Source organism: Enterovibrio gelatinilyticus (assembly GCF_028683095.1).
GTDB classification, from domain to species: Bacteria; Pseudomonadota; Gammaproteobacteria; order Enterobacterales; family Vibrionaceae; genus Enterovibrio; species Enterovibrio gelatinilyticus.
This window is the reverse complement of record NZ_JAJUBC010000005.1, coordinates 1-115,343: the sequence shown is the minus strand read 5'-3', so window position 1 is coordinate 115,343 and position 115,343 is coordinate 1. Positions and strand designations below refer to the sequence as shown.

Sequence of the window (115,343 nt, the reverse complement as noted above, 5' to 3'; positions counted from 1 at the left end):
CTGGCCTGACGGTAGCTGACGAAGCCATCGCACAACACCTTCGTTCACGTGAAAAAACGACTTTCCTTGTCGTTAACAAAGTTGATGGCATTGATGCCGATGCTGCCAGTGCTGAATTTTGGCAACTGGGTATGGAGCACATGTTCCAAATCGCCGCTGCACATGGCCGTGGTGTATTAGGTTTGATGGATCGTGCGTTGAAGCCATACGCAGAGGCCTTGGCAGAACAAGAAGCACAAGAAGGTTTAGTTGACCTGACGGGCGAGCATGATTTCGAAGATGAAGAAAAAGATCTAACAGAAGAAGATGCAGAAAGCGCACTTGAGCGTTTGCAAAACCTTCCGATCAAATTCGGTATTATTGGCCGTCCAAACGTGGGTAAATCAACACTGACTAACCGTATTCTCGGTGAAGATCGCGTGGTGGTTTACGATATGCCGGGAACAACCCGTGATTCTATCTACATTCCTATGGAACGTGATGGTCGCGAATACGTCATTATCGATACTGCAGGTGTTCGTCGCCGCAAGCGTGTTAACGAGAAAGTAGAAAAATTCTCTGTTATCCAAACACTGAAAGCGATCGAAGATTCGAACGTTGTTCTGCTAGTGATTGATGCACGTGAAAACATATCAGACCAAGATCTAAGCTTGTTAGGTTTTGCATTGAATGCGGGTCGTTCAATCGTGATTGCGGTAAACAAGTGGGATGGTTTGGATAAGGACGTGAAAGACCGCGTTAAGTCTGAACTGGACCGTCGCTTAGGTTTCGTAGACTTCGCGCGTATTCACTTTATCTCGGCATTGCATGGTACGGGTGTTGGTCACTTGTTTGAGTCTATTCAAGAAGCTTACGAGTCTGCGACTAAGCGTATCAGTACCGCTATGCTGACACGCATCATGAATATGGCACAAGACGATCATCAGCCACCAATGATTCGTGGTCGCCGCGTGAAGCTGAAATATGCGCATGCTGGGGGATATAATCCACCGATATTCGTTATTCACGGTAACCAAGTCAAAGATTTGCCTGATTCGTATAAGCGCTACTTGATGAACTATTACCGTAAATCGCTAAAAATCATGGGTACACCTATTCGCATTCAGTTCCAAAGCAGCGAAAACCCATTTGAAGGTAAGAAAGAAAACCTGACTATCTCTCAGTCTCGTCAACGTAAGCGATTGATGGATATGGTAAAACACCGCGGTAAGAAGTAATTCTACTGTGAGAGCTAAGAACCGACCCTAGTGGTCGGTTTTTTTATGTCCGTAATTTAGCCGGAAAGATGAAGATTGAATGACAGCCTATGTATTTTATGCATCCAGAACATTTTTCCGCAGCTAAGCCATTCATATGGCGGGATTCATTGGCTAAAAATAAGGGAATTGGTCGCTTTTTAATCGTATTCGTGACAGATCTGTTGCGATAATTACACTAAAAAATAGATCTTTGTCACATAATCACGTGGTGAAAAGCGGGAAATATCGTTCTACCCGTATTCGATGTATTTTTGCTCGGTTACTAAACCACCTTGCTTTTACTATATGCTGCTTAGTTATGGTTTAATATTAATTTGCAGTATTTTATTCTTCCATAAATCCAAATGCAGAACATGTAACTTATGCTTTCGGGAGTTGTATTGATAAATATTCTTTTGAGGGTAGATCGCTGATCGGATCCCATAAATGCCTAGATCTGACGATCTTGATAGGATCCAGCGCGAGGCTGTTCTGTTTGATCTTCGATTTTAGTTAGAATAGCGCTTATCTATGATAGACAACATGTTGGACAGTTAAAGTGCGACATGGACCATTGAGAGGAAATAAAATGGAAAACAACTGCCCTGATTGTAATGAGTTAATGGGATGGGATAAGGGGAGTTATCATTGTGAGTCTTGCGATAAAATCTTTATAAAACAGGGGTATTGTCAGGTGTGCGATGCGCAGTTAGAAAAACTCCAAGCATGTGGCGCAACCAATTATTTTTGTAACCAGTGTAATGAACTGAAGTCGCGTTCAAGTGCGAACATCGTATTTGAGGCAAAAAAAGCGGTGTCGTCATGACACCGCTTTAAAAGATGGTTGCGTGATCTTAGATCACGGTTGATTGGATCTCACCGCTCGATAACACCGTCGTGATCCGATCGCCTGACTTTACATCGTCCTGAGAACGGATAACGTTATTGTTGCTTGCGCGCGTGATCGAATAGCCGCGTGCGAGGGTTGCCAGTGGGCTCACCGCATCCAAGGTTTCCATTTGTAGCGCTAATTTGTGCTGCTGTTGGCGCAATTGCTGACGCATTGATTCAATCAAGCGTTGCTCGCTGTAACCAAGTTGTGCATTCAGCCCTGGCAATTGATTTGCAGGAGAAAAGCGATCTAAACGCTGGCTCGCTCTGTCTAGCCGCTGAGCATCCGTTTGAAGTTGCGTTCGCATGGATTGGTAAAGACGTCGCTCAAGCTCGTCAAACTGCTGTGCTTGCTGTTGTAGTCTCGCTTGAGGGTGATGCATTGCCAAACGGTGCTGTAAGCGCGTGAGACGCTCCTGAGTGCGAGAGAGATGACGACTCAACACATGAGACAGCCTATCTACACGCTGTGAAAACTGCTGAGATCGAACAGACGTATCTCTGCTAACCAGTTCAGCGGCTGCTGAAGGAGTGGGGGCACGAACATCCGCCACAAAATCGGCGATGGTGACATCCACTTCATGACCTACGGCGCTTACAATGGGAATCGAACTGGCGGCAATGGTGCGGGCGACAATTTCTTCGTTAAAACACCACAGATCTTCTAATGAGCCGCCACCACGCCCTACAATCAGCACATCACATTCATCACGGCTGTTAGCTCGACCAATCGCCTGTGCAATCTGAATAGCAGCGTCTTTTCCCTGAACTTGAGTAGGGTAGATAACCACGGGTAGGCTGGGATCTCTGCGCTTTAATACGTGCAAAATATCATGAAGGGCCGCCCCCGTTTTTGATGTGATAATACCAACCCGTCTTGGTTGTTCAGGGAGTGTCTTTTTGGCGTGAGTTGCAAAAAGGCCTTCTGCTGCTAATTGCATTTTCAGTTTTTCAAACTGTTGTTGCAGCATGCCATCACCCTCTGGCTGCATGCTTTCAACAATAATCTGATAGTCGCCACGCGGTTCATACAAGGACAATCGGGCCCGAACCAACACTTGATTGCCATTGGTAGGCTTAAAGGTGACACGGCGGTTGTTGCCTTTGAACATGGCGCATTTGACTTGAGCGCGACTGTCTTTCAGCGTGAAATACCAGTGGCCAGATACAGGAACAGTGAGGTTTGAAATCTCACCAACCAACCAAACGATACCCATTTCGTTCTCAAGCAGAAGGCGAACTTCCGCATTCAAACGAGAGACAGTGAAAATGTTTTCGTTGGGGCTTGTCATGACCACTTAGCCTTAAATATCAGCGAGTTTTCGCAATGTTACTGGGGCAAAAAATGAATGCCAAACGTTTTCGTCAAAATCTATAGCCAAACGTTTGCGTCATCAGTATAATGCGGCGGCAATATTTAGTCCCCCCGTATTTAATTTTGGCGTGAGATATTGCAATGTTACGAATAGCTAAAGAAGCCCTAACTTTCGATGATGTATTGCTGGTTCCAGCACATTCCACAGTTCTTCCAAACACTGCCGACTTACGCACTCAACTGACGAAAACCATTTCGTTGAACATCCCAATGATCTCTGCGTCTATGGACACAGTGACTGAAGCGCGTTTGGCTATCGCACTGGCGCAGGAAGGCGGCATTGGCTTCATCCATAAAAATATGTCAATTGAACAGCAAGCTGAGATGGTTCACCAAGTGAAGATCTTTGAAGCTGGCGTTGTCACCCATCCAGTCACTGTTCACCCAGACGCGACAATCGCAGATGTTGTTGAACTCACCAAAAAGCATGGTTTTGCAGGTTTCCCTGTCGTCACCGAGAGTAACGAGCTTGTTGGTATCATTACTGGTCGTGATGTTCGCTTTGTGATTGACCTATCCAAGAAAGTCTCTGCTGTTATGACGTCTAAAGAGCGTCTGGCGTGTGTAAAAGAAGGCGCATGTCGCGAAGAAGTGCAAGAAAAAATGCACCAAGCTCGCGTTGAGAAAGTACTGGTTGTGAATGATGATTTCCAACTGACAGGTATGATTACCGCAAAAGATTTCCACAAAGCTGAAACCAAACCACACGCTTGTAAAGATGAGCAAGGTCGTCTGCGTGTTGGCGCGGCGGTGGGTGCAGGCGCAGGTAACGAAGAGCGCGTAAAAGCACTGGTTGAAGCAGGCGTGGACGTTCTACTTATTGACTCTTCACATGGCCACTCTGAAGGTGTACTAAACCGTATTCGCGAAACACGCGAAGCATACCCTGATCTCGACATCATCGGCGGCAACGTCGCAACGGGTGCGGGTGCAAAAGCCCTTATTGAAGCAGGTGTGAGCGCTGTTAAAGTGGGTATTGGCCCTGGCTCTATCTGTACTACACGTATCGTTACTGGTGTCGGTGTTCCTCAAATCACTGCGATTGCTGATGCTGTTGAAGTCGCAAATGGTTACGGCATTCCTGTTATTGCTGATGGTGGTATCCGTTTCTCTGGTGATATCTGTAAAGCCATCGCGGCTGGCGCATCGTGTGTCATGGTTGGCTCAATGTTTGCGGGTACAGAAGAAGCACCAGGTGAAGTGATCCTATACAACGGTCGTTCATACAAGTCTTACCGTGGCATGGGCTCACTGGGCGCAATGTCTCAAGGTTCTTCTGATCGCTACTTCCAATCTGACAATGCGGCAGACAAGCTTGTTCCTGAAGGTATCGAAGGTCGTATTGCATACAAAGGTCACTTGAAAGAGATCGTTCACCAGCAAATGGGTGGCCTGCGTTCAAGCATGGGTCTGACGGGTTCTGCGACGATCGAAGCAATGCGTACCAAGGCTGAGTTTGTTGTTATTTCCGGCGCGGGCATGGCGGAATCTCATGTGCATGACGTACAGATCACCAAAGAAGCACCGAACTACCGTCGCGGCTAAATGTTCACAAAGAACCCCTGACGTAAACGTTTGCTTTTTTTCTTGAAGCACTGATAGGAGGCGAGTAAACTCGCCTCGTTTTCATAACCCACAACCACAGCGTAGGAAAGAAAACCCATATGGTATGGGTCTTTCCAAGCGATAAAGCTTAGCTGGCGGTAACGATAAGACTGCTCAAAATGACTAAAGACATCCATGACCAACGCATTCTAATTTTGGATTTCGGTTCTCAATACACTCAACTAGTAGCACGCCGTGTACGCGAAATCGGTGTGTACTGTGAACTGTGGAGCTGGGATGTAGATGAAGCGGATATTCGTGAGTTCAATCCAGATGGTATTATCCTGTCTGGTGGCCCTGAGAGCGTGACAGAAGCAAACTCTCCGCGCGCTCCTCAATATGTATTCGATTCTGGCGTGCCAGTGTTTGGTGTATGTTACGGCATGCAAACCATGGCAGAGCAACTTGGTGGTAAAGTCGCGGGCTCTGACGAACGCGAATTTGGTTATGCAGCAGTACAGGTGACGGGTGATTCAGCACTGTTCGCTGACCTAGAAACTACTCAAGATGTATGGATGAGCCACGGTGACAAAGTGGTCGAAATCCCATCTGACTTCGTGAAAATCGCGCAAACAGACACCTGTCCTTATGCTGCGATGGCAAACGAAGAGAAAAAATACTACGGCGTGCAGTTCCACCCAGAAGTAACGCACACCAAAAATGGCCTTAAGATGCTCGAAAACTTCGTACTGAACGTATGTGGTTGTGAGCGTCTATGGACAGCTGAATCAATTATCGAAGATGCGGTTGCTCGTATTAAAGAACAAGTCGGTGATGATGAAGTTATCCTTGGCCTGTCGGGTGGCGTGGACTCTTCTGTGGTTGCGATGCTTGCGCACCGTGCAATTGGTAACAAACTAACGTGTGTATTCGTTGATAACGGTCTGCTTCGCTTGAATGAAGGCCAGCAAGTGATGGACATGTTTGGTGATCACTTCGGCCTGAACATTGTTCACGTTAAAGCGGAAGATCGCTTCCTGTCTGCGCTGGAAGGCATTGCTGATCCAGAAGCGAAACGTAAGAAAATTGGTCATGTGTTCGTTGATGTGTTCGATGAAGAATCGAAGAAGCTGAAAAATGCTAAATGGCTGGCACAAGGCACTATCTACCCTGACGTGATCGAATCTGCAGCGTCTAAGACGGGTAAAGCGCACGTGATTAAATCTCACCATAACGTTGGCGGCCTGCCTGATGATATGGAGATGGGATTGGTTGAACCGCTGAAAGAGCTGTTCAAAGACGAAGTGCGTAAGATTGGCCTAGAGTTGGGCCTACCGTACAACATGCTTTACCGCCACCCGTTCCCAGGTCCAGGCCTAGGTGTTCGTGTGCTTGGCGAAGTGAAGAAAGAATACTGTGATTTGCTACGTCGTGCTGATGCTATCTTCATTGAAGAGCTGCATAAAGCTGACCTATACAACAAAGTATCTCAAGCGTTCACCGTATTCCTTCCTGTGCGCTCTGTAGGCGTGATGGGTGACGGTCGTAAATACGATTGGGTTGTGTCACTGCGTGCTGTTGAAACGATCGATTTCATGACTGCACATTGGGCACACCTGCCATATGATTTCTTGGGTAAGGTGTCTAACCGCATCATCAATGAAGTTGATGGCATTAGCCGCGTGGTTTACGACATTTCAGGTAAGCCACCTGCGACGATTGAGTGGGAATAATCTCCTAAATCGAATCAAGATTAGGCACGCTTAGCGTGCCTTTTTTATTATGCATTCCTGTCTTAGTTTCCAATCCCTCTCAATACCGTGACGTTCGCTTTTTTTTCCTTGCCTAATACTCATGCTTTCTTCCCGAAGTAACATTTTATTTGGAATTGTTATCGCGCGGGATTAACGCTGTTTCCATTGTGTTTATTTGTTGTGTGTATATTGAATCAATATGCTTTTTTTGTGATTTTAATTGATATTTATGGCTACCAAATAATAAATAAGTATGTATTTTATGCTGTTGAATAATTATGACGTCTTTCGGATCTAAGGATTCAGAAAAGGCGAAGCAAACACACACAATTAACCATGGAGCTTTACATGAGTAACCATGCTATGGACAAAATTCCAGACGCGCCAAAGAGCGCAATGGACAAGTTTCTCAATGGGATTGAGAAAGCAGGGAACAAAATCCCTGATCCTGCATTACTGTTCTTCTACGGATTGTTAATCGTATGGGGGCTGTCTGCCGTTCTTTCTCAGGTTGATTTTGGCCTGATACACCCAATCTCTGGCCAGGCCGTCGAAATTAACAACCTTCTAACGGGTACTGCATTGGCAAACTTCCTTGCCAACATGGTGACCACCTTTACCAGCTTTGCTCCTATGGGTATCGTGCTTGTAGCGATGCTAGGCGTGGGCGTGGCTGATGCGTCAGGGTTTATTACCACTGGCCTGAAGAAAATGCTAAACGTGACGCCTAAGAAATTGCTGACACCAGCACTTATCTTGGTGGCAATCGTTTCTCACACTGCGGCGGATGCAGGCTACGTGCTTGTTATCCCACTGGGTGGTATCATCTTCCACGCTGCGGGTCGTCACCCTCTTGTCGGTATTGCAGCTGCGTTTGCTGGTGTATCTGGCGGCTTCTCGGCGAACTTCGTGCCGGCGGGTATCGATCCATTGCTTGCTGGTTTCACACAGTCTGCGGCACAAGTGCTAGACAAAGACTACGTGGTTAACCCGCTGGCAAACATCTACTTCACTGGTTTGTCTTCGATTCTTATCGTGGCAATCGGTTGGTATGTGACTGAAAAAATCATTGAGCCACGCCTAAGCAAATTACCAATCGATGAAGATGCAGAAAAAGCACCTGATCTTGGTAGTTTCTCTGCAATTGAAAGCAAGGCATTTAACCGTGCAAGCCTTTCAATGCTTGCAGGTATCGCGTTGCTTATCTTTGCGTTGATTCCAGAAACGTCTGCTCTGCGTTCTCCTGAAGGTGAATTAACGGCGTTCTCTGCACCTTTGATGAAATCTATCGTGCCGCTGATCTTTATCCTGTTCGTGATTCCGGGCGTGGTATATGGACGCGTTGCGGGAACCTTCAAGAAGCAGGGTGACATCATTGTGGCAATGAGCCAGACCATGTCTACCATGGGTAGCTACTTGGTGATGTCGTTCTTCTGTGCACAGTTCCTTGCAGCATTCAGCCTATCAAACATTGGTACTTTGCTGGCATTGGAAGGCGCTGAACTTCTCAAAGCCTTGAACATGCCTGGTCAGTTGACCATCGTGGGTATGATTTTGCTGACGGCGTGTGTGAACCTATTGATTGGTTCGGCTTCAGCGAAGTGGGCGTTGATTGGTCCAATTCTTGTTCCTATGTTGATGGCGTTGGGTATTTCCCCTGAGTTGTCTCAGGCGGGCTATCGTGTTGGTGACTCTGTCTCTAACATTATTTCTCCGTTGATGGTCTTCTTCCCACTGGTTGTTGTTTACTGTCAGCGCTACGTGAAGACCACAGGTATTGGTACCTTGGCATCTATGATGATGCCTTACTCAATTGCTATGTTGGTGGGTTGGAGCCTATTCCTACTTGCTTACTGGGCGCTGGGCATCCCACTAGGTATCCAAGCACCATACACTTACTCAATGTAAGCACTATTCAATTGGACGCGTCATTCCTAGGCGTGTTGCCTTGAATCAATCAAAAGCCTCGCCAATGTGCGGGGCTTTTTACTATCAATCGGATGAACAAGTTGGTTTCGCCAAATGATCTATACCCAAGCAACCTGAAATTTTAGGTTGCGCGGTCTATTTAATAAAAAACCGGCAAGCGCCGGTTTTTTATATGTCTTTTTTGCTGAAATATTACTTCAGATGCTGCGCGTGAAAGCGAAGGTGATCATCAATGAAACTTGAGATGAAGTAATAGCTATGGTCATAGCCCTCTTGCATGCGCAACTCGAGTGGGTAACCGGCTTTTTCTGCGGCTAGCAGTAAATTTTCGGGTTTAAGTTGCTCGTGTAAAAACTGATCACCATCTCCTTGATCAATAAGCATCGGAAGATGTGTTTCCGCCTTTTTGATCAATGCGCACGCATCGTACTCCAGCCATGTTGAGGTATCCTCTCCCAAGTAATTGGAAAAGGCTTTTTGCCCCCAAGGTACGACAGTTGGGTTAACGATGGGGCTGAATGCCGAGACAGAGCGGTAAGCGTCACTGTTTTTAAGCGCAATAGTCAGTGCGCCATGCCCACCCATACTGTGGCCCGAAATAGCTTTCACGTCACTGACAGGGAAATGGCCTTCTATCACCGCAGGCAACTCTTTGACGACATAGTCGTACATATAGTAGTAACGGTTCCACGGCGCTTCGGTGGCATTCAAGTAAAAGCCTGCTCCAACGCCAAAGTCATAGGCACCGTCAGGGTCATCAGGAATGTTGTCACCGCGAGGGCTAGTATCTGGCGCAACAATCGCAATACCAAGCTCTGCAGCTAACTGCAGCGCCCCCGCTTTTTGCATGAAGTTTTCGTCCGTACAGGTTAAACCTGATAGCCAATAGAGAACAGGAACTTTGTTGGACTCGGAAGCTTGTGGCGGCAGATAGATAGCGAAGCGCATGTCGCAATGCAAGGTTCTTGAAGTGTGAGTGTATTGCTTGTGCCACCCTCCAAAACTGCGATTGCTGCTGGTATTTTCAAGACTCATGATTGGCTCCATTCAAACCGCGTTTTACACCAAGGGTAAAACGCGGTTGTTGACTGAATTACTTGTCGAAGTGAATGACAGAACGAATGCTCTTACCTTCGTGCATTAAGTCAAACGCTTCGTTAACGCCATCTAGGCCCATGGTATGAGTGATGAAATCATCGAGTTTGAACTCACCCGCCAGGTAGCGCTCAACAATCTCTGGTAGCTCTGAGCGGCCTTTTACACCACCGAACGCCGAACCACGCCAAACGCGACCTGTCACTAATTGGAATGGACGGGTTGAAATTTCTTGGCCTGCGCCTGCAACACCAATGATCACTGACTCGCCCCAACCTTTGTGGCAGCACTCAAGCGCTGAACGCATGACGTTAACGTTGCCAATACACTCAAACGAGTAATCCACGCCGCCGTCAGTCATTTCGACGATCACGTCTTGAATTGGCTTGTCGAACTTGCTTGGATTGATGCAATCAGTCGCGCCCAACTTGGTGGCTAGTTCGAATTTACTTTCGTTCAAGTCGATACCAATGATGCGGCTGGCACCTGCCATTGCAGCACCGATAATGGCTGACAAGCCAATACCACCAAGACCGAAGACGGCAACGGTATCGCCTTTTTGCACTTTTGCTGTGTTCAGTACTGCGCCCATACCCGTAGTAACACCACAGCCTAACAAGCACACTTCTTCAAGCGGTGCGTCTTTGTTGACTTTTGCCAGTGAAATTTCTGGCAATACGGTGTACTCAGAAAACGTTGAACAGCCCATGTAGTGGTAAATCGGCTGGCCATCTTTGTAGAAGCGCGTTGTGCCGTCCGGCATTAGGCCTTTACCTTGGGTTTCACGAATTTTCTGACACAGGTTAGTTTTGCCTGATTTACAGAATTTACACTCACCACACTCTGGCGTGTAAAGTGGAATGACGTGGTCGCCGACTTGGACGCTGGTAACACCTTCGCCGATTTGCTCAACGATACCGCCACCCTCATGACCAAGAATGGCCGGGAAAATGCCTTCTGGATCGTCACCCGACAGAGTAAATGCGTCAGTGTGACAAACACCTGTCGCAACAATGCGTACCAGTACCTCACCGGCTTTTGGTAACATGACATCCACTTCTTCGATACTCAGTGGTTTGCCAGCTTCCCAAGCAATTGCTGCGCGAGATTTAATAAATTGTTCCGCCATGACTCTTTCCTCTGTACATGTGAATTAGTCCCTATCGACTAACCTTAGATGATTTTTGACGCGAGTATGTGCCCACTTCTGTGACAACCCGATTTTCATGATCTAGTCTAATTGTTTCTCATGGGTTGATAATCCATAATCTTAGCAATTAACTTTTACTGGTGTGTAATAATGGCAGATTGGCAGGGGGTCTCTGAGTTTGTGGCTGTGGTGGAAACAGCCAGTTTCACGAAGGCGGCAAAGCGGCTTGGGATATCAACGGCGCATGTTAGCCGACAGGTTGCCATGCTTGAAGATCGTCTTAATACTCGGTTATTTTTTAGAACTACACGCCGTGTATCAACCACCGAGGAAGGGGATGTTTATTATCAGCACTGTCGCATGTTGGCTGACGCGCTGAAAGAGGCTGAAAGTGCGGTTACACAGCTTCAAAAAACACCCAATGGACATATTAAACTTACAGCACCCGTGACGTACGGCGAGAAAGTGGTGATGCCACTGATTCTCGACTTTATGGCGTTGCATCCTGAAATCCAAGTGGACGTCGATTTGACTAACACGCCATTGGATTTGATTGATTCAGGGTGCGATTTTGCGTTGCGATTAGGGCGATTGACGGATTCTTCGATGGTGTGTAAGCGCCTTGCGACACGTAAGCTGATTGTTTGTGGCGCCCCACAATACTTGTCTAAATTTGGTACGCCCCACACGTTGTCAGAACTTCCCCAGTTTAATTGTTTACGCGGTCAGCATGATTACTGGCGCTTTCGCGAAAACGGAAAAGAGCGCACAGTGCGCGTAAAAGGAAACTTGCGCTGTAACAGTGGGGTGGGGTTAGTGGATGCCGCCTCGCGTGGATTGGGTTTGGTGCAATTGCCTGATTATTATCTCCATGAAGCGTTGGATTCGGGTGAGTTAGTGCGCGTATTGACTGCCTATCAGGAATTGGAAGAAGGGATCTGGGCACTGTTTCCGCATCGTCGTTTGCAACCACTGCGGGTAAAGCTGCTGGTGGAGTTTCTGGCGGAACACTTGATAAAAATAGGGCCACCAAATGGCGACCCTGTTTAGCCTTAATTAATGAATTGAACCACAACTTTCGTGGTTGTACGCCTCATCAATGAAATCCAGTGCAAAGCTGCGAGATGACGGTGCAGTCCAGCTATCACTGTACTTGAGAGGCGTCCAACTGCTGCTGAACACCCATCGATTGCCATTGGACCAGTAAACATTTGGGAGTTGAACACATTGTCCGCCTGTATTGACAAAACCTGTGCCGTAAAAGCCGCTACGGTTTACCTGGCACAATGGTTGACCATTTTCATGCATCACAGCCTCGCCACTTAGAGCAGGGTTGTGAATAGAGAGCCAATCAAATGCGTTGAGCGCTGATTGAAGTGGTACTTTTGAGCCATCTGCGCGACGATACGATATGTCTTTGCCAGCGTCACAACGCGTATCGTCGCCATGTTGGGTAACAGAGCCGAAGTACTGTTGGCCATCTTCAAAAGTGAAGCGGCACAGGTATGGAGTGTCGTTCCCCATTGAATACTTCGCCACGTGGGCACGTTCCAAAAAGTCGAGCTTATCAAGGGCATTGATGTTCATGTCTGCACCGTTTTGTATCCAACCTTGAGGCATGTCTGATTGCATCATAAAGTAGTTTTCGACCGGGTACATGTGGCTTGCTGCGCGGTGCTTACGCTTGCCTGTGTCGACTGCTACATGGTGATAGGCCGCATTCTCGGATTGATAGAATCCGTTAGTGTTGTCATCCATGTAAGGCAAATCGCCCTTACGAATGTGATAATTTGCTAGTTGAGTCATCAGTAGCTGCCAACCATTACCTCCTTGTGCAAAGCTGGTGTTGTGACTGTATCCCGGTCCACGGCCATCAAAACCATGACCAAACTCGTGGGCAATAATTCCCCATGTGCCGTAGTAGTGGGTGTAGAACATCCAGGTATCGACGCCAGTGATTCCAGTGCCGCCCAAACCGCCACCGATCGAGGTGATACCCGCATTGACATTTGGTCGTACCATCAGCGTATCGAAGTAATATTGGTAATCTTCCGCTGTGAAGTAGCCGTTGGGTCCATCGACCTTTCCTGCCGGACCGTTCATGTTGTGGCCGAAAATGCTTTCGAAATTGAACCACAAATGCTCGAACTCATCTTGAGAGACCATGTATGCCAGATTGGTTAGGATGATCAGCCATTCACGTGCGTAAAGGGCATTCATCTCACGCCACTTAGCGTCATTGTTTGGAGCGAAACGTATATCCCAAGTCGGTTTCATCGCGGCAAGTTTTTGCGCGAAGGCATCGGATTGAGAATTGAAGCGATAGTCGAACAGGGTCTCGTAAGGCTGCGAACTGGTGAACACAGTTTCCAGATCTACAGAACCACCGTTATCAGCGGTGTTGAATTGACCTGTACCGAATGCCGAAAGAGGCAGGGTAATTTGCGCATAGGCAGGGATGCGATCAAGCGTTGCGAGAACAACCCAGTGGTCGGTGCCCTCTAGCTTCACTTCCAAGGTCAAATCGCTAAGCTCGAGTGCCGCGTAGTTGGTAATTTGAATCGTGTCTCTATCGACAAACGCTGTTTTGACAGGAGAATTCACTTTTACTGAGCGCAAGGTGCGATCGGTCAGAATATGGTGTGGCTCATCATTGGTCAGAATTTCAGTGATGGAGAACGGAGCGAGCTCCTCAAAGGTCAGTTGCGTGGTTTCAACCAGATCATTAGGTGCGAAGGTCACAGTATTGGTACGCAGCAGATCGAAACGCACTTCGTTAGGCGTTGCGGTGATGAGTTCATCATCACTGAAATGCAGATCTTTCAGATTACCAATGGCCGTTTCATGAAGCTTAGAGAGCACGCGCGTCGGTTGAGTGAATTCGAACCCGTTGGCGATGACATTTTCGATGTTATGCCATTCCACACGACCATTCTGGTTGACGATGAGCTGATCGCCATCTTTATCGATTTTCAGTACTTTTGATGCAATACGTTTTTCAGCGATGAGTCGAGTGCCTGAAGCTGCCGCTTCCTCTAACTTACGCAAGTCATAAACGAAGTAATTGCGGTTTTCTGTCGCCACCAAAAGGAAATCACCCAACTGGTGCATTTGCACTTTGCGGTTGGAGTACTTGCCTTCAAATTGCAAGTAAGCGTATTGCGGGGTGCGATAGTGATTGTTTGGCGTGACATCCTGTTGGCGATATACCTTAATGTTATCCGACGCATCTGACACAAACACGTAATCAGTATTTGTCATGACAGATTGAGGGTGCAGCAGAGAATTCGTGCCTGAGAATTTCCCGGTACCGAGGCTCATCACATGTTGGTGCGCATTGTCCAAGTCAAAAATATCGACACGGTTTGACGAAAGTGAGGCAACGTAAAGAAGATTGTTGTCAATATACAGTTCGTTAACGCGGTTATAGGTTGAGATGCCCGAACCATTCGGGATGCCATCAATTTGTCCTAAGGCAGCCCCGGTACGCGCATCAAGGATCAGAACAACACCAGGTGATGTATCGTGTGTCACGTATAGACGGTCTTGATAACGCTCAATTGCAGAAATCGTAAGGTTTGACAGACCAAGAGTGTCACTGTTGATGGTATGTCCGCGCTCAAAATACTGAAGGTCGGTAGAGATAATGTCGCCCGCAGGTGGAGTCATATCATCGCTGCTTTCTGATACCCATACCCAAGGCGAATCCCAGCTATTTTGCGTAATACCGGCTGGCGATTGACCTGCATTTGCCCACCACTGCGCTTCGTAGATATTGCCATTGAATGAAACTTGCTCACCAACAGTATAATTTTTGGCTGGGTTATATAGCTCAGCCGCTGATAGCGAACCCGACAGCAAAAGGGAAAGTGCTAACAATCTTAATTTCATGGTTACAACCTTTATTATTCTCATTGTTGAGATGTGAATTTTGAGGTTAAAACCGTTAAAAATAAATGACATAAAGGTTTGTTGATAGAGTAATTAGAGGTTGCTTCAGTATTTTTTGTCGCGAATTAACGAGGACTTCACGCTTAATAAACAATTGACTCGTTTGAGATCTATGTCAGAAATTTAGGTTGATTACAAAAGTGCCTAAACGATACGTTGTGAACGTTTTGTCTCTGTGTCGTTGCCCAACTCAGGGTATTTAGGTTTATACTCTTCGCCTTCTATGCTGCTTGTATTAAGTATGGGTATTATTCAGTGACACAGAGTGATTTAGACCAACAGTTTATGCGCTGCGCTCTCGAGCTTGCTGCTAAAGCGGAAGCAGAGGGCGAGGTTCCCGTTGGCGCAGTGGTTGTGCACAATGGCGTCGTTGTGGGTCAAGGTTGGAACCGACTCATCGGTCAGCATGACGCCACGGCTCATGCGGAAATGATGGCGTTGCGTCAGGCTGGAAAAGTACTGCAGAACTATCGATTGTTAGACGCAGTGCTTTACGTGACGCTGGAACCCTGTCCAATGTGCGCCAGTGCTATGGTTCATAGTCGGATCGGTAAAGTAGTATTTGGCGCGCCAGACTATAAAACCGGAGCGGCAGGAAGTGTTATGAACTTGCTGGATTATGAGGGAGCAAACCATCACGTTACGCATCAAGGTGGGGTGATGGAAGAGGAATGTCGAGCGCAACTTCAGGCTTTCTTTCGTCGACGTCGAGCCGAGAAAAAAACGGAACGAGATATGCGCAAAGGGTTATTAAATACTGATTCAAATAAGCCCGAATCATCAGCGAAAAATTAAAAACTCTCATCCATCATGGCAAATTCACGAATCGCAAAGGTACGTTGACGCCAAAGCACTTTTTTAAGGTTAACGTTACGCATGCGCTTGCGGCGGTTTGATGCTGAGCTGGAATTGCGTGAAAAGTTGGACTGGGTTTTACGCTTACTAGCAAACATATATTCAATTCCTTGTTAAGAAAAACGCAGCCATTGCTGCGTTTTTTGTCTCTCACACTGATGTTATAACCTGCCATTATGAACACTCTATGACAAATTCTTTGTCGACGTTGTATCAAGGTTTATACCAAATAACCTTTGCCAACATGCTTTTTATACCCAAACAATCTGAAGATGCAGGATTCAGCGAGGTTTACTGAAATCGAGCATCTTCAGGTTGATTGGGTATATATATCGTCAGGTGAATTGAATGTAATATTATGACTTAGCCGTTGATGCTTCATCAGCGGATATAGATTCGTCAGTTTGGTTTTCTGCGTCCTCAGCGTCTGATTGACCTTCGCCTTCTTCCTCTTCAACCATTTCAACATTAATGGTTTGCAGGCCTTCGAGATCATCAGCTTGCTCAGCGGCAATGGCTTGGGCTTGATCTTGCTCGTAGCCTACGATGCTTTGATAGTAGCGACGGATATTTTCTACATAGCTCAAGGCTTCATAGCCTCGTGCATATCCATAGCGTGTTTGAGTATGGTATTGGCGCTTGGCAAGCAGCGGTAAGCGCTGTTTCACATCAGCCCAAGAATCGGGGTTACCGCCTTGTGCTTTGGTTAATCGACGTGCGTCCATCATATGGCCAAAACCGATGTTGTATGATGCTAGCGCATACCAAATTTTCTCGTTCTCATTCACACTGTCTGGCACACGAAGCAGCATTTTGTGAAGATACTCTGCGCCCCCGCGAATGCTCTGCTCGGGATCAAGACGATTTTTAACGCCGACTGACTTTGCTGTCGGTAGGGTTAACATCATCATGCCGCGAACACCTGTCGGTGAAACCGCTTTCGGGTTCCAATGCGACTCTTGGTAAGAGAGTGCAGCCAACAAGCGCCAATCAAACTGGTCAGCGTATTTCTTAAACAGTGGCTCCCACTGCGGCAGTTTGTTGTCGATGGCACGCAAAAATGCGCGGGTATCGACATAATCGAAGCTGTCTATATGACCGAAATACTTTTCTTCTAATGCTGCCAATTCACCGCTTTGTGTCTTTTTGCCAAAGAATTCAATCATCAGTGCGTAAACGCTGTCATCTTGTGATTTCTTCATAAACCACGCGACAGGTTCGTCTTCAGTCAACTCTAGGGCCACGGTGATTTCAGGATGAATACGCTGGATCAGCGCAATATCGACAGAGTCTGCAATCGTGAAATCAAGTTGGCCATCCGCAACTTGCTTTAGCAGTTCGTCGTCATCTGTATCTTTCTCGCTTTCCCAGATCATGTCTGGATATTCACGTTGAATAGATTGAAGAGTCAGAGAATGGCTGGAATCTTCTACCACCGCGACGCGAGCGCCATCTTTGTTGAGCTCAGATAAATTTCGTGGACGCCAATGACCTTTTTTGTACACCAACTGTTGACTGACATAGTAATAAGAAGGACCTGGGCGAAAGCGTTCGAGGCGCGATTTGGTGATGGTAAGGCCTGCTGCAATGATATCAACATCACCGCGCTCCAAGGCTGGAAATAACCCAGACAGCGTATAGGCTGGTTGCATTTCAAGTTTTACACCGAGGCTTTGCGCAAATTGTGAAGCAAGCTCGAAATCTAGACCTGTCGGGCCATCAGGACCGATATAGTAAGAAAGTTGGTTGTTCAGAGTGCCGACTCGCAATACGCCGCTATCACGAATTTTCTCTAGTTCCGTCCTGTCGTCATATGTCCATTCACAACCGGACAGAAAGAGCACGAGCAGGGTGCTGATAAGGAGTTGATAGGATCGTTTTACAGCGTTTGCGTTCAAAAAGTTATGCTCATTCTTAGTTGATTACCAACTGTTATATCAAAGGAGTCATCCCGCATAAAGTTATGCTGGATGGGTTACCTAGATTTCGACGGGTAATAGTGCCAGACATCGCCGATGAAAAAAAGTTACGCAAACGGTTGCGTCAGGTGTTACGTCGCTCACCTTTTTACCCTATAATACCGCCCCGAAGACCTTGTTAGAGGCTCAAAAGTGGTATCGACGTAGCTTTTCCATGAATGTTAGCAGGACTAATCATGGGGTTAGGTCAATGTCACTTTAATCCACCGCTAACCGAGAGACGTACGCACATGGAAATTTTGCGTGGTTCCCCCGCTCTGTCCGATTTTCGAGTCAATAAACTTTTAGAAAGCTGTCAGGCGAATGATTTGCCTGTTACTGGCCTCTATGCAGAGTATACCCATTTCGCTGATATCAGCGCGCCATTGAGTGAAGATGAGCAACAAAAGTTGGCTCGCCTTCTAACTTATGGACCAACCATCGCTGAACATGCACCAACAGGAACATTGATTCTTGTTACGCCACGTCCCGGCACCATTTCTCCTTGGTCCTCTAAAGCGACCGATATTGCGCATAACTGCGGATTAAACCAAATCAAGCGTCTTGAGCGCGGCACGGCATACTACGTTGAGCTATCTGCTGCACTGACCGATGTGCAAACAAATACACTGGTTGGGTTACTTCACGACCGCATGATGGAAGTGGTTTTTGCTGATATGGCAGACGCCTCTGCTCTGTTCATTGAAGCGACGCCTGCACCCGTGAAAGCCGTTGATGTACTTGATGGTGGTCGCGAAGCTTTAGTTTCCGCAAACGTGGAACTGGGCCTTGCGCTTGCAGACGATGAAATTGATTACTTGGTGGAAAGCTTCATCAAACTGGGTCGTAACCCGAATGACATCGAATTGATGATGTTTGCTCAAGCGAACTCTGAGCACTGCCGTCATAAGATCTTCAACGCGGATTGGACGATCGATGGTGTTGATCAGGACAAGAGCCTGTTCAAGATGATCAAAAATACGTTTGAGCACAACAGTGAAAACGTGTTGTCGGCATACAAAGACAACGCCGCTGTTATGAAGGGCTCTGAGGTAGGTCGTTTCTTCCCGAACCCTGAATCTCGCCAATATAACTACCATCAGGAAGCGGCACACATCCTGATGAAAGTCGAAACACACAACCACCCAACGGCGATTTCTCCGTGGCCAGGCGCTTCTACAGGCTCTGGCGGTGAAATCCGCGATGAAGGCGCAACCGGTATTGGTGGCAAACCCAAAGCAGGTTTGGTTGGCTTTACGGTATCGAACCTTCGCATTCCGGGTTTTGAACAGCCTTGGGAAACAGATTTCGGCAAACCTGACCGTATCGTGAATGCGTTGGACATCATGCTGGAAGGCCCTCTGGGTGGCGCGGCATTTAATAACGAATTTGGTCGTCCGAACCTGTTGGGCTACTTCCGTACTTACGAAGAAAAAGTCACTTCGCATAACGGTGAAGAAGTACGTGGCTACCATAAGCCAATCATGATTGCTGGCGGCATGGGTAACATTCGCGAGCAACACGTACAGAAGAAAGAAATTCCGGTTGGCGCAAAGCTTATCGTGCTTGGCGGCCCTGCAATGAACATCGGTCTTGGCGGCGGCGCAGCCTCGTCAATGGCGTCGGGTCAGTCAGCAGAAGACCTCGATTTTGCCTCGGTACAACGTGAAAACCCTGAAATGGAACGCCGTTGTCAGGAAGTGATCGACCGTTGTTGGCAGTTGGGTGAAAACAACCCTATCGCCTTTATTCACGATGTGGGTGCGGGCGGTATTTCTAACGCATTGCCAGAATTGGTTGATGACGGCGAGCGTGGCGGTAAATTCCAGCTACGTGATGTACCGAATGACGAGCCAGGCATGAGCCCGCTAGAAATTTGGTGTAACGAATCCCAAGAACGCTATGTGATGGCGGTTGCGCCAGAAAACATGGCGGTGTTCGATGCGATTTGTAAGCGTGAGCGCGCACCGTATGCCGTTGTAGGTGAAGCGACAGAAGAGCGTCACTTAACCCTTGAAGATGAGCATTTTGAGAACACACCTATCGACATGCCGCTAGACGTGTTGTTGGGTAAACCACCGAAAATGCACCGCGACGTACAAACGCAGAAAGTGGAAGGCAAAGCGATCGACCGGACAGGTATCTCGGTTGAAGACGCGTCACTTCGCGTATTGCGTCTGCCTTCTGTGGCAGAGAAAACCTTCCTTATCACTATCGGTGACCGCACGGTAACGGGCTTAGTTGCGCGTGACCAAATGGTGGGCCCTTGGCAGGTTCCTGTCGCTAACTGTGCGGTTACGGCAGCGAGTTATGACACGTACCACGGCGAAGCGATGTCTATGGGTGAGCGTACGCCAGTTGCTCTGCTTGATTTCGCTGCATCGGCACGTTTGGCAGTGGCAGAGTCACTGACTAACATCGCATGTTCTGACATTGGTGACCTGAAACGGATTAACCTTTCAGCTAACTGGATGGCAGCGGCGGGTCACCCGGGCGAAGATGCAGGCCTCTACGAAGCCGTGAAAGCGATCGGTGAAGAGTTGTGTCCTGCGCTTGATTTGACGATTCCAGTGGGTAAAGACTCGATGTCGATGAAAACCCGTTGGGAGCAAGATGGCGAGCAGAAAGAAAATACATCACCACTTTCTTTGGTGATCACGGCATTCGGCCGTGTTGAAGATGTACGTAAAACGGTGACGCCTCAACTTCGAACCGACAAAGGCGAGAGCGCATTGGTGTTGGTCGACCTTGGTCAAGGCCAAAATCGTCTCGGCGCAACCGCACTGGCACAGGTTTACAAACAGTTGGGTGACAAGCCTGCAGATGTTGATAGCCCTGAATTACTGAAAGGCTTCTTCAATGCCATGCAAACTTTGGTACGTGACGAGAAGCTATTGGCTTACCACGACCGTGGCGACGGTGGCCTTTATGTCACTTTGGCAGAAATGGCGTTTGCTGGTCACGTTGGCCTTGAAGTGGACATCAATACCCTGTCTGCCACTGGCGAGTGTGATGACGAGATTGCAGCTCTGTTCAATGAAGAGTTGGGCGCGGTTGTTCAAGTTCGCACTGAAGATTTGGATGCAGTTCAATCGACCTTGGCAGCGCACGGCTTAGAAGCGTGTACCCATGTTATTGGTACGCTGAGCGATGAAGATACGGTTCGCATTTGGAATGGTGATGATTTGGTGCTGGAGCAAAACCGCACTGAACTTCGCACTATCTGGGCGGAAACGACCCACAAAATGCAAGCAATGCGTGACAACCCAAGCTGTGCAGACCAAGAGTTTGCGGCGAAGAAAGATGTCACTGACCCAGGTTTGAGCGCAGCGTTATCGTTTGACGTGCAAGAAGATGTTGCTGCACCGTTCATCGCAACGGGTGCACGTCCTCAAATGGCGATTTTGCGTGAGCAAGGCGTTAACTCACACGTTGAAATGGCAGCGGCATTTGACCGCGCTGGCTTTGATGCGAAAGACGTCCACATGAGCGACGTACTGAGCGGCAACGTGACGTTGGAAGGCTTCAACGGCCTTGTGGCATGTGGCGGCTTCTCTTACGGTGACGTATTGGGCGCGGGTGAAGGTTGGGCGAAATCCATCCTGTTTAACGACATGGCGCGTGACCAATTTGAGAGTTTCTTCCACCGTGGCGACTCCTTTGCGCTGGGTGTATGTAATGGTTGTCAGATGCTGTCGAACCTTCATGACCTGATCCCGGGTGCAGATTTGTGGCCACGCTTTGTGCGCAACGAATCTGAGCGTTTTGAAGCGCGTTTCAGCTTGGTAGAAGTGCAAGAAAACCCATCATTGTTCCTTGGTGGCATGGCAGGTTCTCGTATGCCTATCGCGGTTTCTCATGGTGAAGGCCGTGTGGAAGTGCGCAATGCTGAGCACCTTGCTGCGATTGAACAGTCAGGCGCAGTGGCACTGCGTTACTTAGATAACTTCGGCAAAGTGACGGAATCTTACCCATCTAACCCGAACGGTTCGCCAAACGGCATCACAGGTCTAACGACCACAGACGGTCGTGTGACTATCATGATGCCTCACCCTGAGCGTGTATTCCGTACCGTGGCAAACTCATGGCACCCAGAGAGCTGGGGCGAAGATAGCCCATGGATGCGCATGTTCCGCAATGCACGTGTCACGCTAGGTTAATGGTCACCATATCGCGCTAATTGCCAAACTTGTGACACAAGCCGCTACCTTCGGGTAGCGGTTTTTTTATCTCATTGCATGCGGTAATGACGAGAGGGTAAAGTAACGCGGTTGTGCTCGATCGAGTTAAGGCCGCCGGTTTGGGCATATAACGTATGGAGATATGCAAATGGACAGTGCAATTAGCTTAACGCTTATTCCAACAGGGCAGGTTCCAGAAACCCTTCAAGCCCGTTTTCCTTCTTTATCTGTTTTGGCAGATGCGTCAAGCGATCATGAATTACCCGTGCTGGTGGCCGAGAAAGACGGTAAACCTGTTGCCGTGGCTGTTTTGAAGCATGAAAAGCGCCACAACGGCATTATGGTCAATGATGCGACCATTACATTGCTCGAAGTCGACCAAGATTCTCGCCTTCAAGGTATAGGTAAGACACTGCTCAACGCGCTAGAAGCCTATGCCGCGACAGTCACCCATGAACTGAAAGTGGATTGTGGTGCGGTGATCGGACGTAAACCCATGCAAGCGCTATTAGCGCATTCTGGTTACCAATCGCCGTTTGCGTGTGAGAGTGCCAAAACGACGCAATGGAAAAAATCACTGATTTAACCTGCTCATTTTTAGCGAAAAGCGACGCGAAAATTACGCGAAGCAGGTAGGGTCGAGTTACAATGAAAACATTGACGCTAACGCTTTGGTAAAACTTAAAGCGGGAATTTAAAGGGAATGCTAAATGAAAAAAATTGAAGCGATTATTAAGCCGTTCAAACTTGATGATGTGCGTGAAGCGCTAGCGGAAGTTGGCATCACAGGCATGACGGTCTCAGAAGTGAAAGGTTTTGGTCGTCAGAAAGGCCACACCGAACTGTACCGTGGTGCTGAGTACATGGTCGACTTCTTGCCAAAAGTGAAGTTGGAAATTGTTGTTTCCGATGATGCCGCTGACCGATGTGTAGAAACCATTGTTGAAACAGCACAAACTGGCAAAATCGGTGATGGTAAAATCTTCGTGACGGAAATCGAACGCGTAGTGCGTATCCGTACAGGCGAAGAAGACGAAGAAGCGATTTAATCGACTTTCTTGGAATACAAAGCCTCCCTTTGGGAGGCTTTGTTGTTTTATCAATCAGATTTTTGCTATCAATTTTACGACGAATGCTCAGTAACACACCACATAGCGATCAGGTCTGTGATTCATGGTGAGCACTAGATTCAACACAAACGCTCCCAGCACCGAACATACCAGCAACCATGGTGATACGAAGAAGAAAGACGCGAGTAAAATCGTAATATCAATCGCCATTTGAACATTACCGGCTCTCACGCCAAATCTATCTTGACAGATTAGTGCCAGCACATTGAAGCCACCTAAGCTGGCATTGTGGCGGAAAATCATCAGCATGCCCACGCCCATTAGCAACCCACCAATGAGCCCGCAATACATAGGCGACAGCCACTCAATAGTGAATACGCGAGCGATATGGTCAACGATAAGTGACACCATGCCTCCTGCAAAGACGCTGCGAAGCGCGAACTCTTTTCCGAAGCGCTTCCAACCCATCAGGTAAAAAGGGATATTGAACAGAAAGTAGAGCGTACCAAATGACAGGTCGACAAATTGCGTGACGAGCAAAGCGAGACCCGTCGTCCCTCCAGTAAGTAGCCCTGCTTGTTGAAGGAAATACACCCCCTGAGCAACAAGAAATGTGCCGGACAGAATGGCAATCAAATCTTCAGTAGTGTTATGTTTTGGTGCATGGATCAAGGTGTCTACTCCCAAGAAAACGAAAAACTGCATGTCGTGAATCAAGGCAAAAGTGGCGCAGCGGCATGCAAGGCAGATCAAAATTCAGGGCATCTTAATGATTATGCAAAAAGTAGAAAAGAGTGAGGGGAAACTTAGCTTTACGAGGGTGTCAGCGCTTGGTTACGCAGTGTAAACATCAAGGGTTTACACTAGAGCATTTTGGTTAAAATGAATTCAATTCATGGCGAGAATGAAAAATGACCATGTTTACGCGGATAAAAAAAATGTGATTGCTACTACCTGTTGCGCAACAAATTTTGTAGAATCGCAGCGATAGGATGGTCATGACGAAAACGTTTGCGTCCGCATGGATACAGACATGATTGAATTGACAACATTAACCCATTCTGGGGTTACAACCAGGTTGTCCTAATGGTTTGAATTTGACGAGTCATTTGGTCAACTTGGTTACATTGGGAATTGTCTGAGTCAGGAGATACAGATGCTAAAGCGTGACATGAATATTGCTGATTACGATCCGGAACTATTTACCGCGATTCAAGAAGAAACAGCACGTCAGGAAGAGCACATTGAGCTCATCGCGTCAGAAAACTACACCAGTCCTCGTGTTATGGAAGCGCAAGGTTCCCAGCTAACCAACAAATACGCCGAAGGTTACCCGGGCAAGCGTTATTATGGCGGTTGTGAGTTTGTAGACAAAGCCGAAGCACTGGCGATTGACCGTGCATGTGAATTGTTTGGCGCAGAGTACGCGAACGTGCAACCACACTCAGGTTCACAGGCGAACAGTGCAGTGTACATGGCGTTGCTAAACCCAGGCGACACTGTTTTAGGTATGAGCTTGGCGCACGGTGGTCACTTGACTCACGGCTCACCCGTTAACTTTTCGGGTAAGCACTACAACGTTATTCCTTACGGTATCGACGAAGCGGGCCAAATCAACTATGACGAAATGGAAGCGCTAGCGCTAGAGCACAAACCTAAGATGATTATCGGTGGTTTTTCTGCTTACTCTCAAATCGTTGATTGGGCTCGTATGCGTGAAATCGCTGACAAAGCAGGCGCTTACCTGTTTGTTGATATGGCGCACGTGGCAGGCCTAATTGCTGCTGGTGTTTACCCAACACCAATCCCACATGCGCACATTGTTACCACAACGACGCACAAAACATTGGCAGGTCCACGTGGCGGTTTGATCCTTTCGAACGCTGGCGAAGACATGTACAAGAAGCTGAATTCAGCAGTATTCCCTGGTGGTCAAGGCGGTCCTTTGATGCACGTTATCGCTGCAAAAGCGGTCGCATTCAAAGAAGCGATGGAGCCGGAATTCAAAGCGTACCAGCAGCGTGTTGTTGATAACGCAAAAGCCATGGTTGCTCAGTTCCAAGAGCGCGGTTACAAAATCGTCTCTAACAGCACTGAAAACCACCTGTTCTTGGTTGATCTGATCGACAAAGACATCACAGGTAAAGAAGCAGATGCAGCACTGGGTGCGGCAAACATTACTGTGAACAAAAACAGTGTGCCAAACGACCCTCGTAGCCCGTTTGTGACGTCTGGCATTCGCGTTGGTTCTCCTGCAATCACTCGTCGTGGCTTTACTCAAGACGATGCAAAAGAACTCGCAAACTGGATGTGTGACGTGTTGGACAACATTGAAAACCAAGATGTTATCAATGCAACCAAAGCGAAAGTGCTTGATATCTGTAAGCGTCTTCCTGTTTACGCGTAACGCAGTATTCATCCATTTCTAGATGGATTGATGAAAAAAAGCACCTTTGGGTGCTTTTTTTGTATTCGAAATACTCGCAACACCTCTTACCCTTGCGCCTAAATCGGTTACACTGTCTTCCAATTGTTTAAGGAGGCGACATGCACTGTCCATTTTGTGGTGCGAATGACACCAAAGTCATTGATTCACGTTTGGTTGCAGACGGCCATCAAGTGCGTCGTCGTCGCCAGTGTTTGGCGTGTAGCGAGCGATATACCACGTTTGAAACTGCAGAGTTGGTGATGCCACGCATCATCAAAACAAATGGGAACAGAGAACCATTTGACGAAGATAAACTGCGCGGTGGTATACAACGTGCTCTGGAGAAGCGTCCTGTAAGCACGGACGATATCGAAAAATCCATTAATACCATCAAATCCACCATACGAGCCACCGGTGAGCGAGAAGTCTCGTCTACCATGGTGGGTAACTTGGTCATGGACGCGCTGAAAGAACTCGATAAAGTGGCGTACATTCGCTTTGCATCTGTGTATCACAGCTTTGAAGACATCAGAGATTTTGGCGAAGAAATTGCGCGTTTAGAAAAGTAAGCGGTGACATGTTTTCTCAATTCGATACAGACATGATGTCGCGTGCCATTGATTTGGCAAAGCGCGGTGTCTATACCACAGCACCTAACCCCAATGTTGGCTGTGTTATCACTCAAGGCGATGACATTGTGGGTGAGGGCTTTCATTTTCGCGCGGGTGAGCCTCACGCCGAAGTCTTTGCGTTACGTGCCGCAGGCGAAAAAGCCAATGGCGCGATAGCCTATGTAACACTTGAACCTTGCTCCCATTTTGGTCGAACACCACCGTGTGCTGACGCGTTGATTGCAGCTAATGTTAGCCGCGTGGTGTGTGCCATGGTCGACCCTAACCCTAATGTCGCGGGTCGCGGAATTCAGCGTTTACGTGATGCGGGTATTCAGGTGGATGTTGGCCTTTTGCAACCGCAAGCAGAGGCCTTAAACCCGGGTTTCATTAAGGTGATGAAAACGGGTATGCCTTACGTGCAACTCAAGCTTGCGGCCAGTCTTGATGGACGTACAGCATTAGCCAATGGAAAAAGCCAATGGATCACTGGCCCTGAAGCGCGTGCTGATGTGCAAGTTTTCCGTGCAAAAGCTGGGGCTGTTCTCTCGACCAGTCAGACAGTGCTCGATGATAACCCGTCGCTCAACGTGCGTTGGGAGCAATTCCCCCTTGATGTTCAAGCTGACTACGACATTAAAACACTTCGCCAACCTATACGTGTGATCTTAGATACAGATGCCAAAGTGAAAATAGACGCGCAGTTGTTTTCGCTCGACGGTGAAGTGCTCCTTGTTACAGCAACCCCCCAAGCCGTATCTTTGGGTGATGACGTTGAAGTGATTCAGGTGAACCGCCAAGGCAATGGACTAGACTTGTCTGCGACATTACGAGCACTGGCATCCAAAGGCATTAATCATATTTGGGTTGAGGCAGGCGCGACGCTAGCGGGCAGTTTGCTGAACGCTGATCTTGTTGATGAGCTTATTGTGTATCAAGCCCCTAAACTGATGGGACAAGACGCACGTGCACTCGCTAATTTTGGCGGTTTAACCGCGATGGAACAAGTGCCTTCTTTTGATTTGACGGACGTGTGCCAAATTGGCAATGACGTACGTCTTCGTATGAAAAAGCAGTAAAGAATTATATGTTTACAGGAATTATTGAAGCAGTTGGTCGCATTGGGAAGATCACGCCAAAAGGCAAAGATATCTCACTGACAATCGAAAGTGGGAATCTTGATTTATCCGATGTGAAGCTGGGTGACAGTATCGCCACGAATGGTGTGTGCCTAACCGTGGTGTCGTTGACTGGTCACGGTTATGTCGCTGACTTGTCGCTAGAGACGCTTCAGCGCACGGCATTTACGAACTATCAAGCTGGGCAGGCCGTCAATCTAGAAAAAGCCATGTTACCGACCACACGTTTCGGTGGACACATGGTATCTGGTCATGTCGATGGCTTGGCGACCGTCGTGTCACGTCATGAATCAGGGCGGGCGATTGAGTTTTGGCTGGAAGCACCAGTCAGTCTTGCGAAGTACTTGGCTGAAAAAGGCTCAGTGACCGTTGATGGCATTAGTTTGACCATTAATGACATTGACGGTAACCGCTTTAAGTTGACCATCGTGCCTCATACTGCACTGGAAACAACCATTGAAACCTTAAATGTCGGGCAACAAGTCAATCTGGAAGTGGACGTGATTGCTCGCTATTTAGAGCGTTTAATGATGGGCGATCGCGCCGCACAGCAATCCGGTGCAGGTGGTTTAACCATGGCGAAATTAGCAGAATCAGGTTTTCTTAGATAGCCATCACGACAAAGCCTCGTGACGCTATCAGTAAATAAAATATACCGTGCCGATGAGCACTGACAGTGACAGGGATAGAACAATGCCGATCAGTAGCGCTGCAGAAATCATTGACGATATTCGTCAGGGAAAAATGGTCATCTTGATGGATGATGAGGACCGAGAGAATGAAGGCGATCTGATCATCGCCGCTGAAAAAATTTCTCCCGAAGCGATCAATTTCATGGCGATGTATGGACGTGGTTTGATTTGCTTAACCATGACCAAAGATCATTGCCAACGCCTTGGCTTGCCATTGATGGTTAGCGATAACAATGCACAGTTCTCGACGGCATTTACGGTATCGATTGAAGCGGCAACGGGCGTAACAACCGGCATTTCTGCCGCAGATCGCGCTCGCACGGTAGAAGCGGCGGTAGCGCCAAATGCTGTCGCTGCCGACTTAGTGCAACCCGGACACATTTTCCCATTGATGGCGCAAGATGGTGGTGTATTGACACGTGCTGGGCACACCGAAGCTGGGTGTGATTTGGCACGTTTAGGTGGATGTTCTCCGTCTGCGGTGATTGTGGAAATACTGAATGAAGACGGCACCATGGCGCGTCGTCCTGATCTTGAAGTGTTTGGTGAAAAGCATGGCATCAAGTTGGGTACGATTGCTGATCTCATCGAGTACAGAAACAATCATGAAACCACCATTGAGCGTGTGGCGAAGTGTACGTTGCCGACTGAACACGGTGAATTTGATTTAATCACTTACCGTGACACGATTGATAACCAAGTTCACTACGCGCTACAAAAAGGCGAAGTGTCTAATCAGCCGACGCTAGTGCGTGTGCATCTTCAAGATACCTTTACGGATCTGCTCCATTCTGATCGCTCTGCAGAGCGCAGTTGGTCGCTGACAGATGCTATGAAGCGTATTAATGCTGATGGCGGCGTGTTGGTCATTCTGGGTAAAGAAGAATCATCAGACAGTATTGTTCATCGCGTCAAAACCTTTGAAGCACAAGATAACGGCGACCAGCCAGCCTCTGCTAAGTGGCAAGGTACGAGCCGCCGCGTAGGGGTTGGCTCGCAGATTTTGGCGGACTTAGGGGTGACAGAAATGCGTTTATTGTCATCGCCGAATAAGCGTTATCATGCGTTATCGGGCTTTGGCTTGAAGGTTGTGGAATACGTTTGCGACTAAATTGAAGGGCAATTTGTCAAAAAGGTGTTTGAGAGGCGCAGCAATGGCTGCGTTTTTTCGTTATACGAAAAGGGTTTCCTCCCGTTGCAGCACAAGAGGCAATAGGGATAAGCGCTGGATGCTTTGCAGAAAAGTATGATAGAATCCCGCGGTTTCTAAATCCGGATAAAAAGTCACAGGAAGGCCCATGAAGGTAATCGAAGGTGCATTCGCAGCACCAAATGCTCAAGTCGCTATCGTTATATCTCGTTTCAACAGCTTCATTAACGAAAGTCTGCTGGACGGTGCTATTGATGCGCTGAAGCGTCAGGGCCAAGTTAGCGAAGAAAATATCACTGTAGTACGTTGCCCTGGCGCTTATGAGCTGCCATTGGTTGCTCAACGTGTTGCAAAAAGCGGTCGTTACGACGCAATTATCGCTCTAGGATCAGTGATCCGCGGCGGTACGCCACATTTTGACTATGTGGCCGGAGAATGTAACAAAGGTTTGGCACAAGTGGCGCTAGAGTTTGATACTCCAGTTGCTTTCGGCGTGCTGACCGTAGATACCATTGAACAAGCCATCGAACGCGCGGGTACCAAGGCTGGTAATAAAGGGGCAGAGGCTGCACTAAGCGCGCTTGAAATGGTAAATGTCCTGTCCCAAATCGAATCCTAACGGGGGTTATCGTGAAACCAGCCGCACGACGCAATGCGCGTCATTTTGCACTACAAGCCATCTATTCATGGCAATTGACCAAAGGCAACGTTGCTGATATCGAAGCACAGTTTCTAGCGGCAGATAACTACGAAGAAGAAGAACACCAAGCTGAAGAGCCACGTCTTCGTCAACCAGATACGGATGTTGAATACTTCCGTGATCTGTTTTCAGGCGTGGTGTTGAATCATCAAGAAATGGACAGCAAAATGCGTCCATACTTGTCTCGTCCAATCCAAGATTTGGATGAGATGGAACACGCATTGCTACGTCTTGCTATGTATGAACTGTGCAAGCGTCAAGATGTTCCTTACAAAGTGGTTATCAACGAAGCTATCGAGTTGGCGAAGCGTTTTGGCGCTGAAGACAGCCACAAATTCGTGAACGGGGTGCTGGATAAAGCAGTACCAACCCTGCGAAAGAAATAAAAATACAGTAATTCCAAAGGCCAGCCTCGCTGGCCTTTTTCTTATTCTCATTTGCATGGAATGATAAGATGGCTGGTAACGAATTCGATTTAATTAACCGTTACTTTAAAGCACAACCAGTCGGTAGAAAGGATGTGGTGCTAGGCATTGGCGATGATGCCGCAGTGATAACCATACCGGAAAATAGCCAGTTGGTGGTGACAACAGACACCATGGTCGCGGGCAATCATTTTCTTCCTGATGCGGATCCAGTCAAAGTCGCGCATAAAGCATTGGCTTCAAATCTCAGCGATCTGGCTGCGATGGGGGCAATTCCAGCATGGTGTTCTTTGGCTTTGACGATACCGACTGTTGATGAGGTGTGGTTGAAAGGTTTTTGTGAAGGCTTCTACAAGCTTTCTGAGTACTACCATGTTCAGTTGATTGGTGGTGACACAACCAAAGGCCCTCTTAGCATCACCATCACGCTGCAAGGCTTTATTCCGGCAGGCAAGGCAATTTGTCGTCATGGTGCTAATGCAGGAGATTGGCTGTACGTCACAGGAAACCTCGGTGACAGCGCTGCGGGTCTGGATGTGATTCTCCGTGGTAACTCCCCATCGAATGACATCGAAAATACGTTACTAAACCGTCACTATTACTCGACACCTCGTGTATTAGCAGGGCAAGCTTTGCGCAGCGTCGCGTCTGCTGCGTTAGATATTTCCGATGGTTTGATTGCTGATCTCAGCCACATACTCAAAGCTAGCGGTGTCTCTGCGGTCTTGAATGCGAATGAGTTACCGCTGTCTGATGAACTGCTACAGTATGCGGGTAGTCGAGAAGCCGCGGCAAAACTGGCCTTGCGCAGTGGTGAAGAGTACGAGCTTTGCTTTACGGTACCTGAAAGCCACCGTGGTGCATTAGATGCAGCGTTAGCACACACAAATACGCCAGTCACTTGTATTGGGCAAATACGACATGGTGAAGGCATAAATGTCATGTGGGAAGGAAAAGAAGTCGATTGGTCACTTTCAGGTTGGGATCATTTTTCGTCGTAAGGTTGTTGAAGTAAATGAATAATCCTATCAGTAAAATTCGTCTATCGAATCCAGTACATCTTTTAGCCACAGGGTTTGGTTCTGGGCTTTCTCCGCTTATCCCTGGCACTATGGGTACGTTAGCGGCTATCCCGTTTTATCTTTTGATTGTTTCCTTATCAACAACGCTACTTCCAGTAGCGATCGTTGTTGGCAGTGCGGTAGGTATCTATCTCTGTGGTCGTACGTCAAAAGACATGGGGGTTCACGATCACGGCAGCATTGTATGGGATGAGTTTGTCGGTTTTTGGATCACCATGTTGTTGGTCCCCGTGACGGATTGGCAAACAGTGTTAGCAGGCTTTGTTATTTTCCGATTTTTTGACATGGTTAAGCCTTGGCCTATTAGCTGGTTAGACAAACAAGTACATGGTGGGCTGGGCATCATGCTCGACGATATTGTGGCTGGTTTGATGTCGATGTTGGTGGTCTGGTGTGGGCATGCTTATTTGGGGTGGTGGTAAGAATAAAGCGATGGCTTGACTTCAATACCTCACTCAAAAAACGGCACGATAGTGCCGTTTTTTATATCTTTCGTTCTTTCTTGTTACCGATGGCTGTTTTTGTCAAATATGATGGCTTGCGATCGATGTGTTCGCGATTATTGACGGAAGAGTCAATGAATGGGCGCAGTTCATCTTTGAGCTCAGGACTTTGATGCCACGTGGGGTCGAGCCTCCATTCCTTGGCCCAAGAGAGCACTTTATCTGCGCGCATAGGGCGAGAAATACCAAAGCCTTGTCCGAGTTCACAACCTAGCCATAGTAATAGTTGTATTTGCTCTTTTTTCTCTACACCTTCAGCCAGTACCTTTTTGCCAAAGGTATTAGCCAGTGTGATTATTCCCTCTAAAATTAGTAGATTGTCAGTGTCATCCAGCATGTCACCCACAAAGCTTTGATCAATTTTGAGTGTTTCTGCCGGCAATTGTTTGAGATAGGTGAGTGAAGCATAGCCTGTACCAAAATCATCAATCGCAAATGAAATCCCCATCGACTGGCACTGAGTGATGATCTGCGATACGGCGGCAATATCTTCCACTGCGCTGGTTTCTAGGATCTCTAATTGCAGTTGACTGGGACTGATGTGAGGAAAACGCGCCATCAATACGATTAACTTATCCATAAAATCAGTCTGTGACAGCTGGTGTGGTGCAATGTTGACACTAACTTGTGTGACAAACCCTTTTCTTTGCCACTCGGTTAATTGATGAAGTGTGGTTTCCAATACCCATTCACCCACGTCGATAATTAGGCTACGATTTTCGATGGATGGAATGAAATCTTTGGGCATGAGTATGCCTTGAGTGGGGTGCTGCCAGCGAATCAGCGCTTCTAACCCAATGATCTCACCCGTTCGAAAGTTGACTTTAGGTTGGTAGCATAAGAAAAATTCTTTTTTTGTCAGCCCATAGCCAATCGAACGCAAATACTCGTTTTGGCTTTTGAGGGTACGTTCCAGCTCAGCATCGAAGAAGTTGTATCGGTGCTTTCCATTTAACTTGGCCTGATACATGGCGTAGTCGGCTTGGCGTAAAAGTGTGTCCGCATCAACCTCATCTGATTGTGGAAAGAAGGTGATACCAAAGCTGGCGGATACTTGAACTAAATTCCCATTAGCATCGACAGGATCAGAGGTTGCGGCAATGAGCCTTGGAAGCAAAGGAGGGCAGCCCTCTGGCGAGTGAAGTCCCGTTAAAATCGCCACAAATTCATCGCCACCAATACGAGCAATTGTGTCGCTATCTCGCATTGAGTTTTGCATTCTCTTGGCGATTTCTTGCAGCAGCACGTCCCCAACTTCGTGACCGTAGGCATCATTCACTGATTTGAAACCATCAAGATCGAAAAAGATGATCGCTACATATTGCCCACTTCGTTTTGCATGTTTCATGGCACTTTTTAGGCGGTCGCCTAGCAAAAATCGATTGGGGAGTTCGGTAAGCACATCAAAGTGGGCAATGAGTTCAAGTTCTCGCTCGTGCTCTTTGTATGCAGTGATATCTGAAAATACTGCAACGAAATTAACAGGTTTATTATCTTCGCCAAGTACGCAACTGATGGTCAGCAATTCAGGGTAAATTTCACCATTTTTTCGGCGATTCCAAAGCTCTCCGCTCCAATGGCCTTCCTCTGTCAGTGATTGCCACATTTTTTTATAAAAATCAGAATTTTGCTTTCCGGAGTGAAGAATGCTCGGCTTCTGTCCTCTGACGTCATCAATTGAATAGCCTGTGATACGGGTGAAGGCGTCATTCACTTCAATGATGCGTGATTTACTATCTGCAATGATGATCCCTTCCCGAGAGTGGGAGAACACTGTTGCGGCTAACCGTAATTTCTCCTCGGCTTTTTTGTGTGCGGTAATGTCCTGATGGGTGCCAAGTACTTTTAGTGGGTGTCCATTTTTATCCCAATCAACAACGTTTGCGCGGCCTAACGCATTAATCCAGTCGCCCGAGCGATTTTGTAGCCTGACCTCACAGTCATAATATTCAATCTCTTTATCAAACAACCTGTCTATCAGCGTATCAGAGTTGATTCTGTCGTCAGGGTGGATAAAGATATTCCAATTTTTATTGGGAGGACCATTGAGCTCAGCGATATCCCATCCCAATATGTCGTGCCATGCGCCGCTGTATTCAATGTGTCCTGTTTGGACGTTCCATTCCCATGTACCTGTACGTGTTCCATCAAGGACGTTCAGTAAGCGAGAATGCTCTAGCTGCAATGAGTCGTGAGAACAACGAATAACATTCAGCATATTGTTCATCGTTTGGCTTAGCGCTGATAGTTCTTGGTGACTAAATTCAGGAATGTGAGAGAGTGGAATACCACTAGCATCTTGGGTTGCAATCGCATCGGTAATTTGTCTAATGGGCTTGATAAATAAACGTTTTGCGAAATAGAACAGTACGGTAAGAAGTAATATGGCGGCAGCAATACTGGTCAATATGGTATGAATCAATTGCTGATTCAATTCATCTTTAATGACGTCATCACTCACATAAAGCGTAACCTGTCCTAGTGTTTCACCCCCTTTGGAGATGATGGGCGAAGAAACACTGAAAAAGCTCGATTCAAGTCTGCTATCGTCGACGTCTTTTCCTTGGCGATAAGGTTGGAGTTGACCGTTTTTTGTCCTGACATAGCCGGTGATATAGGAAGGTTTGCCAATTATATCACCCATCTTGAGGTCAAAAATGATAATGGCATGAAACTGTTTTAGTTTGGCTTCGGCATAAATGAGTTTCTCGTATTCGTTAACGGAATACGAAGATATATAGGGCGCTACAGTGCTGGTTAGGCGTAACAGACTTTCTTGAGCACTCCCGTCAAGATCTGCAATGAGTTCTTGGCGTTGATTGTAATACGTGAGATAGGCTGAAAGGGAAAATACGCTGATTACAACAAGCGTTACTGCAAGCACAAAGTGCGTGAAGATTGTCGGTTTTCGCACTGTACTATGTGTCATATCTAATCGCTTAGACAAAGCACTTTTTGCTTGATGTCAGGGAGTAAAGTGTTTTCCTTAGTAGCCCCTCCATTTGTTCGAAGTCAAACGCACCTATGAAATTATCGGAAGAAACGTAGCTGATAAATGCTTTGTTATGGAAGCTGATAAAAGCGATCGAGTTTTGTGGGTTAGAATTTCTGCTTTGGTCATACAAAGCAGAAAAGACGACGTGGATAGGCAACACATCGAGAGCTATAAAGGTCAAATGTCGACCAATCCTTTTCGTCGTCTTCATAGCTTACTATTACACCTAGTCTTAAATGATTGATGAGGAACGTTTAATTCCTTTCACTAAGTGTAGTTTCAAATGTGAGAATTGACTGGGTGTTTACTTGTTTCTTTAACGCGGCCAAAAAATATAGCAGAAATGAAAATGGCGCTTGAGCGCCATTTTTGTGAAAAACGTTGTTAGGAGAAGGAGGCGTTGAAAATTCTAGCTAAGGTAGCGTCGAATTTGAGCTTCAATACCTTTGCCATCAATCTCGAGTTCTTCGTGCAACTCTTGCTGTGTACCTTGGTGAACAAATTCGTCTGGTAGACCAATTTGAAGCACAGGCTTAATTTGTCGAGATTTCATCATGTACTCGAGCACGCCTGAGCCTGCTCCACCCGCAATCGCATTCTCTTCGACCGTGACAATCACATCGTGTGTGGCAACGAGCTCATCAATCAATGCTTCATCTAACGGCTTCACAAAGCGCATATCGGCGACGGTCGCATTGAGATTCTCTGCTGCCTCAAGTGCATAAGACAGCATGGTACCGAAGCTTAGTACTGCCACTTTTTCGCCTTGACGACGCACGATACCTTTACCGATTGTCAATGCCGCCATTTCCTGCGCGACTTTCGCTCCAGTGCCCGTACCACGGGGGTAACGCACAGCAGAAGGACCTTGATGTTTATGGCCAGTGTAAAGCATCTGACGACATTCATTTTCGTCGCTTGGTGCCATGATCACCATGTTGGGGATACAGCGCATAAAGCTCAGATCAAACGCACCTTGGTGAGTTTGACCGTCAGCGCCAACCAATCCGCCTCGGTCTATAGCAAACATGACTGGCAAGTTCATAGTGGCTACATCGTGTATCAACTGATCGTAACCGCGCTGCAAAAATGTCGAGTAAATCGCGACAACGGGGTGATAACCACCGATGGCCATGCCTGTGCCTAGTGTCACTGCATGTTGTTCTGCGATTGCTACGTCGAAGTAACGATCGGGGTACTCTTTCGAGAAACGTACCATACCAGACCCTTCGCGCATCGCTGGGGTGATGGCGAGGAGCTTTTCATCTTCGGCTGCCATATCGCAGAGCCAATCGCCAAAGATTTTGGAAAATGTAGGGCCAGACGCAGCGGCTTTTGGCAGCTTGTTGTCAGCAGGGTTGAACTTCGGCACAGCGTGGTAGCCGATCGGATCCTTCTCTGCGGGCTCGTAGCCTTTTCCTTTCTTCGTCATCACGTGAAGGAACTGCGGGCCTTTTAGGTTACGCATGTTCTTCAATGTTTTGACGAGCTCTTCAACATCATGACCATCAACCGGGCCGATGTAGTTAAAGCCAAGCTCTTCGAACAGGGTACCCGGCACAACCATGCCTTTTAGGTGCTCTTCAGCGCGACGCACTAACTCTTTGATCGGTGGCGCACCAGACAGTACTTTTTTGCCACCTTCTCGAATTGACGTGTAAAAGTTACCTGACAGTAATTGTGCCAAGTGATTGTTCAGCGCCCCGACGTTTTCGGAAATCGACATTTCGTTGTCATTGAGTACAACCAACATGTCAGGGTGAACATCGCCTGCATGGTTCATGGCTTCAAAGGCCATGCCTGCAGTGATAGCTCCATCTCCAATAACGCTCACCACTTTACGCTCTTGGCCTTCTTTCGCCGCTGCGATGGCGAGGCCTAAGGCAGCGCTAATGGATGTTGAACTATGCCCAACAGAGAGAACGTCATATTCACTCTCTTCTCGCCAAGGGAACGGGTGCAGCCCGCCTTTTTGGCGAATGGTTGGCATTTTTTCTCGGCGACCAGTAAGGATTTTATGCGGATAGGCCTGATGACCCACATCCCAAATCAAGTGATCAAAGGGAGTGTTGTAGACAAAATGCAGTGCCACGGTGAGTTCTACTGTGCCTAAGCCAGACGCAAAGTGTCCGCTCGAATGGCTAACAGAATTCAAGAGATAAGTTCGTAGCTCGTCACATAACGTGGGCAGAATGTCGCGCGGTAGTGACCGCAGTTCATCCGGTGTATCTGCCAGCGCGAGCGTTGGGTATTTTGCTATATCGAGAGTCATAAATTCGTTTTGGCGCAACGTCGTTGCTTTTAGTTATTTCGCTCGACAATGTATCGGGCGAACAGCTCCAATTGCTCAGTATTGTAGGGGATAGCTTGCAAAGCGAGTAGTGCTTCTTGATACAGAAGTGACGCTTTTTCTTTTGCGCCTTCCAACCCTAGTAATGCAGGGTAAGTACTTTTATCTGCAGCTAAATCGGACCCTTGTGGTTTACCGAGTGTTTCAGTGTCGCTGATGATGTCTAGAATGTCATCTTGCACTTGAAAGGCAAGGCCAATGGCATTTGAAAATGTGTCGAGTTGTGTAAGATAGGCAATGCCTTTCTCGCCAGCGGCGTAAGCGCCTAATCTGACCGCACAGCGTATCAGAGCACCGGTTTTGTTGCGATGAATAGTTTCTAATGTGGCTAAATCTACGTGTTTGCCCTCAGCAGCTAAATCTAGCGCTTGACCAAGGCACATCCCCATCGCGCCAGATGCTGTCGCCAACTCTCTCACCATATGAATACGATAGGTATCGCCCTCTAGAGAGAGCTGACCATCGGCCAAAATGCTAAATGCCAAAGTTTGCAATGCATCTCCTGCAAGAATGGCGTTTGCTTCATCAAATGCGATGTGACAAGTGGGTTGCCCACGGCGCAGACTATCGTCATCCATGGCGGGGAGATCATCATGGATAAGAGAATATGCATGAATACATTCAACCGCCGCTGCAGGCGTGTCCAATGCATCATCGGGGACGCCAAATAATTGGCCAGTCACATAGGTCAAATAAGGACGAACACGCTTTCCACCCATCAAGGTGCCGTATTTCATTGCTTGGATAAGTGATTGGTCCGCGTTACCCAATCGATCAATCCACTGTCCTAACTGCTCATTATTACGTTGTTGGTAATGGGCGAGCGTGGTTTTCAAACTGCTGTTATTCATCACGTGTGTCTTCAAAAGTCTCTAAAGGCGCGTTATCGTCCTGAGCCAAAAGAATTTCTACACGTTGCTCCGCGTCGGACAGTGTTTTTTGCCCTTGGCGAGCGAGTGAAATGCCACGTTCAAATTGTTTGAGTGCGACATCCAATGGCAATTCACCATTTTCAAGGCCGTTCACGATGGTATCTAGTTCTTTGAGGGTTTCCTCAAAGGTCATGTTTTCGGGTTTCTTAGCAGCCATGATAATCCTAGATAGAAGGGAATGGCGGAGAAGTTAACTCAGTGCCAGAAAGGGGTCAAACGCTGGAGCGAAATTCTGTGTATTTGGGAAGGATTTCAAGGTCGTTTTTACCCCGCCAGCAATTATGGCGGTCAAAGCAGGGCAATTTTCATTCAATTCTCGCCAGTTTTTGCTCAATGTTGAACAATGAGCTTAAAGTTGCGAACGAAATCTGCACCTTGAGACCACTTGGGTATAAAATCACAAATACACGCTAAATCAATTTCTGTTGCTGCCGATAACTTGGTCAGTGAATAGCGTCACTCATACATCGACATATACATTTACTGATTACGACAATTAAGGGGAGCGTTCCGTGGATCTGGCGACACTCATAGGAATTTTGGGCGCCTTTGCATTCATCGTTATGGCGATGTTGCTCGGTGGTACCATCAGTATGTTCGTAGATGTTCCCTCTACGCTCATCGTATTTGGCGGTAGTCTTTTTGTTGTATTGATGAACTACACCATGGGGCAATTTTTTGGCGCGTTTAAGATCGCGGGCAAAGCTTTTATGTTTAAAGCCGATGACCCTGAAGATCTGATTGCTAAAATCGTAGAGATGGCAGACGCGGCACGTAAAGGTGGATTCTTGGCACTTGAAGAAATGGAAGTGACCAACACCTTTATGAAAAAAGGCGTAGATATGCTGGTGGATGGTCATGATGCAGAAGTGGTGAAAATGACGCTTCAAAAAGACATTGTGATGACCGATGAGCGCCATGACAATGGTGCGCAGTTTTATAGTGCACTCGCCGATGTTGCCCCAGCGATGGGCATGATCGGTACGCTGATCGGCTTGGTTGCCATGCTTTCAAACATGGATGATCCAAAGGCGATTGGTCCCGCGATGGCGGTAGCACTTTTGACGACGCTATACGGTGCGATGCTCGCAAACATGATTGCGATACCCATTGCCGCGAAACTTCGCCTTCGTAAAGACCAAGAAAAGATGAACCGACGTCTGATTATGGACGGTCTCTTGGCGATACAAGATGGGCAAAACCCACGTGTTATCGATGGCTACCTGAAAAACTACCTCAACGAGAAAAAACGCGCCGTTGATGTAGACGCATAAGGAGTCTGGTATGGAAGAAGAATGCAAATGTCCCCCCCCAGGCCTGCCGGTTTGGATGGGTACGTTCGCCGACTTGATGTCTCTTTTGATGTGCTTTTTCGTACTTCTACTTTCGTTTTCGGAAATGGACGTACTTAAGTTCAAGCAGATTGCGGGCTCAATGAAGTTTGCATTTGGTGTGCAGAACCTACTTGAAGTGAAAGATATTCCTAAAGGCACGAGTGTGATTGCTCAGGAGTTTCGCCCAGGTCGTCCAGAACCCACCCCGATTGAAGTTATCATGCAGCAAACCATTGATATGACCCAGCGTACGTTGGATTTTCAAGATGGTGAGTCTGACCGTGCTGGTGGTTCACAACGTGAGTCAGCACAACTTGAAGGCGGGTCGACGGCGTCTGAAGCTTCTATGCAGGAACAAGAGCAAGACGTTGAGCAAATGTCGAGTACCGCTCAAATGATGGTTCAAGCACTGGAACGTGAAGTTGAAGAAGGTGCGGTCGAAGTTGAAAACCTCGGACAGCAACTGATTATTCGTATCCGAGAAAATGGCGCGTTTCCAGCAGGTTCAGCGTTCTTACAACCTAAGTTTCGGCCACTTGTTCGTCAAATTGCAGAGTTGGTTAAAGACGTTCCAGGGATTATTCGCGTATCAGGCCATACTGATGACACACCACTAGATTCTGAGCTCTATCGTTCAAATTGGGACTTGTCTGCACAGCGAGCAGTATCTGTTGCTCAAGAGATGGAAAAAGTGAGTGGCTTTGATCCCATGCGAATGCGGGTTGAAGGCATGGCGGGCACGACACCACGTTTACCTAATGATACGCCTGAGAATCGCTCGAAAAACCGCCGTGTTGAAATTGCGGTCATGCAGGGTAAGCCTCGTGAGTCAGATGCCATTTCAGCAGACTCACCGGTTGAGCCAATACAGGAAAATTAGACCTCGGCGTTCTACTAACAAAAGAAGGGCAGTGTGAAAGCACTGCCTTTGTCGTTTTGAGTGGGTTATTTCGCATACGTTGTGCTTGATGTATAATCCGCGCCTTTACTGAAGCTGTAGCGAAACCTGTTATGAAATTTATCGTAAAAATTCACCCTGAGGTGATGGTCAAAAGTGAATCTGTACGGAAACGCTTCACGAAGATTCTGGAAGGTAATATCCGAAATGTTCTTAAGCGAAAGTCAGTCGCTATGGCGGTGTTTAATCGTCGTGACCATATCGAGGTTTCGCTAAAAGATGCTTCTCAACGTGAACTGACGCTGACAATGCTGACGAGCACTCCAGGTATCCACCATGTGCTTGAAGTGGAACAAACAGAGTTTACTGATCTACATAATATTTATGAGATCGTTGCTGCAACGGTAAGCCATCAGCTGGAAGGTAAGTCTTTCTGTGTACGTGCTAAACGCCGTGGCAATCATCCTTTCACGTCGATCGAAGTTGAGCGTTATGTTGGTGGCGGCTTGAATCAAGACGTGGAATCAGCCAGCGTTAAACTGAAGAATCCTGACATCACGGTTCACCTTGAAGTGGACAAAGAAAACGTTAACGTGGTGCGCGAGCGCTTTAAAGGCTTGGGTGGCTTCCCTCTAGGCACACAGGAAGATGTGTTGAGTTTGATTTCTGGTGGTTTTGACTCAGGCGTTTCAAGCTACTTGCACATCAAACGTGGTAGTAAGGTGCATTACTGTTTCTTTAATCTTGGTGGCGCATCTCACGAGATTGGTGTTCAGCAAACGGCTTATTACTTGTGGGAGAAGTTTGGTTCTTCTGCGAAAGTAAAATTTGTTTCTATCGACTTTGAACCGGTTGTGGCTGAGATCTTGGAAAAGGTTGAAGATGGCCAAATGGGCGTTATCTTGAAGCGCATGTTCATGCGTGCTGCTTCAATGATGGCTGAGCGAAATGGTATTCAGGCGTTGGTAACTGGCGAGGCGTTAGGCCAAGTCTCTAGCCAAACGTTAACCAACCTTCGTCATATTGATAACGCGACAGATACGTTGATCCTTCGTCCTCTTATTAACTGGGACAAAGAAGATATCATTGGCTTGGCGCGCCAAATTGGCACTGAAGATTTCGCAAAAACAATGCCCGAGTACTGTGGCGTAATTTCTCGCAAGCCAACTATTAAGGCTGAGAAAGAAAAGTTAGAGATTGAAGAAGCTAAGTTTAACTTTGAGATCCTTGAGCAAGTGGTCCGTGAAGCTCGCACCATTGATATTCGCGAGATCGAAAAGCAAAGCAAAGAAAAAGCACCAGATGTTGAGTTGGTGGATGAAATAGCCCAAGGCGCAGTTGTGCTGGATATTCGCAGCCCAGAAGAAGAAGACAACAGCCCGCTTGAAATCGACGGCGTGGAAGTCATTCATGTTCCATTCTTCAAATTAGCGACGAAATTTGGCGATCTAGACCAAAGCAAAACTTACTTGCTGTATTGCGACCGTGGCGTAATGAGCCGTTTGCAGGCGCTATACCTGCAAGAAAATGGCTACGCGAATGTGAAGGTATATCGTCCGTAAATTGAAACGTCGATAGCTCTCTGCGGCCTTATAAGGTTTCGTGACGTAAGCAACAGAACAAAAAAACCGACCCAAGGTCGGTTTTTTTACGCGCCTCACTCTTTGGTGAAACGTCGTTACGCAAACTTTTTGTCGTAGTGAAGGCTCGGGATCATCACCATAGGATCTGTTACTTCCTTCGCTTTTTCTTTTCCTGCCAGTACTAACACGATCTCAACGGCAAATTCTAGCGCGGTACCTGGACCTTGGCTGGTGATCAAGTGGTGGTCATGGTCGGTGAAAACGCGCTTAGCGTTGCGCTTTTCCTCGTTGATCTGATGGATAAATGCGGGATGACAGGCTTTGTGTGCGTCAGGGAATAGACCATTTTTCTCCAGTACCAGCGCAGGGGCGGCGCAAATGGCGGCGACCCATTTCTGGTCACATTGCTGCTGACGAAGCATCTCCAATACTAAAGCGCTCTCTCCTAAACTTGTTGCTCCATCAACACCACCGGGTATGACTATGCAATCGTATTCTTCGTCAGCCACTTTAACCAGAGGCGCGTCGGCAACCAGTTTGACACCGCGAGAGCAGGTCAGGGTCAACTCTCCATTTTCTGCTGCGCTGGCTGTGGTTACGTTAAAGCCAGCTCGCACCATGACGTCGATGACTGCCACCGCTTCAATTTCTTCTGTGCCGTGGGCAAGGCACACTAATACACTAGGGGTTGTCATAGGATGACTCCAAATTTCTTATTGCGTTGTATAGCGCCTGATTTTGCGGCGCTGCAATTCCATGACGCGTTGCACAATGAATCAAATATCCCGTAATCGCGTCTATCTCAGAAGGGCGTTTAAAGTATATGTCACGGTTCATTGAAGAATAATTTGATGCCGTCGCCTCGGCAACGGATAGGGCGCTTTTCAATAAGATATCGCTGTTTGTATCCATGCCCTCCGCTTGCATCACGTTGGCAACTTCGCGGGCAATCTTACTGAGTTTATCCCTAAACGCTGGCTGAGTGAGATCGCCATTAGGAATTTGATGGATTGCTGTCAATGGATTGATCATGCAGTTTATCGCGAGCTTTTGCCACAAAGCGCTTTCAATGTTGCTTTCCCACGAGCAAGGGGCAAGCGCATGGTTGAGAACCTCCGCCATGAAATCGCATTGTTTCCCATTTTGGTTAACACCACCTAACCGTGTTTCGCCAACGCCAGTGTGCTGAATTGTGTTTTCGGAGATTCGCAAGCTAGCCTGAGACGTTGTCGCCAACAATAAAGGTGTGTCGCCGAGTTTGGTAAGCGCTTGGCTGGCGGTTCCCATACCGTTGTGCATGAGAATAATGGGTGTGTCGGGATGAATATGGGGTAACACGCTGTTCAGAGCGGTATCGACTTGGAAGGCTTTCACGCAAACCAGAATGCAGTCGGAGTCATTTAATAAGAAAGTTTGATTGGCTGAAAATGTCACTGGGGAATGATCATCCAATCTGCATTGAATGGTATCTTTCTCTGAGCGAGTCCACAGATGGACATTATGCCCTGCTTGATGCAGTTTCAACGCCCACAAGGTGCCCACTGCTCCAGCGCCGACAAGGGTAAATCGCATTTTTAACTCATTCTATGAAGCAATAGGATCAAGAATATCATGCTTCGAAGTGAGTCCGAATTTCAAATAAAAAAAAAGCACCCGAAGGTGCTTCTTAAAATACTTTGGATTACAGGTGCATACCGATGCGGAAGATAGCCGCGTCGCCGTAACCATCTACACCCAATTTGTTTGAGTAGTAGCGGTAAGTTACACCAGTGTAAATTGTGTCAGTGATGTCATACCAAATGCTCACAGCACCGTTTAGGCCGCTAGACTTAGTACCAGCTGCTGCTTGATACTCATCAGTACGTGCAAATTCGAATTCGTTCCAGTTAGAAAGCATCAGTGGTTGACCAGCGATTTCGAAATTGTAACCTGCTGACCAGCCTAGCATGCCGCCGTTTAGGCCGCTTGCACCTGATTGACCTTCACGAGAAGCGTCATGAACACCGATCCATGGTTTGAACCAGTAGTTGTCGCCAGTTAGACCAACGTAACCAAGACCGACAACGCGGTTTTGCTCGCCACCAAACTTGTTGTCTACTAGGTCGTAAACTTGGCCGTATGCAGTCACATTGCCAGCGATTTTGTAGTGAATAGAGAATTTAGCGGCTTGGCCACGCTCGTCAGAACCTTTGTTCAGTTTCTCGTATTCGTAGAAACCGTAGATTTCACCCCAAGTGAAACCAGCTCCGCCTTCTGCACCAATAGTAATATGGTCGTCACGCGCATCGCTAACGTCTTTACCGTCAAATCCTTGTGAGCCGTTAGTCCAAGTTAGGTAGTCGGTGTAAACATTACCGAAACCGTAAAGGTATTCAGCTTGTGCTGGTACAGCTGCTGCTGACGCTAGAATGGCAAGTGCTACTACTGATTTACGCATCTTAAGTTCTCTTTACATCATCAAGATTGAGTGGCAAAGACACCGTTGTGGTTAGACCTCTGCCGTTGCGAGCGCCATTCTAGGGGAAAGTTCAAAAAAGAAAATGCAATGAAATAGCAAACGTTTGCTAGTTGTGATCTGGATCTCGTTGAAACGGATTACATTCGAGATAAGTGTTTCAAAAAATGACGACGTAAAGGTATTCAACAGATATAAAGAAAAAAACCGCGACATGCGTCGCGGGTTAAACAGGTTTAAGCAGTTTATTGTTTGTCAGTAAGCGCTTTGAAGTGATGGCGTAGCCCTACAATCATGGCGAGGCTTGGTATAACCATGAGGGTTGTGAGAATAAAGAACAATGACCACGGATTCAGCCAGTCGATATGATTCAACCATTCGAATTTTTCTATCTTTTCTATCATCACACCACTAAACGAGGACAATGTAGTCCTGCTTAAATTACCAAGAGAAGCTAACAAAGCATATTGAGTTGCTGAGAATGCACGACCCGTTAAATGTGTCAGGAAAGACACAAATGCTATGGTGGCAAAAGCACTGGTAAAGTTATCGACGATCACCGTGGCAAGGAAGAGATCCTCGCTTGGACCTACTTGAGCTATAAGAGCAAACATCAAGTTACTGCTTGCCATGGCGATGCCACCAATCAGCAGACCTTTGACGACGCCAAAGCGAACATTGACGGCACTTCCGATTAAGGTGAATATGACGGTTGCCCCCCAACCGATGAGCTTGGAGTAATAACCAATGTCTTCATTGCTAAAACCAATGTCTCTATAGAATACGACTGACATCCTGCCCAAGAAGGCTTCGCCGATTTTGAAGAGAAAAACGAAAAGCAGTAGCGTTAGCGCTACTTGAACACCATTTCGTCTAAAAAAGTCGGCAAAAGGTTCGATAATAGTGACTGAAAACCACACCAATAGATTGCTTTTACCGTGACTTAAGTGCTTTGCATATCGGGTTTCAGCTTCTGCTTGCAGCGTATCTCGGTTTGTTTTGGGCTCGTTAACAAAGAGTGTAAAGATGATTAGCAGGCCAACAAAGGCTGCCATGCCGTAATACACACCATTCCAACCTATTGTGTCGGCATTGATAAAGGCAAAATAACCAGGAAGGCTGTAACCCGTCCACCAGCCAATAACAGCCATTGCTGCGGCTTGTGGAAGTTTACGGCTTTCACTTTCTCCAAAGCTGTCTATTCGAAAGGCATCAATCGCAATATCTTGAGTTGCAGAAGATACGGCGATACCAAACGCCAATATTGTAGTAAGCCATAAATTAAATGAAGGGTCTGTATTCGCAATTAAGAGCGTAAAAACAAGCATGAAAATCTGCATAAGCAGGATCCAGCTTCTTCGTTGTCCAAATCGCTGATGAAGGTAAGGCAACTTGACTCTATCGACAAACGGAGCCCAGAAGAAATTTAGTGCATACACAATGCTGACTGCACCAACAAATCCAATTGTTGCTTTGGTTAGACCGGAATCGTTTAGCCAACCAGTTAAATTTGAACCGACAAGTACAAATGGAAAGCCACTGGCGCAGCCAAGCAGAAAAACCCAAAGTAGTCGGCGGTCAAGATAACTGTGAAGCGTTTCTCGCCATGAGTAGGAAGGTGCATGGGACATGTGTTGACGTCCTTGTAAGTAACATACGTAATGCCATGCTACCGTGCTTCAAGGGCGAATGCCACGTGCGTATTCAGGAATTTTTTCCTTATTCATCAAATAACAAGCGCACTCTTTGACCCGTAGATTAGCAAAGCGATTTCCTCGCAATTCATCTTCACGCCGTGATTCGATCAAATAGAGTAGATACCAGTAAACAGATTCATAGGGATCGCTGGGAGAGCCACTTGGCATCGACAACTTCCACCAATCAACAAATTGTTGTTGGCAACATTGTTTGAGTTCCTCGTAAGGTGCCTGCCTCAGAACAAAGCGGATCACCTCAGAAGCAAACGCTGGCGCATATGTCTTAATATGCTGACCAGCGATAGCTTCATTAACGTCGGGATCGGGATTGTCCGCAATGAGTTTTAGCATCCCTATACCTGCTAGTTATTGATGATGATATTCTCAATAACTATAGGTTGCTGTGGGACATCACGCATGCCGCTTTGTGGAATTGTGACTGTCTTCGTGTTGGCCATCTTTTCGATGACGTTAAAGCCTTCGATCACTTTACCAAAAACGGTATAGCCAAATTTGTAAGACGAACCATTTAAGTTGCTGTTGTTCTGCAAGTTAATGTAGAACTGACGTGTTGCTGAATCAGGCGACGACTTACGCGCCATGGCAATTGTACCGCGTTCGTTACCAAGTCCATTCTTGGATTCGTTGACGACTTCACCGTAAGTGCTTGGACGGGCGTTAAAAGTAGCGTCGTAACCACCACCTTGGACCACAAACCCTTTGATCACTCGGTGGAACTGGGTGTCCACGTAGCTACCATCTTCTACATAACGAAGAAAGTTCTCGACTGACTTCGGTGCTTTGTCAGGATATAGCTCAAGCTTGAAGTCACCGACACTGGTTTCCACTTCTACAACAGGGTTAGCGGCCATGGCTGGCGCTGACACGATGAATGTCGCTGCGATCACAGCGGTCTTAATCAGGGAACGCATTAGAAGTTCTCGCTCATGAAGGTCGTTAATTGCGCATCACGTGCGATGTCTTGCAGAACGGCTTCTAGTAAGCTGTTCAACGCGATTTCCATGTCTTCTACAGAAGCACTGGATGCGCCTTCAGACGTTGATTTTCCCGTGTAGCGTTTGACGAACTTGTTTTCGCTTGTTTCGGCAACCAACTGAATTTGGACGTTGGTTGTCATGTCATGTGAAAACACTGAATGTTCAACTTTGACTAGAGCATCAAGTACATCGATACGCAGTTTACCTTTGCTATCTGCTACGACACGAAAACCTTGAGAGTTTAGTTGGCGCGTGAGTGCATCTTCGAGGACGATACGCACATTCGAGGTTGATTGGATGGGTTGAACGTTTTTACGACCATTATCAACCACAGCAACAAATTGAGCGGTACGCAAATCACGGCTTTCAATAACCAGTGCTTTATTTTGAGCAACAGGCACCGAGGAAATTACCGGCTGAGGTGCAACGGTTAACTGGGGTTCTTGAGGCGTAGAACAAGCACTCAAGCCAAGCACGAGTCCGGAAACGAGCAGAAGTTTTTTCATGAGTTAGCGTATCCCTTTAAAGTCTGGCTATTTATAAGCTTCGACAATAACAAACTTACGGTTGGAAGCAATGACTTGAGCATTGCCAAAAAGACGTTTCAATTTAGTATGATAGCCGAGGTGTCGATTACCAATAACCACAATTCTCCCCTTCGGTTCAAGAACCCGTCGAGCGTCACAAAACATTTGCCATGCAATGTGATCTGTCACTGTCTGTAATTGATGGAACGGAGGGTTACACATCACAACATCGGCGCTATTTGGTGTAAAGCCATCTAGGCAATTATTCACCATACAATGTGTTCTTGATGGCGCTATATCGTGATTTTCCAAGTTCATAGTGGCTGATGCCACAGCCATATGACTTTCGTCAACGGCAGTGATTTTAGCTTGCGGGTTAAGTTTCGCCGCCTGAATTGCCAGCACACCATTACCACAACCTAAATCAATGATGTGTTTAATGTTTTCATTCTTGGGCATGTGTTGAAGCATCAAGTAGGCGGCGATATCAAGACTCTCTGATGAGAAGACGTTTGCGTGGTTAGCGAGCGTGAGTTGATAGTCGGGCACATCAAATGATGTTGTCGCAGCAGGTAAGCCATCTAACTGCTTTTCTTTTTGACAGAAAATGAGTCGTGATTTCTTTTTGGCTAACGAGGTCTGCGTTGTTCCTAAATGCTTTTCAAACAGTTTGAGTGTTGAGGTATGGACATCTTTAACTTTTGCACCTGCAACGAGGGAGATCTCTTTGCTGGTGAGCTGAGAAACTTGCTGAAGTTGCCATACTAGAAGGCGATTGTTCTTTGGCAGCTTCATCAAAACGATGTCGATATCTGATGGCAGGGTATCAAGCGAAGATAGCCTCTCAATATCGCCCAAGTTATTAGCTTTTAGATTTTGTTCAATACTTTGTTGCGACAACCAAGAATCATTGATCGAAGTGACACGAAATCCCTTCGATGAGGCCCAGCAACTCAGTGCACCAAATCCGTCATTCATAATCAGAATATGTGCACCCGGTTCCAGCTTTTTCTCTTCGGTGTACTCAATGAGATATTCATCCGCGGCGTCCCAAGCTTGCAATGTTTCGTTCTTTTGCAAGGGATAACGGAGCAATTCCAATGCTATGTCTGCAATTTGTAATGTGGTTTTCATGGGAGGTATCAGCGAAGCGCTAGTGATAATGATGTATATTGTCGCAGAAGACAGGAATACTGCAATTGTCTTGCGGCAATCGAAGATGACATTGCCGGAAAAAGGTCATAAATAAAGAGGAACACATGATTGTTCAACAAAAAATCGAACAGAAACTGAACACCACGTTTTCACCTATCTTTTTGGAAGTACTCAACGAGAGCCATATGCACAACGTGCCTCCTGGATCAGAAAGTCATTTTAAAGTGACGGTCGTGAGTAAAGACTTTGAAGAGCAGCGATTGATCACTAGGCATCGTGCGGTAAATAAGACACTGGCCGATGAATTGCAAAATGATATCCATGCTTTGGCAATTCATACATATACTGAGAGTGAGTGGAATGATTTGAATGGTCATTCACCGGCTTCGCCAGCCTGTCGTGGCGGGTCGTTGCTAGATACAAAATAATTGAGATGGGCTGTTGAAATTAATGGCCCTTTTATTGCGCGAATAGTTATTTAATAGATACACAACAACTCAAAAATGTTTTTTGCAGTGGGTCTGATAAAAAGTGATTTTTAGTGGATTGTTAAAGATTTTGGTGTATTGAGAAAATCAAAATCAAGGCGGGCTCTTGACGCTTATGTTGATTTTGTAACAATTTTTACACATGAGCTTTGCACGCTATTTTGTGCACCCGCTCATACTTATTGACCTGAATTGGCGATACTTTGCTCAGTTGCCGAAAATACAGGGTGCATCACGGTGATTGCCGTGGAATAGCATCTTTGGTTGATGATAGAATCCACCGCTTGAAAACTGACTCCGCACGTCAAATTGTTGCGAGTTGGTGATGAGGAAGTTGCGAAGGCTATGATTGAATATCGTTCAGCCAGACAGTGGAAAGTCGTGTATTAACTGCGCAATAACAGATTTTTTTTTCCCGTTAATGTAGTGCAAGTGCGTATGATTACAATAAAAAAGGGCTTGGATATCCCAGTTTCAGGGGTTCCTGCTCAGGTGATAAATGATGGCCCAGCCATCACAAAAGTCGCCTTGCTAGGCGAAGAGTACGTTGGTATGCGTCCAACGATGCATGTTCGTGTTGGGGATGTAGTGAAAAAAGGTCAGGTTCTTTTTGAAGACAAAAAGAATTCAGGCGTTAAATTTACTGCACCTGCAGCGGGTACTGTGGTTGAAATCAACCGCGGTGCGAAACGTGTTCTTCAGTCAGTTGTCATCGAAATTGAAGGCAACGAGCAAGTCACTTTCAACAAATATGAAGCCTCTGAAATCGCAGGCCTAGATCGTCAATTGGTTGTAGACCAGTTGGTGGATTCAGGGTTGTGGACTGCGCTTCGTACCCGCCCATTTAGCAAAAACCCACAGGTTGATGCAAAACCTAAGGCTGTTTTCGTTACCGCGATGGATACCAATCCTCTAGCGGCAAACCCTGAGCTGATCATTAATGAACAGCAAGAGGCGTTTGTAGCTGGTTTGGACGTTGTTTCGCGTTTAACTGATGGCAAAGTATACGTGTGTAAAGGTGAGTCAAGCCTACCACGTAGCTCGCAGTCCAATGTGGAAGAGCAGGTGTTTAATGGTCCTCACCCAGCTGGTCTGGTTGGTACCCATATTCACTTCCTTCGTCCTGTTGGTGCTGAAGCACAGGTTTGGCATTTGAATTACCAAGACGTTATTGCGTTCGGTAAGCTTTTCCTTGAAGGCGAACTTTTCACAGACCGCGTGATTGCTCTTGCTGGTCCTGTGGTAAACAACCCGCGCCTGATCCGAACTCAAATTGGTGCTTCCATCAACGAGCTGACTAACAGCGAATTGATGCCTGGAGAAATCCGTCTCATTTCTGGTTCCGTACTGAGTGGTACGCAAGCTGGCGGTGTTCACGGTTACCTTGGTCGTTTCCACTTACAAGTAAGTGCGTTACGCGAAGGTCGTGAAAAAGAACTGCTTGGCTGGATCACTCCAGGCAAGAACAAATTCTCAGTAACGCGTGCGTATCTGAGTCAGTTCTTTAAAGGCCAGCTGTTCAACATGACCACTACCACTAACGGTAGTGAGCGTTCAATGGTGCCAATCGGTAACTACGAGCGTGTTATGCCACTGGACATTGAGCCAACGCTTTTGCTTCGCGATATCTGTGCAGGTGATCTGGACAGTATGGCTCAGCTAGGTGCACTAGAGCTGGATCCTGAAGATCTTGCTTTGTGTACATTTGTTTGCCCTGGCAAATACGATTTTGGCCCAATGCTACGCGAGTGCCTTGATCAAATTGAGAAGGAAGGGTAATCATGGGCTTGAAAAAATTTCTTGAAGACATCGAACCGCATTTTGAACCGGGCGGCAAGCACGAGAAATGGTTTGCGCTTTACGAAGCGGTAGCCACTGTTCTTTACACGCCGGGTCTTGTCACCAAGCGTGGCGCTCACGTTCGTGACAGTATCGATCTTAAGCGCATCATGATCATGGTGTGGCTGGCGGTATTCCCAGCAATGTTCTTCGGTATGTACAACGCGGGTGACCAGGCCATTATGGCGCTGAACTCGATGTACGGTGCTGAACAGCTTGCGTCGATTGTGGGCGGTAACTGGCACTACTGGCTAACAGAAATGTTGGGCGGTTCGTTGGCACCAGAGGCGGGTTGGGCAAGCAAGATGCTGCTTGGCGCAACTTACTTCCTACCAATTTATGCAACAGTGTTTATTGTTGGTGGTTTCTGGGAAGTCCTTTTCTGTATGGTGCGTAAGCATGAAGTCAACGAAGGTTTCTTTGTTACTTCAATCCTGTTTGCGTTGATCGTTCCACCCACTCTTCCTCTTTGGCAGGCAGCACTAGGTATTACCTTCGGTGTTGTTGTGGCGAAAGAAATCTTTGGTGGTACTGGTCGTAACTTCCTCAACCCAGCTCTTGCTGGCCGTGCATTCCTTTTCTTCGCTTACCCAGCTCAAATCTCTGGTGATTTGGTTTGGACTGCGGCGGACGGTTTCTCTGGTGCGACAGCATTGAGCCAGTGGGCAGCAGGTGGTGAAGGCGCACTAGTAAACACCGTTTCTGGTAACGCGATCACTTGGATGGACGCCTTCATTGGTCACATTCCTGGTTCTATCGGTGAAGTGTCAACGCTGGCTATCTTTATCGGTGGCGCAATGATTGTCGCGATGCGTATTGCATCATGGCGTATCATTTTAGGTACCTTTATTGGTTTGGTTGCAACGGCAACGCTATTTAACATCATTGGTTCAGACACCAACCCAATGTTCAGCATGCCTTGGCACTGGCACTTGGTACTGGGTGGCTTTGCCTTCGGTATGATGTTCATGGCAACTGACCCAGTTTCAGCGTCATTCACCAATAAAGCAAAATGGTGGTATGGCATCCTGATTGGTGCGATGGCAGTGATGATTCGTGTGGTTAACCCAGCTTACCCTGAGGGTATGATGCTGGCTATCCTGTTTGCGAACCTGTTTGCACCGCTGTTCGACAACCTGGTAATCCAGGGCAACATCAAACGGAGACTGGCTCGTGTCAAGCAATAACGATAGCATTAAAAAAACGCTGACCGTAGTTATCGCACTGAGCCTTGTTTGTTCAGTCGTGGTTTCTTTTGCGGCGGTGTCTCTGCGTCCTCTACAGCAGAAAAACGCAGTTCTTGACGTTCAGCGCAACATCTTGTCTGTTGCAGGCATTGATGCAAATGGTGACGTTCAAGGCGCTTTTGATAAGTTCATTGAACCTCGTCTTGTTGACTTGTCGACAGGTGATTTTACAGGAACTGTTGAAGAAGCTGCTGCCTATGACCAACGCGCCGCTGCGTCTGATCCAGCTCAATCGGTAAAACTGTCAGCTGAGGAAGATTTCGGCAAGATCGGTCGCCGTGCGAACTTGGCTAAGGTTTACCTAGTTAAGAACGAGCAAGGTCAGACAGACGAAGTTATCCTGCCAATGCATGGTAACGGCCTGTGGTCCATGATGTACGCGTTTGTTGCTGTTGAAACTGACGGTAACACTGTAGGTGGTATTGCTTACTACCAACAAGGCGAAACTCCTGGGCTTGGCGGTGAAGTTGAAAACCCACGCTGGCGTTCACAATTCGAAGGCAAATTGCTGTTTGACGACAAAGGTCAGCCTGCAATTCGCATGGTGAAGGGTGGCGCACAACCGGGTGACATCCACGGTATTGATGGTTTGTCTGGTGCAACACTGACTTCAAACGGTGTTCAGCACACATTCGACTTCTGGCTGGGTGACAATGGCTTTGGCGCGTTCCTTAAGAAGGTTCAAGAGGGAGAGCTGAACAATGGCTGATACTAAAGAACTGAAAGAGAATCTATGGGCTCCGATCCTAAGTAATAACCCGATCGCCCTTCAGGTTCTAGGTGTTTGTTCTGCACTAGCAGTCACCACCAAGCTAGAAACAGCATTTGTAATGACGCTAGCAGTAACTTTCGTTACAGCGTTTTCAAACCTGTTTGTTTCGGCTATTCGTCATCACATTCCTAACTCTGTGCGTATTATCGTTCAGATGGCGATCATTGCATCGTTGGTAATCGTGGTTGACCAGATCTTGAAAGCGTACGTTTACGATATCTCTAAGCAGCTATCTGTATTCGTTGGCCTGATCATCACCAACTGTATCGTTATGGGACGTGCAGAAGCGTATGCAATGAAGTCTGCGCCACTGCCATCATTCATTGACGGCATTGGTAACGGTCTTGGCTACGGCTTTGTATTGATCACAGTTGGCTTCTTCCGTGAACTGTTGGGCTCTGGCAAACTGTTTGGTGTGTCTATCCTGCCTCTGACGTCAGAAGGCGGTTGGTATCAGCCAAACGGTATGATGTTGCTGGCTCCATCAGCGTTCTTCCTGATCGGCTTTATGATCTGGGTTATACGTGAGTTCAAACCTGAACAAGTAGAAGCGAAGGAGTAAGGACGTAATGGAACATTACATTAGCCTTATGGTTCGTTCGATTTTCATCGAGAACATGGCGCTGTCATTCTTCCTAGGCATGTGTACTTTCTTGGCTGTATCTAAGAAAGTAAAAACATCATTTGGCCTAGGTGTCGCAGTTATCGTCGTACTGACCATCGCTGTTCCTGTCAATAATCTGGTTTATAACCTGATTTTGAAAGACGGCGCGTTGGCACCAGGCATTGATCTGAGCTTCCTGAACTTTATCACCTTCATCGGTGTTATCGCAGCGTTGGTTCAGATTTTGGAAATGGTCCTAGACCGCTTTTTCCCGCCACTTTACAACGCACTGGGTATCTTCCTTCCGCTTATCACAGTTAACTGTGCGATCTTTGGTGGTGTATCTTTCATGGTTCAGCGTGACTACAATTTCGCAGAATCAGTGGTATACGGCGCAGGGTCGGGAATCGGCTGGATGCTAGCGATTGTTGCGCTGGCAGGTATTCGTGAAAAGATGAAGTATTCTGACGTTCCTCCAGCTTTACGTGGTTTGGGTATTACCTTCATCACTGTAGGTTTGATGGCGTTGGGCTTTATGTCTTTCTCTGGTGTTCAACTGTAAGTCGGGTAAACCGCGATATAAGGATTAGTCAATGGACATTATTCTTGGTGTAGTGATGTTTACTCTTATCGTACTGGCTTTGGTATTGGTGATTTTGTTCGCCAAATCCAAACTGGTACCTTCAGGTGACATCATCATCTCTGTAAATGGCGATCCCAATTTGGCGATCACCACTCAACCAGGTGGCAAGCTGCTAAGTGCACTTGCTGGCGCTGGTGTATTCGTTTCTTCTGCTTGTGGTGGCGGTGGCTCTTGTGGTCAGTGTCGCGTGAAGATCAAAGATGGTGGCGGTGATATTCTGCCAACCGAGCTTGATCACATTAGCAAGGGTGAAGCGCGTGAAGGCGAGCGTCTAGCGTGTCAGGTTGCAATGAAAACTGACATGGATATTGAGCTGCCGGAAGAAATCTTTGGTGTTAAAAAGTGGGAATGTGAAGTTATCTCTAACGATAACAAAGCCACTTTCATCAAAGAGCTTAAACTGCAAATTCCTGATGGCGAATCAGTGCCTTTCCGTGCGGGTGGTTACATCCAAATCGAAGCACCTGCTCACCATGTTAAATATGCGGATTATGACGTACCAGAAGAGTACCGCGAAGATTGGGACAAGTTTAACCTATTCCGTTACGAGTCTAAGGTTAACGAAGAGACCATTCGCGCATACTCAATGGCGAACTATCCAGAAGAATTTGGCATTATTATGTTGAACGTGCGTATTGCTACGCCGCCACCAAATAATCCAAATGTTGCGCCAGGTATTATGTCTTCATATATTTGGTCTTTGAAAGAAGGCGATAAGTGTACGATTTCTGGTCCGTTTGGTGAGTTCTTTGCAAAAGACACTGATGCTGAAATGGTATTCGTAGGTGGTGGTGCTGGTATGGCTCCAATGCGTTCGCATATCTTCGATCAGCTTAAGCGTTTGAAGTCTAGCCGCAAGATGTCTTTCTGGTATGGTGCACGTTCTAAGCGTGAGATGTTCTATGTGGAAGACTTCGACGGTCTTCAAGCAGAGAACCCGAACTTCCAGTGGCATTGCGCATTGTCAGATCCTCTACCAGAAGATAACTGGGAAGGTTACACTGGCTTTATCCATAACGTGTTGTTTGAGAACTATCTTAAAGACCACGATGCCCCAGAAGATTGTGAGTTCTACATGTGTGGTCCTCCGATGATGAATGCGGCAGTTATTGGCATGCTGAAAGACCTTGGTGTAGAAGACGAGAACATCCTTCTGGATGACTTCGGCGGCTAATTACCTTTGCGTCGAAAAGACAAATGGCTGGCCTTTGGGTCAGCCATTTTGCATCTACATCGTCATCAATTCATCGATACTAATCACAGTGGGTATTTCTCCGCTATTGCATTGTCATCACACAGCAAATGCATACTGCGATTCGTATTAAAACAGGTTCGCGTCTTTTGTTGATGCTGTTCCTGAATCTCTATTTTCAACCAACCGGATGAAGTAATGAAAAAATTCCTGTTGTCTCTCGGTCTTATTGTTAGCAGCATTTTTCTCTTGGCCGGATGTGACCAAGCGCCTAAGCAGGTTCACCTTACGGGGTCAACCATGGGTACTTACTATTCTGTGAAGTATTTATCTAAAGGCGATATGCCAAGTACCGTTGATGTTCAAGCTGAAATAGATAAGCGCCTAGAGCTCGTTAACGACCAAATGTCGACGTACCGCAAGGACTCTGAACTAAGCCGTTTCAATCAGCAAAAGAACAGTGATGCGTTCACTGTATCAGCTGACACAGCAAAAGTTGTAAACGAAGCCATTCGCTTAAATCTGCTGTCTGACGGCGCACTAGATGTGACGGTAGGGCCTTTAGTTAACTTATGGGGCTTTGGTCCTGAAGGGCGCCCTGATCGTGTTCCTAGTGATGAATTGATCGCTGAACGCAGACAAATGACAGGTATCGAGTTTTTGAGTGCAACGGCTCATTCACTCACCAAGACGAACCCTGATCTTTATGTCGATCTGTCGTCGATCGCTAAAGGATTTGGCGTTGATGTGGTCGCAAACTATCTAGCGCAACTCGGTGCGCAAAACTATTTGGTTGAAATCGGTGGTGAACTTCAGCTAAAGGGCGTGAATGGTGAAGGTCACCCTTGGCGAATCGCCATTGAAAAGCCAGGAGAAGAGCAGCAGTCCATTCAAGAAATTATCGCACCCGGCGATATGGCGGTAGCAACATCTGGCGATTATCGAAACTACTTCGAAGAAGACGGTGTGCGTTATTCACACACTATCGACCCGAAGACTGCAAAACCGATTAACCACCGTTTGGTCTCGGTAACCGTTTTGGATAAATCATCCATGACGGCTGATGGCCTTTCCACTGCATTTATGGTGATGGGGCCCGATCGTGGTTTAGCACTGGCTAACCGCGAAAATATCCCAGCATTTTTTATTGTAAAGACCGATAATGGTTTTACAGAAGTCGCATCGGATGCGTTTACAAAATATCTAACACGTTAAGGGTCATAATGATGTCTGAGTATCTGATAACGTTTTCGGTTTTCTTGCTAGTGATTGCTGGCATGGCGATCGGCTACATTGTTCAACGTAAAACCATAAGCGGTAGCTGTGGTGGACTTGGTTCGGTTGGCATTGAGAAAGAATGCGACTGTCCTGAACCTTGTGATGCGAGGCAAAAGCGAGAAGCTCGTGCTGCTCGTGCTGAAGAGTGGAAAAAGAACCAAATCATTTAAAAGAAACCGCCGAAAGGCGGTTTTTTAATAGATGATGTTATTTCTTCCATTGTTTTTGGCTGCATATAGCTTGTCGTCTGCGCTCTTGAGTAATTGAGGCAGTGACTGCTCTCCACTTGCCACTCCGATGCTGGTTGTAAGGCGCATAGGCTGGCCTTCGTAATGAATGGTGGTGTTTTCCAACTCGTTACGAAACGCCTCTAGTTCGGCATTGAATACATCAGAGTTGCCAGTACAAAGCACAACAAACTCCTCACCTCCAAACCTAGCAGGCAATGCAGAAGAGAAGGCGGTGTTAAGCATTTGCCCAATCGACTTTAACGCATGATCACCACCATTATGCCCAAACTGTTCGTTGATCATTTTGAAATGATCAATATCGATCATGGCAATGCTTTTAAAAGGCGCCGGGTTTTGGTCTGTAAAATTAAAGAAATATCTCCGATTCCACAATCCAGTGAGATCATCTCGGTTGGCTAAGAAATACAATTGTTCGCTGGCGTCTTGCATGTCGAGTACTGCGTGTATACGGCAATATAGCTCTTCTTGGTTGAAGGGTTTGTTAAGGTAATCATTGGCACCCGCTTTTAGAAATTGGGGAATCAGATCGGGATTGTTTGATGCAGAGAGTCCAATAATGGCGAGTTCGTCTCGGGTTTTATTCAATCTCAAATGTTGAGTGAGTTCCAAACCATTCATCAGAGGCATATCGTTGTCTGTAATAACGAGATTCACTTCCCATGTGTTTTCCAGTACTTCAAGTGCTTCAAGTCCGTTAGACGCTGTGACTACGTTCAAATACTGACGTTCCAACAGTTCAGTAAGATATTGCGTAATGACGGGGGAATCATCGACGACTAACGCAGTTTTATTGGTGTTTTGAACCAAACGATTCAGCAAAGGCACCAAAAATGCTAAAGACACTGCGCTGTCTTTAAGGATGTAATCGACGATACCTTTTTTCAGCAACTCTTCTCTAAGATTCTTATCTGCATTGCCGGTCAAAACAATGGCTCGATATCCAGATTGGAGCACACTGTCTATCACTTCTCCTTTAGGGGCATCGGGCAGACAGTAGTCAAGAACAGAGCAAATCAGAGAAGGCTCTGATTCTAAGTACGCCATAGTTTCTGCCAGTGTACCGAAAACAATGGGTTCGAAGCCCGCATCGATGAGTAGCGCTGAAACATAACTTTGGAACGTGGGACTATCATCGACAACAAGCACTTTGAGGTTATTTGTCATGAGGATATTCCCCTTCTCATGTCTCGTTAATGTGTCTATTGAGTAGTTTGTAGTTCAAGTGTTAATAATAGCCGAGATACAAGAATACGTAGAGTGATTGACTTGATATGGAAATACTGTTTTTATGAACAGTGGTGCGGGCACATTTAAGTATGAAATGAGAAAAATTATCCACGTAGACATGGATTGTTTTTATGCGGCAGTAGAGATGCGGGACAACCCGGAACTGCGAAATATTGCGCTAGCGATTGGCGGCTCAGAAAAACGCCGTGGCGTTATTTCCACCTGTAATTACATGGCTCGCCAATATGGCGTGCGCTCGGCGATGGCAACCGCCCATGCTCTTAAACTCTGCCCAAACTTGACGGTTGTTCGTGGTGATATGAACAAATATAAGGCCGTCTCAGTACAGATACGCGCTATTTTTTCCCGATACACTGACAAGATAGAACCGCTATCTCTTGATGAGGCCTATCTTGATGTTAGTGAATGCTTACTTTTTAAAGGTTCAGCCACCTTAATTGCTGAAGATATCCGCCAGTCGATCAAAAATGAATTGGGATTAACAGCTTCTGCGGGCGTTGCCCCGGTTAAGTTTGTCGCTAAGGTGGCGTCCGATCTGAATAAACCCGATGGCTTGTATGTTGTGACACCTAGTGAAGTAGATGCTTTTGTAAAAGTGCTTCCGTTAGAGAAGATCCCGGGCGTGGGTAAAGTGACCTTGTCGAAACTGCATGAGCTTGGTCTATTCAAGGGTGAGGACGTACAGCAGTGCGATCGCAATATGCTGCTTCAGCGGTTTGGTAAGTTCGGACATGCTTTGTGGAACCGCTGCCAAGGTATTGATGATCGTGACGTTGAAACAGACCGTGTGCGTAAATCGGTTGGGGTTGAGCGTACCTTACCAGAAGATATTCAGACTGAAGAAGAATGCTTAGCCGTCATGAAATCGCTTTATGAGGAAATGGAAACGCGTTTGAAACGTGTGTGTCCTGATTTATTGATCGCTCGTCAGGGCGTTAAGCTGAAGTTTTCTGACTTTCAACAAACCACGGTCGAACATAAGCAGTGGCGCTACGATGAAAGCGCATTTTCGGAGCTAATGATTGAAGCATTGTCACGAAAAAATGGACGAGGTGTTCGACTGATTGGCCTTACCGTCGGGCTGTTAACCGTTGATAGTAGCAAGGCAACGCAACTAAGTTTTGATTGGTAGCGAGACTTGTTTGGCAGGTAAATGGGCGCGATATTCGCGCCCATTTATTATCTTGTTGGTTTCGCTTTGGCCTTTATGCCTTAACAGGGATGGCTTTCAGCATCGCAATCATCTGCTCCCAGAATAGACCAACTGTCGCGATATTCACTTTCTCATCGGGGGAGTGAGGGAATTTGATGGTTGGACCGAAAGAGATCATGTCCATGTTAGGGTAGGGCTCTTTAAACAAACCACACTCTAACCCTGCATGAATCACCATAATATCGGGTATGCGACCGTAGATATCTTTATAGGTATCACGGAATACATGCATAATTTCTGAATCTGGGTTTGGCTTCCAGCCAGGGTAAGCACCTGAGAATGTCACCTCTGAACCAGCTAGTGTGCTCAATGAGCGCAGCATGCTCTCTACATAGCTTCGCCCACTGTCATCTAACGAACGGATTAGGCACAAGAGCGTCATGGTGTTTTCTTCGGTGGTGATGACACCGAGGTTCAATGACGTTTCTACCACCCCTTTTATATCATCACTCATGCGGATCACGCCATTGGGACAAGCGTTGATGGTAGCAATGATGCGATTTTGCACGTCAGAGGTTAGTGCTTGTTCTTCAATGTTGAGATCCAGCACTGCAAGAGCAATCGATGTTTCCACGGCGCCCAATTCTTGTTGGAGCAAGGCTTCAAAATGCGAAAACAATGCAGCCAGTTTATCCGTGTTCTCAGTAGGTACGGCCAAGTCAGCAAATGCTTCGCGTGGAATTGCGTTGCGAAGCGTACCACCGCGAATAGATAGGAGACGCAGACCTAATTCTTCGGCGTGCCCAGCAAGAAAGCGACCGAGAAGTTTGTTGGCATTGGCGCGACCGGTATGAATATCAACACCTGAGTGTCCGCCTTTTAAGCCTTTGATTTGAAGAGTCTTACCGACATAGCCTTCGCCTAGTGTTTCTCGCTCGAGCGTGAAGTCGATGGCAGTGTCCACACCGCCCGCACAACCCATGTAGATTTCGCCTTCTTGCTCAGAATCTGTGTTTAGCAAGATTTCTCCGTCTAACCAACCCTCTTTTAGCCCAAAAGCACCCGTCATACCTGCTTCTTCATCGATGGTTAACAGGACTTCAAGCGGACCATGCTCGATGTCTGTCGCGGCAAGGACAGCAAGACAGGTTGCCATTCCCATGCCATTGTCAGCGCCTAGCGTAGTACCATCCGCAGTAACCCATTCACCATCGATATAAGGGCGGATAGGATCGACAGTGAAATCGTGATCCGTGTTTTCGTTCTTTTGCGGCACCATATCTATATGTGCTTGTAGAACGACACCTTTACGGTTTTCCATGCCTGATGTGGCTGGCTTTTTGATGATGACATTGCCTATGTCGTCGCGTTTAACCGACAGCCCCTCAGCTGTTGCCCAATCAACAATGAACTGAGCGAGTTGATCTTCGTGCTTTGAAGGGTGAGGAATAGAGCAAATTTTGTCGAAAAACTGCCACACAGGTTGTGGCGACAATTGACTAATTTCTGACACAGGCTATCTCCAGAAAACATGGAATGAAAAAGGCAGCAGTGCTGCAAGCAATTAACCTAACAGAATTTGTAACGGAAAAGTATGCCTTGTTAAAAGCATATCGCTGCAGATAGGCCTAAGAGCCTACATCTTGAGCTGTCACTCCGCATATGGCGCTATTCATGACTGTTAATGCGATGCAAATATAGCGGAGTCAGTGAATGCGTCGCTCAAGAGGCAATGCATGCAATAGTGCTTACTTTGCCATGCGTATGCCTTTACCTCAGTGCAATAACTTGGCGTGAATGTGTAACTTTATTACATAATGGGGTTTATTTAAGTATTAGTGTGATTTAGATCTCTTTTTTGTTTGTAATAAAATAACGAATAGGTTATTATCTCGCCGTCTTCTGGATGGGCAGTGAGCCCAAAGACATAGCTGTGCGCTTCATTTGTTTATGGATAAACCCGAAATCATTCGTCTCCACGGAACCGAGCTTTATTAAAGCTGCATTTATTCCTATCGAATTATTTTGAGGTACGACCTATGAAAGGCAGTTCTGCTAGCCAATACTGGAACCGTGGTTCCGTATACACCGCGAATTTTCGTTATCCGGCGACGTTCGGATACAAAAGCAAGTAACCAATTTCCTTGCTTGATACATACATTACCCCGCTCTAACAGATATTTTCGTTCCGATTTGGAATTTGATTTTTGATCTGGCGCCACTTTTAGTGGCGTTTTTTTTATCTCAATTTTCGTCTCTTGCAGTGCCTCTCAGTCTATTGATGAAGCAGACAACGTTGATCACAGCTTTGGCTGCTGTTCGTTTATTAATCAATAAATCACTCTAGAATTTGTGTCTTAAACAGGCAATGTCGTCAGGATGGCGATAAGTCGTTTAATCTGCCACCGATTGACCAGTAAGTGATGTAATTCACACTGGAAATTTCGTGAAGTGGCGAGTAATATTCGCGTCAAATTCAGACGCAAACGTTTAGCCAAACGTTTGCGTAATATTTTCAGACACATACTTTCCAAGGAACGAAAGCCATGCTTGAGCGTCTTTTTAAATTAAAAGAGCAAGGTACTGATATACGCACCGAAGTTATTGCTGGGGTTACCACCTTCCTGACAATGGCTTACATCATCTTTGTTAACCCTGCGATTTTGTCTGAAACAGGCATGGATCGTGGTGCTGTGTTTGTTGCCACATGTTTGGCAGCGGCTATCGGTTGTTTTGTGATGGGATTAGTTGCCAATTACCCTGTTGCACAAGCACCTGGTATGGGCCTTAATGCCTTCTTTACCTACACTGTCGTATTCCAGATGGGTTACTCGTGGCAAGTTGCTTTGGGTGCGGTGTTCCTGTCGGGTTTGTGCTTTATCGCACTGAGTCTATTTAAAGTTCGAGAGTTGATCATTCACTCTATCCCACTTTCTCTTCGAACAGGCATCTCTGCAGGTATCGGTATGTTTTTGGCGCTGATTGCGCTGCAAAACTCCGGCATCGTGGTTGCGCATCCAGCGACATTGGTTTCAATGGGGGATTTATCTTCTTTTGCCCCTGCGATGGCTGCACTAGGCTTCTTCCTAACCATCGGTTTGGTTAATCGCGGTATTAAAGGCGCGGTGATGATTGCCATCCTTATTGTTACTGCGATTGCGGTCGGAACAGGTAACGTGCAATACGGCGGCATTATGTCGGCGCCGCCAAGTCTTGCTCCAACCTTTATGCAAATGGATTTATCTGGCGCATTTGATGTTGCAATGATTTCTGTTGTTTTCGCCTTCTTGTTTGTTGATTTGTTTGATACTGCGGGCACCTTGGTGGGTGTGGCGCAAAAAGCAGATCTGATGGACAAAGATGGAAAGCTGCCACGTTTGAACCGCGCACTATTGGCGGACAGTACAGCAACGACTGTGGGTGCCGTTCTGGGTACATCAAACACAACCTCTTACATTGAAAGTGTATCAGGTGTTGCTGCGGGCGGTCGTACCGGTCTGACCGCGGTTGTGGTTGGTGGTATGTTCTTGCTGGCATTGTTCTTCGCCCCACTGGCTGGCATGGTTCCGGCTTACGCTACCGCAGGCGCACTGTTCTACGTTGCGATTTTGATGATGTCAGGTCTGGTGAGCGTAAACTGGCGTGATCTGACTGAAGCTGCACCAGTTGTTGTCGTATGTTTGCTGATGCCATTGACCTACTCTATTGCACATGGCATTGGTTTGGGCTTTATCTCTTACTGCGCAATCAAAGCGTTTAGCGGTAAAGGACGTGACGTACCTATTAGTATTTGGGTTCTGGCTGCGCTGTTCTTGCTGAAATTTGTTATGTAAGACACAATACGCCGCAATTGAATCTGTGAGTTAAATGGCGACCGTCGCCACTGAGGTTTTTTAAAATGAGCAACAAGTTTGTTATCACGTGGGACAACATGCAAATGTATACCCGCCAACTGGCTGAAAAATTGTTACCTGTAGAACAATGGACTGGGATTATTGCAGTAAGCCGTGGAGGTCTTGTACCTGCTGCGATTCTTGCTCGTGAGCTAGGCATCCGTCACGTTGATACAGTGTGCATTTCTAGCTATGACCATGATCATCAGCGTGATATGCGTGTTATCAAAAAAGCTGAAGGTGACGGTGAAGGTTTCATCGTGGTTGACGATTTGGTTGATACTGGCGGCACTGCAGAAGTGATCCGTGAAATGTATCCGAAAGCGAAATTTGTCACCGTATGTGCGAAACCTGCGGGCAAACACCTTGTTGATGACTACGTTGTTGATATTGCGCAAGACTGTTGGATTGAACAGCCTTGGGATATGGCTGTGACGTTCGTTGAGCCTGTAGCAAAGCGCTAAGAAAAATTATCGATAGAAAGCCCCGAAAGGGGCTTTTTTTTTGCCTTATGTCAGTGAATGAGCTCACAGATGCTGCTTGGCTTTGAGAGAGCATGGTTTTCTCTAAGCCATCGTTTACACTAGAGGTCGTTGAAATGAATGCGCCGGAGAGATGCCGTGAGAGAGACAGAGTCAGAGAACTTATCAGTCAAACTCTTTAAACCCACCAAACATGCCAAAGAAACATCCACCATTGTAGGCACAGCCAACAAGCCACCTAAAGATGTTGAAAGTGTCTTAGACGGCCAAAGTGACAACAGTTGGTATCGTGTTTTGCGCCGCCCTCAGTGGATATGGCAAGGCGTTGATCCGATAGAAATGGAAGAAACGCTGGCACGCATTGCTGCTTCAGACAATGACAGAAGCAACGAAAAGTTACTTGATACTGTCGTCGGTTATCGTCAGGGCAATTGGTCTTACGAATGGGCCCAGTGTGGTATGAAACACCAAAAACGGGCGCAGGAAAAAGATGAGCAAGGCGATAAAGCAGGAGCAACTGCAGAGTGGGGACGTGCCTCGGCTTGCTTCAGTATTGCAGGTTACCCTCACTTGAAAGGGGATCCGCTTTCTCAACAAACTGAAATTCTGGCTAACAAAGCATTTCACGCAGCGATGGAAACATCGAGCCTCAAAATCAAAAACATAGTCACCAAGGTAGATGGTAAACCCCTAGAAGGTTTTCTGTATCTGCCACATACCAATGAGCCGCTACCTACTGTGATTGTTAGTGGTGGCATGGACGGTTTGCAAACGGATCTGTTGCATCTCTTTGAAACCTATTTTGCACCAGCCAACATTGCCATGTTGACTCTGGATATGCCTTCAGTTGGCAGAAGCAGTCACTGGAACCTCACAGAAGATAGCAGTCGTTTACACCAAGCTATGTTGCATGAACTCGAATCCGTACCTTGGGTTGATCATCATCGCGTTGGTTGTTTTGGTGTCCGTTTTGGTGCGAATGCTGCGGTAAGAATGGCGTTTGTTGAACAAAATCGTATTAAGTCTTGTGTGTCTGTTGGCGGCATTCTTCATGCCATGCTGACGGACGTAAATCGTCGTAACAATATCCCACCAATGCACTTAGACACCATCGCGTCTCGAATGGGTAAGAGCCAAGCATCGTCGACGCTTTTGACTCAGTTGCAAGCGCTGTCGCTTAGACATCAAGGGCTACTCAACGGTAGGAAGACGAAGGTTCCGATCCTAGCTATTGGCCTTGACGGTGATCCCGTATGTCCAGATTCTGATAATCAACTAGCTGCGCTATACAGCTATGGAGGCAAAGCGAAAACCTTGCCAAGTAAACCTATTCATGACGGATATCACAGAATAATGCTTGAAGCTATTGACTGGTTCAACAAAACACTGTGATCGAGATCTTTTTAACTGTCTTGGGATGAAGACATATTAAGGAAAGCGCTCCCTGTGAGGACGAATTTTAACCAGATGCGTGTTATATAAATGGGTGTTTGCTGTTAACGCATTTCCCATGCGTGAACGAGCCTTATGCAGAGCAAGGAATGGCTTAGTCGCTAATCTCTGTGTTCTCGCAAACACTCTACTGATAATAATGAGATCGACGTTCGTCTTAAGGGAGCTTGCTATGACTGAAGAAACGAAAAATATATCTCACGGGAGGTTGTTGACGAAGTTTGCTCAACTGGGTCCTTATCTGAGACAAAAAAAATCCTCAGAAGAAGGGTACTTCTTTGATTGCCTTTCTGCGTGTGTGAACGCAAAGAAACCACCTGAAAGTCGTGAGTTTTGGGGATGGTGGATGAAGCTAACACCAAAAGAAGGGGGCTTTGAGTACGCTTATACGTTCGGTAAATTCAACACTGAGGGTGAATGGCTAGAAGAGAATGTCCCGAATAAGTGTGTAAAGGAAGTGAAAGCCTCTCTTGATACCTTTTATCAAAAGATTGCCGGGTTTGTTGAAGGCGATTTGGCGTTAGAAATCACTGCGTTGCCGTCGCTAAAAAAACCGAAGTTAGGTACTGCTGCCTAGTCACTCGGTTTACCGTTTGCCGCACTACCATTGATTTGTACCCAACCAACCTGAATTCCAGTATTTTCAAGTTGCTTGGGTATATTTACTTGTTATCTTGGTCTGGGATTGATAAAAGAAGGGCATATTCGCTTTTATGTTGTCAATGTCATGTCAGGCCAAGAAAACGTTTCATCTTTCATTGCTGAATCTGGCGATAAACAAGATCGCCAGACTGTCGTAGTAAAATTGGGAACCAGTGTGCTCACTGGTGGCTCAAACAAAATCGATCGCGCTCACCTTGTTGAGCTGGTGCGTCAGTGCGCCATGCTTATTCGACAGGGTCACCAAGTCATCGTTGTAACTTCTGGTGCTATTGCCGCTGGAAGACAGCATCTCAATCATCCCAACCTGCCCAATACTATCGCTAACAAGCAAATGCTGGCTGCCGTTGGTCAAAGCCGTTTGATCCAAGAGTGGGAAAGCCTCTTTGGTATTTATGGCATCAACATCGGTCAGATGCTGTTAACCCGCGCTGACCTTGATGATCGTGAGCGTTACTTGAATGCGCGAGATATGCTGCAAGCTTTGCTCGACAACAACATAGTGCCCGTTGTGAACGAAAACGATGCCGTTGCGACCGCTGAAATTAAAGTGGGTGACAACGACAACCTTTCTGCGTTGGTGGCTATTTTAGCCGAAGCAGACAAACTGCTTCTTTTGACCGATCAGCCGGGATTGTTTACCGCTGATCCGCGCTCAAACCCAGATGCAGAGCTTATTCGTGAAGTGCACACCATTGATGAAACCCTGCACCAGCTTGCTGGTGGCAGTGTGAGTGGATTAGGCACAGGTGGCATGGCGACCAAGTTGCAAGCCGCTGACGTGGCGCGTCGTGCTGGCATTGAAGTCACCATTGCTGCGGGTAGCCGCCCTGAAGTGATTCAACATGTGGTGAGCGGACAACCTGCGGGTACCCGCTTCCTGCCGCTTGAGTCACCACTAGAAAGCCGTAAGCGCTGGATTCTGGCAGGTCCTCCGCCGGCAGGCGACATCATTATTGATGCAGGTGCAGCGTCTGCTGTTGTGAAACGTCATAGCAGCTTGCTATCAAAAGGCATCGTGTCAGTGAAAGGATCGTTCGATCGCGGCGCTGTTGCGCGCATATGCGATCAGCACGGTAAGCAGCTCGCTCGCGGTATTTGTCGTTATTCAAGCAAAGACTTGAGTGCGATCGCGGGTCGACACAGCCAAGACATTCAAGATATTCTGGGTTACGCACATGGACCTGTCGCGATTCATTGCGATGATTTGGTCGTAACCGATTAATCCGATTGCGGGTGTTCCGCAGTCGAAAAGGACGAAGCAATAGAGGCGAAAATGAGTCTGCAAACCACCAGTTTACAGAGCATGGGACGTGCGGCAAAAGATGCTGCATATGCATTGGCAACGGCACCAACAGCGCAAAAGAACCACGCGCTGGCAGTGATCGCTGATGAACTCGAGGCGAACGCGGCTGCGATTCTAGCGGCTAACGCAAAAGACATTGATGCGGGCAGAGAGGCAGGTTTGCCCGACGCCATGCTTGATCGTTTATTACTCAACGAATCACGTTTGGCCGGCATTGCCGCTGACGTGCGTAATGTCATTTCTCTGTCTGACCCCGTCGGCAGTGAAATGGATTGTAAAGTGCTGGAAAACGGCATGACGTTGAGTCGCCGTCGTGAACCCATCGGCGTTATTGGTGTGATTTATGAAGCACGACCTAACGTGACCATTGATATCGCGTCTCTGTGCCTGAAAACCGGAAACGCGAGCATTCTTCGTGGTGGTCGTGAAACCTTCCACTCAAATGTTGAGTTGGTGAAGGTCATTCAAACTGCGCTTGAAAAAGCCAACTTGCCTGCTTCGTCTGTTCAGTACATTGAAAAACCGGATCGTGAACTGGTAGGCGAACTGCTTCGTCTTGACGATTACGTGGACATGATTATTCCTCGTGGTGGTGCGGGTTTGCACAAGATGTGTAAAGAGAACAGCACCATCCCAGTGATCATCGGTGGCTTTGGCATTAGCCATATGTACGTTGATAAAACCGCGGATCTCGATCGCGCTTTGGATTTGATCATCAACGCGAAAGCACAGCGCCCATCAGCGTGTAACGCGCTGGATACCTTGCTAGTGAACAAAGACATTGCGGCTGCATTGTTTGAAAAACTGACGCCACTGCTTAACGACAACAAATTGAAGGTTGTTGCTGAGAAAGCAGCGCTGCCATTGCTCAACGGCGTGGCGGATCTTCAAGAAGCTGGCGATGGCGATTTCGACACGGAATGGCTGAGCTACACACTGGGTGTGGCATTGGTTGCTGATGTTCACGGCGCACTTGCCCACATGCGTGAGCACAATGCGAGTCACTCAGATGCGATCTTGACCAACGATTTGATCGCGACTGAAGCTTTCATCAATGGCGCAGGCTCTGCTGCTGTTTACGTGAATGCCTCTACACGCTTCACAGACGGCGCTCAGTTCGGTTTAGGCGCAGAAGTTGCTGTGTCTACTCAGAAGCTTCATGCTCGTGGCCCTATGGGCTTAGAAGAGCTGACAACCTACAAATGGGTGGGTAAAGCGGATTACCTGTCTCGCCCATAATCAGGAAGCAGTTTTCGATGAAAAGGCGCTGATTCAGCGCCTTTTTTGTGTCTGGCGCATGTATATCCCCACGTTACTTAGGCATATCTCTACCTCTAGGGAAGGTTTAGCGCTACGCTATGCCGTGATTGTTTAAATGATGATGACCTTCGATGGATTACGCGACCCTTTCCCGTATTAGCGTTAAACACTTAACCGTGATGCATGTGCTCTTGATGACGCACAGTGTAACGGCGACAGCCAATATTTTGTGTGTCACGCCATCAAGCGTTAGCAAGGCATTGGCGCAGCTTAAAACACAGCTGAACGATGAGCTTTTCTTCCGCACAGGTAATCAACTCGCCCCTACGCAATATGCCTTGAGCATTGGCCCAGCTATCCACAATGTGCTGTCGAACATTAACGGTATATTTCAACAAGGCGAGTTTGCGCCAGAGACGTTTACGGGGACGCTTTCCTTGTCGATGCGTGAAAGTACGTTTGAGCTTTTCGCCCCGCAGCTTGGGGATATTTCTCAGCAATTGAGTGATCATGCTCAGTTGGTAATTTCTACTAAAGAACAATTCAGTTTTGAGGCGTTACTGAGCGGGAAGATAGATTTTCTGCTGCTGCCCCACGACATCAGTCAGCCACCGACGCACAGCAAGAATTTAGTGTGGAAGGCGATTTTGAGTGATGAAATGGTCTGCTTGATGAATCGCCATCATCCGCTTGCAAACGACGAACTGACTATCGAGAAGTATTTAAGCTGTCGTCATATTCGCGTGATCGACAAAGACTTGGCAGAGCCCTATTTTGAACAGACACTCACGCAGCGTCATGGTGCGAGAAACATTGCGACCATGGTGGCGGATTTCGGTTCGGCGGCATTAATGTGTCAGCACTCGCCGTATTTGTTTACGTGCTCGAAGCGTTGGGCTGAAACGGCGCTACAAGGAAAAGGGCTGGTGGCAAAACCCTTGCCGTTTGATTACGGACAAGTGGCGTATAGCTTGGTGTGGAATACCGTGAGTTTGAACAATCCAGCGTGCCGCTGGCTGCATGATCAACTGGTTGTCGACAAGGCATAGATTTAGGTATAAATCGTCGGTAATTGCATAGGTCGGTTGGTCTTCGAAAACAGTAAATCATGAAAGCGGTTCATCTCGCTTTCACTGCATTTCTCCCACGTCAGCGCTTCACCAATCACACCGTGATGTTGAAAAGCGTTTAGGCGGATCTTTACCTCTTTAGGCAGGGTGTTGAGGTAATCTCCCACCGCATCAACTTCGGTATCCAAATCGCTTTTTCCCGGAATGTGCAGCAAACGCACTTCATGCAGTTTGTTCTGCGTAGCCAAGTAATCAATGGTGTCGATAACGCGATGCTTATCTCGACCGACGAGCCATAAATGCGTGTCTGATTGCCATGCTTTGAGATCGATCATGGCACCATCAAGGTAGGGGGAAACGCGCTCCCATCCCGTGCGTGATAGCGAACCGTTACTGTCGATATAGCACGTAAGGTGTGCAAGTTCAGAGTCGGATTTCACCGCTTTAAATAGCGCGATAATGAACGGCAGTTGCAGTGTTGCTTCACCACCTGAAATGGTGATGCCATTGAGGAAAAAGTGGTGCTGGCGGATCAACGCGAGCATGTCATCCACACTGTAGCGAACGATTTTTGGGTTGGATTTATCAGGGCAAACATCGATGCAAAGATCGCAGTGGGTACACTTATCAGCGTGCCAAACAACGCGTTGTGTGCCGTTTTGCTGTGAAGCAATGGACAGGGCGTCGCTTGGACAGCTTTTCACACAATCACCGCAATGGGTGCAGTGATTGATGGTGTGAGGGTTATGGCAAGTGATGCAATCAAAATTGCAGCCCTGCAAAAACACCACCAAACGGTTGCCCGGCCCATCAACACAAGAGAATGTCAGAATACGACTGACCAGTGCTTCGTTTTGCGTTGGCTTCACTGACATTCTCTTGGTCTCTTTCCGGATTAACCGTGGTTATTTGTAAACTGGCGTTGATTCAAAGCTCACGACGCGTGGCGCACGGTTCAAAATCCCCGTGTTTTTCGATGCTTCTGCACCCAGCCACGTGGTGTTTTTGCGTGAACCTTCGTCATCAAACTTCGCGATATCAGACAGCTTGATCATATAACCCGTGACACGAACCAAATCGTTTGATGCAACGTTCGCTGTGAACTCACGATAGCCAGAATTGATTGCGCCTTTACACAGGTTGAACATCGCTTCTGGGTTTGATTTTACCGTCTCATCAATCGTCAGAATGTCGCTGATGCCTGAGGTGTAGTGCTTGTGGTGACCCGCAGTTGCATGCACGTAAGTCACTGGGTCTGGTTCAGTACCGTAAGGAATACGCACGCCAGGTGTTGCGTCCAAATCTAGGCTGATACCACCTTGTGCGTGCAAAAGTGCTTTACCGTTGTAACCATGTTTGACTGGGTTTTCGTCAACCAAAGCCGCCAGTTTCGCGGAAATTGCGTGGCCCAATTCGTTAGCGCTGATGTCGTGACCGTACTTGCCTTGCTTGCCGTCTTTTTCGAACAAGGTATTTACAGCCTCAGCCATGCCGTAGATACCGAACATTGGCGCAAATCGGCTTTCTTCAATCAGTCCTTCAGTCGCAAGGAAGTTGGTGAAGAAGTTTGATGATTCATGCAGGTACGTGCTGCGTACATCCATCAGTTCAACCATCAGTTTGCTGTAGGTTGGCAGAACATGGTTGATGAAGTCGTCGCTGTTGGTTGCTTTGCTTGCCGCTTCTTTTAGGTTCATGCGCACTAAAGTGTTTGAACCGCCAGCCAATGGCAGTGAGTTGTAGCAGCTCACAATGCCGAATCGCTTGTCACCGTAAGCGCCAGCATGCATTGGGTAGTTTGCAATGTGTGGCTTGCTGCATTCACAGATGTTGCTGGTGGCGTGACGAAGAAGATCATCAGGCGTGACAGCAGGGTCATACATGAACGTCAGGTTTGGCGCGATTTGTTTTAGTTCAGCATCAACGCGCAGGATGGTACGACAGATGATGTTGTCAGCAGGGCCAATGTTCGCGTGCATGAAGGCGTCTGGCAGGGTGCGGTCCAGCATGATCCAGAAACGCTTAATTTTTTGATAGATCTCTTCGTCTGACAGCTCGCCCACGTAAGGCATCAGCACGTCATCCAACTGACCCACGTAAACCGGAATGTTGGTCACAGACGGTACATGGTGGTAGATGATGTTCAGCATGTTCAGTGCATCATCAAGGCTTTCCGCTGGCGCAAGTTCTAGGTGCTCAGAACCTTGCGACAAGAACTTTGCGTAATCTGGTAGCACGTAACGTGGTTTGAAGGGGGCATGGCCTTCGAACATGTCACAAATCACACCGTCCTTCATCGCTTGCTCGATGCTGTCTGTGATTGACAGGTAAGGCAGGCTAGCTTCTGCTTCTAGCGAAAGAAACTGGTTCTTTTGCTTTGGTGAAAGACTTGGGTTGTTGATGATGTCGTAAAAACGTTGCTGCAGTTCAGATAGGTTGTTGTTCATGGAAAAGACCCTACTTTAATTTGGGTTTATTTTACGGTGGATAAGGGTTTTTCCACTATTGATATGATGGGAAGGTGGTGTTTCCATATTGGAAATCCGTAATCCGTAATCCGTAATCCGTAATCCGTAATCCGTAATCCGTAATCCGTAATCCGTAATCCGTAATCCGTAATCCGTAATCCGTAATCCGTATAAAAAAATTGGTAGCGGCAGAGACGAAAACGCCGAGGCAGTCCTCGGCGTTTTTGGGTGTCTATTGGTGTGCGTCTTATTTGATTTCCACGCCCTGCGCTTGCAGGTCAGCATGGTAAGAAGAACGAACAAACGGACCACATGCAGCGTGTGTGAAGCCTAGCTCCAACGCGATGTCACGTAGCTCGTCAAACTCTTCAGGCGGCACGTAACGTTCAACCGGCAAGTGGTGACGGCTTGGGGCAAGGTATTGGCCCAATGTCAGCATGGTCACGCCGTGCTCGCGCAAATCCTTCAGGACTTGGACGATCTCTTCTTTGGTCTCGCCTAAGCCCATCATGACGCCAGATTTGGTTGGCACGTTCGGGTGCATTTCACCAAACTTCTTCAATAGCTCAAGCGACCACTTGTAGTTCGCACCTGGACGCGCTTTACGGTAAAGACGCGGTGCAGTTTCTAAGTTGTGGTTGAATACGTCAGGCGGGTTGTCTTTAAGCAACTCAAGCGCTGTATCCATACGACCTCGGAAATCAGGTACCAAGGTTTCGATACGGATTTCTGGGTTCAAAGCACGAATTTCACGGGTACAGTCAGCAAAGTGTTTTGCACCACCGTCACGTAAATCGTCACGGTCAACGGAGGTGACCACCACGTATTTCAGCTTCATGTCGCTGATGGTTTTTGCCAGTTTCGCTGGCTCATTTTCATCAGCTGCGTTTGGACGACCATGGGCAACGTCACAGAATGGGCAGCGGCGAGTACAAATCGCACCCAAAATCATGAACGTGGCTGTGCCGTGGTTGAAACACTCCGCCAAGTTTGGGCAAGACGCTTCTTCACAGACAGAATGCAGATTGTTTTTACGCAATGCAGACTTAATTTCCTGAATACGTTTGCTGTCAGAAGGAAGTTTTATCTTCATCCACTCGGGCTTGCGCAGCATCTCTTTTTTCTCGGTCGGCATGTTCTTGACCGGGATGAGCGCCATTTTGTCTGCATCGCGGTATTTCACGCCGCGTTCCATCTGGATCGGTTTGCTCATAATTGATTGCTTTCTGTTAGGGACTCGACCTGATCGTAACCGAGGTGCGAAGTCAGTTTATCTACTAACACTGGGTTTAACTCAGCCAACGAGGCTGGGCCACCAAGATCGACAGTTTGCGTCATCGCCATCCCCGCATAACCACATGGGTTGATACGCAGGAATGGAGAAAGATCCATGTTTACGTTGAGCGCGAGGCCGTGGAAAGAACACCCTCGACGGATACGAAGACCCAGCGAGCATATTTTTGTGTCTTTCACATAGACGCCTGGCGCATCAGGACGTGCGTTTGATTCGATGTCAAAGTGAGCCAGTGAATCGATCACAATGTTCTCGATATGGGTTACAAGCTCGCGCACGCCCATTTTGTTTCGTTTTAGGTCAATCAGTATGTATGCCACTTGCTGACCGGGACCATGGTATGTCACTTGCCCACCACGGTCGCTTTGTACAACAGGAATATCACCCGTTGCCAATAAGTGTTCTGCTTTGCCCGCTTGGCCTTGTGTAAACACAGGCTCATGCTCAACCAACCAAATTTCATCGCATGTGTCACTGTCGCGTTCGTCAGTAAACGTATGCATAGCATGCAAGATAGGTTCGTATGGCTGCAACCCAAGTTGTCTGATAATGAGGCGGTTTTGCTGCAAAGTACACCTGCTTGGCTAGAAATAGGCTGAGATAATGTCACAACCAACGTATCAGTTACGCCATTATAATGACAGACGGCTGAATTAACAGCCGTCTGAAAGTAAGGGTATTCTGTGTGAAGCTGCTTTGATTACAGAACCATACGAACGATATCGATATCACCCAGTTCTTTGTACAGGATTTCAACTTGTTCAATAGAAGTGGCAGTGATTGAGACAGATACCGCGTTGTATGTGCCTTTGCCACTTGGTTTTACGCTAGGGGTGTAATCACCCGGCGCGTGGCGCTGGATAACTTCCAAAACCAGATCTGTAAGTTCTGGTTTGGCGTAGCCCATGACTTTGTAAGTGAACTTACACGGGAACTCCAGCAGGTCTTTTAGTTTTGGTTGCTCTTGCATTATTTACTCCAGGCTTGACGCCAAATGCTCTGTCTGTGCGTCTATCTTTTGTGCTTATGATCACGATTTGTGAATGTGGAGCATAGTAATCGTCCTGTTAACAGAAAACAAGATGATGCAAAACCCCATGATTTCTTTTTATATGGGGACGAATAACCAAAATAAAAAGGCAGCCAATGGCTGCCTTCTAAAATTGTTAGCGTTCTTGCTGAATGCGCTTAGAACAAGCTCTTGAAGAACATGATAATGTAGTCAACCAAGCGACTGAACAAACCACCTTCTTGTACGTCGTTCAACGCAACCAGTGGATATTCCGCGATGTCTTCACCATCAACTTGATAGAACAGTTTGCCGACAACATCACCTTTGGCGATTGGCGCTTCCAATGTTTTCTCAAGTACAAAGCTAGCTTCTAGCGATTTCGCTTTACCGCGAGGCAAAGTTACATAAGTGTCTTCACTTACGCCTAGCGCCACTTGGTCTGTGTCACCCATCCAGACTTTTTCAGTCACGAAGGTTTCGTCAGCCTTGTGTGGAGCAACGGTTTCAAAGAAACGGAAGCCGTAGTTAAGCAGTTTTTTACTTTCAGCCTTACGTGCGTTGGCACTGTTTGTACCCATCACAACCGCGATTAGGCGCATTTTACCTTCGGTGGCAGAGCTGACTAGGTTATAGCCCGCTTTGTCGGTATGACCCGTTTTAATACCATCAACGTTCATGCTCTTGTCCCAAAGCAAACCATTACGGTTGTATTGGGTGATGCCATTGTAGGTGAACGATTTTTCTTCGTAGATACGGTACTCTTCTGGCACATCGCGGATCAGTGCTTGGCTCAGAAGCGCTAGGTCGTAAGGTGTTGAGTACAACTCATCATGGTCTAGACCGTGTGAGTTGGCGTAATGGGTATCTTTCATACCTAGAGATTTCGCCCAACCGTTCATTAGGTCTACGAACGAATCCTCGGAACCCGCCACGTGTTCAGCCATTGCCACACACGCATCGTTACCTGATTGAATAATAATACCGCGGTTCAAATCAGCGACAGAAACGGTTGTGCCTACTTCGATAAACATTTTCGAGCTGCCTGGGAAGTTCTTCGCCCAAGCGTTTTTGCTGATCACGACTTCATCTTCAAGACTGATGTTGCCGCGTTCGACTTCCTGACCAATGACGTAGCTGGTCATCATTTTGGTTAGGCTGGCTGGATTTAGGCGTTCGTAGGCATTGTTCTCGGCCAAAATTTTGCCCGAGTTATAGTCCATCAATACATACCCTTTAGCTGCGATTTGAGGCGCATCAGGAACGACAGATGGAGCTGCAACGGTTGCAGCAGAGGTGGATACGGCAGTCAACAAGACTAAAGAGCGCAACAAAGAAGGTGATTTTTTCATAGATATAAGTACTTACTTGAATATTTCTCTAGTCAAAAGCAGCCGACACTATATCAGATAGCCCTGATAAGTGTCAGATGGGGTTACAACAACTTACTAATTAATGACACTCTATTTCAAAGTCGGTTCAGTAGAAATTGGTTCAACAACGATAAACGCCTCATTAATTTGATGTTCTCTTGCAAGCATTGCAGCATTTTGTGTTTGGTCGTAGTCATAAAACGGCCCCAGTCGGACACGATACACCTCTCCAGCCTGAAGTATGTCAGCTGGAAGTTCGAACTGTTTACTGAAACTTGCCGCCGCTTGCTGCGCTTTCGCTTGATCAGAGGTAGCGACCAGCTGAACAAAATAGTGGTTTAGTCGCGCACCTTGCCATTCGTCGCCATCTTTGGGTTTATCGACCTTAAGCAGAGTGACTTTGACTGGGGCTGTTCCCGTCGCCAATACATCAAGCTTTGATGCGGCAGCGTAACTCAAATCAATGATTCGGCCTTCGTGAAAGGGACCACGGTCATTGACGCGAACAATCGCTTTTTTACCATTGGCGGTGTTTTCCACTTCTACGTAACTTGGCAGTGGCAGGGTTTTGTGTGCCGCAGACATAGAGTACATGTCATAGATTTCGCCATTTGACGTCTTGTGGCCATGAAACTTTTTGCCATACCAAGAGGCAATGCCTTCTTGAGTGCCAAAAGTCTCTGGATCTTGGATGACTTCGTAGCTCTGTCCCAAAACGGTGTAGTCTTTGTTCCCCGCACGGCTATAAGGCTCGTAGCGTGGCTGCGCGTCTTCGATATGCTCCAGCGTTGGTGTCGCATCTGGTGCCTTGTCTTGCGCGATGCTGTAGCGTTCATCATTTTTTGTGGCACAACCTGACAGCATGATCGCAAGAAGTACGAAAAGTTTTTTCATTACAAAGCCTTTGAAAGCATTTTTCTGTGAGTGTGAATAGACATCAGGATCCCGAAACCTGCCATGAGAGTCACCATGGATGTTCCGCCATAACTGACTAAAGGCAGAGGTACACCAACAACCGGCAATATGCCGCTCACCATGCCAATGTTAACGAACACATAGACAAAGAAACTTAGCACAATACTGCCTGCCATCATGCGTCCGAATGCTGTTTGTGCGCGGCTCGCCAACATCAGGCCTCGACCGATGATGAAGAGGTAGAGCGAGAGCAAACATGCCACGCCAATCAATCCCCATTCTTCGGCAATCACAGCAAAGATAAAGTCGGTGTGTCTTTCCGGTAAGAATTCGAGTTGAGATTGCGTGCCGAGCAACCAACCTTTTCCTGTCATCCCACCGGAACCAATGGCTATTTTGGATTGAATGATGTGATAGCCCGCGCCGAGCGGGTCAGATTCTGGGTCAAATAGCGTACGAACCCGAATACGCTGGTATTCACGCATCAAGAAGAACCAGAGGATAGGAATGAAAGCGGCCACGAGTCCGGCTGCGGCGAAAATAATACGCCAACGAATACCGGACAAGAAGAGCACGAAAATCCCGGATGCTGCGATCAGTATTGATGTCCCCAAATCAGGCTGTTTTGCAATGAGAATGGTCGGAACGAACACCATTACTAAACCAATGACCAGGTTAATGAAACGTGGTGGTAAGGGCTCTTTACCAATAAATCGCGCGACCATCAGTGGTACGGCGAGTTTGATCAATTCCGACGGTTGGAAGGTCACGAACCCTAAATCCAACCAACGTTGCGCCCCTTTGGCGGTTTCCCCCACCAATAACACCGCAATCAACATAATGATGCCAGTGATATACATGTAAGGAGCCCAGAACTCATAGTGGCGCGGCGAGAACTGCGCCAGTACAAACATCACACCGAGGGCCAGCAACATACGGAAAACTTGGCGCTCCATCATGGCAACGCTTTGACCGCTGGCACTCCAAATGACCAGAAGGCCAAATCCCATTAACGCGATGATGCCAAATAGCAAAGGTGCGTCGAGGTGAAATCGTTCAAAAATGGTCTTCTTTTGACCGGTAGATGCAAACATACTCATTGAACGCGTTCCTCGCCGTCTTTCTCTTTTTCGAGCAACATATGATCAAATATACGACGGGCAATTGGCGCACCATTGGTCGAGCCACCGCCAGCATTTTCTAACACCATGGATACCACGACTTTGGGATCATCAAACGGTGCAAACCCGGTATATAAGGCGTGATCGCGAAGGTGCTCAGCAAGCTCATCTGCGTTGTACTCTTCGTCTTCTGCTAGTCCAAATACCTGTGCGGTACCTGACTTTCCGCCTGTCATATAAGGTGCTTTAGCGAATGCACGTCGCGCGGTGCCTTTTTTACCATGGTTAACCAACCGCATGCCTTCAAGCGCTGCATCCCAGTACTTATCGTCGACATTATCGATGGGTGGATACGGTTCGATAGGAGCCAGTTCTTGTACACCTTCTGATTCTGTTCGCATCAGTAGGTGAGGAGGATGTACCTCCCCTCGGTTGACCAATACCGTCGTGGCCTTTGCAATCTGCATTGGTGTGGCAGTCCAGTAGCCTTGACCGATACCGACAGGAATTGTGTCACCCTTGTACCAAGGTTGGCGGTAGCGGGACATTTTCCACTCACGTGTTGGCATATTGGCTTTGCTTTCTTCGTGAATATCAATGCCGGTATAGTCGCCGAAACCAAACTTACTCATCCATGTGGATAGCTTGTCTATCCCTAAATCGTAAGCAACTTGGTAGAAGAAAGTATCAACAGACTCCTCGATTGATTGCACGATATTCACTCTACCGTGTCCCCATGCTAACCAATCACGAAAAGGGCGAGAGGTTGAGTTAGGTAAGTGCCAGTAACCCGGGTCGTTACGCGTGGTTTTCGTTGTTACGACTTTCTCTTCGAGTGCAGCGACAGCGATAAACGGTTTGATCGTGGATGCAGGAGGATAAATGCCGAGGGTTGCTCGGTTCACCAAGGGGCGGTTTTTATCATTCAGTAGCCCACGATAGGCTGGGCCTGAAATACCGTGTACGAATAAGTTCGGGTCGTAGCTCGGTGATGACACCATGGCTAACACGGAAGAATCTTTCGGATCTAGCACAACCACTGCACCGCGGCGTTCGCCCATTATCCCGCGAATATATAGCTGCAAGTCGACATCCAGATTCAGCACGAGATCTTTCCCCGGCTCTGGTGGCACGTATTTTAGCGTTCGAATGATACGACCACGGCTGTTTACTTCGACTTCTTGATAGCCAGCGGTGCCATGAAGTGTTTCTTCGTAGTAACGTTCAATACCCAGCTTGCCGATATCGCGTGTCGCTTTGTAATTGGAGCTACGCTCTTCACGTTCAAGACGCGCGAGATCTTTGTCATTGATTTTGGCGACATAGCCCATGACGTGAGTCAGTGCATCACCATAAGGATAGTAACGCTTGAGGTAGCCTTTAATTTCAACGCCGGGGAATTTGTGCTGATTAGCAGAGAATACCGCGACTTCTTCTTCGGTAAGCTGGTTTTTCAGCGCCACAGAGTTGAAACGTCGCGAGCGTTTTTTATCGCGCTCAAAGTTGACGATGTTCCTATCAGAAATTTCAATCAGCGATTGTAAGCGCGCAATGGTACCGGGAATGTCTTTAACTTGCTCTGGCGTGATTTCCAGTGCGTAAACCGGACGGTTTTCCGCTAGGATTTTTCCAGTTCTGTCGTAAATTAGGCCGCGATTGGGCGCAACTGGCACCACTTTGATGCGATTGTCGTTAGAGCGAGTAATGTAATCATCATGGTCTTTCACCTGAATGGTATACAGGTTAACCAGAAGAAGGCCGACTAAAACGACAATACCGCCGAAAGCCACGACGGCTCGGCTGAAGAATAAAGATGACTCGGCCTGATGATCGCGTATGGGGCTACGCTTGTATCTCATGAATTATTCTCGGTGGTAAGGGTGGTTCGCCGTAATGCTCCAGGCGCGATATAAACTTTCTGCCATTACAACCCTAACCAGCGGGTGAGGAAGCGTCAAAGGAGAGAGTGACCAACTTTGATCCGCCGCGGCTTTACATGCAGGTGAAAGACCTTCAGGACCACCAATTAAGATGGACACATCGCGTGCGTCTAGCTTCCAACTTTCTAGTTGTTCTGCCAGTTGCTCTGTATCCCAGCGTTTACCGGGAATGTCCAAAGTAACGATGCGGTTTCCTTTCGGAACGGCAGCCAGCATTGCTTCACCTTCTTTTTGAAGGATGCGTGCAATATCTGCATTTTTTCCGCGTTTACCTGCGGTGATTTCAACCAGTTCCAGTGGCATATCTTTTGGGAAGCGACGACTATATTCTTTGTAGCCTTCTTCGACCCATTTCGGCATCTTTGTGCCAACTGCGATCAGCTGTAGTTTCATCGAATCAGTTCCACAGCTTTTCTAGCTGGTATAACTCACGTTGCTCATCTTGCATGATATGCAGCATGACATCGCCAAGATCGAGAACGACCCATTCACCTTCAATTTGTCCTTCCATACCTAATGAACGCACGTTGGCAGCAAGTGCTTCGTCTGCGACATGTTCGGCAATGGATGAAACATGACGTTTGGAGTTACCGGTACACAGCACCATGAAATCGGTGATGCTGCTTTTGTCTCGAACATCGAGAGTCACGATGTCTGCAGCTTTCATATCATCGGCTTTATCTACAACGAAATGCTGGAGTTGTTCAGGAAGCAATGTTTTCCCCTTATTGGTGACAAGTTGTCAGTGACATAAAATTATAACACTGGCTGTTGGGATTAGAATACGGTGGCATGGTGAGATAGTCAGCTCAGGGGCTGAAGTTCAACTGGGTGACCACACATATCGAGACAAAAAGCAGATAAGGCAGGCCATGGCTGGCTGTCAAAATCGGTTTTGACCATGATTTCAATCTCAGCAAGGCTTTGTACAAGACCCATCAATTTAGGCAGCGTCAAACGGTGCAACGCAGAGGTTAGCGGTGCGCGACGGGCTTGCCATACACGGTAGTGATCAAAGATCTTGTTTAGCGTCATACCTGACGCGCCATATTCCTGCATCTTGCAAAGTTGTATCAGTTCTTTTTGAATCACGCGCAGTAATATCGTGATTTCTACGCCTTCTGCTTCGAGTTGGCGCACAATGCGCACAGCACGTTTTGCTTTGCCTTCAATCAAGGCATCGGTGAGTTGAAAAGGCGTGTAGTGATTGTTTCTAGAGAGCGCATCCTGCAACCGTGGCAAGGTGAGTTCGCCATCGGGATAGAGCAATTGCAACTTCATCAAGCTTTGTGACAGCGCGAGAAGGTTACCTTCATGCCATTGTGCAAGCAGCAACACGGACTCATGGTCGGGCTTTAGGCCGAGTGCGTGACAACGGTTTTCAACAAAACGAGGAAGCTGCCTCGCATCAGGTGTGTTGCTCGGCACATAAAGGCCATTGCCTTGAAATAGCGTGAACCATTTTGCGGATTCTTGTTTTTTGTTAAGGCGGGGGCCTTCGAGAATAAGAACAAGATCTTGATGCAGCATGGGCGCCAGCTCTTTGAGCGCATTCGCTTGTGCTGTCGTTAGAGCACTCTCAGGTAGCGTGAGTACGATGACCTGACGACTTGCGAATAGGCTCAGTGCTTGGCAGGTGTCGTAAATGTCTTGCCAGTTAAGCTGGTTATCAACGGTAAAGCGATGCTTTTCATCAAAGCCTTGTTTCGCAGCTTCAGTAATGATGCTCTGCTGCGCTTCTTGTTTAAGAAGTGGCTCGTTGCCAAACAGCAAGTAAGTCTGACACAAGCCTTGGGAAAGGCGCTGTGTCAGTTGTTCTGGGTAGACCCTCATTCGCCGTCTTCGCCATCAAGGTTATAACTGGAAAGCGGTTTGCCGCGTTGGTCTTCTTCTTTGCCGTCAAAGCGCGTTTCAATGGTCAATGTCGGTGTTGTGTCGTCGACACCTTGATAAAGCTCACGCAGTGCTTTTTCTTCGGCTTCTTTGCGTTCAAAGGCTTCAATGTGGGCATTCAATCGAGCAAGCTGTCGCATGATTTGCTTGGTTGCTTCCACTCGCATCTCTTGTGCCAGCATCTCTTCTTCCACAGATTTCGCCAATGCGGTAAGTGGGTTATCGAGATATGTGCGACTGAGCGACGTCGAAAAACCATAGTTGCCTTTACCCGGCACTGTGACCGAATAGCTGACGGTATAAGCGAATTGTTTCTCTGCCACACGGCTGTTTTGGTAGAGAGATAGTGTGCTTTCACCGTAGCTTTCGCCATTCAAACGCAGGTTTGAGATGTTTTCAGCAGGCTGGACGATGTCTATGTCGTAAAGACGGACTTGTGACTTCATTTCACGGGTCAGTTTGCCATATTGGTCAAAACTCGTGATAGAAAGCTGTTGGATCTCCTCGGGCAGATTGTAACTGCCGCGGAGCTGGAATCCGCAAGACGCGGTGGCCAGAGCGGCCACCACGACAAGCAGGGTTCGGAGAGAGCGAAAAATCGATGTCACCGAATTCTCCCTGTTTTATTTATCAAGGGGGTTAACAATGCGATCAGTTCGCAACGATGTTAACCAGTTTGCCCGGCACGTAGATCACTTTACGAACGGTTTTCCCTTCAGTGAACTTCACAACGTGCTCATCGTTTTGAGCCATTGCTTCTACGTCTTCTTTCGCGGCATCGGCAGACACAGTGATTTTGGCGCGAAGCTTGCCATTCACTTGAACGATGATCAGTTTCTCATCTTCCACCATGGCGTCTTTGTCAGCTTGCGGCCATGCTGCATGGTCTGCGTCAGTTTCACCCAGTGCAGTCCACAATTCGATACTGATGTGCGGCGTGATTGGGTAAAGCATCACGACAACTGCTTTCAACGCTTCATCAAGAATAGCGCGGTCAGTGTCGGTCTCTTGTGGTGCTTTTGACAGACGGTTCATCAGTTCCATCACAGCGGCAATCGCAGTGTTGAAGGTTTGACGACGGCCAATGTCATCGCTCACTTTTGCAATGGTCTTGTGTACTTCACGACGCAGCGTTTTCTGCTCGGCGTTCAGTGAAGAAGCGTCCAATGTAGCAACCGCGCCTTTTGACGTGTGGTCGAACACCAATTTCCAGATACGTTTCAGGAAGCGGTTAGCACCTTCAACGCCTGATTCTTGCCATTCAAGTGTCATGTCAGCAGGAGAAGCAAACATCATGAACAAGCGAACGGTGTCAGCACCGTACTTGTCTACCATCTCTTGTGGGTCGATACCGTTGTTTTTTGACTTAGACATTTTAGTCATGCCTGAGTGAACAAGGCTATTACCTTCGGTATCAACAGCGCTGGTGATGCGACCTTTTTCATCACGCTCAATGGTCACTTCAGTTGGAGAAACCCAAACTTTCGCGCCTTTCTCGTTGTTGTAGTAATACGCGTCTGCCAACACCATGCCTTGGCACAGCAGTTGTTTGAACGGCTCGTCACTTTCAACCATGCCTGCGTCACGCAGTAGTTTGTGGAAGAAACGAGAGTACAACAGGTGCATGACTGCGTGCTCGATACCACCAACGTATTGGTCAACAGGCAACCAGTAGTTCGCCGCATCTGAATCCAGCATTTGGTCAGCTTTTGGTGAACAGTAACGCGCGTAGTACCAAGAAGACTCCATAAAGGTGTCAAAGGTATCGGTTTCACGTAGCGCGGGTTGACCGTTGAACGTCGTTTCTGCCCACGTTTTGTCCGCTTTGATTGGGCTGGTCACGCCGTCCATGACAACGTCTTCAGGCAAGATTACTGGCAGTTGGTCTGCAGGTACTGGGTGTACTTGGCCATCTTCAGTGGTCACCATAGGGATTGGAGAACCCCAGTAACGTTGACGAGAAACACCCCAGTCACGCAGACGGAAGTTAACCGTCTTGTGGCCTTTGCTTTCTGACTCTAGTTTTGCCGCAATTGCGTCAAACGCTTCTTCGAACGTCAAGCCGTCGAATTCGCCAGAGTTGAACAGAACGCCTTTTTCAGTGTGTGCTGCTTCAGAAATATCGGGTGCGTTACCGTCTTCTGCCAAGATCACAGGCGTGATGTCTAGACCGTACTTGGTAGCAAATTCAAAATCGCGCTGGTCGTGACCAGGAACCGCCATCACGGCACCTGTGCCGTAATCCATCAGTACGAAGTTTGCGACGAAGATAGGCACTTCACGACCGTTCAGCGGATGGATAGCCTTCAGGCCGGTATCCATGCCTTTTTTCTCCATGGTCGCAAGCTCTGCTTCTGCCACCTTGGTGTTACGGCATTCATCGATAAACGCAGCAAGCGCTGGGTTAGTCTCTGCAGCTTGCGCCGCAAGAGGGTGGCCCGCAGCAATACCTACGTAGGTTACACCCATCAGGGTGTCAGGGCGCGTGGTGTACACTTCTAGGTCTGGGTTGCCCGCCACTTGGAATGACAACTCAACACCTTCTGAGCGACCGATCCAGTTGCGCTGCATGGTTTTTACCATGTCAGGCCAACCTTCTAGGGTGTCTAGATCGTCAAGCAGTTCTTGTGCGTAAGCCGTGATTTTAATGAACCACTGTGGGATTTCTTTTTGCTCTACAGGCGTGTCACAACGCCAGCAGCAGCCGTCTTCAACCTGTTCGTTCGCAAGAACAGTTTGGTCGTTTGGACACCAGTTAACAGAAGAGGTCTTCTTATATACCAGGCCTTTTTCGTAAAGCTTGGTGAAAAACTCTTGTTCCCAGCGGTAGTATTCAGGGGTACAGGTCGCGAATTCGCGATCCCAATCGTAACCGAAGCCCAGCAATTTTAGCTGGTTCTTCATATACTCAATATTCTCGTACGTCCAAGGTGCAGGCGCTGTTTTGTTTTTAACAGCCGCATTTTCTGCTGGCAGGCCAAATGCATCCCAGCCGATTGGCTGCATGACATTTTTGCCTTGAAGACGTTGGTAGCGAGAAATTACATCACCGATGGTGTAGTTACGCACGTGACCCATGTGCAGTCTGCCGCTTGGGTACGGGAACATGGATAGGCAGTAGAACTTTTCCTTGTTCGGGTCTTCTTGAACTACGAAGGTTTTGTTGTTGTCCCAATCAGCCTGAACTTTAGGCTCTATGTCCTGAGGACGGTATTGCTCTTGCATCGGGTTTTGTTCTTGCATCGATGACATCCGGGAATTTGTGAGATAGGTACGAAATGAACCAAAATAATCGACATAGAATAACCAAAGGTAGATGGCGCAACAACAGTTGAATGCAGAGGTGACCTATGACAGAGCAAAAAACGGAGTATAAATTACTCACTCAGCGGATTACTGACGCGTTAAAGCACAGTCCTGATGAGCTAAAACGTTGGCTGGATTTGTCTGAACGGTATTTCGATGCCGCATCTGACATGACCAAGGATGAACTGGCCTTAATTGAGGCGTACTTCAAACGCGATGTTCAGGAGTTCAGCGAGCAATATAATGAGTCGGAAGACCGTGCTGATGATGGCGAGTTGTTCAAAAGCCTCATTGCCAATACGCTTTGGGAGCAACTGGCTGAAATTACGGACAAAACACAGTTGGAGTGGCATGAGGTGCTGAAAGATATTCAACACCACGGTGTTTACTCTGCTGGTGAAGTCGTTGGGCTAGGTATTTTGGTTTGCGAGAAGTGTGGCAATCAGACCGAACATAGCCATGTCGGTGTGCTGATCCCGTGCATTAAGTGCGGCAACACGGAGTATAGCCGCAAGCCTTATCCTGCGTGATGTTTGGGTGTAGGGTCTCTAATTCCCTAGCGGCGTAATATTGAACTTTTGCCCAGCGAGCGCCGCTTCCACCATCAAGCCACCTTTGGCCTGGGTGAAAATGGCTGTGCCGTTAATGTAATACGCTTTTGATTGGCTATTCCCAGCGCTGGCAGACGTGCCTGTTGTCCCAACATGTGCCGCAGCCCCTTCTGTCAACGCCGTGGCTGATGCCTGAGCACCAAGCTCAAAGCTTCCTGACATAAAGCTATCGAAAGTGGCTTTATCTTCAAAAAACAGAATCTCACTAAATGCCTGTCCGCCAAACGTAAAACCTATCGAGATTTGAATCAGCTCTGCTTGAGCAAGCGTTTGGTTGCCTTGATAAACCAACCCATTTCCGTAAGCGCCTCCAATCCAAAATCCGCCTTTACCCACGGAGGGGAAGACCGCGTACCCATAGGCTTTGTCGAAAAACGGTTTTACTTCATCAAAACGGTGGAAGTTAGCCAGTGCTGCGCGAGTGTCGGCAAACAGTTCGGCATCGGGTTCCGCTGACGCTGGGGCGACAAATACTGCTGAGAGCAGCAATGGGATCAGTGAGAGTCGTCGAAAGAAGGCGTGCATGAATATCTCCCTAAGGTCATCGAAGCTTCGATACATCGATACATCGATACATTGATATATCGAAAAAGGTATCGAAAAAATAAGGCTAAGGAAAATCCTTAGCCTTATTTATGACATAGAGAGAGTGCGAATGTTCTGTATTACAAGTGCGACTCAGGTTTTTTAGGAGGCATATTAGTTTTACCACGTGTTAGCGCAAGCAGCGCCGCACCAGACAAAAGAATCCAGATATACAGCGGCCAATCCCCAAATTGCGTATACGGCGTTTGTCCTCGCGTTGTAGGCACGTCTGCACGCAGCACCACGGTTTCAAATTGCGGGACTTGGGCAATCAGGTCGCCTTGGTAGCCAATCGCCGCCGTTAGGCCTGTATTGGTTGAGCGAAGCACGGGCTTGCCATTTTCCAGTGCTCGCATTCTCGCAATTTCCAGATGTTGATGTGGTCCGATAGACGTACCAAACCACGTGTCGTTAGACAGGGTGAGGATAAAGTCTGAGTCTGGCGTTAAGCTCTGGCGTACTTGATCGCTAAAGGCGATTTCGTAACAAATAGCAGGGGCAAGCTGGTGGCCCTTTGCGCCAATGTTAGGCTGCGTGTAATCGCCGCGACTGAACGATGACATCGGTAAGTTAAACAATGGTGCTAATGGGCGCAGAATGTCCGCAAAAGGCACAAACTCACCAAACACCAGCAAGTGGTGCTTGCTGTAGCTTTCTTGTGCGGGGTAATGGTATCCCTGCATGCCATTGTCACCGAGGGTGATCACGTTGTTATAGAACTGGCCGTCATCGTTTTGATCCAGAACACCAGTAATGATGGCGGTGTTATTGTTAATGGCGGCGGCATCGAGACGAGCAAGGAAATCTGGCACATCACGTTCTAGGGCTGGAATAGCGGCTTCTGGCCATATCACAATGTCCGCATCCCAGTTTTGTCGCGTCAGGTCTTGATAAGTCAGTAACGTTGGCCAGCGTTGGCTAGGTAGCCATTTTAGCTCCTGAGGGACATTGCCTTGCACCATGGCGACATCCACACTTTCTCCTGTTTCTTGGACCCAAGGAATATAGCCCGACACCGTGGCGACAATGAAAACAACAATCGCAGGTATGAGCGCAGAGAGCTTACGAGCAATGGCTGCAAACGCGATGGAACCAGAAATAATCAGCAGTGCGAGCGTAATGCCTTGTACGCCAATTAATGGGGCAAAGCCTGAGAGAGGGCCTTCGATTTGACTGTAACCCGGCCAGAGCCAAGGAAACCCCGTGAGGAACCAACCGCGGAACCAATCGATGACCAGCCAAAGCGAGGGGGCAAACAGCAAGTAAGACAATGCAATGGGAAGTTGCACGCGTCTTAGAATGAATGCAAATAGCGCTGGGTAGAGCGCCAAGTACATCACAAGCAGACCAATCAGGCTCAGGCCAATGGCGGTGGGTAAGCCACCGAATTTCTCTATCACCACATATACCCAACCGACACCGGTACCAAATTGGCCCAGACCCCAGCTAAAGCCGATTAATGCGGCGCGCTTGGGGGATTGCTGATGGATGAGTAAAAGAAGGGTAGACAAAGAAACCAGCATAGCTGGCCAGAAAGAGTAAGGGGCAAAAGCCAATGTGGCGAGCGCACCAGAAAAAGCGGCCCCGAAGATCCGCATGAATACTTGGGGCCGCTTTAAAGTTTCAATATTTAGCATTTGACGATTATGCCGTTTCCTCTGCAGTAGTATCTGGAATAGTAACCTGCAATTGGATAACACGTCGACTGTCGGCTGCGGTGACTTTGAAATGGAAGTTTTCAATGTCTACTTCTTCGCCGCGGGTTGGCAGGTGACCAAAGCTGGTCATCACCAATCCACCGATGGTGTCGATATCATCATCGTTGAACTGAGAACCAAATTTCTCGTTAAAATCTTCCAGTGTTGTTAGCGCTTTCACCGCAAAGGTGTGCTTACTCAACTGGCGGATTTCTTGCTCTTCTTCATCGTCGTATTCATCTTCAATATCGCCGACGATTTCTTCAAGAATATCTTCGATTGTCACCACGCCTGATACGCCGCCGAATTCATCGACAACGATCGCCATGTGATAGCGTTCTTCCTGAAACTCTTTCAGCAATCGGTCAACACGCTTGCTTTCCGGCACTACTACAGCAGGGCGGATCACTTTATCGATGTCGAATGGTTCGCTGTCAGGCATCAGGTAACGTAGCAAGTCTTTTGCTAACAGAATACCTTCAACATGGTCTTTGTCATCGCTGATCACCGGATAGCGCGAGTGCTGGGCGTCATTGATAACCGTGATGATTTGTTCGAGAGGTTGTGAGCGTTCGATGGTTACCATCTGCGAACGCGGAATCATGATGTCTCTAATGCGCATTTCAGAAATCTGCATGACGCCTTCGAGCATATCCCGTGTATCGTGATCGATCAGATCGTTCTGTTCCGAATCACGGAATACATCTACCAGTTCCTGACGGTCTTTAGGTTCACCCTGAAAGATCTGTCCTAAACGTTCGAAGAAGGTCTTTCTACTCGGACCTTCAGAGCTTTGTGAGTTGTCTTCGTTCATTGTCTCAATATTTACAACGTTAATTTAGATGAAGTCTGCCGCATAAGGGTTGTCATACCCCAATGCATTCATGATTGAAATCTCGAGAGATTCCATTTCTTCTGCTTCTTCATCATCAATATGGTCATAACCTAGCAGATGGAGACTGCCATGTACAACCATGTGTGCCCAGTGGGCGAATAGTTCTTTATTCTGTTCTTCGGCTTCTTTTTCGACGACTTGTCGACAAATAATCAAATCACCTAGCAGATCTAACTCTACACCAGGAGGCGCCTCAAACGGAAACGACAATACGTTTGTCGGCTTATCCTTGCCGCGATAATCGCGGTTTAGGCTTTGGCTTTCAAACTCATCTACGACGCGAATGGTCACTTCCGCTTGCTCGCAAAACGATTTAACCGCTTGCTCAAACCAGTGACTAAATTGCTCTTCACTTGGCAGATTGTCGGTGTTTTGTGTCGCGACTTGAAGATCGACGAAATACTGCATTTTACTGATGGTTCTCTTCTGATGGCTGCACCGCAGCAAGGGCTGCTTCACGCTCGAGGCGACGACGCTCTTCAGCATGTTTCCGTGCTTTGGCGTCTTCCGCTTCCCACGCTTCATAAGCAAGGACAATACGTGCAACCACAGGGTGGCGAACAACATCGTCTGCTTGGAAGAAGTTGAAGCTAATTTCATTTACATCCGCTAACACTTCAATGGCATGACGAAGGCCAGATTTTGCATTTCGCGGTAAATCGATTTGCGTCACATCACCGGTTATCACCGCTCGGCTGTTAAATCCGATACGGGTCAGGAACATCTTCATTTGTTCGACTGTGGTGTTTTGGCTTTCATCCAAAATAATGAAAGCATCATTGAGTGTGCGACCGCGCATGTACGCAAGTGGCGCTACTTCAATCACGTTACGTTCGATGAGTTTCTCAACGCGCTCGAAGCCGAGCATTTCAAACAGGGCATCGTATAGGGGGCGCAAATACGGGTCGACTTTTTGACTCAAATCACCCGGCAAGAAACCCAGCTTTTCGCCCGCTTCAACTGCGGGGCGTGTTAGCAGAATTCGACGAATTTCCTGACGTTCTAACGCATCTACGGCAGCTGCAACCGCAAGGTAGGTCTTACCCGTACCCGCAGGGCCAATACCAAAGGTAATATCATGCGTCACCATGTTCGCAATATATTGCGCTTGGTTTGGTGTACGCGGTTTGATAACACCCTTTTTGGTTTTGATGTGAATCTCTTTGCCATAGGGGATTGACGACTCGACGGTTTGTTCGAGCACGCCACTTTCTTTAATGGCTAAGTGAATGTCTTCTGGATCAATATCTGGATACTGATTTTTGACTGGCGCAGTTTCAACGTAGAGTGTTTTGAGAATCTCTATTGCCGCAGTGGCAGTGTGTGGCTTACCCACGACGGAGAAGAGATGGCTGCGGTGGTTGATTTCCACTCCCAAACGGCGTTCGAGTTGTTTGATGTTGTCATCGAAAGGGCCGCATAGGCTGGCTAGGCGTGAGTTATCAGCTGGTTCCAGTGATACTTCTAAGGTAATAATCTTGTTCAATACTGTCCTCGCAAACCTGTCCTCGGAAATATTACCGGTGCGTATTTTATGCACCGGTAACTGATGAATGCTCCCGTTCGCTAACGGGCTTGGTAAGGCAATATGGCCTCCGTGTTATTACGGAGTATACACGCCTACGCCAAGATCATCTTCTTTGCGTGTTTTTGCGATCATTTCAGCAGGCGACACGGCGATGCGAAGGTTCATTTCTTTCTCTGTACGAACCAGTTCGCCACGCAGCGAGTTTGCATGAACGTCAGTGATTTTGACGTCAACAAACTGACCAATCAAATCCATTGAGCCTGCAAAGTTAACCACACGGTTGTTCTCTGTGCGACCGCGTAATTCCATCAAGCTCTTACGTGATGGCCCTTCAACAAGGATACGTTGCTCAGTCTCTAGCATTTGACGCGCAAAGATCATGGTTTGCGCGTTGATCTGCTGCTGAAGTTCTGCCAAACGATCTTTCTTCACTTGCTCAGGGGTGTCATCCGGCATGTCTGCCGCTGGCGTACCTGGACGTGGCGAATACACAAAGCTGAAGCTCATGTCGAAATTGATGTCACGGATCAGTTTCATTGTCGCTTGGAAATCCGCATCGGTTTCACCAGGGAAGCCAACAATAAAGTCAGAACTCATGGCGATGTCAGGACGTACCTGACGCAGTTTGCGGATTTTTGACTTGTATTCAATCGCCGTGTGCGGGCGTTTCATCATGGTCAGAATACGATCTGAGCCGCTTTGAACTGGCAAATGCAAGTGGCTAACAAGCTCTGGTGTATCGCTGTAGACTTCGATGATGTCGTCAGTGAACTCAATCGGGTGGCTGGTGGTGTAACGAATACGGTCGATACCGTCAATCGCAGCCACGTAACGCAATAACTCTGCAAACGTACAAATGTCACCATCATGCATTTCGCCGCGGTATGCATTCACGTTTTGGCCGAGTAGGTTCACTTCACGAACGCCTTGCTCTGCCAGTTGTGCGATTTCGTAAAGCACATCATCCAACGGGCGGCTAACTTCTTCGCCACGCGTGTATGGCACTACACAGAAGGTGCAGTATTTTGAGCAGCCTTCCATGATGGAGACAAATGCCGTTGGGCCTTCAGCGCGAGGCTCAGGCAAGTTGTCGAACTTCTCGATTTCTGGGAAAGAGATGTCCATCACTGGGCCGTGGTCTTCACGTGATTGATTAATCATCTGAGGCAGACGGTGCAACGTTTGTGGGCCGAAAATAACATCCACGTAAGGTGCGCGCTCACGGATGTGGTCGCCTTCTTGTGTTGCAACACAGCCGCCAACGCCAATCACAAGGTCTGGCTTCTGATCTTTCAAGTTTTTCCAGCGTCCCAGTTGGTGGAACACCTTCTCCTGAGCTTTTTCGCGGATAGAACAGGTGTTGAGAAGCAATACATCTGCTTCTTCAGGCTCTTCGGTTAGCTCGTAGCCACCAGCTGCATTGAGCAGATCCGCCATCTTAGACGAATCGTATTCATTCATCTGGCAGCCCCAGGTTTTGATCAAAAGTTTTTTAGCCATGTAACTTATTGCTCATAGTAATGTTTTACGTGTTTCGGCTGAAAGGTGATGCGTGGTAACGCTATGTTATAACTGCAACCTCAGCCGAAAAGCATTGTCCAGTTTGTCGCCAACCCGTGAGTGACTCAACGTGGTTTGGGCATTGGGGGCGTATTGTACTGCTTTAGCTAAACTGTGACCAGATCACGTTCTCCCCAATTTTTTTGTAGGATTTAATGACGCTATCGCCAAGAGGTTGTCGCAATTGGTGGCATGACAGGTAAAATGCCGCAAGGACTTAAAGAGAATCTGTTATGAAACAATTCGATATTATCGTCGTGGGTGGCGGTATGGTAGGCGCAGCAACCGCACTTGGCCTTGCGAAACAAGGAAAACGTGTCGCAATGGTTGAGCGTATTGCGCCGCAAGCTTATTCGCCTGATCAGCCCATGGACTTGCGTGTATCGGCGATTTCGCCAGCATCGGTTTCTTTGTTGAAAGCGCTCAAAGTGTGGGACTCAGTGCTTGGTATGCGTCTGACGCCATATCGTCGTCTTGAAACATGGGAACACCCTGAATGCCGTATTCGTTTCAATGCGCAAGATATGGACTTATCCGAACTTGGTTTTATTGTTGAAAACCGAGTGCTTCAGCTGGCGCTTTGGCAAGCGTGTGAAGCGCAAGCTAACCTCGATATACTTTGTCCCGCCAATATCGTCTCAATGCAAGCGGATGACAATGGACATACGGTTACGCTAGATAGTGGTGAGGTGCTTCATGGTCGCTGGTTGGTTGGCGCTGACGGTGCCAATTCTCGTGTGCGTGATTACGCCAAGATTGGTGTGACGGCGTGGGATTATCGCCAGCACTGCATGCTTATCAACGTGAAGACAGCATTACCGCAGCAAGATATTACGTGGCAGTGGTTTACGCCAGAAGGGCCGCGCTCCTTTTTGCCGTTACTTGGGCACCAAGGCTCGCTTGTGTGGTATGACAATCCAGCGCGAATCAAGCAGCTGTGTGCGATGTCGCCTGAGGCACTGAAACAAGAAGTGTTGACACACTTCCCGAAAGAGCTGGGTGATATTGACGTGATTCAGGCGGGTGCCTTTCCGTTGACTCGCCGCCATGCACAATCTTATTCAAGCCATGGTGTAGTCATTCTTGGTGATGCCGCACACACGATTAACCCATTGGCAGGGCAAGGTGTGAACCTTGGCTTTAAAGACGTTGATGCTTTGCTGGACGTTGTCGCGGATGCTGGTGTTGAATGGATCAGTGATGATGTTTTAGTGGCGTACGAGCGAAAGCGTAAACCTGACAACCTGATCATGCAGGCGGGTATGGACGTGTTTTATGGCGGGTTTAGCAATGAGATTGCGCCGCTGAAGTTCCTTCGCAATGTTGGTTTAAAGTTGGCTGAAAATAGTGGGCCGATTAAAACCCAAGTGTTGAAGTACGCCATGGGGCTGTAGCTGTCGTGATGAAACGACCAAAATCGAATGAAAAATGGGGTTTGAAAGCCCCATTTTTGTATTCAGTGTTTGACCCAATTTACTCTTAGGTCCCGCAGAATGTTCGCAATACTCTTTGTTCCGGCATGGGAGCCGCTTGTAAATCGCGGTTATCACCGCTGACGCTATAAGGGTTCTTCAAGGCTTGGCTCAAACGATGGAACAGTGCAAAGTCATCACGTTCCATTGCATCTTCAATGGCTTGTTCTACCTGATGGTTTCTTGCAATCAATGCGGGGTTTGCTGCTCGCATGGCCTTAACGCTCTCTGAAGATAAATCTCTCACTGAGTGCCAGCGCGCTATCCATTGTTCGCCTTTCTCTTGGTTTGAAAACAGCGAGAGCAGCTGTGTTTCTGATTCATCGCCTTGGGCAACTCGCGTTAGTGCATCAAAGAATTGCGTGAAGTCCATGCTTTCGCCAGCGACCGTTGGCAGCGCTTCGTTTATGAAATCATCCGCATCTTGCGTTGATGCTGTTACACCGAGTTTTTGTTTTAACCCATCTTGAAAGGCTTGTTGGAACACCGTCACATAGACTGAGAGCGGCGCCTGAGCCATTTCTATGGATTTGTCTGAGTCTTCATTAAACTTATCATCAAATAAGGGCAAGAAAGTCTCAGCGAGACGCTGTAAATTCCAATAGCCAATATTGGCTTGTTGATCCCACGCGTAACGGCTTTCTCGGTCAATTGAACTGAATACTTTATTGGCTTTGAATTCATCCATAAAGGCACAAGGGCCAAAATCGATACTCTCTCCAACGAGCGACATGTTGTCTGTGTTCATCACACCATGAATGAAGCCCACCAACATCCACTGGGCAATCAAGTTGGCCTGACGAACACAAATAGCCTCAAAGAGGGCGACGTATTTGTTTTTGTTATCACTCACTTCGTGTTCACTAACATCGGGGTAGTGGTGAGTGATAAGAAAGTCTGCTAACGCTTTAACGCCGCTCGCACCTAATTTGGCATAAGCATATTGAAAAGACCCGACACGAATGTGGCTGGTTGCGGTGCGCACTTGAATGGCGCCTGGCACCATTTGGTAGTCACGCATCACCTTATCGCCCGTGGCCATCATGGCGAGGGTACGCGTTGTGGGGATCTTCAATCCAGCCATCGCTTCGCTGATTAAATACTCTCTAATTACTGCGCCAAGTGTTGCTCGTCCGTCTCCGCCTCGCGAATAGGGTGTGCGACCAGAGCCCTTCAATTGCACGTCAATAAACTGGTCATTGTTAGTTTTTAGTTGGCCTAGCATATGAGCGCGCCCGTCACCTAACTGCGGAGAGTAATGTCCGAACTGATGACCAGCATAGCCCATAGCCATAGGATGCTGCTCGGCATAGTCATGATTACCAGCAAGGAAGTTAATGCCATCTGCGCTTTCAAACCAGTCAGTGGATAAGCCGTAACGTGTGAGCAAGTCATGATTGAGTACAAGCAGGCTAGGCTGTTCGACGCGCACAGGAGGCACTTCACTATACAAACCGTCAGGTAAGGCGAGATATGTTTGATGCTGGATTGGGTTATCGAGACTGTTATTGTCAGATGTGTTCATTTTCACTGCGTCCCTGTCGTACAAATGGCTGGACGTGATATCGAATAGAATTCGATCAACTTATTTCAGAGTAAGCCTACAGGGATTAAAAGCCAATTCAACCACACAGACGTAAAGGGAAAACATGAACATAAGAGGAAAGGAGAGCGTAGATACAAAAAAAGCCCACCCGAAGGTGAGCTTTTAAATGTTGTGGCTGGGATACCTGGATTCGAACCAGGGAATGGCGGCATCAAAAGCCGCTGCCTTACCGCTTGGCGATATCCCAACAGAAGTCACGCAATGAAGCATGATTCTTTAAATATGGTGCGGAAGGAGAGACTTGAACTCTCACACCTTGCGGCGCCAGAACCTAAATCTGGTGCGTCTACCAATTTCGCCACTTCCGCATTTTTATCAGATTTTTACTTGCCTGATTTCTCTATTCTGCCAGAAAGCAATAATAAAGAGCAAGAGGATTGGTGCGGAAGGAGAGACTTGAACTCTCACACCTCGCGGCGCCAGAACCTAAATCTGGTGCGTCTACCAATTTCGCCACTTCCGCAATCCTAGTTGTTTCAGTTTTTTAGTCTTGTCTGAAACCTTCTATTCAACGTTAAACGTTGAGAGAAACAAGATATATGGTGCGGAAGGAGAGACTTGAACTCTCACACCTTGCGGCGCCAGAACCTAAATCTGGTGCGTCTACCAATTTCGCCACTTCCGCAAATTTTTCAGACTAAAGCTAATGCTTTGGAACACGTGACAGTGTCAGTCTGTTTTGAAAGCCAAAGGCCTTCGAATAAATGGTGGCTACGACGGGATTCGAACCTGTGACCCCATCATTATGAGTGATGTGCTCTAACCAACTGAGCTACGTAGCCATGCCAAAATATGGCTGGGATACCTGGATTCGAACCAGGGAATGGCGGCATCAAAAGCCGCTGCCTTACCGCTTGGCGATATCCCAATGACTATCACGCAGTTAAGCATGATGTCTTCAATATGGTGCGGAAGGAGAGACTTGAACTCTCACACCTTGCGGCGCCAGAACCTAAATCTGGTGCGTCTACCAATTTCGCCACTTCCGCATATTGTTGCTTTCATAAAGAAAGCGTTGCACGTTGAAAAGAATGGTGGCTACGACGGGATTCGAACCTGTGACCCCATCATTATGAGTGATGTGCTCTAACCAACTGAGCTACGTAGCCATCTTTTCGTTCAGGGTCATACCCTGAGTGCGGGGCGCATTATGCGAAGAACCTTGGATGTCGTCAACCTTTTTTCCATGCTTTTTTTATCAGATTGGTGACTTCGCTGTGAATTTGAACAGGGAGAGGCGTTTTCTTATTCATTTGGTCTGTAAATGGCGAATTTAGGGAGCTTTAAAACAAAAAAAGCTGGCATAAGCCAGCTTTTAAAATCGAGTTAACGATTGTAATTAAACGTTAAAGCGGAAGTGGATAACGTCGCCGTCTTTAACGATGTATTCTTTGCCTTCCAAACGCCATTTACCAGCTACTTTCGCGCCAGCTTCACCATTGTTATTGATGAAGTCATCGTAACCAATGATTTCAGCGCGAATAAAGCCTTTTTCGAAGTCAGTGTGGATCTTACCTGCCGCTTGTGGCGCAGTTGAGCCAACTGCAACAGTCCATGCACGCACTTCTTTCACGCCAGCGGTGAAGTAAGTTTGAAGTGTTAGAAGATCGTAACCTGCACGAATAACGCGGTTCAGGCCTGGCTCTTCTAGACCCATTTCTTCAAGGAATACAGCGGCTTCATCTGCTTCTAGCTCAGAAAGCTCACCTTCGATTTCCGCACACACGGCAACGACGGTCGCGCCTTCTTTCTCAGCGATCGCGTTCACGATGTCAAGGTATGGGTTGTTTTCGAAACCGTCATCGTTCACGTTCGCGATGTACATGGTTGGCTTCATGGTCAGGAAGTTAAGGTAGTCAACCGCCGCCTTCTCTTCTTTGGTCAGTTCTACTGAACGCAACATGTTGCCTTCTTCTAGCACTGGAAGCAGCTTTTCAAGTACAGCGATTTCGATTTTTGCGTCGCGATCTCCGCCTTTTGCTTTCTTCGCCTGACGTTGAATAGCACGTTCACATGCTTCAAGGTCAGATAGCGCAAGCTCGGTGTTGATAACATCAATATCGTCAGCAGGGTCTACTTTGCCCGCAACGTGGATGATGTTGTCGTTCTCGAAACAACGAACAACGTGGCCGATTGCATCGGTTTCACGGATGTTTGCTAGGAATTTGTTACCTAGACCTTCACCTTTAGACGCACCAGCAACCAAGCCAGCGATATCTACGAATTCCATCGTGGTTGGCAAAATGCGTTGTGGGTTAACGATTTTCGCAAGCGCATCCAGACGCAAATCAGGCACAGGTACCACACCCGTGTTTGGCTCGATAGTACAGAACGGGAAGTTTGCCGCTTCGATACCGGCTTTTGTCAGAGCGTTGAACAGTGTTGATTTACCTACGTTTGGCAGGCCAACGATACCGCATTTAAAACCCATGAGATGGTAACCTTTCGTTAAAAATATTATTGCGCCTTGAATGTATGAAGGCGGTTCTGCGCCTTGGCCAAATCATCTTTCAGCAGAATGTCGATGCAGCGTACAGCTTCATCGGCGGCTTGCTCGATTTGACTTTGTTCGTTCGCAGGGGCTTTCGTTAATACAAAACCCGCTACTTTGTCTTTGTGACCAGGGTGTCCGATCCCGATGCGAAGACGATAAAACTCTTTGTTGTTGCCCATCTTGCTGATGATGTCACGCAGACCATTGTGTCCACCGTGACCACCACCTTTCTTGAACTTGGCAACACCTGGCGGCAAGTCGAGCTCATCGTGAGCTACCATGATTTCTTCCGGTTTAATTTGGAAGAAGTTCGCCAATGCTGCCACAGATTTGCCGGATAGATTCATGAATGTGGTTGGGATCAACAAACGAAGATCTTCACCACCCACACTGATTCTTGCCGTCAAACCAAAATATTTTTTGTCTTCCTTTAGCGACACGTTATGAATACGTGCCAACTCTTCAACGACCCAAGCACCCGCATTGTGACGGGTTTTTGCGTATTCTGGTCCAGGATTCGCCAGACCCACTAAAAGACGAATTTGGTCGCTCACGGTGAGATTCTCGTTGTTATTGTTGTCATTGGTTAGGCGCTGAATAACAGATTTGGTCACAGGACCAACGCCAAAGGCGGCATATCCTAACACTATACGTGAGCGACCTCAAAATGATGCCGCAAAGAGTTCGCTCGCCAGTGTGCTGCACAAAACAAAACGCCCCGCAAAAGCGAGGCGTTTTTCACTCACAAAGTGTCGATTAAGAATCGAACATTGCTGAGATTGATTCTTCGTTGCTGATGCGACGAATCGCTTCAGCCAGCATGCCAGACAGGGTCAGTTGAGACACTTTACCGGTTGCTTGCATTTCCGCGCTCAGCGGAATTGAGTCAGTAACGATGACTTCGTCAATCACTGATTCTTTGATGTTCTGTGGTGCGTTGCCAGAGAACACTGCGTGGGTTGCGTATGCGAATACACGCTTAGCGCCACGGTTTTTCAGTGCTTCTGCTGCTTTACACAGAGTACCACCGGTATCAATCATGTCATCAACGATGATGCAGTCACGACCTTCAACGTCACCGATCAGGTGCATTACCTGAGACACGTTTGCACGTGGGCGGCGCTTGTCGATGATGGCAATATCAGTGTCGTCCAGCAGTTTAGCGGTTGCACGAGCACGTACAACGCCACCGATGTCTGGAGAAACAACGACAGGATCTTCCAGTTTCTTCGCCAGCATATCTTCTAGCAACACAGGTGTACCGAAGATGTTATCTACAGGTACATCGAAGAAGCCTTGAATCTGCTCTGCGTGCAGGTCAACAGTCAGAACGCGGTCAACACCAACGTTAGACAAGAAGTCTGCAATAACTTTCGCGGTGATAGGTACACGCGCTGAACGCACACGGCGGTCTTGGCGGGCGTAACCAAAGTAAGGAATAACTGCAGTGATTCGGCCAGCAGATGCGCGACGCAGTGCATCGATCATTACAACCAATTCCATCAGGTTGTCATTGGTTGGTGCACACGTTGACTGGATAACGAATACGTCGCTACCCCGTACGTTTTCGTTGATCTGTACACACACTTCGCCGTCAGAAAAACGGCTAACGGTAGCGTCACCTAGTGACATATATAGGCGATTCGCAATGCGTTGGGCGAGTACAGGCGTTGCATTACCAGCAAACAGCTTCATATCAGGCACGGTGGAAAACCTCGGGGTTGTATCCATTGAGTGTTGTCTGTCTCATTGTTTCTGCGCTTTTAGCGTGGTTAAGAGCGGTGAAGTGTTCACACCACGAGCTACAAAACCAGTGAGCCAGTCGGGCAAATTGTTTAATGTTAAACGGGCGTCATCCTCATTCTCGAACTCCGCGAAAATACAGGCACCTGTTCCAGTCAGTCTTGACGGCGCGTATTCTAGCAGCCACGAAATAGCCTTATCAACCTTTGGAAACAACTCTCTGACTATCTTTTCGCAATCGTTTTCGTAATTTCCCGCTAATAGCGCATTTAATGTGCGTTTTGGCGTATTTCGCGTCAGGTTAGGATGACTAAATATTTTTGCTGTTGCGATACTAACATCGGGTTTTGCGACCAGATACCATTTTTCTTCAGCATAGGCTGGCGTTAGTACTTCGCCCACACCTTCAGCAAAGGCTGTGACACCACGAACAAACACGGGAACATCAGCACCTAATGCCAGCCCCATTTGAGCCAACTCATCTGTAGACAGTGCGGTGTGCCACAAATGGTTTAAGGCAACGAGTGTCGTGGCTGCATTCGACGATCCGCCACCAAGGCCACCACCCATGGGTAAAATCTTATCAACGTGAATGTGCGCACCGAATGTCGAACCTGATGCTGATTGAAGTGCAATGGCAGCGCGATAAATCAAATTTTCTTCAACAGTGACGCCATCGATGTCTGGCGATAGGGTTATTTTGCCTGAATCATTGGGCGTGATACTGAGTGTGTCGCCAAAATCGAGAAACTGAAATAATGTTTGTAAGTCATGGTAGCCGTTTTCACGCTGTCCAGTGATGTACAGAAAAAGATTAAGTTTGGCGGGAGAAGGCCAACAGCTAGTGGCTAGAGTCATTGTGGGAAGATCCATTCTGAAATCACTAAATTTACTTTCTGGGTGTTCTGATTCATCTTAATTCTTGATGGAAGTAAGCTGTCTGTATTGGCGTCATACGCATTGTATTCAACTTGCCACCCCGGCTGATTGGTGTCAGCGCTATTTTCACTAAGAAACGCCAAGCGATTATCGCCACCTAAGGTGATATCGTTTTTTTCTGTCGGTAAGCCTTTGATCCATTGAGTCATCTCATCGACAGGTAAGGCAACCCCCGTCAGGTTACGCAACAGCGTAGAAGCATTTCGGTCAACATAACGTTGGCCTTCACCATCGACCAATACTGCCATATTCGGTGTAGCATCTAATGTAAGTAAGGTCGTTCCGAGAAAATTGGTGAGTCTGAGTGACAACTCGTCGTCTCGTTGTTTCCACAGGAAATTAGCAGAAACACGTTGTTCAGGACTGATAAAGGCGACTTTACCCTTCGCGGTAAAGTTATTGATATCTTCCAGCGCGGCTTGATGGTTATCCCACTCTGTCGTTGGCGCAGGGACCGTGGTGCACCCTGACAGCGCCAGAAGGCCCAGTAGAAAGCTCAGTGTGAACCATAGGGAACGAGGCATAATGAAACTCCGTGTATTTGGCAGTCGCTACCGATTATACAGATAATTCTTGGCAATCATCAGTGGCTTATCCGCGACACGCTACCAAAATGCACTTATTCATCATTTTTAAAGTTATATGCATCAAAGACGTTGAGAATTAAATTTTGATTACTTGTTGAAAAAATGGACGAAAATATTGATTTGAGTGTGAAATAGTCACACTTCTGGTTGTTAGCAAGATGAGGAAACTAATGTTATCTTTTATTCGACGAGCCCATAACGTAAAATCCACGGCTCGGATTTCACTTGGTGCTGTCGGTAACCCTGCTTAATGAGCTTGCTAGTTCTCGGAATAAATCATAAGACCGCAACGGTCGACTTGCGTGAAAAGGTCTCTTTTTCACCGCAACAACTTCGTGATGCACTTCACCAGCTGAAAGAGAAGCAGGTTGTGCAGAGTGGAGTGATTGTGTCTACCTGTAACCGAACCGAGATCTATTGTGAATTAGAGCAGCCTAGCCCTGGCGTTGTCGTGGATTGGCTTCGTGATTTCCATCACCTTGATAGTGATGCTCTGCTTTCTTGCCTATATACCCATCACGATCAAGCTGCGGCGCAGCACCTAATGCGCGTCGCGAGTGGCTTAGACTCCTTGGTGCTGGGAGAGCCTCAGATCCTTGGCCAAGTTAAACAAGCCTATGCCGAGTCGGTAGAATTTGACGCGATCAATGGTCCGTTAGAGCGCTTATTCCATAAGACATTTACAGTCGCTAAACGGGTTCGCACGGAAACAGATATTGGCGGCAATGCAGTTTCAGTCGCATTCGCGGCATGCTCATTGGCACGTCAGATTTTTGAATCACTGGAAACGTCGACAGCGCTGTTGGTTGGTGCAGGTGAAACGATTGAACTGGTCGCCAAGCACTTGTATGAGCACGACTGCAAAAACATTATTGTTGCCAACCGAACCAGAGAGCGAGCGAGGCCGTTTGAAGAAGCCTTTGGTGCTAAGGTCATTTCGTTAGAAGAAATTCCAGATTACATGCATAAAGCTGACATCGTGATCAGCTCGACAGCAGCACCCTTGCCGATTATTGGCAAAGGGATGGTAGAAAAAGCCTTGAAAGCACGTCGTCATCAGCCCATGCTGCTGATCGACATTGCGGTACCTCGGGATATAGAAGAAGAAGTGGGCGATCTCAATGATGCCTACCTGTACACCGTTGACGATTTACAATCGATTGTGGAACGTAACATGGAGCAGCGAAAAGCAGCTGCCGTGCAAGCTGAAGCGATCGTTGATGAAGAAAGCCATGGGTTTATGACCTGGATGCGTTCACGCGATGCCGTGGATAGCATTAAACAATACCGTGCGGATTCAGAAGCACTAAAAAATGAATTGCTCAACAAAAGCTTACAAGCGCTTGCTAGCGGGGCTGACCCACAAAAAGTGCTGGCTGAACTGAGCAATAAACTGACCAATAAATTGATCCATGCGCCGACTCAGGCCATGCAGGAAGCTGCCAGAAATGGCGATGAGCGTACACTTGATACGCTGCGTCAGAGCTTAGGTTTGGATCCCCTGAAATAGTTGTAAAACTTACTATGAAACCATCAATTCTCGCCAAATTAGAATCGCTCGCTGAGCGTTACGAAGAAGTACAACACTTACTGGGTGATCCTGGCATTATCGGAGATCAAGACAGATTCCGCTCGCTATCAAAAGAATACAGCCAGCTAGAAGAAGTGACGCAGTGCTTTGGTCAATACAAGCAAGCTGCGGACGATCTGGATGCTGCGCTAGAAATGGCGCAAGAAGATGACGCTGAAATGCGTGAAATGGCACAAGAAGAAGTGAAAGCGGCCAAAGTGGAAATGGAGCGCCTAACGGAAGAGCTTCAAGTGCTACTTATTCCTAAAGACCCCAATGACGAGCGTAACTGTTTCGTTGAAATTCGCGCCGGTGCTGGTGGTGATGAAGCGGGTATTTTTGCGGGTGACTTGTTCCGTATGTATAGCCGATTTGCTGAATCAAAAGGCTGGCGCGTAGAGGTGATCAACGCCAACAATTCGGAGCAGGGCGGTTACAAAGAGATGGTCGCTAGAATTTCGGGTGACGGCGCTTACGGTGTCCTGAAGTTTGAGTCTGGTGGTCACCGTGTTCAACGTGTACCAGCGACCGAATCGCAAGGCCGTGTTCATACGTCAGCATGTACCGTTGCTATTTTGCCAGAAATCCCAGAAGCGGAAATCCCTGACATCAATCCGTCTGATTTGAAAATTGATACCTTCCGTTCTTCGGGCGCAGGTGGTCAGCACGTTAACACCACTGACTCAGCAATCCGTATTACCCACTTACCAACCGGTACTGTAGTGGAATGTCAGGACGAGCGTTCGCAGCACAAGAACAAAGCCAAAGCGATGTCAGTGCTAGCTGCGCGATTGATCAAAGCGGAAGAAGAAAAACGCGCTGCAGAGCAGGCTAGTACACGTCGTAACTTGTTGGGTTCTGGTGACCGTTCTGACCGTATCCGCACTTACAACTATCCGCAAGGTCGAGTGTCTGATCACCGTATCACGTTAACGGTTTATCGTTTGGATGACGTGATGGAAGGGGATTTGGGCTGTTTGGTTGATCCAATCATGCAAGAATTCCAAGCGGACCAATTGGCAGCGTTGGCAGATCAACACTAATGCTCAATAGCATTGAAAATGTGCTGCGAGCAGCAGCGCATTTACTGGCTGAACACGAAAGCCCTTCGCCAAGGATTGATGCATCGGTATTGCTGTGCCACGTATTGGATAAGCCAAGTAGCTATTTATATACCTGGTCGGACAAATTGTTGTCTGATGAAGAATTGGCAGCGTTCAATGGTCTCATTGCCCGTAGAACGTTGGGCGAACCTGTTGCGTATATTATTGGTTATCGCGATTTTTGGTCACTACGTCTAAACGTAGAGCCAAGCACGCTTATTCCCCGTCCTGATACCGAACGATTGGTCGAGTTAGCGCTTGAGCGTTTGCCGAAAGGTGAAGGCAGCGTACTGGACTTAGGGACAGGAACGGGCGCAATCGCACTGTCTATTGCGAGTGAGCGTCATGATCTTGAGGTAACGGGAGTTGATTTGCGTCCAGAAGCGGTCGCATTAGCTCAGCGAAACCAGCAAGAGAATGGCATCAGCAATGCCTTGTTTCTGCAAAGCAGTTGGTTTGATGCAGTGCCCGAACACGCGTTTACCATGATTGTCAGCAATCCGCCTTATATTGACCCAGAGGATCCTCACCTTGCTCAAGGTGATGTTCGTTTTGAGCCAAAAACGGCATTGATTGCCGACGATCACGGCTTGGCGGATATTCGCCATATTTGCCAACACAGCCCGCGCTATCTCGCACAAGGTGGTTGGCTGATGATTGAACATGGTTACGATCAAGGGCACGCAGTGAGAGCGCTGTTTTTAGGCGTGGGATTTTGCGACGTAGAAACCGTGCAAGATTATGCTGGCCTTGACCGTGTGACCTTAGGCCGTATCGCGCAGTCAGCGTTGACTGCGGAAGCGGCCCTTACATAACTCAACACATTATCGATAGGGCAACTTATCGATAAACCACTATCAATAACGAAAAGAGAATTACGGATTATGTACGCTGCATTGAAGCACTCCCATTTTTTGTTCATCGCCTTGAGCGTCAGTCTATTCATCCTGCGTTTTGTCTGGCTCATGATGGGCAGCAAAATGTTGCAAAAGAAATGGGTGAAAGTTGTTCCTCACATTATTGATACAGGTTTGTTGGCAACAGGTGTCGCGCTTATCGTGATCACTGGCTTTATTCCATTCACGCCAAGTGCGGTGTGGATGACTGAAAAACTGACCTGTGTGCTAGCGTATATCGCGTTGGGCTATGTGGCTCTTCACTACAGCCAAGGCACACTATTTAGATTGTTTGCCTTCTTTGGCGCTTTAGGTTGGGTCTTTGCTGCCGCTAACTTAGCTATCAGCAAAACACCGCAGCTGTTGGGGTAATAATGATCGCGTTTACAGATCAGGAACTAGATGCTTTAACAATGGTTGAAGGCGCACTGGCGCTGAATGCTGCTGTTGACCCTGCAACATCCATGCATTGGGTGAGAGCAGAACTTGAGCAATTAGCCAAAGATGCCGAGCATCTTTTGGCGAGTGAAACCAACGATGAACTTCGCCTTGAAGGCTTGATTCGTTTGTTCTACAAAGACTGGGGTTTCAAAGGCGACTTCGAACAGTATTTCTCTTCTGATAATACGTTTGTAGAGAAAGTGCTTAAGCGTCGTAAAGGGATCCCTGTGAGTTTAGGGGCGATTTTCCTGTTCTTTGCAGACCGCCTTGATTTGCCGTTAGAGCCTGTGGGCTTTCCGACGCAGTTGATTTTGAAAGTTGACTGGTTTGACCGTGAGCCGCAGTATATCAACCCATTCGATGGTGAGTTTTTGTCAACGCGTATACTGCGTGGTTGGCTGGTAGGCAAAGAGGGCTCAACCGCTCAACTTTTGCCTGAACACCTTGAAGGCAGTGACAATCCGACACTGATTGGTCGTTGGCTTGCCGTGATCAAAAGTGCATTGCTTCGTGAAGAGAACTACGCGATGGCATTGCGATGCAGTGAGCTGGCGTTAACCTTCAGCCCTGACGACCCTTATGAAATTCGAGACCGTGGCTATATCTTCCAGCAGCTAAAATGTGACTGGGTCGCCGCGGAAGACTATGAATACTTTATCGCTCAGTGCCCCCATGATCCGGCCGCTGAGTTATTGAAACTGCAGGTCAAAGTATTGACCGCAGAAGCCCCTATTTTCCATTAATCAGGAATGTAGCATGACAGCACAAAAAACAGTTCAGATTGGCGATATTCAAGTTGCTAACGATAAGCCATTTGTTCTTTTTGCCGGGATGAATGTTTTGGAATCACGTGATCTGGCAATGCAGATCTGTGAGCATTATGCGGAAGTGACCCAAAAACTGGGTATCCCGTATGTATTCAAAGCATCGTTCGATAAAGCTAACCGTTCATCTGTGCATTCTTACCGTGGTCCAGGCCTCGATGAAGGCATGAAAATCTTCCAAGAGTTGAAAGATACTTTTGGCGTTAAATTGATCACTGACGTGCACGAAATCTGGCAGGCTCAGCCTGTTTCAGAAGTGGTTGATGTTATCCAATTGCCAGCATTCCTTGCTCGTCAAACGGACTTGGTTGAAGCGTTTGCAAAAACCAATTCGGTTATCAACGTGAAAAAACCTCAGTTCATGAGCCCAGGACAAGTGGGTAACATCGTCGACAAATTTGCTGAGTGTGGCAACGACAAGATCATCCTGTGTGAGCGCGGCTCATGCATGGGTTACGATAACCTGGTTGTTGATATGCTGGGCTTCGATGTGATGAAGAAGGCAAGCAACGGCAGCCCAATCATCTTTGACGTGACCCACTCACTGCAGTGCCGTGATCCACTAGGCGCAGCATCTGGCGGTCGTCGTTCACAAACGGTTGATTTGGCGCGCGCAGGTTTAGGTACCAAGATCGCTGGTCTATTCATAGAAGCGCACCCAGATCCAGACAACGCACGTTGTGATGGCCCATCAGCATTGCCATTGGACAAGCTGGAGCCATTCTTGAAGCAAATGAAAGCGCTGGATGATCTGGTGAAAAGCTTTGATGATTTAGATATTCGCTAAGCAAAATGTTTGCGCTTTGTTTGCAATAACAAGGTGAAACGAATGAAGAAATGAAAAAGCCGGCTGATGCCGGCTTTTTGTTGTTTTACAGACGGGTTCTCTCACTGACCGGTTATCTAACCAGTCTGGAGTGACTCTCCCCTTACAATTGGAAGCGAGAGATTTCCGTGTTGAGTTGTTGAGAAAGGTGTGAAAGTTCGCTGGCTTGCTGCGACGCGTCGTTGGCTTCGTGTGCCAATTCATCAGAAGCAGAGCGTACCGCCTCGGTGTTACGCGTAATTTCAATGGTGACCAGCGACTGTTCTTCTGCAGCGGATGCGATTTGTGTCGCCATGTCACTGATGGTAGATACGGACGCAGTGATTTGCGACAGGCTATTCGTTGCACTGTTAGCGTCTTCCACGCTGGTCGTAGCAAGGTGACGGCTTCCTTCCATGATAGTGACCGCTGAACGCGTGGTGTTTTGTAGCGTTTCAATGGTGGATTGAATCTCACGGGTTGAATCATGTGTGCGTTGGCTTAGTACGCGCACTTCATCAGCGACAACAGCAAAACCGCGGCCTTGCTCACCGGCTCGTGCCGCTTCAATGGCGGCATTCAATGCCAGCAAGTTGGTTTGCTCTGCAATGTCTTGAATGGTCGACAAGATAGAGTTGATACTTTGCGTGTGAGATTGAAGCTCAGCAATGACCGATGTCGCAGACTCTACTTCGACGGACAAATTGCCGATAGATTGTTGGCTCTGCTCCACTTGAGAAGCGCCAGACTCTGACGAACCAACAGCATCTTGCGAAAGCTTGGCCGTATTTTCAGCGCTACCTGCGATTTCTTGTGTTGCTGCCGCCATCTGGTTGATTGCCGTGGCGACCATGTTGATTTCATCTTGTTGGGTGCGAATTCGAGCGCTGCGGACACTCGCTTGGTCGGCAGCGTGATTAGCTTGCTCTGACAATGCCTCCCCGACACTTTTTAGCTGAGAAACCATGTTGTGCATGTTGGCGACAAAGGTATTGAAGTTGTGGGCAAGTTGGCCGACCTCATCGTTACTGTGCGGTGTTAAGCGTTGTGTTAAATCAGCATCACCACTTGCAATTTCAGCCATAGCGTCAGCCACTCGGCTCAGGTCGCGGAACAAAACATTCACCAGCCACACCGACAATGCGAGCACCACCAATGCAACAGCAACGCTTGTCATGATAAGCGTTGTTACGGCACTATCATGAACGGCCAATTCAGTATCCATATCCAACTCAATACCAATGAACCACTTAGCCGAGGGTAATTGAGTAAAGAAGTAGGCTTTTTCGCTGCCATTGAGTGAAGATAAAACGAGGGCACTATCTTGAGCAGCTTGGCGTATAACAGGAAGGGTCAAAGCAGAATTGTATTGCGTAATAGGTTGTCCGTTTAGCGATGGGTTCTTGTGTGCAATTAGTGCCCCTTTTTCACTAAACAACATGCCAAATGCATTTTTGCCGAAATGGAATTGAGATACGTCGTTGACGACCTTGCGAAGGCTAATGTCTCCGCCTAGCACACCATCAAGCTCGCCATTAAGATAGGTAGGCATCGCAATTGTCACCATGGTTTCGCCAGTGAGTGCATCGCGGTAGGGTTCGGTGCTGATGGTTTTGTTTTCTTTGATGGCTTTAACAAACCAAGGGCGTTGGCGAGGATCAATATCAACGCTTTGTCCGTTTGACAGCGCCAGTGTGCCATCGGTTTTTGCGTAGAAGGTCATGGCAAACTTGCCGGAGATTTGCAGCATTTCTAACGCGTTGACTTCGTTACTATGCGGCATGGTTTGAACATAGCCCTGCATAGCTGTTGCGTGCGCATCGAGCCAGTCAGAAAGCCCAACTTTTGCCACTTCCGATAGACTCTCTACACGATACTCCAAGCCTTGCTGAGTTTGTGTAGACAGTTGATTACCTGCCAAGAATGTTAAAACGGTTGCCATCGCCACCACGGCTATGAGGCAAGTGCCTGTGAGTTTTTGTTTGAGTGTAAGTGTCATTCCATTGTGTTCCTTGCAGCGCGATTGGGAAATCAAGTGATTGGCAAATGGCCATTCAATCTTCTTATTGTCGGTATGGAGTACTGTATCGACTAAAGCAAACGATGCTTTAGTTGAAAGAAATGATTATTTGATTTTGTTTCAAGGAAAGATGAATCGTTGTCGATACCGATGACAAGATCAAAGATGTACTGAGAGGTTGAAAAGAAAATTTGGTTTCTTGGACGTTTAGACGTCTATTTGTTGACGGGGTGAACGTTTCCTTTTACTCTGCGTTCAACTTCACAAAAAATATGCAACCTGACATGACACAGAAGCAATCAGACATTACCCCTTCAGCGTTGGCACTGTTGCCATTAGGGCTTTTCTTGAGCCTGTTTATCGGCACTGGCGTTTACTTTTCCACTCAAAATATCGAGTTCGCTTTTTATCAACTTCCAGCACCAATTGCAGTGTTGCCTGCAATCATGCTGGCGGTATTGATGAGCAAAGATAAGTTAAACACTGCAATTGGCCAGTTCATTGAGGGTGTATCACACCGTGACATCACGGCAATGTGTTTGATCTACCTGTTGGCCGGTGCTTTCTCGGCCGTCGCCAAAGCGACGGGCGGGGTGGATGCAACGGTTAACCTAGGCTTGGCTGTACTCCCTTCTAGCTTCATCTTACCGGGCTTATTCTTGATCTCTGCATTTATTGCAACATCAATGGGCACGTCGATGGGCACCATCGCCGCAGTAGCACCTGTTGCACTCGGTATTGCTGATAGCACAGGTATCGATACCGCATTAATGGCAGGTGTTGTGCTCAGTGGCGCAATGTTTGGCGACAACCTTTCTATCATTTCTGATACCACCATTGCAGCTACGCGCTCGCAAGGATGTCAGATGAAAGATAAGTTCCGAGAGAACGTAAAAATTGCCGTTCCCGCAGCAATGGTGGCATTGGTTATCTTCTTCTTTGCCAATGAAGTGACTCAAGCTCCCGTGTCGGGCAGCATTGATTGGCTGGCGGTATTGCCTTACCTGACAATATTGGTATTGGCGGTGTATGGCATCAATGTGTTCGTGGTGCTGACGATTGGCATAGTGTTCGCAGGTGTTGTGGGTCTAGCACAAACTGAAGGTTATAGCGTGATGGTCTTTAGCCAAGATATTTACGCAGGCTTTGGGAATATGCAGGAAATCTTCCTGTTGTCATTGCTCATTGGTGGCTTGGCAGAGTTGATGCGTCAGCAGGGCGGCCTTGCATTTGTCACCGAAAAGTTGAGCAAATTGATCATGTCTAGTGCTGACAAAGCAGCAGAGAAAGGGTCTCCGCGCGCGAGTGAAGCGGGCATTGCGTTGCTTGTCAGTTTGACCAACCTTTGTACGGCAAACAACACAGTCGCTATCATTGTGGCGGGCGGTGTGGCGAAAGAGCTATCCACTCAGCATGACGTTGCCCCAAAACGAAGTGCGAGCTTGCTAGATATTTTCTCCTGCGTTATTCAAGGTGTTCTTCCTTACGGCGCACAGGCATTGCTGTTGGGGTCAATTTTTGAATTGTCACCATTGTCTGTTGTTGGTCAATCCTATTACTGCTTCCTTCTCGCTATCGCCGCAGCGTTTGCGATTGCTAGATCACAGGGCCAGCATACGGTTAAATAACCACCTAAAACACCCTATTGTCGACGCATGATGTCTACCAATGGGGTGTTTTTCAGTGATCTGGGCGGCAGTTTGTTGAAAGAAGAATGTGATGGTGAGCGGATATATTTAGACTGTTTCGTGAAGATGAAAAAAGTCTATTTCAATCATCACAGAAGCTGGACTTAGCGCCAACTTCTTCGCTCACAACAAATATAGGTAACACCCATGAAGGATCGCCTTTCTCTCAAGGCAGCGATTAGCGCTGCACTGCTGGCCTCTCTGGCTGGCTGTTCAACCACCACAGAAACAACGGAAGTTGTGCCGGGTTGGCAACCAGATACCACCTATAACGTCACCATTCTTCACACCAACGACAACCACGGTCGTTTCTGGCACAGCCGCCATGGCGAATATGGCATGGCTGCACGTAAAACCCTGATTGATAACCTGCGTACTGAAGCAGAAGCTCAAGGTTCATCTGTGCTTCTTCTTTCCGGTGGTGATATCAATACTGGTGTTCCAGAGTCAGACTTGCTTGATGCGGAACCGGATTTCAAAGGCATGACCATGATTGGTTATGACGCAATGGCTCTGGGTAACCACGAATTTGATAATTCGTTAGACGTGCTAGAAAAGCAAATGCAATGGGCTGATTTCCCTATGCTGTCGGCGAACATATACGACAAGGCGACAGGCAAGCGTAAATACCAAGCTTACGAGATTTTCGAAAAGAATGGCCTGCGCATTGCGGTTATCGGTTTGACAACAGAAGACACGTCGAAAATCGGTAATCCGGAGTTTATCGGTGAATTGGATTTTCGTGACCCGAAAGCCGAAGCTAAAAAGCTGATTGCAGAACTTGAAGCGACTGAAAAGCCAGACATCATCATCGCAACGACTCACATGGGTCACTACGAAGATGGTAAGCGTGGTATCAACGCGCCGGGTGATGTTGCATTAGCACGCTACCTAGATAGCGGCTCACTGGACATGATTGTGGGTGGTCACTCACAAGAGCCAGTGTGCATGGAAGGTCCAAACATGTACAACAAGTCGTTCAAGCCGGGCGACGAGTGTAAGCCGGATAGCCAAAACGGTACTTGGATTGTTCAAGCCCATGAGTGGGGTAAATACGTCGGTAAGGCAGATTTTGAATTCCGTAATGGCGAGTTGAACCTGGTTTCTTATGATTTAATTCCTGTTAACTTGAAGAAGAAAATTAAAGTTAATGGTGAGAAGAAGCGTGTCTTTATCCAGAGTGAAATTCCAAAAGATAAAGAGATATATGACTTCTTGAAACCTTACCAGGACAAAGGCCAAGACAAACTGAGCGTTAAGATTGCAGAAACTAACGGTAAGTTGGAAGGTGATCGTAACGTGGTTCGTTTCCAACAAACCAATCTTGGTCGCATGATTGCTGCCGCGCATAAAGAGCGTGCGAAGGCGGATTTCTCCGTGATGAACTCTGGTGGTGTACGTGATTCGATCGAAGCAGGTGATGTAACGTACAAAGATGTTCTTACTGTTCAGCCGTTCGCAAACATGCTGACTTACACTGACATGAGCGGTGCAGAAGTGCTTGATTACTTGAATGTGGTGGCGACTAAGCCAGTAGATTCAGGTGCCTATGCGCAGTTTTATGGCATCGCGATGACGGTCTCGCCTGAAGGCGTGAGCGACGTTGTCATCAATGGTGAGCCGCTAGATCCAAATAAAGTGTATCGCTTTACAGTCCCAAGCTATAACGCAGCAGGCGGTGATGGTTACCCTAAAATTGTGGGTCACCCAGGTAACGTCAATACCGGTTTTGTTGATGCAGAAGTCCTCAAAGACTTCCTAGAGAAAAACTCACCGATTGATGTGAACAAATATGAACCAAACGATGAGATTGTTTACAAATAAACGCAGGTGAGTTGAAGTGAGTGCAATCGCTCTTGCTATCACGCTCTCGCAAAAAAGGCACTGGTGACAGTGCCTTTTTTTATGTCATTATCGATACGATATTGATAAGGCTGTTGCCGTATGCATGCCATATGGCTTTGCTTCGCCATGCTTGAGAGAAATAGATATGACACCGGCTATCACCCTTGCAGAAAAATCAGGTATTCCCTTTCATGTTCATAGTTATGAGCATGATCCAAGCAACACGCACTTTGGTCTTGAAGCGGCGTCTGTACTAGGGCAGGACCCTGCGCGCGTGTTCAAAACTTTGCTATTTTCCATGAATGGTGATCCCAAGAAATTAGGTGTTGCCATTGTTCCAGTTGCGGGTCAGTTAGACCTCAAAGCGGCAGCGAAAGCGGCGGGAGCGAAAAAAGCAGAGATGGCCAACCCAGAGATAGCTGAAAAAACCACGGGTTATGTTGTGGGCGGTATCAGTCCACTAGGACAGAAAAAAAGGCTTCCAACGCTACTCGATACCAGCGCACAGCAATTCGATACGATCTATGTAAGTGCGGGTCGGCGCGGGCTAGAAATTGAATTATCACCGTCTAACTTGTTGGTGCTAACACAAGGTAAAATGGCGGATATCGGAAAAGAGGGGAAATGATGCTTAAAAGGCTACCTGCATTCATGTTGGCGTGTTTACCTTTCTCTTCCACGGCACAGCAACCTGATTCCGTTATCATGACGTGTTATAAAACCAGTGAGCATCATGTCCAAGTCACCGCATGTCTTGATAATCACTGGCAACTGGCTGAAAAGAAATTAGATAAAACTGTCGCTTCATTGAATGCACACCTCACCAAATTAGATGAAATGTCGTCAGCATCAAGTGCAGCTAAAGCCGCGGGATTCATGATGACTCACTTTAATGTATGGCGAGAGGCGCAATGTAAAATGGTGGAAGCCAGCTATGCATCAGGCTCAGGTAGTGGTCAAGGCTATCTCAGTTGCATGATTGAATTGACGCAAGAGCAAATCGAAAGGTTGAACCACGTAATGGGTGTTAAGGAGAAGGCAAAGTGAGTATTTCCGTTTGGTTGAGCCTAGTGTTGGTATGCATGCTAGGCGCCATGTCGCCAGGGCCTAGCTTGGTCGTTATGGTTAGGCACAGTCTTGCCGGCGGGCGTTTACACGGTATTGTGGCAGCATGGGCACATGCGTTGGGCGTTGGTTTCTATGCGGTGCTGACTTTGCTTGGTCTTGCGGTTGTTCTCAAAGAATCTCCTACCTTATTTTCTTTTATTACCTATGCGGGTGCCGCGTATCTGGCATGGCTTGGAATCAAGTCGTTGCGAGCGAAGGGAGGGGTTGCTGCCAAATTGGAAAAAGGAGAGAAAACAACATTGCTTGAAGCCGCAAGGGACGGAGCAATGATCTCGGTACTCAATCCAAAACTCGCGCTGTTTTTTCTCGCATTGTTTAGCCAGTTTGTCGCAATAGGGACTGACACGTTCAGTCGTTCTGTTATCGTGGCTACGCCGTTTCTGATTGATGGCTTATGGTACACGGTAGTGGCTCTGGTACTTTCGTCGAGCCACATGTTAGAAAAGCTTAAGAAAAATGCATTATTGATCGATAGGCTGTGCGGATTGGTTTTGTTGGGCTTGGCAGCTCGAGTCATCATAACGATGTAAGCCATACTCGCTCTAAGTGAGAGACGCTGTCATTTGAAATAGCGTTGTCATTGGAAATAGAAAAGGAGCGATAGTCGCTCCTTTTTTGTGTCTTTGAATATGAAACGATTAACCGCGGCGGTGAAGATGGCGCTCGCGTGTCTCCAGTTTCTTTTCCTGACTCTTTTTGATTAACGCGTAAACTGCACCAGCTCCGCCTTGGTGGCGTAATGCAGAGTGAAAACACTGCACATCACTAATTTGCTCAAGCCATTGGCAGACATAGCTTTTCATCTGCGCTTGAGGCGTTGAGCGTTCCCCTTTGCCATGCACGATAATCACAGTGCGAATATCCATTCTCTGGCATTGTTTTAGAAACTTAAGGATTTCTTCTCGCGCATCTTTCAACGTGAATTTGTGAAGATCTAGTCGAGCTTGAATGTCATATTTACCCAGTCGAAGCTTTCTGAATACACCGTCTTGAACACCCGCTCGCTTATAAGCAACGATATCATCGGGCTTGAGCATCTTAGCGTAATCAAGGGATAGGTACTGTGGGTCACCATCAGACAGCTTCTGAGCTGCAAGTTGACGGGCCAACTGTGCATCAGAAGGTTTGTGTGGGTGGCTGGTTCTTTCGACCGTATCGTGATCGATAGGGGATACATCAGCCATCATTTCCCGAAAAATATCGGACTCATTATTACCGTTCATAGCCGTTACGGATTGGTGAAGCATGGCTGCAGTATAATTGGAAATTTTGATTAGGTCTCGTAGAACGTAAAATGAGAAAAGCCTGATAGCGGAAAATGATAACTAAGGGACGTGCAGAAATAAAAAAAGCCAGAGCAGGTAGAAGGCTCTGGCACAATAACTTCAAATGAGAGGGTAACTTATTGTGTTCCTGGTGCTTGAAGCGCTTTATATACAAAGAAACCACCCATGAACATGATCATGCCAACAGCAACAAAAATGACGATCATTGAGGAGAGGCCAATTGCGTTTCCGAAAAGTAGGTCTAACCAGAAGTCCATTTTTGTGATTCCTATGTCTATGAAAGTTAATACTAGGTTGCCAACTGGTGAATGATTCATCGATGATCCAGATCAAGTGAACGGCGTGTTATAACGACGTAATAATTCAACTGTGTTTGAGGTCGCAATTTATCCGTATTTGGTGATCCTTTAAGCGATCAGTCCGTAACTCATGAAAAACGTGATAAAACACTTGAGTCTACGGCGAGGATGAGTAATATAAGCCACCTCCGCAGCGCACAGCGCAGCGGGCTTGTCGGTGAATAGCGCAGCTTGGTAGCGCATCTGGTTTGGGACCAGAGGGTCGGGGGTTCGAATCCCTCTTCACCGACCACTATTTTTGGTTAACAGCCGCCTCTGAGTAATCAGGAAGTGTTGTACCGGTTCGGTGAATAGCGCAGCTTAGTAGCGCATCCGGATCTTGGGAATAGCGGACCAGAGGGTGACCCTCTGAGAGCATCTCAAAAAACGCAAAATCTCGGTGAATAGCGCAGCTTGGTAGCGCATCTGGTTTGGGACCAGAGGGTCGGGGGTTCGAATCCCTCTTCACCGACCACTATTTAGGTAAACATCCACCTCTGTTAATTCAGTAAGCGGTGTGAATAGTGCAGGTTGGTAGCGCATCCATCTTTTGATGAAAAGCGGACCAGAGGGTCGGGGGCTTGACGGCAAGTCCCATCGAATCCCTCTTCACCGACCACTTTCAGGTAGACAGCCACCTCTGAGTAATCAGGAAGTGTTGTACCGGTTCGGTGAATAGCGCAGCTTGGTAGCGCATCCGGATCTTGGGAATAGCGGACCAGAGGGTGACCCTCTGAGAGCATCTCAAAAAAACGCAAAATCTCGGTGAATAGCGCAGCTTGGTAGCGCATCTGGTTTGGGACCAGAGGGTCGGGGGTTCGAATCCCTCTTCACCGACCACTTATTCGAAAGCCTCTGCAGAAATGCAGAGGCTTTTTT

At 47.5% G+C, this 115,343-nt stretch carries 102 protein-coding genes and 12 tRNA genes (1 of these 114 running past the window's edge); 56 read left to right on the top strand and 58 right to left on the bottom strand.

Annotated features, from left to right (window positions below; all coding sequences use genetic code 11):
* Both der and LRP50_RS06205 read left to right on the top strand, forming a co-directional pair.
* Positions 1–1,217, top strand: partial view of a ribosome biogenesis GTPase Der gene (der, locus tag LRP50_RS06210; RefSeq protein WP_274163602.1) — the 3' portion only. Its footprint begins 277 nt before the window's first position; the window shows 1,217 of its 1,494 coding nt (coding positions 278–1,494); its start codon lies beyond the left edge, outside the window; its stop codon occupies positions 1,215–1,217.
* A 610-nt stretch (positions 1,218–1,827) separates the two neighbouring features.
* Positions 1,828–2,064: a zinc ribbon domain-containing protein gene (locus tag LRP50_RS06205; protein WP_274163601.1), complete on the top strand. Its 237-nt coding sequence runs from the start codon at positions 1,828–1,830 to the stop codon at positions 2,062–2,064.
* Positions 2,065–2,092: 28 nt separating this feature from the next.
* Here the strand turns inward: LRP50_RS06205 and xseA are convergent, their stop codons facing one another.
* A complete protein-coding gene (xseA, locus tag LRP50_RS06200) occupies positions 2,093–3,421 on the bottom strand; it encodes an exodeoxyribonuclease VII large subunit (protein WP_274163600.1) in 1,329 nt (442 codons plus the stop codon).
* A 164-nt stretch (positions 3,422–3,585) separates the two neighbouring features.
* Here xseA and guaB point away from each other — a divergent pair, with 164 nt between their 5' ends.
* The 3 genes from guaB (at position 3,586) to LRP50_RS06185 (ending at position 8,711) form a co-directional block, all read left to right on the top strand.
* Positions 3,586–5,049 (top strand): IMP dehydrogenase, encoded by a 1,464-nt coding sequence (guaB, locus tag LRP50_RS06195; RefSeq protein WP_274163599.1) that lies wholly within the window; start codon positions 3,586–3,588, stop codon positions 5,047–5,049.
* A 179-nt stretch (positions 5,050–5,228) separates the two neighbouring features.
* A complete protein-coding gene (gene guaA / locus LRP50_RS06190) occupies positions 5,229–6,782 on the top strand; it encodes a glutamine-hydrolyzing GMP synthase (RefSeq protein WP_274163598.1) in 1,554 nt (517 codons plus the stop codon).
* 369 nt (positions 6,783–7,151) lie between these two features.
* Positions 7,152–8,711 (top strand): AbgT family transporter, encoded by a 1,560-nt coding sequence (locus LRP50_RS06185; RefSeq protein WP_274163597.1) that lies wholly within the window; start codon positions 7,152–7,154, stop codon positions 8,709–8,711.
* A gap of 213 nt (positions 8,712–8,924) precedes the next feature.
* On the opposite strand, the gene fghA is transcribed toward LRP50_RS06185, so the two are convergent.
* A complete protein-coding gene (fghA, locus tag LRP50_RS06180) occupies positions 8,925–9,767 on the bottom strand; it encodes an S-formylglutathione hydrolase (RefSeq protein WP_274163596.1) in 843 nt (280 codons plus the stop codon).
* 58 nt (positions 9,768–9,825) lie between these two features.
* Positions 9,826–10,956: an S-(hydroxymethyl)glutathione dehydrogenase/class III alcohol dehydrogenase gene (locus LRP50_RS06175; RefSeq protein ID WP_274163595.1), complete on the bottom strand. Its 1,131-nt coding sequence runs from the start codon at positions 10,954–10,956 to the stop codon at positions 9,826–9,828.
* 171 nt (positions 10,957–11,127) lie between these two features.
* On the opposite strand from LRP50_RS06175, the gene LRP50_RS06170 reads away from it, so the two are divergent.
* Positions 11,128–12,027 (top strand): LysR family transcriptional regulator, encoded by a 900-nt coding sequence (locus tag LRP50_RS06170; RefSeq protein ID WP_274163594.1) that lies wholly within the window; start codon positions 11,128–11,130, stop codon positions 12,025–12,027.
* 6 nt (positions 12,028–12,033) lie between these two features.
* Here LRP50_RS06170 and LRP50_RS06165 read toward each other — a convergent pair whose 3' ends face one another.
* Positions 12,034–14,868, bottom strand: a complete 2,835-nt coding sequence (locus LRP50_RS06165) for a hypothetical protein (protein ID WP_274163593.1) — start codon at positions 14,866–14,868, stop codon at positions 12,034–12,036.
* A gap of 315 nt (positions 14,869–15,183) precedes the next feature.
* Between LRP50_RS06165 and tadA the strand changes: the two genes are divergently transcribed.
* Positions 15,184–15,723 carry a tRNA adenosine(34) deaminase TadA gene (tadA, locus tag LRP50_RS06160; protein WP_274163592.1) on the top strand — a complete coding sequence of 180 codons (540 nt, stop codon included), beginning with the start codon at positions 15,184–15,186 and terminating at the stop codon, positions 15,721–15,723.
* Here the strand turns inward: tadA and LRP50_RS06155 are convergent.
* Positions 15,720–15,881, bottom strand: coding sequence for a hypothetical protein (locus tag LRP50_RS06155; RefSeq protein WP_274163591.1), 162 nt, complete (start codon positions 15,879–15,881; stop codon positions 15,720–15,722). The genes tadA and LRP50_RS06155 overlap by 4 nt on opposite strands.
* 258 nt (positions 15,882–16,139) lie before the next feature.
* Positions 16,140–17,681, bottom strand: a complete 1,542-nt coding sequence (gene mltF / locus LRP50_RS06150; RefSeq protein WP_274163590.1) for a membrane-bound lytic murein transglycosylase MltF — start codon at positions 17,679–17,681, stop codon at positions 16,140–16,142.
* A 311-nt stretch (positions 17,682–17,992) separates the two neighbouring features.
* Here mltF and purL point away from each other — a divergent pair, with 311 nt between their 5' ends.
* From purL to glnB, 3 genes are all read left to right on the top strand, one after another.
* Complete coding sequence (purL, locus tag LRP50_RS06145) at positions 17,993–21,901, top strand: phosphoribosylformylglycinamidine synthase (protein ID WP_274163697.1); 3,909 nt, start codon at positions 17,993–17,995, stop codon at positions 21,899–21,901.
* Positions 21,902–22,070: 169 nt separating this feature from the next.
* Positions 22,071–22,508 (top strand): GNAT family N-acetyltransferase, encoded by a 438-nt coding sequence (locus tag LRP50_RS06140; protein WP_274163589.1) that lies wholly within the window; start codon positions 22,071–22,073, stop codon positions 22,506–22,508.
* 124 nt (positions 22,509–22,632) lie between these two features.
* Positions 22,633–22,971, top strand: coding sequence for a nitrogen regulatory protein P-II (gene glnB / locus LRP50_RS06135; RefSeq protein ID WP_028023696.1), 339 nt, complete (start codon positions 22,633–22,635; stop codon positions 22,969–22,971).
* An 87-nt stretch (positions 22,972–23,058) separates the two neighbouring features.
* On the opposite strand, the gene LRP50_RS06130 is transcribed toward glnB, so the two are convergent.
* Positions 23,059–23,697 (bottom strand): YitT family protein, encoded by a 639-nt coding sequence (locus tag LRP50_RS06130; RefSeq protein ID WP_274163588.1) that lies wholly within the window; start codon positions 23,695–23,697, stop codon positions 23,059–23,061.
* Positions 23,698–24,148: 451 nt separating this feature from the next.
* On the opposite strand from LRP50_RS06130, the gene glyA reads away from it, so the two are divergent.
* The 9 genes from glyA (at position 24,149) to pgpA (ending at position 31,641) form a co-directional block, all read left to right on the top strand.
* Positions 24,149–25,399 carry a serine hydroxymethyltransferase gene (glyA, locus tag LRP50_RS06125; protein WP_274163587.1) on the top strand — a complete coding sequence of 417 codons (1,251 nt, stop codon included), beginning with the start codon at positions 24,149–24,151 and terminating at the stop codon, positions 25,397–25,399.
* A gap of 140 nt (positions 25,400–25,539) precedes the next feature.
* Entirely contained in the window at positions 25,540–25,989 is a 450-nt protein-coding gene (gene nrdR, locus LRP50_RS06120; protein ID WP_028023693.1) for a transcriptional regulator NrdR, read from the top strand.
* An 8-nt stretch (positions 25,990–25,997) separates the two neighbouring features.
* Complete coding sequence (gene ribD / locus LRP50_RS06115) at positions 25,998–27,110, top strand: bifunctional diaminohydroxyphosphoribosylaminopyrimidine deaminase/5-amino-6-(5-phosphoribosylamino)uracil reductase RibD (RefSeq protein WP_274163586.1); 1,113 nt, start codon at positions 25,998–26,000, stop codon at positions 27,108–27,110.
* 8 nt (positions 27,111–27,118) lie between these two features.
* Entirely contained in the window at positions 27,119–27,781 is a 663-nt protein-coding gene (locus LRP50_RS06110; protein ID WP_274163585.1) for a riboflavin synthase, read from the top strand.
* 82 nt (positions 27,782–27,863) lie between these two features.
* Positions 27,864–28,973, top strand: coding sequence for a bifunctional 3,4-dihydroxy-2-butanone-4-phosphate synthase/GTP cyclohydrolase II (ribBA, locus tag LRP50_RS06105; protein WP_274163584.1), 1,110 nt, complete (start codon positions 27,864–27,866; stop codon positions 28,971–28,973).
* Between the two features lie 187 nt (positions 28,974–29,160).
* Positions 29,161–29,631 carry a 6,7-dimethyl-8-ribityllumazine synthase gene (ribH, locus tag LRP50_RS06100; RefSeq protein ID WP_016959723.1) on the top strand — a complete coding sequence of 157 codons (471 nt, stop codon included), beginning with the start codon at positions 29,161–29,163 and terminating at the stop codon, positions 29,629–29,631.
* A complete protein-coding gene (gene nusB, locus LRP50_RS06095) occupies positions 29,625–30,098 on the top strand; it encodes a transcription antitermination factor NusB (protein ID WP_420791200.1) in 474 nt (157 codons plus the stop codon). Before ribH ends, nusB begins: the two co-directional genes overlap by 7 nt.
* A 68-nt stretch (positions 30,099–30,166) precedes the next feature.
* Positions 30,167–31,138, top strand: coding sequence for a thiamine-phosphate kinase (thiL, locus tag LRP50_RS06090; RefSeq protein WP_274163582.1), 972 nt, complete (start codon positions 30,167–30,169; stop codon positions 31,136–31,138).
* A gap of 14 nt (positions 31,139–31,152) precedes the next feature.
* On the top strand, positions 31,153–31,641 hold the full coding sequence (gene pgpA, locus LRP50_RS06085) for a phosphatidylglycerophosphatase A (protein WP_274163581.1): 489 nt from the start codon (positions 31,153–31,155) through the stop codon (positions 31,639–31,641).
* Positions 31,642–31,702: 61 nt separating this feature from the next.
* Here the strand turns inward: pgpA and LRP50_RS06080 are convergent, their stop codons facing one another.
* The 4 genes from LRP50_RS06080 to xseB form a co-directional block, all read right to left on the bottom strand.
* Positions 31,703–34,651 (bottom strand): GGDEF domain-containing phosphodiesterase, encoded by a 2,949-nt coding sequence (locus LRP50_RS06080; RefSeq protein WP_274163580.1) that lies wholly within the window; start codon positions 34,649–34,651, stop codon positions 31,703–31,705.
* Positions 34,652–35,126: 475 nt separating this feature from the next.
* The gene (gene dxs / locus LRP50_RS06075) at positions 35,127–36,989 is read right to left on the bottom strand and encodes a 1-deoxy-D-xylulose-5-phosphate synthase (protein WP_274163579.1); all 1,863 of its coding nucleotides are present in this window, start codon (positions 36,987–36,989) and stop codon (positions 35,127–35,129) included.
* A 29-nt stretch (positions 36,990–37,018) separates the two neighbouring features.
* Positions 37,019–37,918 carry a (2E,6E)-farnesyl diphosphate synthase gene (gene ispA / locus LRP50_RS06070; protein ID WP_274163578.1) on the bottom strand — a complete coding sequence of 300 codons (900 nt, stop codon included), beginning with the start codon at positions 37,916–37,918 and terminating at the stop codon, positions 37,019–37,021.
* Entirely contained in the window at positions 37,911–38,156 is a 246-nt protein-coding gene (gene xseB / locus LRP50_RS06065; RefSeq protein ID WP_274163577.1) for an exodeoxyribonuclease VII small subunit, read from the bottom strand. Before xseB ends, ispA begins: the two co-directional genes overlap by 8 nt.
* Before the next feature lie 355 nt (positions 38,157–38,511).
* Here xseB and pomA point away from each other — a divergent pair, with 355 nt between their 5' ends.
* The 3 genes from pomA (at position 38,512) to thiI (ending at position 41,793) form a co-directional block, all read left to right on the top strand.
* Positions 38,512–39,273 carry a flagellar motor protein PomA gene (gene pomA / locus LRP50_RS06060; protein ID WP_274163576.1) on the top strand — a complete coding sequence of 254 codons (762 nt, stop codon included), beginning with the start codon at positions 38,512–38,514 and terminating at the stop codon, positions 39,271–39,273.
* Between the two features lie 10 nt (positions 39,274–39,283).
* Positions 39,284–40,213, top strand: a complete 930-nt coding sequence (locus tag LRP50_RS06055; protein WP_274163575.1) for a flagellar motor protein MotB — start codon at positions 39,284–39,286, stop codon at positions 40,211–40,213.
* Positions 40,214–40,344: 131 nt separating this feature from the next.
* Entirely contained in the window at positions 40,345–41,793 is a 1,449-nt protein-coding gene (gene thiI / locus LRP50_RS06050) for a tRNA uracil 4-sulfurtransferase ThiI (protein ID WP_274163574.1), read from the top strand.
* 116 nt (positions 41,794–41,909) lie between these two features.
* Here the strand turns inward: thiI and LRP50_RS06045 are convergent, their stop codons facing one another.
* The 8 genes from LRP50_RS06045 to LRP50_RS06010 form a co-directional block, all read right to left on the bottom strand.
* On the bottom strand, positions 41,910–42,509 hold the full coding sequence (locus tag LRP50_RS06045) for a DJ-1 family glyoxalase III (protein WP_274163573.1): 600 nt from the start codon (positions 42,507–42,509) through the stop codon (positions 41,910–41,912).
* Positions 42,496–43,386 (bottom strand): 2-dehydropantoate 2-reductase, encoded by an 891-nt coding sequence (gene panE / locus LRP50_RS06040; protein ID WP_274163572.1) that lies wholly within the window; start codon positions 43,384–43,386, stop codon positions 42,496–42,498. The genes LRP50_RS06045 and panE overlap by 14 nt, the downstream gene beginning before the upstream one ends.
* Positions 43,387–43,495: 109 nt before the next feature.
* Positions 43,496–44,251 carry an outer membrane protein OmpK gene (locus LRP50_RS06035; RefSeq protein WP_274163571.1) on the bottom strand — a complete coding sequence of 252 codons (756 nt, stop codon included), beginning with the start codon at positions 44,249–44,251 and terminating at the stop codon, positions 43,496–43,498.
* A gap of 263 nt (positions 44,252–44,514) precedes the next feature.
* On the bottom strand, positions 44,515–45,900 hold the full coding sequence (locus tag LRP50_RS06030; RefSeq protein WP_274163570.1) for an AmpG family muropeptide MFS transporter: 1,386 nt from the start codon (positions 45,898–45,900) through the stop codon (positions 44,515–44,517).
* Between the two features lie 48 nt (positions 45,901–45,948).
* Entirely contained in the window at positions 45,949–46,317 is a 369-nt protein-coding gene (locus LRP50_RS06025; protein WP_274163569.1) for a hypothetical protein, read from the bottom strand.
* A gap of 11 nt (positions 46,318–46,328) precedes the next feature.
* Entirely contained in the window at positions 46,329–46,898 is a 570-nt protein-coding gene (locus tag LRP50_RS06020) for a peptidylprolyl isomerase (RefSeq protein WP_274163568.1), read from the bottom strand.
* A complete protein-coding gene (locus LRP50_RS06015) occupies positions 46,898–47,470 on the bottom strand; it encodes a YajG family lipoprotein (RefSeq protein WP_274163567.1) in 573 nt (190 codons plus the stop codon). The genes LRP50_RS06020 and LRP50_RS06015 overlap by 1 nt, the downstream gene beginning before the upstream one ends.
* Before the next feature lie 27 nt (positions 47,471–47,497).
* Positions 47,498–48,625, bottom strand: coding sequence for a methyltransferase (locus LRP50_RS06010; protein WP_274163566.1), 1,128 nt, complete (start codon positions 48,623–48,625; stop codon positions 47,498–47,500).
* Between the two features lie 125 nt (positions 48,626–48,750).
* Between LRP50_RS06010 and bolA the strand changes: the two genes are divergently transcribed.
* The 9 genes from bolA to nqrM all read left to right on the top strand — a co-directional run bounded on the left by bolA (position 48,751) and on the right by nqrM (position 56,879).
* Positions 48,751–49,074 (top strand): transcriptional regulator BolA, encoded by a 324-nt coding sequence (bolA, locus tag LRP50_RS06005; protein WP_274163565.1) that lies wholly within the window; start codon positions 48,751–48,753, stop codon positions 49,072–49,074.
* 498 nt (positions 49,075–49,572) lie between these two features.
* Complete coding sequence (locus LRP50_RS06000) at positions 49,573–50,913, top strand: Na(+)-translocating NADH-quinone reductase subunit A (RefSeq protein WP_274163564.1); 1,341 nt, start codon at positions 49,573–49,575, stop codon at positions 50,911–50,913.
* A gap of 2 nt (positions 50,914–50,915) precedes the next feature.
* A complete protein-coding gene (locus LRP50_RS05995; RefSeq protein ID WP_274163563.1) occupies positions 50,916–52,160 on the top strand; it encodes an NADH:ubiquinone reductase (Na(+)-transporting) subunit B in 1,245 nt (414 codons plus the stop codon).
* Positions 52,147–52,929 (top strand): Na(+)-translocating NADH-quinone reductase subunit C, encoded by a 783-nt coding sequence (locus tag LRP50_RS05990; RefSeq protein ID WP_274163562.1) that lies wholly within the window; start codon positions 52,147–52,149, stop codon positions 52,927–52,929. The genes LRP50_RS05995 and LRP50_RS05990 overlap by 14 nt, the downstream gene beginning before the upstream one ends.
* On the top strand, positions 52,922–53,554 hold the full coding sequence (locus LRP50_RS05985) for an NADH:ubiquinone reductase (Na(+)-transporting) subunit D (protein WP_274163561.1): 633 nt from the start codon (positions 52,922–52,924) through the stop codon (positions 53,552–53,554). Before LRP50_RS05990 ends, LRP50_RS05985 begins: the two co-directional genes overlap by 8 nt.
* A gap of 7 nt (positions 53,555–53,561) precedes the next feature.
* Positions 53,562–54,158 (top strand): NADH:ubiquinone reductase (Na(+)-transporting) subunit E, encoded by a 597-nt coding sequence (gene nqrE, locus LRP50_RS05980; protein WP_016959698.1) that lies wholly within the window; start codon positions 53,562–53,564, stop codon positions 54,156–54,158.
* A gap of 31 nt (positions 54,159–54,189) precedes the next feature.
* Positions 54,190–55,413, top strand: a complete 1,224-nt coding sequence (gene nqrF, locus LRP50_RS05975; protein ID WP_274163560.1) for an NADH:ubiquinone reductase (Na(+)-transporting) subunit F — start codon at positions 54,190–54,192, stop codon at positions 55,411–55,413.
* Between the two features lie 216 nt (positions 55,414–55,629).
* Positions 55,630–56,646 (top strand): FAD:protein FMN transferase, encoded by a 1,017-nt coding sequence (locus LRP50_RS05970; RefSeq protein WP_274163559.1) that lies wholly within the window; start codon positions 55,630–55,632, stop codon positions 56,644–56,646.
* A gap of 11 nt (positions 56,647–56,657) precedes the next feature.
* On the top strand, positions 56,658–56,879 hold the full coding sequence (gene nqrM, locus LRP50_RS05965; RefSeq protein ID WP_028023664.1) for a (Na+)-NQR maturation NqrM: 222 nt from the start codon (positions 56,658–56,660) through the stop codon (positions 56,877–56,879).
* 24 nt (positions 56,880–56,903) lie between these two features.
* Here nqrM and LRP50_RS05960 read toward each other — a convergent pair whose 3' ends face one another.
* On the bottom strand, positions 56,904–58,124 hold the full coding sequence (locus tag LRP50_RS05960) for a GGDEF domain-containing response regulator (RefSeq protein ID WP_274163558.1): 1,221 nt from the start codon (positions 58,122–58,124) through the stop codon (positions 56,904–56,906).
* 157 nt (positions 58,125–58,281) lie between these two features.
* Between LRP50_RS05960 and dinB the strand changes: the two genes are divergently transcribed.
* The gene (gene dinB, locus LRP50_RS05955; RefSeq protein WP_274163696.1) at positions 58,282–59,340 is read left to right on the top strand and encodes a DNA polymerase IV; all 1,059 of its coding nucleotides are present in this window, start codon (positions 58,282–58,284) and stop codon (positions 59,338–59,340) included.
* Between the two features lie 73 nt (positions 59,341–59,413).
* On the opposite strand, the gene LRP50_RS05950 is transcribed toward dinB, so the two are convergent.
* A complete protein-coding gene (locus LRP50_RS05950; RefSeq protein WP_274163557.1) occupies positions 59,414–60,874 on the bottom strand; it encodes an aminoacyl-histidine dipeptidase in 1,461 nt (486 codons plus the stop codon).
* Between the two features lie 1,033 nt (positions 60,875–61,907).
* Here LRP50_RS05950 and LRP50_RS05945 point away from each other — a divergent pair.
* The 7 genes from LRP50_RS05945 to LRP50_RS05915 all read left to right on the top strand — a co-directional run bounded on the left by LRP50_RS05945 (position 61,908) and on the right by LRP50_RS05915 (position 69,463).
* On the top strand, positions 61,908–63,194 hold the full coding sequence (locus LRP50_RS05945; protein WP_274163556.1) for an NCS2 family permease: 1,287 nt from the start codon (positions 61,908–61,910) through the stop codon (positions 63,192–63,194).
* A gap of 65 nt (positions 63,195–63,259) precedes the next feature.
* Positions 63,260–63,718 (top strand): xanthine phosphoribosyltransferase, encoded by a 459-nt coding sequence (gene gpt, locus LRP50_RS05940; protein ID WP_274163555.1) that lies wholly within the window; start codon positions 63,260–63,262, stop codon positions 63,716–63,718.
* A gap of 156 nt (positions 63,719–63,874) precedes the next feature.
* Positions 63,875–65,128, top strand: coding sequence for an esterase FrsA (frsA, locus tag LRP50_RS05935; RefSeq protein ID WP_274163554.1), 1,254 nt, complete (start codon positions 63,875–63,877; stop codon positions 65,126–65,128).
* 232 nt (positions 65,129–65,360) lie between these two features.
* The gene (gene crl / locus LRP50_RS05930; RefSeq protein ID WP_274163553.1) at positions 65,361–65,765 is read left to right on the top strand and encodes a sigma factor-binding protein Crl; all 405 of its coding nucleotides are present in this window, start codon (positions 65,361–65,363) and stop codon (positions 65,763–65,765) included.
* Positions 65,766–65,915: 150 nt separating this feature from the next.
* On the top strand, positions 65,916–67,073 hold the full coding sequence (gene proB, locus LRP50_RS05925; RefSeq protein WP_274163552.1) for a glutamate 5-kinase: 1,158 nt from the start codon (positions 65,916–65,918) through the stop codon (positions 67,071–67,073).
* Between the two features lie 51 nt (positions 67,074–67,124).
* Entirely contained in the window at positions 67,125–68,393 is a 1,269-nt protein-coding gene (locus tag LRP50_RS05920; protein ID WP_274163551.1) for a glutamate-5-semialdehyde dehydrogenase, read from the top strand.
* A 152-nt stretch (positions 68,394–68,545) separates the two neighbouring features.
* A complete protein-coding gene (locus LRP50_RS05915) occupies positions 68,546–69,463 on the top strand; it encodes a LysR family transcriptional regulator (RefSeq protein WP_274163550.1) in 918 nt (305 codons plus the stop codon).
* Positions 69,464–69,465: 2 nt separating this feature from the next.
* Here the strand turns inward: LRP50_RS05915 and LRP50_RS05910 are convergent, their stop codons facing one another.
* The 14 genes from LRP50_RS05910 to leuS form a co-directional block, all read right to left on the bottom strand.
* Positions 69,466–70,359: a YjjW family glycine radical enzyme activase gene (locus LRP50_RS05910; protein ID WP_274163549.1), complete on the bottom strand. Its 894-nt coding sequence runs from the start codon at positions 70,357–70,359 to the stop codon at positions 69,466–69,468.
* 30 nt (positions 70,360–70,389) lie between these two features.
* Positions 70,390–71,931 (bottom strand): YjjI family glycine radical enzyme, encoded by a 1,542-nt coding sequence (locus LRP50_RS05905; RefSeq protein WP_274163548.1) that lies wholly within the window; start codon positions 71,929–71,931, stop codon positions 70,390–70,392.
* 268 nt (positions 71,932–72,199) lie between these two features.
* Positions 72,200–73,165, bottom strand: coding sequence for a lipoyl synthase (lipA, locus tag LRP50_RS05900; RefSeq protein ID WP_274163547.1), 966 nt, complete (start codon positions 73,163–73,165; stop codon positions 72,200–72,202).
* Positions 73,162–73,815 carry a lipoyl(octanoyl) transferase LipB gene (lipB, locus tag LRP50_RS05895; RefSeq protein ID WP_274163546.1) on the bottom strand — a complete coding sequence of 218 codons (654 nt, stop codon included), beginning with the start codon at positions 73,813–73,815 and terminating at the stop codon, positions 73,162–73,164. Before lipB ends, lipA begins: the two co-directional genes overlap by 4 nt.
* Positions 73,816–73,946: 131 nt before the next feature.
* Entirely contained in the window at positions 73,947–74,216 is a 270-nt protein-coding gene (gene ybeD / locus LRP50_RS05890) for a DUF493 family protein YbeD (protein ID WP_028023650.1), read from the bottom strand.
* Positions 74,217–74,434: 218 nt separating this feature from the next.
* Entirely contained in the window at positions 74,435–75,607 is a 1,173-nt protein-coding gene (locus LRP50_RS05885; protein ID WP_274163545.1) for a serine hydrolase, read from the bottom strand.
* Between the two features lie 111 nt (positions 75,608–75,718).
* Positions 75,719–76,522 carry a septal ring lytic transglycosylase RlpA family protein gene (locus tag LRP50_RS05880; protein WP_274163544.1) on the bottom strand — a complete coding sequence of 268 codons (804 nt, stop codon included), beginning with the start codon at positions 76,520–76,522 and terminating at the stop codon, positions 75,719–75,721.
* Positions 76,522–77,643: a rod shape-determining protein RodA gene (gene rodA / locus LRP50_RS05875; protein ID WP_274163543.1), complete on the bottom strand. Its 1,122-nt coding sequence runs from the start codon at positions 77,641–77,643 to the stop codon at positions 76,522–76,524. The genes LRP50_RS05880 and rodA overlap by 1 nt, the downstream gene beginning before the upstream one ends.
* Positions 77,640–79,523: a penicillin-binding protein 2 gene (gene mrdA, locus LRP50_RS05870; RefSeq protein ID WP_274163542.1), complete on the bottom strand. Its 1,884-nt coding sequence runs from the start codon at positions 79,521–79,523 to the stop codon at positions 77,640–77,642. The genes rodA and mrdA overlap by 4 nt, the downstream gene beginning before the upstream one ends.
* 3 nt (positions 79,524–79,526) lie before the next feature.
* Positions 79,527–79,997, bottom strand: a complete 471-nt coding sequence (rlmH, locus tag LRP50_RS05865) for a 23S rRNA (pseudouridine(1915)-N(3))-methyltransferase RlmH (protein ID WP_028023645.1) — start codon at positions 79,995–79,997, stop codon at positions 79,527–79,529.
* Between the two features lie 4 nt (positions 79,998–80,001).
* The gene (gene rsfS, locus LRP50_RS05860) at positions 80,002–80,319 is read right to left on the bottom strand and encodes a ribosome silencing factor (protein ID WP_274163541.1); all 318 of its coding nucleotides are present in this window, start codon (positions 80,317–80,319) and stop codon (positions 80,002–80,004) included.
* An 89-nt stretch (positions 80,320–80,408) separates the two neighbouring features.
* Complete coding sequence (holA, locus tag LRP50_RS05855) at positions 80,409–81,437, bottom strand: DNA polymerase III subunit delta (RefSeq protein ID WP_274163540.1); 1,029 nt, start codon at positions 81,435–81,437, stop codon at positions 80,409–80,411.
* The gene (locus LRP50_RS05850) at positions 81,434–82,105 is read right to left on the bottom strand and encodes an LPS-assembly lipoprotein LptE (protein WP_274163539.1); all 672 of its coding nucleotides are present in this window, start codon (positions 82,103–82,105) and stop codon (positions 81,434–81,436) included. The genes holA and LRP50_RS05850 overlap by 4 nt, the downstream gene beginning before the upstream one ends.
* A gap of 43 nt (positions 82,106–82,148) precedes the next feature.
* Positions 82,149–84,722: a leucine--tRNA ligase gene (gene leuS, locus LRP50_RS05845; protein WP_274163695.1), complete on the bottom strand. Its 2,574-nt coding sequence runs from the start codon at positions 84,720–84,722 to the stop codon at positions 82,149–82,151.
* A gap of 125 nt (positions 84,723–84,847) precedes the next feature.
* On the opposite strand from leuS, the gene LRP50_RS05840 reads away from it, so the two are divergent.
* Positions 84,848–85,333, top strand: coding sequence for a zinc ribbon-containing protein (locus tag LRP50_RS05840; protein ID WP_274163538.1), 486 nt, complete (start codon positions 84,848–84,850; stop codon positions 85,331–85,333).
* Positions 85,334–85,351: 18 nt separating this feature from the next.
* Here LRP50_RS05840 and LRP50_RS05835 read toward each other — a convergent pair whose 3' ends face one another.
* The 6 genes from LRP50_RS05835 to miaB form a co-directional block, all read right to left on the bottom strand.
* Complete coding sequence (locus LRP50_RS05835) at positions 85,352–85,939, bottom strand: lipid-binding SYLF domain-containing protein (RefSeq protein ID WP_274163537.1); 588 nt, start codon at positions 85,937–85,939, stop codon at positions 85,352–85,354.
* Between the two features lie 140 nt (positions 85,940–86,079).
* Positions 86,080–87,636: an apolipoprotein N-acyltransferase gene (gene lnt / locus LRP50_RS05830; RefSeq protein ID WP_274163536.1), complete on the bottom strand. Its 1,557-nt coding sequence runs from the start codon at positions 87,634–87,636 to the stop codon at positions 86,080–86,082.
* Between the two features lie 7 nt (positions 87,637–87,643).
* Positions 87,644–88,510, bottom strand: a complete 867-nt coding sequence (gene corC / locus LRP50_RS05825; RefSeq protein ID WP_274163535.1) for a CNNM family magnesium/cobalt transport protein CorC — start codon at positions 88,508–88,510, stop codon at positions 87,644–87,646.
* A gap of 24 nt (positions 88,511–88,534) precedes the next feature.
* Entirely contained in the window at positions 88,535–88,999 is a 465-nt protein-coding gene (ybeY, locus tag LRP50_RS05820) for an rRNA maturation RNase YbeY (RefSeq protein ID WP_274163534.1), read from the bottom strand.
* Position 89,000: 1 nt separating this feature from the next.
* A complete protein-coding gene (locus LRP50_RS05815; protein WP_274163533.1) occupies positions 89,001–90,077 on the bottom strand; it encodes a PhoH family protein in 1,077 nt (358 codons plus the stop codon).
* Between the two features lie 117 nt (positions 90,078–90,194).
* A complete protein-coding gene (gene miaB, locus LRP50_RS05810; RefSeq protein WP_274163532.1) occupies positions 90,195–91,619 on the bottom strand; it encodes a tRNA (N6-isopentenyl adenosine(37)-C2)-methylthiotransferase MiaB in 1,425 nt (474 codons plus the stop codon).
* 293 nt (positions 91,620–91,912) lie between these two features.
* Between miaB and LRP50_RS05805 the strand changes: the two genes are divergently transcribed.
* Complete coding sequence (locus LRP50_RS05805) at positions 91,913–93,073, top strand: 2-octaprenyl-3-methyl-6-methoxy-1,4-benzoquinol hydroxylase (protein WP_274163531.1); 1,161 nt, start codon at positions 91,913–91,915, stop codon at positions 93,071–93,073.
* Between the two features lie 85 nt (positions 93,074–93,158).
* Here LRP50_RS05805 and LRP50_RS05800 read toward each other — a convergent pair whose 3' ends face one another.
* The 14 genes from LRP50_RS05800 to lolB all read right to left on the bottom strand — a co-directional run bounded on the left by LRP50_RS05800 (position 93,159) and on the right by lolB (position 100,457).
* Positions 93,159–94,676, bottom strand: coding sequence for a protein adenylyltransferase SelO (locus LRP50_RS05800; RefSeq protein ID WP_274163530.1), 1,518 nt, complete (start codon positions 94,674–94,676; stop codon positions 93,159–93,161).
* Between the two features lie 193 nt (positions 94,677–94,869).
* Positions 94,870–94,944, bottom strand: a tRNA-Gln gene (locus LRP50_RS05795).
* Between the two features lie 36 nt (positions 94,945–94,980).
* Positions 94,981–95,065, bottom strand: a tRNA-Leu gene (locus LRP50_RS05790).
* Between the two features lie 70 nt (positions 95,066–95,135).
* Positions 95,136–95,220 (bottom strand) — tRNA-Leu (locus LRP50_RS05785).
* A gap of 77 nt (positions 95,221–95,297) precedes the next feature.
* Positions 95,298–95,382 (bottom strand) — tRNA-Leu (locus tag LRP50_RS05780).
* Between the two features lie 80 nt (positions 95,383–95,462).
* A tRNA-Met gene (locus tag LRP50_RS05775) sits at positions 95,463–95,539 on the bottom strand.
* A gap of 11 nt (positions 95,540–95,550) precedes the next feature.
* Positions 95,551–95,625: transfer RNA gene (locus tag LRP50_RS05770), tRNA-Gln, on the bottom strand.
* Positions 95,626–95,661: 36 nt separating this feature from the next.
* A tRNA-Leu gene (locus tag LRP50_RS05765) sits at positions 95,662–95,746 on the bottom strand.
* Between the two features lie 43 nt (positions 95,747–95,789).
* Positions 95,790–95,866 (bottom strand) — tRNA-Met (locus tag LRP50_RS05760).
* A gap of 230 nt (positions 95,867–96,096) precedes the next feature.
* The gene (ychF, locus tag LRP50_RS05755; protein WP_274163529.1) at positions 96,097–97,188 is read right to left on the bottom strand and encodes a redox-regulated ATPase YchF; all 1,092 of its coding nucleotides are present in this window, start codon (positions 97,186–97,188) and stop codon (positions 96,097–96,099) included.
* A gap of 26 nt (positions 97,189–97,214) precedes the next feature.
* Positions 97,215–97,805, bottom strand: coding sequence for an aminoacyl-tRNA hydrolase (pth, locus tag LRP50_RS05750; protein WP_028023630.1), 591 nt, complete (start codon positions 97,803–97,805; stop codon positions 97,215–97,217).
* Positions 97,806–98,007: 202 nt separating this feature from the next.
* Positions 98,008–98,955: a ribose-phosphate pyrophosphokinase gene (locus LRP50_RS05745; protein WP_002542407.1), complete on the bottom strand. Its 948-nt coding sequence runs from the start codon at positions 98,953–98,955 to the stop codon at positions 98,008–98,010.
* Positions 98,956–98,997: 42 nt separating this feature from the next.
* The gene (ispE, locus tag LRP50_RS05740; RefSeq protein WP_274163528.1) at positions 98,998–99,852 is read right to left on the bottom strand and encodes a 4-(cytidine 5'-diphospho)-2-C-methyl-D-erythritol kinase; all 855 of its coding nucleotides are present in this window, start codon (positions 99,850–99,852) and stop codon (positions 98,998–99,000) included.
* Entirely contained in the window at positions 99,849–100,457 is a 609-nt protein-coding gene (lolB, locus tag LRP50_RS05735) for a lipoprotein insertase outer membrane protein LolB (protein ID WP_274163527.1), read from the bottom strand. The genes ispE and lolB overlap by 4 nt, the downstream gene beginning before the upstream one ends.
* A gap of 313 nt (positions 100,458–100,770) precedes the next feature.
* Here lolB and hemA point away from each other — a divergent pair, with 313 nt between their 5' ends.
* The 6 genes from hemA to kdsA all read left to right on the top strand — a co-directional run bounded on the left by hemA (position 100,771) and on the right by kdsA (position 106,141).
* Complete coding sequence (hemA, locus tag LRP50_RS05730) at positions 100,771–102,030, top strand: glutamyl-tRNA reductase (protein WP_274163526.1); 1,260 nt, start codon at positions 100,771–100,773, stop codon at positions 102,028–102,030.
* A 14-nt stretch (positions 102,031–102,044) separates the two neighbouring features.
* Positions 102,045–103,133 carry a peptide chain release factor 1 gene (prfA, locus tag LRP50_RS05725; protein WP_274163525.1) on the top strand — a complete coding sequence of 363 codons (1,089 nt, stop codon included), beginning with the start codon at positions 102,045–102,047 and terminating at the stop codon, positions 103,131–103,133.
* Positions 103,133–104,008: a peptide chain release factor N(5)-glutamine methyltransferase gene (gene prmC / locus LRP50_RS05720; protein ID WP_274163524.1), complete on the top strand. Its 876-nt coding sequence runs from the start codon at positions 103,133–103,135 to the stop codon at positions 104,006–104,008. The genes prfA and prmC overlap by 1 nt, the downstream gene beginning before the upstream one ends.
* A gap of 69 nt (positions 104,009–104,077) precedes the next feature.
* Positions 104,078–104,461, top strand: coding sequence for a SirB2 family protein (locus LRP50_RS05715; protein WP_028023624.1), 384 nt, complete (start codon positions 104,078–104,080; stop codon positions 104,459–104,461).
* A gap of 2 nt (positions 104,462–104,463) precedes the next feature.
* Complete coding sequence (locus tag LRP50_RS05710) at positions 104,464–105,273, top strand: SirB1 family protein (RefSeq protein ID WP_274163523.1); 810 nt, start codon at positions 104,464–104,466, stop codon at positions 105,271–105,273.
* A gap of 13 nt (positions 105,274–105,286) precedes the next feature.
* Complete coding sequence (gene kdsA / locus LRP50_RS05705) at positions 105,287–106,141, top strand: 3-deoxy-8-phosphooctulonate synthase (RefSeq protein WP_274163522.1); 855 nt, start codon at positions 105,287–105,289, stop codon at positions 106,139–106,141.
* Between the two features lie 142 nt (positions 106,142–106,283).
* On the opposite strand, the gene LRP50_RS05700 is transcribed toward kdsA, so the two are convergent.
* A complete protein-coding gene (locus LRP50_RS05700) occupies positions 106,284–108,158 on the bottom strand; it encodes a methyl-accepting chemotaxis protein (RefSeq protein WP_274163521.1) in 1,875 nt (624 codons plus the stop codon).
* A gap of 305 nt (positions 108,159–108,463) precedes the next feature.
* Here LRP50_RS05700 and LRP50_RS05695 point away from each other — a divergent pair, with 305 nt between their 5' ends.
* The 5 genes from LRP50_RS05695 (at position 108,464) to LRP50_RS05675 (ending at position 113,370) form a co-directional block, all read left to right on the top strand.
* A complete protein-coding gene (locus tag LRP50_RS05695; protein WP_274163520.1) occupies positions 108,464–109,807 on the top strand; it encodes a Na+/H+ antiporter NhaC family protein in 1,344 nt (447 codons plus the stop codon).
* A 207-nt stretch (positions 109,808–110,014) separates the two neighbouring features.
* Positions 110,015–111,691, top strand: coding sequence for a bifunctional UDP-sugar hydrolase/5'-nucleotidase UshA (gene ushA / locus LRP50_RS05690; protein WP_274163519.1), 1,677 nt, complete (start codon positions 110,015–110,017; stop codon positions 111,689–111,691).
* Between the two features lie 166 nt (positions 111,692–111,857).
* Entirely contained in the window at positions 111,858–112,340 is a 483-nt protein-coding gene (ybaK, locus tag LRP50_RS05685) for a Cys-tRNA(Pro) deacylase (protein WP_274163518.1), read from the top strand.
* A complete protein-coding gene (locus tag LRP50_RS05680; protein ID WP_274163517.1) occupies positions 112,337–112,759 on the top strand; it encodes a lysozyme inhibitor LprI family protein in 423 nt (140 codons plus the stop codon). The genes ybaK and LRP50_RS05680 overlap by 4 nt, the downstream gene beginning before the upstream one ends.
* The gene (locus tag LRP50_RS05675) at positions 112,756–113,370 is read left to right on the top strand and encodes a LysE family translocator (protein WP_274163516.1); all 615 of its coding nucleotides are present in this window, start codon (positions 112,756–112,758) and stop codon (positions 113,368–113,370) included. The genes LRP50_RS05680 and LRP50_RS05675 overlap by 4 nt, the downstream gene beginning before the upstream one ends.
* A gap of 108 nt (positions 113,371–113,478) precedes the next feature.
* Here the strand turns inward: LRP50_RS05675 and smrA are convergent, their stop codons facing one another.
* Complete coding sequence (smrA, locus tag LRP50_RS05670; protein ID WP_274163515.1) at positions 113,479–114,063, bottom strand: DNA endonuclease SmrA; 585 nt, start codon at positions 114,061–114,063, stop codon at positions 113,479–113,481.
* 179 nt (positions 114,064–114,242) lie between these two features.
* Entirely contained in the window at positions 114,243–114,383 is a 141-nt protein-coding gene (locus LRP50_RS05665; protein WP_028023614.1) for a DUF3149 domain-containing protein, read from the bottom strand.
* Positions 114,384–114,640: 257 nt separating this feature from the next.
* Between LRP50_RS05665 and LRP50_RS05660 the strand changes: the two genes are divergently transcribed.
* The 4 genes from LRP50_RS05660 to LRP50_RS05645 all read left to right on the top strand — a co-directional run bounded on the left by LRP50_RS05660 (position 114,641) and on the right by LRP50_RS05645 (position 115,304).
* Positions 114,641–114,717: transfer RNA gene (locus tag LRP50_RS05660), tRNA-Pro, on the top strand.
* A 145-nt stretch (positions 114,718–114,862) separates the two neighbouring features.
* Positions 114,863–114,939, top strand: a tRNA-Pro gene (locus tag LRP50_RS05655).
* Between the two features lie 38 nt (positions 114,940–114,977).
* Positions 114,978–115,083, top strand: a tRNA-OTHER gene (locus tag LRP50_RS05650).
* A 144-nt stretch (positions 115,084–115,227) separates the two neighbouring features.
* Positions 115,228–115,304, top strand: a tRNA-Pro gene (locus tag LRP50_RS05645).
* The last annotated feature ends 39 nt before the right edge of the window (positions 115,305–115,343 follow it).

Bases quoted from the DNA above. Each gene is read 5' to 3' on its own strand.
- rlmH (WP_028023645.1), bottom strand. From the start codon at position 79,997: ATGAAACTACAGCTGATCGCAGTTGGCACAAAGATGCCGAAATGGGTC.
- ribBA (WP_274163584.1), top strand. From the start codon at position 27,864: ATGCCGATCAGTAGCGCTGCAGAAATCATTGACGATATTCGTCAGGGA.
- smrA (WP_274163515.1), bottom strand. From the start codon at position 114,063: ATGAACGGTAATAATGAGTCCGATATTTTTCGGGAAATGATGGCTGAT.
- glyA (WP_274163587.1), top strand. From the start codon at position 24,149: ATGCTAAAGCGTGACATGAATATTGCTGATTACGATCCGGAACTATTT.
- LRP50_RS06030 (WP_274163570.1), bottom strand. From the start codon at position 45,900: ATGTCCCATGCACCTTCCTACTCATGGCGAGAAACGCTTCACAGTTAT.
- LRP50_RS06155 (WP_274163591.1), bottom strand. From the start codon at position 15,881: ATGTTTGCTAGTAAGCGTAAAACCCAGTCCAACTTTTCACGCAATTCC.
- LRP50_RS05995 (WP_274163563.1), top strand. From the start codon at position 50,916: ATGGGCTTGAAAAAATTTCTTGAAGACATCGAACCGCATTTTGAACCG.
- nqrF (WP_274163560.1), top strand. From the start codon at position 54,190: ATGGACATTATTCTTGGTGTAGTGATGTTTACTCTTATCGTACTGGCT.
- LRP50_RS06000 (WP_274163564.1), top strand. From the start codon at position 49,573: ATGATTACAATAAAAAAGGGCTTGGATATCCCAGTTTCAGGGGTTCCT.
- LRP50_RS06175 (WP_274163595.1), bottom strand. From the start codon at position 10,956: ATGGCGGAACAATTTATTAAATCTCGCGCAGCAATTGCTTGGGAAGCT.
- LRP50_RS06185 (WP_274163597.1), top strand. From the start codon at position 7,152: ATGAGTAACCATGCTATGGACAAAATTCCAGACGCGCCAAAGAGCGCA.
- ybaK (WP_274163518.1), top strand. From the start codon at position 111,858: ATGACACCGGCTATCACCCTTGCAGAAAAATCAGGTATTCCCTTTCAT.
- LRP50_RS06165 (WP_274163593.1), bottom strand. From the start codon at position 14,868: ATGAAATTAAGATTGTTAGCACTTTCCCTTTTGCTGTCGGGTTCGCTA.
- mrdA (WP_274163542.1), bottom strand. From the start codon at position 79,523: ATGAGATACAAGCGTAGCCCCATACGCGATCATCAGGCCGAGTCATCT.
- lolB (WP_274163527.1), bottom strand. From the start codon at position 100,457: ATGCCTCGTTCCCTATGGTTCACACTGAGCTTTCTACTGGGCCTTCTG.
- dinB (WP_274163696.1), top strand. From the start codon at position 58,282: ATGAGAAAAATTATCCACGTAGACATGGATTGTTTTTATGCGGCAGTA.
- corC (WP_274163535.1), bottom strand. From the start codon at position 88,510: ATGAACGAAGACAACTCACAAAGCTCTGAAGGTCCGAGTAGAAAGACC.
- LRP50_RS06035 (WP_274163571.1), bottom strand. From the start codon at position 44,251: ATGCGTAAATCAGTAGTAGCACTTGCCATTCTAGCGTCAGCAGCAGCT.
- LRP50_RS05680 (WP_274163517.1), top strand. From the start codon at position 112,337: ATGATGCTTAAAAGGCTACCTGCATTCATGTTGGCGTGTTTACCTTTC.
- prfA (WP_274163525.1), top strand. From the start codon at position 102,045: ATGAAACCATCAATTCTCGCCAAATTAGAATCGCTCGCTGAGCGTTAC.
- LRP50_RS06045 (WP_274163573.1), bottom strand. From the start codon at position 42,509: ATGACAACCCCTAGTGTATTAGTGTGCCTTGCCCACGGCACAGAAGAA.
- LRP50_RS05910 (WP_274163549.1), bottom strand. From the start codon at position 70,359: ATGTCAGTGAAGCCAACGCAAAACGAAGCACTGGTCAGTCGTATTCTG.
- LRP50_RS05665 (WP_028023614.1), bottom strand. From the start codon at position 114,383: ATGGACTTCTGGTTAGACCTACTTTTCGGAAACGCAATTGGCCTCTCC.
- crl (WP_274163553.1), top strand. From the start codon at position 65,361: ATGACTGAAGAAACGAAAAATATATCTCACGGGAGGTTGTTGACGAAG.
- ribD (WP_274163586.1), top strand. From the start codon at position 25,998: ATGTTTTCTCAATTCGATACAGACATGATGTCGCGTGCCATTGATTTG.
- ispE (WP_274163528.1), bottom strand. From the start codon at position 99,852: ATGACTCTAGCCACTAGCTGTTGGCCTTCTCCCGCCAAACTTAATCTT.
- ribH (WP_016959723.1), top strand. From the start codon at position 29,161: ATGAAGGTAATCGAAGGTGCATTCGCAGCACCAAATGCTCAAGTCGCT.
- guaA (WP_274163598.1), top strand. From the start codon at position 5,229: ATGACTAAAGACATCCATGACCAACGCATTCTAATTTTGGATTTCGGT.
- LRP50_RS06110 (WP_274163585.1), top strand. From the start codon at position 27,119: ATGTTTACAGGAATTATTGAAGCAGTTGGTCGCATTGGGAAGATCACG.
- LRP50_RS05715 (WP_028023624.1), top strand. From the start codon at position 104,078: ATGTACGCTGCATTGAAGCACTCCCATTTTTTGTTCATCGCCTTGAGC.
- proB (WP_274163552.1), top strand. From the start codon at position 65,916: ATGTCAGGCCAAGAAAACGTTTCATCTTTCATTGCTGAATCTGGCGAT.
- LRP50_RS05805 (WP_274163531.1), top strand. From the start codon at position 91,913: ATGAAACAATTCGATATTATCGTCGTGGGTGGCGGTATGGTAGGCGCA.
- ybeY (WP_274163534.1), bottom strand. From the start codon at position 88,999: ATGCAGTATTTCGTCGATCTTCAAGTCGCGACACAAAACACCGACAAT.
- nrdR (WP_028023693.1), top strand. From the start codon at position 25,540: ATGCACTGTCCATTTTGTGGTGCGAATGACACCAAAGTCATTGATTCA.
- purL (WP_274163697.1), top strand. From the start codon at position 17,993: ATGGAAATTTTGCGTGGTTCCCCCGCTCTGTCCGATTTTCGAGTCAAT.
- lipA (WP_274163547.1), bottom strand. From the start codon at position 73,165: ATGAGCAAACCGATCCAGATGGAACGCGGCGTGAAATACCGCGATGCA.
- glnB (WP_028023696.1), top strand. From the start codon at position 22,633: ATGAAAAAAATTGAAGCGATTATTAAGCCGTTCAAACTTGATGATGTG.
- LRP50_RS05945 (WP_274163556.1), top strand. From the start codon at position 61,908: ATGCTTGAGCGTCTTTTTAAATTAAAAGAGCAAGGTACTGATATACGC.
- holA (WP_274163540.1), bottom strand. From the start codon at position 81,437: ATGAGGGTCTACCCAGAACAACTGACACAGCGCCTTTCCCAAGGCTTG.
- xseB (WP_274163577.1), bottom strand. From the start codon at position 38,156: ATGGCTGCTAAGAAACCCGAAAACATGACCTTTGAGGAAACCCTCAAA.
- LRP50_RS05985 (WP_274163561.1), top strand. From the start codon at position 52,922: ATGGCTGATACTAAAGAACTGAAAGAGAATCTATGGGCTCCGATCCTA.
- gpt (WP_274163555.1), top strand. From the start codon at position 63,260: ATGAGCAACAAGTTTGTTATCACGTGGGACAACATGCAAATGTATACC.
- leuS (WP_274163695.1), bottom strand. From the start codon at position 84,722: ATGCAAGAGCAATACCGTCCTCAGGACATAGAGCCTAAAGTTCAGGCT.
- thiL (WP_274163582.1), top strand. From the start codon at position 30,167: ATGGCTGGTAACGAATTCGATTTAATTAACCGTTACTTTAAAGCACAA.
- LRP50_RS05710 (WP_274163523.1), top strand. From the start codon at position 104,464: ATGATCGCGTTTACAGATCAGGAACTAGATGCTTTAACAATGGTTGAA.
- nqrE (WP_016959698.1), top strand. From the start codon at position 53,562: ATGGAACATTACATTAGCCTTATGGTTCGTTCGATTTTCATCGAGAAC.
- prmC (WP_274163524.1), top strand. From the start codon at position 103,133: ATGCTCAATAGCATTGAAAATGTGCTGCGAGCAGCAGCGCATTTACTG.
- hemA (WP_274163526.1), top strand. From the start codon at position 100,771: ATGAGCTTGCTAGTTCTCGGAATAAATCATAAGACCGCAACGGTCGAC.
- bolA (WP_274163565.1), top strand. From the start codon at position 48,751: ATGATTGTTCAACAAAAAATCGAACAGAAACTGAACACCACGTTTTCA.
- rodA (WP_274163543.1), bottom strand. From the start codon at position 77,643: ATGAGTATGTTTGCATCTACCGGTCAAAAGAAGACCATTTTTGAACGA.
- fghA (WP_274163596.1), bottom strand. From the start codon at position 9,767: ATGAGTCTTGAAAATACCAGCAGCAATCGCAGTTTTGGAGGGTGGCAC.
- ushA (WP_274163519.1), top strand. From the start codon at position 110,015: ATGAAGGATCGCCTTTCTCTCAAGGCAGCGATTAGCGCTGCACTGCTG.
- xseA (WP_274163600.1), bottom strand. From the start codon at position 3,421: ATGACAAGCCCCAACGAAAACATTTTCACTGTCTCTCGTTTGAATGCG.
- LRP50_RS06020 (WP_274163568.1), bottom strand. From the start codon at position 46,898: ATGCGTTCCCTGATTAAGACCGCTGTGATCGCAGCGACATTCATCGTG.
- kdsA (WP_274163522.1), top strand. From the start codon at position 105,287: ATGACAGCACAAAAAACAGTTCAGATTGGCGATATTCAAGTTGCTAAC.
- LRP50_RS05880 (WP_274163544.1), bottom strand. From the start codon at position 76,522: ATGAAAAAACTTTTCGTACTTCTTGCGATCATGCTGTCAGGTTGTGCC.
- ychF (WP_274163529.1), bottom strand. From the start codon at position 97,188: ATGGGTTTTAAATGCGGTATCGTTGGCCTGCCAAACGTAGGTAAATCA.
- thiI (WP_274163574.1), top strand. From the start codon at position 40,345: ATGAAATTTATCGTAAAAATTCACCCTGAGGTGATGGTCAAAAGTGAA.
- LRP50_RS05885 (WP_274163545.1), bottom strand. From the start codon at position 75,607: ATGAAAAAATCACCTTCTTTGTTGCGCTCTTTAGTCTTGTTGACTGCC.
- LRP50_RS05920 (WP_274163551.1), top strand. From the start codon at position 67,125: ATGAGTCTGCAAACCACCAGTTTACAGAGCATGGGACGTGCGGCAAAA.
- ybeD (WP_028023650.1), bottom strand. From the start codon at position 74,216: ATGCAAGAGCAACCAAAACTAAAAGACCTGCTGGAGTTCCCGTGTAAG.
- LRP50_RS06130 (WP_274163588.1), bottom strand. From the start codon at position 23,697: ATGCAGTTTTTCGTTTTCTTGGGAGTAGACACCTTGATCCATGCACCA.
- LRP50_RS06205 (WP_274163601.1), top strand. From the start codon at position 1,828: ATGGAAAACAACTGCCCTGATTGTAATGAGTTAATGGGATGGGATAAG.
- guaB (WP_274163599.1), top strand. From the start codon at position 3,586: ATGTTACGAATAGCTAAAGAAGCCCTAACTTTCGATGATGTATTGCTG.
- LRP50_RS06015 (WP_274163567.1), bottom strand. From the start codon at position 47,470: ATGAAAAAACTTCTGCTCGTTTCCGGACTCGTGCTTGGCTTGAGTGCT.
- LRP50_RS05970 (WP_274163559.1), top strand. From the start codon at position 55,630: ATGAAAAAATTCCTGTTGTCTCTCGGTCTTATTGTTAGCAGCATTTTT.
- dxs (WP_274163579.1), bottom strand. From the start codon at position 36,989: ATGACTCTCGATATAGCAAAATACCCAACGCTCGCGCTGGCAGATACA.
- lnt (WP_274163536.1), bottom strand. From the start codon at position 87,636: ATGCTAAATATTGAAACTTTAAAGCGGCCCCAAGTATTCATGCGGATC.
- LRP50_RS05700 (WP_274163521.1), bottom strand. From the start codon at position 108,158: ATGACACTTACACTCAAACAAAAACTCACAGGCACTTGCCTCATAGCC.
- LRP50_RS05840 (WP_274163538.1), top strand. From the start codon at position 84,848: ATGACAGAGCAAAAAACGGAGTATAAATTACTCACTCAGCGGATTACT.
- LRP50_RS06170 (WP_274163594.1), top strand. From the start codon at position 11,128: ATGGCAGATTGGCAGGGGGTCTCTGAGTTTGTGGCTGTGGTGGAAACA.
- pgpA (WP_274163581.1), top strand. From the start codon at position 31,153: ATGAATAATCCTATCAGTAAAATTCGTCTATCGAATCCAGTACATCTT.
- LRP50_RS05960 (WP_274163558.1), bottom strand. From the start codon at position 58,124: ATGACAAATAACCTCAAAGTGCTTGTTGTCGATGATAGTCCCACGTTC.
- LRP50_RS06010 (WP_274163566.1), bottom strand. From the start codon at position 48,625: ATGAAAACCACATTACAAATTGCAGACATAGCATTGGAATTGCTCCGT.
- LRP50_RS05835 (WP_274163537.1), bottom strand. From the start codon at position 85,939: ATGCACGCCTTCTTTCGACGACTCTCACTGATCCCATTGCTGCTCTCA.
- LRP50_RS06025 (WP_274163569.1), bottom strand. From the start codon at position 46,317: ATGCTAAAACTCATTGCGGACAATCCCGATCCCGACGTTAATGAAGCT.
- LRP50_RS06080 (WP_274163580.1), bottom strand. From the start codon at position 34,651: ATGACACATAGTACAGTGCGAAAACCGACAATCTTCACGCACTTTGTG.
- panE (WP_274163572.1), bottom strand. From the start codon at position 43,386: ATGCGATTTACCCTTGTCGGCGCTGGAGCAGTGGGCACCTTGTGGGCG.
- LRP50_RS05695 (WP_274163520.1), top strand. From the start codon at position 108,464: ATGACACAGAAGCAATCAGACATTACCCCTTCAGCGTTGGCACTGTTG.
- nqrM (WP_028023664.1), top strand. From the start codon at position 56,658: ATGTCTGAGTATCTGATAACGTTTTCGGTTTTCTTGCTAGTGATTGCT.
- LRP50_RS05800 (WP_274163530.1), bottom strand. From the start codon at position 94,676: ATGAACACATCTGACAATAACAGTCTCGATAACCCAATCCAGCATCAA.
- LRP50_RS05915 (WP_274163550.1), top strand. From the start codon at position 68,546: ATGGATTACGCGACCCTTTCCCGTATTAGCGTTAAACACTTAACCGTG.
- LRP50_RS06055 (WP_274163575.1), top strand. From the start codon at position 39,284: ATGGAAGAAGAATGCAAATGTCCCCCCCCAGGCCTGCCGGTTTGGATG.
- ispA (WP_274163578.1), bottom strand. From the start codon at position 37,918: ATGAATAACAGCAGTTTGAAAACCACGCTCGCCCATTACCAACAACGT.
- LRP50_RS06140 (WP_274163589.1), top strand. From the start codon at position 22,071: ATGGACAGTGCAATTAGCTTAACGCTTATTCCAACAGGGCAGGTTCCA.
- LRP50_RS05905 (WP_274163548.1), bottom strand. From the start codon at position 71,931: ATGAACAACAACCTATCTGAACTGCAGCAACGTTTTTACGACATCATC.
- miaB (WP_274163532.1), bottom strand. From the start codon at position 91,619: ATGGCTAAAAAACTTTTGATCAAAACCTGGGGCTGCCAGATGAATGAA.